The following is a 113,413-nucleotide window of genomic DNA, read 5'->3' on the forward strand; positions in this document are numbered from 1 at the left end:
TCAGTACGTACGGGACTTTGTCCCGATTCGACAGCGTTCTCAACGTCTCCGGATCGAGGTCGCCGAGCAACCCGTGAAACGGTTGCTGTTCGCCATCGAGATCGAACCGCTCGACGTCGAGCAGCCCACGATCGCTGGTGTGCATCACGACGGGAACTCGTCGTCGTGCCGCGCACGTCCGGATCGACAACTTCACATCGAACGAATCGCACTCGTCGATCACCAGGTCGAGTCCTTCGAAGAAGTCCTCGACCGACTCGGGCGTCACCCCCTCCGTCCACACCTCGACCGGCAGGTAGGGGTCCAGCTCTGCGATGCGCCGCGCGGCGATCACAGCCTTGTTCACCCCGAGGTCCAGGACCGAGGCGGGAATCCTGTTCAGGTTGGACAGTTCCAGGATGTCGTGGTCGGCGAGCCGCAGTACACCGCAGGCACCTTCCAACGCCAAGGTGTACGCCACCGTGTGCCCTACACTCAGTCCGACCACCCCGACGGCGGCGGATCGGAGACGTGCCTGTTCCTCCGCCGTGATCTTGTTGCGGTTACGGTCGAGCCGGAGACGGTCGAAACCGGCAGGACCGAGGACCCGGACCGCTACCTCGCGCCAGGGGTAGTAGGCCCACCGAGCGGCTTCGTCGTGGATATATTCGCCTGGCGCGCCGTCGTTGTCGACGCCGGACCCGAGCGCCGCCAGACCCGCGAGCTGTTCGTCGAGTCGATCCTCCAGGGTGATTCCCCGGCCCTGCAGTCGTTCGAACTCGACCATGTCCTCGTCGCAATCCTCCGCCAGGAGAACTGCCTCGAAACGCGGTTCGCGGACGTTCACGGCACCCCCCCGTTCGATTCTCTCCGATCGTCGATCCTCCGATGCGACCGTGAGAGGTTCCACCACCCCGGGATCGTGCGGGAAGACAGGAGTTTCTCGATTTCTCTGCTCCTTCTGGACGCATCGCAACACGCGAGATCCCACAACAACATCCGTGTGCGATAACGGTCATCCGGATACGGAGTGGGAGGAACGTCATCCACGACGCAAGCCTCCGCACGCCGCCACATCCCCAACGCGTTGTCCGCAGCTGTCCCGAGGAGGAACCTGGCGCCGAGCAGTTCCATGAAGTAGGTCGCCGTGCGCGCCACTCCCGCACTCAGTTCGTGACGCCGCGGAACGTCGTCGGCCACCCAACCCGTCTTGGCCTCGACGAGACCATGGGGAATACAAGGCTCGAGGATGCGGGCGATCTCCGCCCGGGCGGCCGGATCCGTCCATTCGACGAACGGATGCGACTCGGTCACGCTCGTATACGGACCGAGAGCGCGTGATCCGCCGTGCACGGTGCCGTCGACAGCGACCGCAACGAAGAACAACGCTGTCGACGTTCCGTCGCGGATCAGGTCGTGTTCGAGAGCGACTTCGACGTCGAAACGCCGGTAGGCGTCATATGCACCATCGAGGAACTGCGACCACAAACCCGGTTCACTCTCCGGTGAGGCGGCGACGAAGTGATATCCCGAGTCTTCGTCCCAGAAATGGAGCGTGTGGTGCGCGAACAACGGTTGGGGATCCACGACGACCTTTCCCCCCGGCGTCCCACCGAGCGCCCCCGACACGGATGCGCGCTCGGTGGCCGGGCGTTCTCAGAACACCGAGATGTACAACTCGGGTTCGCCCCGCTCCGGTATGTAGGCCACTTCCTGGTCGTATGTGCGTGAGATGGCGCCTTCTTTCTCCGCCATCTCCACTTGGCGCCAGAGATCCTTGTAGGGATCCGGCGACGGACCGTCGGGCACGAAGCGGGCGGCGTACCGCTCTCCGAGCCGGACCATCGAATCTCCGATCACAAGATCGTCCGGATCATCCAGGCGATACCCGAAGACCGCGGACCACCCTGCCCGCGGATGGCAGACGAATACGGCGACGAGGTCGCGGATCTTCCGGGAACGCAACCGTTCCAGCGTGAAATCGGTCAAACTGCCCGATTCCCCGAAGACACCCGGTTCGGCGCCTGGGACCACCAGCCCACCCATGAGGCAGGGCCCCACCTTCACGACGGTGAAAGTCATCACTCCTCCCCGCGTCCCGGAACGACGATCGCGACGTACAGGTCGATTCCGAATGCGTGGGGATAGGACTCGAAATCCCCGGTGAAGGCTCGGATGATCCTCCCCTCCGCTTCGGCATCCCATATCTGCCGCCACAGGTCGTCGAAGATATCGGTGAAGCGGCTCCCCACCACCGAGAACTTCGCATAGGTGCCGGCAGGGACACGGGAGATGACGTAGCCGGGGGGTACGTCATCGATCGACTCGCAGCAGAACCCTACTGTCTGTGTGTAGTAGGACCCTATGTCCTCCGCGTGATCGGTGTACGCGGTCGCGAACGGTCCGGACGTGTCTCCGTTGAGCACAGCCGACCACGCGATTTCGAGGTGTGGATCACGAAGTTTGCCGAGGGCTCGCCGCGGACTTCGAACGGGCACACCGGCCACCAGAGTTTCGCGACGTTCCACGATTTGAAACGACATCGGGCAGAACCTCCAAACGCGACTACATCGTCCCCCCCTGCTTCGCGTGCACTGCCCGACACCGGCACATCGAATGGGACGAGTACGAGCCTAAGGGGTGAAACGGATGGTTTCAAAGGTTCTGCAAAACCAACATAAGGTCTTTTTTTAGCTTGTTTCCCTTCTCCAGGTATGGTTTATTTGGGGCATCGATTTCGGGGCTCGAGATCGGACACGCTCTTCCCACCGAGGGGGCACCTGCATGAAGTGCCGTCTGTGCAGTTCGGACCGCCTGACCAGCATCCTGGACCTCGGAGCCACTCCCCCGTGTGAACGATTCCTCACGGCCGAGCAGCTCGACCTCCCGGAATGCACATATCCACTCCACCTGCGCCTGTGTGAGGACTGCCTGCTGCTGCAGATACCCGCGTTGATCACGCCGGAGGACACCTTCACCGAGTACGCCTACTTCTCCTCGTTCTCGCAGTCGTGGGTCGATCACGCTCGAAGCTTCGTGCACGACGCACTGGGAAGCGGACGGCTCCGGCCCGACTCGACCCTCGTCGAGGTCGCGAGCAACGACGGTTACCTCCTCCGTCACGCGGTGGACGCCGGCATCCGGTGCCTGGGCATCGAACCGTCGGTCAATGTCGGGGAGGCCGCCAGGGCAGCCGGCGTGCCGACCCACACCGGTTTCCTCGATATCGAACTGGCCGAACATATTCGGACGGAACACGGCCCGGCGGATCTCGTCGTCGCGAACAATGTCTACGCTCACGTACCCGACCTCGTCGGATTCACGCGTGCGCTGCGCCTGCTCATGGCCGAGGACGGCTGGCTCAGCGTCGAGGTCCACCACGCCCTGAACCTGGTGGCACTCGGGCAGTTCGACACGATCTATCACGAGCACTTCCAGTACTACACGGTGCTGTCTGCCGCGCGAGCGCTGGCGTCCGGGGGCCTCCGGATCGTCGACGTGGAACTGCTCGACACCCACGGGGGTTCGATCCGTGTGTGGGCGCGGCCCGAACGGGCAGCACAGGACCCGAGTCCGCGCGTCGCCGAGATTCTCGAGATCGAAAGGCGCGCAGGGCTACACGATCCCACCGGATATTTCCGGCTCGAACCGCTCGCACGCACCTCACGCCTCGATCTGCTGCGCTTCCTCCTCCAGTGCCGGAACGAAGGCTTCTCGGTCGTCGGCTACGGAGCACCCGGCAAGGGCAACACGCTGCTCAACTACTGTGGCATCCGACCGGATCTCTTGTCCTATACCGTCGATCGGAATCCGTACAAGCACGGACGTTTCACGCCGGGGACGCGGATCCCGATCGAGCCCGTCGAGCGGATCGCCCAGGACCGGCCGGACGTCGTCCTCGCGTTGCCCTGGAACCTCGAGCCCGAACTGACCCGCCAGCTCGCGTATATCGCGGAGTGGAAGGGACGCCTCGTCCTGCCACTCCCCACCATTCACACGACCATCGGCGAACCCGAACTGTCCTGGAGGACAACATCATGAAGGTTGTACTGTTCTGCGGTGGCTACGGCATGCGCATGCGTAACGATCGGAACGACCAGATTCCCAAGCCCATGCAGATGGTAGGCCCCCGGCCGATCCTGTGGCATATCATGCGGTACTACGCGCACTTCGGTCACAAGGAGTTCATCCTGTGCCTGGGGTACGGAGCGTCCGAGATCAAGAATTTCTTCCTCGACTACCACGAGGAGCAATCGAACGATTTCATCCTCCACGACAACACCGTCGACTGCCTCAGCACCGACATCAGCGACTGGCGGATCACTTTCGTCGACACCGGACTCGAGTCGGCGATCGGTGAACGTCTCCGCCGTGTCCGCCGGCACCTCGAGGGAGACGAGTACTTCCTCGCCAACTACGCGGACGTCCTCACCGACGCCCCGCTCGACGAGATGATCGATCGTTACCATCGGTCGGGCGCTACGGCCTCGATGTTGGTCGTACCTCCGCAGTCGTCGTTCCATTGCGTCGACGTAGCGGAGAACGGCGAGATCAAGGAAATCGTTCCTGTGAGCAGGTTCCCCATCTGGGAGAACGGCGGGTACTTCGTCCTGAGCCAGGCGATCTTCGATCTCCTTCCCCCCGGCGGCGATCTGGTGGCCGACGTCTGCGGCGCACTCGCCGGCCAGGGCCGGTTGTACGGCTATCGGCACAGTGGGTTCTGGAAACCGGCGGACACGTTCAAGGAGCGTGCGGAACTGGACGACAACTACGCTCGTGGCATCCACCCCTGGACCGTATGGGAGTCGGCCCGCCCGGCGGTGACCCCGTGATCGAGTTGCACACGGGCGACATCCGGGAGATTGCGGTCCTGGGGGCGCACTGTGACGACATCGCGATCGGCCTCGGGGGCACGCTGCTGACCCTCGCCGCCCAGGCACCCGGTTCCGTGCGCGTTCACGCGTTCGTGCTCTCCGGCGAGGATTCGGCACGCGAGATCGAGGAGCGGCACGCGCTGAAGGCGCTCTGTCCCGGAGCCGAGCTCGAGATCACCGTCCTCGACATCCCCGACGGTCGCGCACCCGGCTACTGGGAGGCGATCAAGTTCGCCCTCGAGGCCTTCCGGCACACGTGCACGCCGGACGTGGTTTTCGCACCGCACCGAGGGGACGCCCACCAGGATCATCGACTGCTTGCCGAGTTGGTTCCCACCGTATTCCGCGACCATCTCATTCTCGGTTACGAAATCATCAAGTGGGAGAACGACACTCCTCGGCCCGCGATCTACCATGCGCTCCCCCGCAAGGTCGCGGAAGAGAAAACACGAATCCTGCTCAAGTACTACCCGTCCCAGATCGAGCACGACTGGTTCGACGAACAGGCGTTCCTCGGCCTGTCCCGGCTTCGCGGCGTGCAGTGCCGGCGCCCACACGCCGAGGCGTTCGTGCTGGAGAAGGCCGTCGTCCATTTCGGAAAGGCGTGACATGCGCGTACTCGTCACCGGCCATCAGGGCTACCTCGGATCGGTCATGGTTCCTGTGCTCCGCTCGTACGGCCACCACGTGACCGGGCTGGACTCCGGCCTGTTCGCCGATTGCCTCCTCGGCCCCGCTCCCGACGATCCACCCACCTTGCGCCTCGACCTGCGCGACGTCGACGTCTCTCAGCTCGCGGGTTTCGACGCGGTAATCCATCTCGCGGCGCTGTCGAACGATCCGCTCGGCTTCCTCGAACCGCGAATCACCTACGAAATCAACCATCAGGCCTCCGTTCGGCTTGCTCGGTGTGCCAAGGCAGCAGGCGTACGCCGGTTCCTCTATGCCTCGACGTGTTCGGTCTACGGTTCGGCCGGCGACGAACTTGTCGACGAGAGCGCCCCTTTGCGCCCTGTCACTCCGTATGCGGAGAGCAAAGTGCGCGTCGAAGACGACGTCGCTGCCTTGGCCGACTCCGGTTTCTCCCCTGTATTCCTGCGCAATGCGACAGCATTCGGGTACTCACCGCGCCTTCGCGCCGACATCGTCCTGAACAACCTTGTCGGATCGGCGTTTCTCACCGGCGAGGTCCGCGTCCTGTCGGACGGAACGCCATGGCGTCCCCTCGTGCACGCACAGGACATCGCTGAGGCTTTCGCCCATGCTCTCGTCGCACCCGCCGACCGGGTCCACTGCTCGGCCTTCAACATCGGCAGTGAGGTCAACAACGTCACGGTCGCTCGAATCGCCCAGGCCGTGGCAGAGATCGTTCCCGGCTCCACAGTCACCGTCACCGGCGAGAGCGGCCCGGACCCGCGGTCCTACCGCGTCGACTTCTCCAGGGTTCGCCACGTCTTCGAAGGGTACGAGGCCAGGTGGACGGTACGCGACGGCGCCGCCGAGTTGTACGACGCTTATCGGAGGTACGGCCTGACCGGCGACGCATTCGCTACGCGCTTCACGCGGCTCGCCCGCCTGAATCGACTCCAGGAGATCGGTGAACTGGACTCGACGATGCGCTTCCAGCGGATCGGAGTCCCGGATGCCTGAAGTACTCGCACACGAATCACAGTGCCGCAAGAAGATCACGCCAACTTCCCGCTGCGGCATCGCGTGCGCTGAGCACGGTGAGCGGCAGCGGCCACGCGATCGCGAGATCCGGGTCGTCATAACGCACCGCGATATCCTCCGCGGGATCGTGCTCCCGATCGATGCGATAACACACATCCGCGGTGTCCGTGAGTACTTGGAATCCGTGGAGGAAACCCGGCGGGACGAACAGGTGCGCGAACTCGACGTCATCGAGCCGGAACACCTGCTGACGACCGAACGTGGGCGAATCGCGACGAACGTCGACAAGCACGTCGTGCACGGCTCCGTGAGCACATCGCACCAGTTTCGCCTCCCCACGGCCGGTGCGGCCGTGCATGCCTCGCACCACCCCTCGTACCGATCGCGACTGGGAATCCTGGAGAAGATCGCACGACCGCACGCCGGTCGGCCCGACCTCCGCGTCGAAGAGCCGTGCGTCGAACGTGCGGGTGAACAGACCCCGATCGTCCCGGAAGGGTTCGGGACGGAACACTCGTACGTCGCACAAGTCGGCGGTGTCGGCACGCATCAGTCGATTGTCGCGCATCGTGTCCCCGGACGATGCCCGAATCGCCTGCGCGAGGTACCGACATGACAGCCTGTCGCGGCTGCGGCGGAACGGGCCTCGAGCGAGTTCTCGATCTCGGCGTGATGCCCGCAGCAGACCATTTCCCTCCGGACCGTACCCCTGTCACCGCCGCCGAGACGTCGCACCCGTTGGCAATGGCCATGTGCAGCGACTGTGGCCTCTCCCAGCTCGTCGACGACGACACCGTCCCGGACGAACCGCGCGGTGTCGAGCCGCAGGCATTGCGCGACCAGGCCGCCGGCGCCGTCCGGAAGGTCGCCGATGCCGGTTGGCTCACCGGCGGGACCGTCACCGAGTTCGGTAGTCCGCATGGCGGCACCTGGCTGCCTCTGCTCGCCGATCGGGGCTACGAAATTGTTCCCGCCGGGCAGCGAGCGTCTCTTGCGGTGGACAGCTTCGGGATCATGCACGCCCCGGACCAGAGGGCCGCCTTCCGGCAGCGCGCTGCCGCTCTCACCGCCGACGGCGTTCTGCTGCTTCAGTTCCACACGTTCACAGCGATACTCGCGCACCGGCAGTGGACTGCCCTACGGCACGGTCATTTCGCCTACTACTCGCTGACCACTGCACGGCGCCTGCTCGCCCACGCCGGCCTGCATGTGGCCGACGCGTGGACGTTCGATCTCTACGGTGGCACCGTCCTCGTCGCCGCGACGCCCACCGTGCCCCGGACACTGCCGCTCTCGGTACGACAGATTCTGGCCCACGAGAGGGAGGCCGGCATCACCGACCCCACCGCCGCGCGTGCACTGCAGGATACGGCTGACGGCCAGTCCGTCGCGCTGAGAACATTGCTCACAACGATGAATCGTCGCGGATGCAGCGTGTACGCCTACGGTGCCGCATCCCGAGCAGTCTCATTGTTCGCCCGCGCTCGCCTGAACCGGCGTCTCGTCGCAGGCGTCGCGGACGCGTCTCCCGCAAAGCAAGGACGACGCATGCCGGGTACCGATATTCCGATCATTTCACCGGAACAGCTTCTGCGTCGTCGACCCGATCATGTGCTTCTGACTCTGCCCGACCTGCTGATCGAGGTGCAGGAACACTATCCGGAACTGGAAGGTCGATGGAGCACGCTCGGCGATCTGATGGGGACGAGCACCCTTCCCCCCTCGGGACCTGCACGGATGAGCATCGGATTCGGGAGACCGTCGTGACCACCAACACGCGTCGTGCCCGACAGGTCGCGCCTCTCCGGCCCTCACCGGTCTTCGACGAGGCCACCCTCTCTATTTCCCAGTCGCCTACTCCGACACCACATCCGCGGCGCCATCTCGGCTCACGGATTCGGGCGCACATCACTCTGTCCACACCGATCTCGGATCTCGCCGTCCTTTCGGGGACGCTTGCGCTCACCGGGGCCGACAGGCCACTCCCCACCGCGACGACCCTCGTCCTGCTCATGGCGATGATGGGAGCCTATCGCTCCCACCTGACCCTTTCGGTGCTCGACGATCTGCCCCGGATACTCGCCGCAGTCACCTTGGCCGGGGTGATCACAGCACTCATGTTCCAGCCATATGGTTCGTCTTTCGGAGCCGTCAGGCTGACTGCGCTCGCGTTCACCGCGTCGACGGTGTCCCGAATCGGCGCGTACGCAATGGAACGGCACGTACGACGCAATTCACGACGACGTCGACGGACAGTGATCGTGGGGGGTGGCGACATCGCCGGGATGCTGGCGGAGGAGATAGTCGGCGAACCGGCCTGCGGCCTCGAGTTGGTCGGTCTGCTCGACGACGACCCCAGACCCGACACCGTGCGCCGGGTCGACGTGCCGGTCCTGCCGTTGAGCGGAAGGCTACGGGAGTTTCTCAGCGCCAACAGGATCGAAACAGCCATTCTCGCCTTCTCGTTCACTCGCGACTGCGATATGTTGAAGATCGTCCGCAAGTGCGACCGTCTCGATTGCGAGATATACCTCGTCCCCCGGCTGTGGGAGATCACGGCGGTGAGCGGCGACATGGAACGCATCGGGGCGATGCCCCTCATGCGGGTGCGCCGAGCGGCCCACCGTTCCCTGAGGTGGAAGATCAAGCTGTGGACGAGTCGGGTCTTCAGCGCCGTCATCCTGGTAGCGCTGACACCACTGCTGGTACTCACCGCGGTGGCGGTGTGGTTCTCGGATCGGTCGGCTCCGATACTGTTTCGACAACGGCGAGTGGGCTTGGACGGACGAGAGTTCGACCTGTTGAAGTTCCGCACGCTGAAACCGTTGGACGAGAACGAATCCGCAACGAACTGGTGTATCGCACAGGATGCCCGGCTCGGTCGCCTCGGCAAGATCCTGCGCGCGACGTCGTTCGACGAACTACCACAGCTGTGGAACATCGTCCGCGGTGACATGACTCTTGTCGGACCGAGACCGGAGCGACCGCACTTCGTTCACCAGTTCGGTGAGACTATTCCGAACTATTCTGCGCGACATCGTGTTCCGTCCAGACTGACCGGATGGGCGGCAGTGAACGGGCTACGTGGCGACACCTCGATCGCTGCTCGCGCCCGCTACGACAATTTCTACATAGAGAACTGGGGATTGTGGTTCGACATCAAGATCCTGTTGCGCACCGTGTCCGCGGTGATCACGATGAAGGGGCGATGATGCACACAGCCGGTTCAGCGCACCGTACCGGTCGCCGAGTGGTCAGCCACGCAGCACCGCGAGCAGCCCACGGGACCGTACCGACACACGTTCCAGCGCTGCGCGCGCCAGACGAGCGTCGCCGGCGATCACGTCTCCGAAGGAAACCAAGTCCGGGTAATCCCTTGCGATTCGGTGATGGAAGCGCATCATGTCCGTCAACTTGCTGAACGACGACGTTCGACTGCACAGGTTGAACGTCGAGTCCCGCCATGCAGCCACCCGTTCCGGCATACCGAAGAACATTCCGAATGTCGCAACGCGAGCGAACAGGTCCACGTCCATGGGGAACACCAGGTCACCACGGAAGCCCCCTACCCGGTCGAAGTGCTCACGACGAAATATCGCGGCCGCCGTGGGACCGAAGTCGGCCGGTCCGCGCCGCACGATTGTGCCGATCAGGGCGCGAGGCGTGTGCAGGCCCTCCAGTCCCGGTATACCCAAGCCGCTCTCCCGGATCTCGCCGGCCTCGTCGATGACATCGAATCGGGCCGACGTGAGGGCGATCGTGGGGTCGACCATCACCTTCTCCTGCGCCTCGATCGATCCCGGACGGAGCACATCGTCTGCGCACACGATCTTCACGAGCTCGCCGGTGGACAGGGCGACCGCCTTGTTCCAGTTGTCACCGATCGACAGCACCTCGTCGTTACGGACCACCCGGAGGCGCGGGTCGTCGAAGGAACGTGCGATATCTGCGGTACCGTCCCGGGTCGCATTGTCGAGCACCAGGACGTCGAGGTCGGCATCCTGCTCGAGGATCGAATGCAGAGTCGCCTCGAGCGTCCGGACAGCGTTGTACGCCGGGACACAGATCGAGATCGTGGCGGACATGAGAACCCTCCGTGACGTTCGAGTTCCGTCGCCGGAGGGGTTCCACCACCCGGACGACCGATCGCGGGAAGTACCGACTCGAGCCTGTGTGGGAGAGTACCCGCATTTCGGCAGGGACCGCAGCGCATCCTCACGGGGTCGGCTGCTGGACGAGAACACCGGCACGGAACAGTCGACGACAGCGGTCGGGCCGTGACTTCCCCCGCCTGCGGTCCCGCCGACGCACTCCGTGTCCATATGACCGGATCCGAGTGGTTCACTGCGGCTCCGGGCGGATTGAACCGGTATTTCACCGATCTCTACCGAACCCTGCGCCGGCGTCCGGACGTCGACGTCTCGGCGGCTGCCTTCGGCAACCCCGAACTCGATGGGCACAGCTGGGGACCCATCGGCGGATCCACCCTTCGTCGTGCCTGGACCGCCTTCCGGGACCACACCGTGTTGCCACGGGAGGCGATCATCGATCGCCACTTCGGCCTCTACGGTCGCCCCGCTCGCGGTCGCCAGGGCCGACATCCACTCGTGGTGCATTTTCACGGCCCCTGGGCGGCCGAGAGCCTGATGGCAGGTTCGGGGAGGACAGCCGCATACTCGAAGTACCTGATCGAGCGGATCCGATACGCGGACGCGGACCGATATGTTGTGCTGTCGAAACACTTTCGGGATGTGCTCACGCATTCGTATCGTGTTCCGGAAGAACGCATCCGGATCGTTCCCCCCGGAGTCGATCTCGATCGTTTCCGAACTTCGGAGGTCCCCGCCTCGTCGGGTGCTGTGCTGTGCGTTCGGCGCCTCGAACGGCGAATGGGTGTGCACCTCCTGCTCCGTGCCTGGCCTGACGTTCTTGCTGCGCATCCCGACGCGCGCCTCGTGATCGTCGGCACCGGCAGCGAGGAAGCGGCGCTGCGCGCGCAAGCCGCCGGCTCCGGAGTGGGCAGTTCCGTCACCTTCGAAGGTCACGTCGACGACGTCCGGCTGAGCCGCCTGTACGAAGAGGCGGCGGTGACGGTCGTCCCTTCGGTAGCACTCGAAGGTTTCGGGCTGATCGCGCTCGAATCGCTGGCGGCCGGTCGCGTGCCGGTCGTCACGGACTGTGGCGGACTACCCGACGCAGTGCGGGGACTCGATCCGTCACTGATCGTTCCCGCCGGCGATCCCGAAGCGCTGGCAGACCGGATCGCAACGGCTCTCTCGGGGCGGGCGCCGGGGCGGCAGCAGTGCCGTGCGCACGCAGAGACGTTCTCGTGGGGTACGGCGGCAGAACGACACGTCGCGTTGTACAAGGAGCTGACGTCGTGACCAAGATCCTTTTCGTCACCCACACGGCCGCCCCGTCCGGCGCGGAGATCGCCACGGCCCGACTGGCACTCGCGTTGCGGGATCTCGGTATCGACGTCGCCGTAGCGTACGCGCAGGACGGTCCGATGGCCCAGCGGATGCGCGCGGACGGATTCGACACTCGGATCCTGTCCCGCACGTTCGACAGCAGGAAGATGACGATCACCGACCCCCGCCTCACCCGATTGTTCGCGGGGGCGTTCCGCTTGGTCCGAGTCGGCTGGGATCTCGGTAACGTCGCTACGAACACCGGGGCCACGGTGCTCATCGCCGAGAGCTCCAAGGCCTTGATCATGGGGGCCGTGGCAGCGTGGCGGGCGAAACTCCCCCTCGTCTGGCACGTGCACGACCGGGTCTCCACGGAATACTTCGGACGCGTACTCGCTCCGGTCGTACGCATCCTGGGACGAGTCCTCAGCCGGGGCTACATCGCCAACAGCAGATCCACGATGTCGTCGCTCTTCCCCCGCCGGCGCGCCCTCGTGGCATATCCCGGAGTAGACCTCACACCGGCCACCCCTCATCCCGAGCAACACGATCCGGCGGGGACGATCGTCACGGTTGTCGGACGACTCACGCCGTGGAAGGGTCAGGACGTATTCCTGCGGGCCGCGGCGGATACGACGGTGCGGCCCTCGCGCATCTATCTCGTCGGCGGCACCTTCTTCGGTGAAGAGTCCTACCGCGAGCATCTCGAACGACTTTCCGCAGAGCTCGATCTTCCGGTGACCTTCACGGGCCACGTCGAAGACCCCGAAGAATACATGCGGCGCGCCGATATCCTCGTGCACTGCTCAGTCCTTGCCGAACCGTTCGGTCAGGTCGTCGTGGAGGGCATGCGGGCCGGATGCGCGGTGATCGCTTCTCGGCCGGGCGGCCCTGCCGAGATCGTCGAGTCGGGCGTGAACGGACTGCTCGTGGACGCCGGCAACCGACGCGCACTCACCGCGGCGTTGGACACGCTCATTCGTGACCGCGAACTTCGCTGTCGCCTCGCTGCTGCCGGCAGGCAGCGGGCCGGATGCTTCGACATCACCGAGTCCGCGCGGGCGGTCGCACGTTTCCTGGGTACGGTCGGTGCGCCCTCCCGCGAGGAGGTGAGCACCTCGTGAGCGAAGAACGCCGGATGACGCGTGCTGTCACTCTCGTACGGGACATCGGATTCGTCAGCTTCGGTAAGTACGGCCAGTATCTCGTCACGGCTGTGACCCTGCCCTTGATCGCCCGCGTCCTCGGTCCCGAGGGTCTGGGCCTGCTGGCGATCGGGATGTCGGCCTACTTCATCGGATCACTGCTCGTCGATCTGGGAATCACTCAATTCCTGGCAGCGAAGGTTCCCACCAGCGATGTCAATCAGATCCGCGGCGACTACCTCGCCATCCGTGTGACGGTGCTCGTCACGCTGGGCGCCGCACTCCTCGCCGGATCGACGGTCGAAGTCGATCCTCACATCCACATGATCCTGCTCGGTTTGTTCGCGGGCGGCTTCTGGTCGATCTCCGAGGACTGGATCCTCATCGGACAGGGCCGATTCGTGGCCTCCACGCTCTACCAGGGGGTCGGCCGACTCGCCTATCTTGCCTTGTTGTTGCTGGTATTGCCTCGTTATCCGAGCGCATCCGTCGCCATGCTGTGCATGCTCACATCGTCGATCCTCACCGTCGCGCTCACCTGGCGGGATTCGCTCCACAAGTACGGGCGTCCGGCCCGGCCGTGCCGGGTCGTGCCCACCGTGCGCATGGCCGCCCCCGTATTCACGTCTCGCCTCCTGGTGGTCAGTTACGGTCAGGGAGCTGCAGCCATCTACTCTTCCGTGCTCGACGCCGCGTCCCTGGGTTTGTATTCGGCCGGTGACCGACTCGTGCGCGCCGTGCAGTCCATGCTCGATCCGATCGGCTTCGCTCTGCTGCCACGGATGGCGCGCAGCAGTGACGACGAACGATTCTGGCGGCGCGCAGGCCTCGCCATGCTTGTCTGCGTGGGCATCGCTGTCGTCGCGACCGCGGCGCTGTGGGTCGCCGCGCCGCTCATCGTGCGGCTCGTGTTCGGAAGCGAATTCGTTCATGCCGTCCCACTCCTGCGCGTAGAGGCACTCATACTTCCCGCCACGGCTCTGAGTTCGCTCGTCACCACAGCTGTCCTGCCGGTACGCGAAGACACCTCCGGTGTACTGATCGGCTCCATCGTCGGTACCTGCGTCGCTGCTCTTGCGCTCTACGTGGCGTTCCGGACCCACTCCGTGTGGGCGCTCGTCTACGGCACTGTGGCATGCGAGTTCAGCGTTGCGTTGTGGTACCTCCTCCGGACCAGGCATCTCGTGCTGCAGGAGCGGCGTACCCGGCCCTCCGACGAGAACGTCGACGAGATCGGCGTCCCCACCTGCAGGGGAGAGAAACGATGAGGATCCTCTTCGTCGGCGACGACTGGGTGGGTAGCAACGCCCGCTCGCTGGCCGACGGATTCCGTCAGGCGGGGCACGACGTGGTCGTCGTGGACACCACTGCCGTGACCCTACCCACCCGATTCTCGCCACCGTGGTTCTACTCGAAGATGCGCCGGCAACGCGCTCCGTGGGACCTCGGGTCCGTACATCGCCGGATCGAATCGGTTGCTACCGCCCTGTCTCCCGATGTGCTGTTCTGTTTCCGGACAGTGCATCTCGACCAGATCCGATTGCTCGATACGCCTGCCCGTCTGCACGTGCACTACAGCCCCGACGACGCGTCGAACCCGTACAACACGACGCCGGATTATCTTCGGCACGAACACGAGTGGGATCTCGTGGTCACCACCAAACGGCACAACGTCCCGGAACTCGCCACCCGAGGAGCCGCCGTGAAATTCGTACTGAGCGCCTATGATCCCGCCTGGCACCGCCTTTCGGCACGTCGGGACCCACAGCGGTACCTACTCGGTTTCGTCGGCAACTGCCGTCCCGATCGCCGTTCCGCCGTTCTCGCCCTGGCCGGACATTACGGGGAGAGGATGCTCGTCCATGGCCCCGGTTGGAGACGCGTGCCCGAATTGCGTCACACCCACGCCATGGTGCGTGGCCCGGTGTACGGGGAACATTTCTCCACCGCGATCGCATCGGTGACGGCGAATCTGGTTCTCCTCAACTCCGACAATCGGGACACGCACACCTGCCGCACCTTCGAGGTGCCGGCCGCGGGCGGATTGTTCGTCGGGCAACGCACCGACGAGCATGCCGCCCTTCTCACCGAGGGCCGGGAATGTCTGCTGTTCTCCGCGGTGGACGAGCTGCACGAGATCCTCCGGTGGTGTGACCGTCGTCCTGAGCGTGCGCGAGCCGTCGCCGAGGCCGGACACCGCCGCATCGTGACCGGCAACCATCGGTACGTCGACCGCGCACGCGAGATCGTCGCCGCACTCGAGGGCAGGGACGCGCAGGGATCGTCGACGTCGGGCACGGTCGGATCCGGGACAGGGAAGGGTACGCCGTGAACTCTCCCGACATCCAGCTCGCCCTGGTGAGCACGGCTCTGATCGCGATCGTCGTAGCGGCCGCCTTCATCCCCGGCGTCGCGAGGGTGTTCTTGATCGCGCAGGCCGTCTATTGGGCCCTGTCCTACGTCGCACGCCCTCTGGTGCTGTTGACAGTGCAGCCGCAACCGCGATACGCGGACAACATCGCCGATCCGCGCCTCGCTGCGATCGGCTACGACCGCGGCGTCTCGGAAGTTCTGCAGCCGGTGGCATTCGGCCTGTGGGTATACGCCGGTGCCGTAGTGGCCTATGCGATCTGGGCTCACCGCCGCCCCCGGACCACTCCCTCCCGGCAATCCACCGCCGACTTCGTTCCCACTCTTGCAACCGTGTACGCGATAGGCATCGTCGGCCGCGCTGTCATGTACCTCACGGGATCGACCGGTCAAGCCGGAGACGTTCAGAGCGCCGATCCTGTTCTCGGCTTCGTCGCACAACTCGCCACGGTCGGCGCGATCGGGCTGATCATCTTCATCCGGCCCACGGACCGAAGAACGACATTCGTCCTGCTCGCTGCGCTGCTCACGATCGAGTTGTTGTGGACGGTGGCAGTCGAGTCGAAGACACCCGTCATGAGCGCCGCCATGGCCGTGGCCGTCCGGTTCGCCTTACACGGCTGGTCCCGTCTGCGAGTCGTGGGCATCGTCCTGATCTCGGCTGTGGGTATCGGCGCGTTCGGGTGGCTGCAGTCGATCAAACAACCCGACTACGTACGAGCAGAGGCGTTGCCACGGGATTCGGCCTATCCTCCGTCGGTACAGCCGTATCTGAGCATCCTGCGGCGATTCGATCTGCTCGAAGCTGCTACGGACAGTTATTACATGGTCATGCGTCCGTGGAGGACTCCTCTGGAAGTCGCCCAGCACGGTCTCCAGAGTTTGATTCCCGCACAGCTCCTCGGCGCCGAGAAGCTACGATCCGGGACCGCCTGGGCCGTCGAGGTGCGGGGGTCGTCCATGGATATGAGCCGGATCTCGGTTTCCCTCGCCGACGGAAACATCAACGAGGGATTCGTCATCGCCGGATATCCGGGTGTCGCCGTCGGTGTGCTGTTCACCCTCGGGTTGCTCCTGCTCGGCGTGCGGGCGTTGCAGGCCCGACACATCGTCGTGGTGGCCCTGGGACTGGCGATTACGGCATCCCCGATCCTTTTCGAACGGGGGTTCCTCGGCAGCATGGAGGTGATCGGCAAATCCCTCCAGCTCGTCGTGTTGGTCTGGCTCGTCGACATGACCGTTCGCGAATACCGCAAACGCACCACCTCCACGGCAGCCACGGCTCCGTCAACACACACGTCCAGCGCAGTCGTCGGGGAATGAGAAGAGGGGTGCAACCATGGCATTGAGTGACTACTTGGGAATCGTGCGCCGCAGGTGGCACATCATTCTCGCGACGGCCCTCGCCTGCGCGGCCCTTGCCTGGGCATACACGTCCACAATCCCGACCGTCTACGTGTCGACGACCCGCATGTATGTATCGATGGCGACCGGCACATCGGTCAACGACTCCTATCAGGGCGGCCTTGCAGCGCAACAGCGCATCACGTCGTATCCGTATGTCGCGACGGGGGCCACCGTCGCCGAGCGAGTCGTCGACCGGCTCGGCTCGACCATCTCACCGAGCGAACTGCAGGGCAAGGTGTCGGCGACGTTCCCGCCGGCCACCACCCTGCTCGAGATCTCGGTGACCGACTCCACTCCCGAAACGGCACGTCAGCTTTCCCGTGCCGTTTCGGACGAATTCGCGCAGCTCGTCGCAGAGATGGAAACGACCGTGGTCGGTGCGGCGCCGGCCGCCCGCGTGTCTGTCGTCGATCCGGCCACATTGCCCACCGAACCCATCGGCCCGAACGCGAAACGCAATCTCGCACTCGGCATCATCGCCGGACTCGGCCTCGGCTTCCTGCTCGCCTTCTTCCGGGACAAGCTCGATCCGACGGTCCGCACCCCGGATCAGCTCGCCCGTTCCGCGGGCGTGCCGGTCCTGGGTACGATCTCATCTCACAGCATCGACGCGACGAGAGATGTGGGGCGGCTGCGCGCACACATCACCGCAGCACGCCAGGGCCGGGATCGGCTGGTGGTCATGTTCACGAGTTTCACCGAGGAGTCCGACCCGCGCGTCGCCACGCGGCTCGCCAAGGCATTGGCGGACACGGGCGCTCGGGTCGCTCTGATCGATGCCGACACGTCCGGCGAGGGCGTCACTCGACTTCTCGATATGCAGTCGGTACCCGGAGTCGCCGAATGGCTGCGGGACGAGTACCCGCCACTGACCGAATTTCCCGTCCGGTCGGAGTCGGGGGTTTCGATCGTCCCACTCGGCGCCGCCGACGAGCGCACGTCGGACCTGCTGACAACGGATCGGTTCGCCGGCCTTCTCTCGGCGCTGGAGGATCGCTTCGACTACATTCTCGTGGTCGCCGCTCCGGTGCTCACGGACTCTGCCGCGCTCGATATCTCGACGCATTGCGACGCATCGATCGCCGTGGTTCGACTCGGCACCACGAAAGCGCCCCGGGTGCAAGCCGCTGCGGATGTCTTCGGCGCGTCCGGAGCAAGACTCCTCGGGGCCGTTACGACCGACACGGCACGTACTCGCCGATCCGTTCGAGCCAGAAAGCGCCGGAGTTCCCGGTCGGCAGCGGATCTCGGACTCGCGTATTCCCCCTAGCGTCCCTCCAGGTGGACGAGAATGGCCGATATGGTGTTCAACCGGCGAAAAATGCTCGCCGCGTCGTTCGGCGCCGCGGCAGCACTTCCCCTGGCCTGCTCGCCGCGGGCACCGGTCCCCGATGTCGAACGGGAGGTTCCCGAGGTGTCGAGCGTGTCGCAGCGACGCAACGTCCGTGACTTCGGTGCTGTGGGTGACGGTACGGCAGACGACACCGAAGCAATCGCCCGTGCGGCCTCCGCGGGCGACGGGCCCGCTGTCCTGTACCTCCCGGCCGGCTACTACCGCGTCACCGCCTGGCCCGATCTGCCGGACTTCTCCACGGTGACCGGGGACGGCGGCGACGTCACCATCGTGTTCTACGAAGGGGGCGGACCGCTGATCTCGCTTCGTGATCGGCACCGTGTCCGCTTCGCACGTCTCGGTGTCTATCTGACGGGTCCGGAAGCCGTCGCCGTGTCACTGTCCGGTTCGTTCCGGTGTTCGTTCGATTCGGTGGTCCTGCGAGGAAGCCATCTCAGTGAGAACTTCCCGCTCTACCGCGCCCAGCAGGGCGTGGTCCTGGAAGGGAACACGGGCGGAACCACCTTCGTCGACTGCGACATCAACAATTTCGGAATCGGGATGGTCACCTCGTGTATCCAGAACTATCTGACGGCCTCGAAACTGACGAACAATTACATCGGGGTCCTGGGCACCGGAAACGATCACAACGCCGGGTTGTCCCTGACCGATGTCGAATTCGTGTCCGACAACGATCCGAGGACGACCGACCGGCACATCCGCATCGACGGTGCCGCCAACAACTGGTGGCTGACCAACGTGTGGTTCGAAGGGGCGGACACCGCTCTGTCCGTCGGTGAACGCGGCCGCGGCGGGCCCTCCCAACTGGGCTTGGTCAACTGCAAGATCGCAGCCCGGAGCGTGTGTCTGGATCTGATCTACTGCCGCCAGCCCTATCTCGCCAACGTGCGCTTCGATCCGGACACCGAGGTGTTTCCGACCGAACTGCGCATCGACCCGGAAGGGTGCCCGGAAGGCACCGCGGTCAATCTCGTTTCGAGCGCGTCCACCGACATCGACCTCGCCACTTTCCCCGAGGATTGGAACGTCGTCGGGCGCGGCGTCCTCTCGGGTGGGACCTTCGTAGGGCCCGTGGTGACCCGCGCGGTCGACGACGGAGATCTGTTGCGAGCCGAGAACAGCGACGGCGAAACGCTGTCCGCGATCCTCGCCGACGGATCGTGGCTGTCGGATCGGCCCGGGTCGGGTCCGATCCTCCGGGACGACGACGGACGGTACTGGCGATTGCGGGTCACCACGAAGGGCACGGTGGAAACGGAACCACTCGGTGATCGGCGCCCCGCCGGATGACACCTCCGGTCGACCGTGTCATCTCGTCACCTGATCGACGACATCTCGCATCCGTTCCCGGAACATGCGCCGGGAGAAGGTCTCCGCCTGCGATCGGATCCTCCCGGGATCGTAATTCCTCCCGTCGAAATCCCTCATCGCGGTGGCGAAGTTGTCGACCAGTTCCGCATCGGTGCCGCCGGACACGTGCAGCCCGGTCGATCCGGGTAGAACGGTGTCGAGAGCTCCGCCCGCGCCCAGGGCGATCACCGGTGTGCCGCAGGCCATCGCCTCGACAGGCACGATCCCGAAGTCCTCGAGACCGGGCATCACCACTGCACGACAGCGTCGGTACATGTCGACCAGCTGCCTGTGCGGAACGCGTCCGAGGAAGGCCACCGTCTCCCCTGCGATCTTCCGGCAGTGCTCCGTACTGCGACCGTCACCCACGACCACGAGACGCGCCCCCGCAGTGTTCGCCGCCCGAATCGCCAGGTCCGGCCGCTTGTACGGAACGAGGCGTCCCGCGAGCAGGAAGAAGTCCTCCCGCGGCACACCGCTGTCGGGGGTGAATGCTTCGGTGTCGACCGGTGGGTGGACGACCACGGAGTCGCGGTTCCACCACCGGCGGATGCGGTCGGCGACGGTGGTGGAGTTCGCCACGATACGAGACAACCGGGGCGCGGCAGCAAGTTCGGCACGCCGCGCGGATACGGCGAGCAACCCGAGTGCGACTCCTCCCGGACGACCACCGCCCTCGCCCTCACGCAACGATGCGTCCCATGCCCACCGTGCCGGACTGTGCACATATGCGATCGTCGGTGCCGTCGTGGCGAAGACCGCCTGGCTTGCGAAGGCATGGTGGCTGATGACGACGATATCGGCGCGGTCGAGCTTCATGCTTCGAAAGCTTCTCGCCATCAAGGGAAGAAGAGGGGCGTACGAACGTTCCCCCGACAGGTGGTAGAGCCCGTCGAGCCACGTCGTGTCGATCCGTGTGCGCAGCCGGGACGGGATACCGGACGGTCGGGCGATCGGGACGTGGACCCTCGCCTGCGGCCACTGCACCGCCAGTTGTTCGACGACCTGCTCCGAGCCTGCGATCTCGGTGAACCGTTCGTGGACCAGGGCGACGCGACGCGCGCTCACGGCACTCGACGGTGGGTAGCGGGCGGCGGTGGAATGTCGCTGTCGGGCCGGATCATGTGTCGCCTCTTTCGATTCGGTCCCCGTCCCTTGTACGGACGCTATCACCGGAGGACGCGACCGGACGGATGTTCGGACCGTCGTGCGGCGTTCGTCCCGTTCGGTCCGGTTCCCGTCCGGCCGATTCGGCCGTTCCGACCGAATCCTTCCCGTCCCGGCGAGTACGCTGGATCCACACCCTCCACCGCCGGTGGTCGCCGTTTCATTGTCCGCCCCGTCGGAGTCGCCCAGCAGAGGTGAACGCATGAAGCGTCCCAGGCCGTTCGTGGTGCTCACCACGGCGGGAAGACTGTATACCCGCCCCTTGCGCCACCGGCTCCGGTGCAAGCAGGGTTACAGCCTGTGTGTGCGACTGGGTCCCGTCGAGGTGTCGGGGCATCGCCTCGTCCTCCGATCACCCCGTCTGTCGGACTGGTCTCGCTGGCAAGCACTCCGGATCCGCGACCGGCGGTTCATCGAACCGTTCTGGACCTCGTCCTCGCTTCCCTGGGAGGAACGCCACAGCGAGCAGGCATGGGTCGACGAGTACCTGCACGCCCGCAGCGAGGCCCGGGCAGGACGTGCCCTGCCCTTGGTCATCGAGGTGGACGGCCTGTTCGCCGGACAGTTCAATCTCGAACATATCGACCGGTGGGCGGGTCTGGCAGAGGCGGGGATATGGATCGATTCGACCCTCGCCGGCAAGGGTGTCGCCCTGGCCGCCGCCCGGATGCTCGCCGACTACGGGTTCGGTCCCCTCGGGCTGCACCGCATCACCGCACCCGTGTGCGTGGGAAACGTTCCCGCGGCGCACTGTGCCGAGCAGACCGGGATGCGCCGGGAGGGCACCATGGTCGGCTATCTCGATGTGGGCGGCTCCCGGAAGGATCACCACCTCTGGGCCATCACCGCGGAGATGTGGGCGGCGGAGAAGGATCGGATTGCGGATCGCGCCGCGCGCTGACCGGCAGCTCCACGAGGTCGCCGATGCGGTCGAAGACCGCCCGGCTCGCGCGGATCTGCCGCTCCGCGCGCGTGAGCAGCTCACTACGCATGTCCGGCGCGTCGGCCCAGACCTTTCCGATCACCGCACGGAGGCGGTCCGGCATTCCGTCCTCGTCCAGCCGGACGGTCTCGATTCCGGTACCGAACATGGAGCTCAATCCGGCGAACTTGTCGTCGTAGTAACGCGACGTCGAGAGCCCTACGACCGAGATCCCTTGCGACAGCGCGAAGACGGCCACGTGGTAGGCACCGGTGACGATCATTCGGCACCGCCCCACCCGGTGCGAGAGTGCCCGTGCGCCGGCGAACCTGCCGAGCGGCGGGATCGTCCCCGAATACTCGGCGAGCAGTGGCATCGTCGACCTTCGGTCCTCTGCGTCGTGTTCGGACACGATCAGCGGGACGAGGTGGGCGGCATGGGCAGCGGCCTTCTCGCGCACCGCACGTCCCACCGCGTCGCTGATCGCGGCACCGACCGGGGAATACTCGGCCACTCGCAGACATACGCCGAGATCCGTACCGAGTTCCGCTCGCCGCGTGGAGTAGCCGAGTTCCACCGCGTCGTCCCCCGTCACCACGACGCGGTCCGCAGGGACACCCAGGGAGTGCAGCAGTTCCGGTCCGCGCAGGTCTTCGCGGAGCCCGATCAGATCCACTCGCGGCAGAACCTGCGCGGCCCGCTCGAGGAGGTCGGGCGCGGTGAGCGGACCGAACCCCTGTCCCGTCATCGCGGTGGGAATTCCCAGATCTGCGGCCCGCTCGAGCAATGTCAGGGTCCGTTCCGTCTGGAACCGGTCGATGTCGGTCATGTATCCGCCTCCGATCGCAACCACCACGGAAGCGGTGGCCACTGCATCCGGCACCGTCCGGTCTTCGTCCGCTGTTCCCCTCACACGCCGCACCCGCCGGGTGATTCGGCCGGGCACAGCGACCGCAGCGTCCCAAGCATTCATCGGAGCACCCGCGATCCCGGGGCCCAGCAGGCTTGCCGGCCCCGGCCGTCGGCGGCGGCGCGGCCAACTTCCACCCCGTTGGTAGCAGATCGCGTCGACACGCGGTTCATAGGCTCGCAGCAACGCGGGCGCCGAGGTCAGCACCCCGATTCGGGCGTGCGGCCATCGCTCGGCGAACCGCCGTACGGTCTCGTCGAGAATTGCGAGGTCGCCCTTGTTGTTGAGCCAGTACTCCCCGTTCTCGAGGAGAACGCGAACCTCGCACGAAGCACCGCCGGTCGGAGAGAGGACGCGATTCGTCATGTCGGCACCTTCGGGCACTCGCGAACTTCGAACGGTCGGAGAAATATCTGACTGTCGGACCGAATTGTCCGGTCCGACAAGGAAGGACGATCCGTACCGAACAATACCCGATTCTGTGAGCGCCCGTCTCCCGCGGGCGACGAGCGGAGCGATACGGAGACAGGAAACGTCGAATTCACTCGTTCCCCACGAGGTTCGACAGTGCTGATGACACAATCGGATTCTCGACGATTCTCCGAGCGATGGAGTTCGCTCATGACGCACCCGTCCGACCACCGTGATCGATTCTTCGCTCGATCTGCCGAACTGCAGGCACGCCTCCACGAGCTCGTTCCCGGTGGCGCTCACACCTACGCCCGCGGATCCGATCAATACCCCGAGTTCATCACCCCCGTGCTCGAACGAGGAGCAGGTGCCCGAGTATGGGATGCCGACGGCAACGACTACGTCGAGTACGGCATGGGACTACGCTCGGTCACTCTGGGGCACGGTTATCGACCCGTCGTCGATGCCGTCACCGCCGCCGTGACGAACGGGACCAACTTCACTCGGCCGACGACCCTCGAACTCGCCGCCGCCGAGGACTTCCTCGCCCTCGTACCCGCCGCAGACATGGTGAAGTTCGCGAAGAACGGGTCCGATGCGACCACTGCCGCGGTACGACTGGCACGTGCGGTCACCGGTCGTCGGCACGTCGTGGCATGCGATCAGCCCTTCTTCTCGGTCGACGACTGGTTCATCGGAACGACCGCCATGAAGTCCGGGATCCCGGACGAGACCTGTGAACACACACATCGGTTCCGGTACAACGACCTCGGCTCTCTCGAGCGGGCATTGTCGGCACAGCCGACGGCCTGCGTGATCCTCGAGGCCGCGACGGCCCTCGCCGAACCGGCTCCCGGTTTTCTCGAAGGTGTACGCCGATTGTGCGATCACCACGGTGCGCTGCTGATCTTCGACGAGATGATCACGGGCTTCCGCTGGTCCGAACACGGAGCACAGGGCGTGTACGGCATCCGCCCGGACCTGTCGTGCTGGGGCAAGGCCATGGGGAACGGTTTCCCCGTCGCCGCCCTGGCAGGCCGGCGCGAATTCATGGAGCTCGGTGGTCTGCGCACCGACAGCGACCGCGTGTTCCTCTTGTCGACCACGCACGGACCCGAATCGGGGGGGCTGGCCGCCTTCCGCGCGGTGGTGCGCGCGTACGCCACCGAGGATCCGATCGGACGGATGGAGGCGGCCGGTCGCAGGCTCGCGGATGCGGTGAATGCGGCGGCGTCCGATCTCGGCGTCGAACGGTACGTCCAGGTGCTCGGGCGGCCCTCCTGCCTGATCTTCGTCACCCGCGATCCGGATCTGCAGCCGTCACAGCAGTTCCGCACGCTGTTCCTGCAGGAGATGCTCACGCGCGGAGTGCTCGGTCAATCGTTCGTCATCTCGGCAGCGCACACCGACACCGACGTGGACGAGACCGTCGAGGCAGCGCGCGAGGCCATGTCGGTATACCGCCGAGCCCTGGACGCGGGCGGGGTCGCCGGACTCCTCCGAGGCCGGCCCGTCGCTCCAGCGCTACGCGCCCGCGCGGAGCCGAGGCGCCTCGACGACGCATCCACCGGATTTCACTTCTCCCAGTAACGTTCCCACGCATCGGTATCCAGGGCGCCGTAGGGCACGCCGTCGGCATGGGCCGCTTTCTCTGCCGCCCGCACGGCCGCCACGAAATCCATTGTGGCACTGCGCAGCGCGCTCTCCGCATCACCGTCCCCGGTGACTCGTACCAACCGCAACTCGGCCGGGACGAGATGTGCGGGAAGGCCGGCCCGAGTGGCACGCTCGATCACCTTGTCCGTCAAGGAGAGTGCGGGCTGCGCCATCGCGATCCCGTCGAGACACGACGCCCGGGCCTTCTCCGCCTTCTTCGCGACCTCCCACGCCGCCTCCTGTTCCGCGACGTCGAGCGGGCCGGTGTGCCCGTTGGTCAGGTGCGGGCTCCGTGCGGCCAGCTTGGCGACGAGCGTGGTGGCCACGTCCTCGACGGTGAACTGCCCGTTCGCCTCGGCGATCCGCGAGTGGAACAGCACCTGCAGGAGCAGGTCGCCGAGTTCCTCACGGAGCTCGTCCGGATCGCCCGACTCGACGGCGTCGAGCACCTCGTAGGTCTCCTCGATCAGATAACGGCGCAGGCTCTCGTGGGTCTGGGTGACCTCCCAACCCCCGAACGACCACAGTCTGTCCATCACGGCCGCCGCCTCGACGAGAGCGGTGTAGTCGGTCATGCATTCACCGTGGCCGCGCTGTTCAGGTCCACCATCCCTTGCGGTTTGCCGTCGAGCGCCAGCAGGAAGTCGGCGATGTACTGCAGCAACGCCACGTCCCGCACCCGATCCGATCCGACACCGCCGGTCCGTGGGATCGGCAACTGGACGAGGCCGCTGGTCGCGCGGTACTGCGCGCCCGGATACAACCGCTTGAGCCGCATCTGCTTCGAGTCGGGCAGTTCCATCGGCGAGATCCGGATCTGGGTTCCGGTGACGGCGACCTCCTCGAGGCCGTACTCGCGGCACAGCAGCCGGAGCCTGCCGACGGACACGAGCCGCTGAACCTCCTCGGGCAGCGGGCCGTACCGGTCGACGAGTTCGTGGACGACCGTGGCGATCGCCGCATCGTCGTTCGCGGCCGCGAGCTTGCGGTACGCCTCGAGACGCAACCGATCGGACGCGACGTAGTCGGCGGGGATGTGCGCGTCGACGGGAAGGTCGATCCGCACCTCCTTGGGCGCTTCGTCGGTGGTGACGGTCCGGCCGTCGGCTGCTGCCCTGTATGCCTCGACGGCCTCACCGACGAGCCGCACGTACAGGTCGAAGCCGACACCCGCGACGTGACCGGACTGCTCGCCGCCGAGAACGTTTCCGGCACCGCGGATCTCGAGATCCTTCATGGCGACGGCCATACCCGCGCCGAGATCGGAGTTCTGCGAGATCGTGGCGAGCCGGTCGTAGGCCGTCTCCGTCAGCGGCTTCTCCGCCGGGTACAGGAAGTACGCGTAGCCGCGCTCCCGCGAACGCCCGACACGTCCGCGCAACTGGTGCAGCTGCGACAGGCCGAGCGCATCCGCCCGTTCGACGATGAGGGTGTTGGCATTGGAGATGTCGAGACCGGTCTCGACGATCGTGGTGCACACCAGCACGTCGAACTCGCGCTGCCAGAAGCCTTGCACCGTCTTCTCGAGCGTGTCCTCGTTCATCTGCCCGTGCGCCACCGCGACCCGCGCCTCCGGAACGAGGTCGCGAAGCCGTTTGGCGGCCTTGTCGATCGAGCTCACCCGGTTGTGGACGTAGAAGACCTGACCGTCGCGCAACAACTCTCGCCGGATGGCCGCGGCGACCTGCTTGTCGTTGTACGCGCCCACATAGGTGAGGATCGGATGCCGTTCCTCGGGCGGAGTGAGGATGGTCGACATCTCGCGGATCCCGGCCATACTCATCTCGAGGGTGCGAGGGATCGGCGTGGCCGACATCGTGAGCACGTCGACGTGGGTGCGCAGCGCCTTGATGTGTTCCTTGTGCTCGACGCCGAAACGCTGTTCCTCGTCGACGACCACGAGACCGAGGTCCTTCCAGCGGACGCCGGTCTGCAGCAGGCGGTGGGTGCCGACGACGATGTCGACGGTGCCGTCGGCCATGCCCTCGATGATCGCGCGCGACTCGGCCGCGTCGGTGAACCGGCTCAATCCCTTGACCGTCACGGGGAAGGCCGCCATCCGCTCGGTGAAGGTCTGCAGATGCTGCTGCGCGAGCAGAGTCGTGGGGACGAGCACCGCGACCTGCTTGCCGTCCTGCACGGCCTTGAACGCCGCGCGCACGGCGATCTCGGTCTTGCCGTAGCCGACGTCGCCGATCACGACGCGGTCCATCGGTACCGGCTTCTCCATGTCGGCCTTGACCTCGGAGATCACCGTGAGCTGGTCCTGTGTCTCGGTGAAGGGGAAGGCGTCCTCCATCTCCTTCTGCCACGGCGAGTCGGGCGCGAAGGCGTGGCCGGGTGAGGCCTGCCGCGCCGCGTACAACCGCACGAGTTCGCCGGCGATCTCCCGAACCGCCTTGCGGGCCTTGCGTTTGGTGTTGGCCCAGTCGGATCCGCCGAGCTTGCTGACGGACGGCAGTTCGCCACCGACGTAACGGGAGAGCTGGTCGAGTTGTTCCATCGGAACGAACAGTTTGTCGCCGGGCTGGCCGCGCTTGCCGGGTGCGTACTCGATGACGAGGTATTCGCGGCGGGCGCCACCGACGGTCCGTTCGACCATCTCGACGAACTTGCCGATGCCGTGCTGGTCGTGGACGACGAAATCGCCGGCGTTCAGGGCGAGCGGGTCGACCTGGTTGCGGCGCTTGACGGGCGTCTTGCGTCCCTCGGTGACGACGCGGTTGCCGGTGAGGTCGGCTTCGGTGACGACGACCAGGCCCGGCACCACATTGTCGTCGTTGCCGGGAAGCACCACGCCCTCGTGCAGACAGCCGCGCATGACACCGACCTGCCCGCGCACCGGTTCGGAGCCGGGCTCGAGTTTCGCGGCGGGGACCTCGTTCTCCTTCAGCCGCTCGAGGACGCGCTGCCCGGTTCCCGTGCCGGCAACGACGATCACCGCACGCCCACCGGCGGTGACGTGCGCGCGCAGGTTCACGAACAGCATCGACAACAGGTCCTCGGAACCGCGGACCTCGGGTGCCGGCTGTACATCGAGGACGATCTCGCTCTCGGAACCCGAGGCGAGCGGGCTCAGCGTCCACCACGGTGTCCCTGCCGCCTGCGCGGCCTCGCGCACCTGGCGCAGCGATCGGTAGGCCGACTCGCCGAGATCGAGTTTCTTCCCGTCCACTCCGTTGAGATTCGAGGTGTCGAGCGGCACCGCACCACCGAGCGAAGCCGCCGTCCACGACGCCTCGAGGAACTCCTGCCCGGTGCGGGCGAGATCGCTCGCCCGGGTGCGGACCTTCTCCGGATCGCAGATCAGCACGTGCGCGCCGGCGGGCAGAACGTCGGTGAGCAACTGCAGCTCGCCGGACTGCAGCACCGGCAGCAACGCTTCCATGCCCTCGACGGGAATGCCCCCGGCCATCTTGTCGAGCATCTCGACGAGCGCCGCGTCGGCCGGGTTGTCCTGGGCGAGCTGCGCGGCCCGGGCCTTGACCTCCTCGGTGAGCAGCAGTTCGCGGCACGGCGGCGCGATGAGCACCGGCACGTCGACCTCGGTGATCGACCGCTGGTCGGCGACGGAGAAACATCGCAGTTCGGTGACCTCGTCGCCCCAGAATTCGACGCGGACCGGATGGTCGGCGGTCGGGGGGAAGATGTCGAGAATGCCGCCGCGCACCGCGAACTCGCCGCGCTTGCCGACCATGTCGACCCGGGTGTAGGCGAGTTCGACGAGTCGCTCGACGAGCTCCTCGAAGTCGTGTTCGGTGCCGACCCGCAGGGTGACGGGATCGATCTCGCCGAGTCCGGGTGCCATCGGCTGCACCAGCGACCGCACGGTGGCGACCACGACCCCGAGTTCGGGTCCGAGGTCGCGATCATCGGGACGGGCGAGGCGACGCAGGAGGTGCAGGCGACGGCCCACGGTGTCGGCGCTCGGAGACAGGCGCTCGTGCGGCAGGGTCTCCCACGAGGGGAACTGTGCGACCGAGTCGCCGAGCATCTCGGTGAGTTCGGCGGTGAGATCGTCGGCCTCGCGTCCGGTGGCGGTGACCACGAGCAGCGGCGTCTTCTCGGCCAGCGCCGCCGCGACGAACGGCCGGGCGGAGGGCGGTGCGACGATCTCCTGTTCGGCGGAACCGGCGAGATCGCCGATCCTGCTCAGTCGGTGGTCGGCCAGCGCGATCCGCGCCAATCCGGACAGTGGGACAGCGGCCGGGGGCACAGCAGACAAGGAAGGCGCTCCTGAGTGTGGGACGAGAACCTTGTCGAGTCTATTCCGCTGTCCCCTCGTGCGTCACCGCGCCGGGGCGCGAGGAGGATCACCGCGCCGGGGCGCGAGCAGGTCGGCGCTGTTGGCACCGAGCTCACGGGCCGCCCAGCCGGCCAGCCCGGCGAGCAGTCCGTCGTCGCCCGCCTCCCGCCGGGCGTCGTCGGTGAGCCAGCGACGTCGCACCATTCTCAGCAGGGCTGTGCGGGTGCGGGCGGGATCCGCGTCGAGTGCGAAGGTGACGAACGCGTCGGGAGTCCACGCTTCGATGCCCGAGCGTTCCAGCGCCCCGGTGAGCTCGGGGTCGGCGGTGATCACGGCGTCGGCGTGGCACAGCAACGCCACCGACGTCACGTGCGCTTCCCGCGGGCCCGTCACGTGCGGTACCTCGCGCAGGACGGTGGTGGGCCAGACCACGCGGGCATCGGGGAAGGCGCGGTCGAGTTCGGCGAAGAGGAAGTCGCGGGCGGGGCGCAACAGCTCCCGCGGGAGCAGGCGGTCCACCTCCGCGACGATTCCGTCGCTCCAGAAGGGTTGATACAGGCCCTCTTCGGCCAGGGCGAGCGCCACATCACGCAGCCGGGGACGGGAGAGCACCGTCGCACCGAGTACCACTCGAACCGGCATAGTCACCCTTCGTCGAATCGTGGGCCCGTCCATGCTGTCGTCACGGCTCGCACAGTACTGTCAGAACGGGTCGTACAGGCCCTCGCGGCGGGTGAGGTCGGCGAGACCGTCGAGGACCGTCGTGACCACCTCCGTCTGCTGGATCGCGAGTTCGCGGACGTCGGAGCGCGACACGCGCCGGTGCAGGCCGTGGAAGTCGGCGGCGAGCGCGCCCGTGTCCACCAGGTGGGCCACGTAACGGCGGGAACAGCCGAGGACGTCGGCGGCCTGGGCGATCGTCAGCAGTGGCGGCACGACACCGATGGTCACGGCGGTGTCGGGACCGAACCGGTCGAGCAGGCGCGCGAGCGCTGCGGGTGCCTCGTCGGCGGAGAACGGACCGAAACTCACGACGGCAGCCGCAGGCGGCGCTCCACGAACTGCCGGAAATATTCGAGCTTGTTCGCCGGCACCAGCGCGGGCAGGATCATCCGCCACATCGAGCCCGTCCGTTCGGCGAGCCGATCGATCGCCTTGAGGGCGTTCGCCATGATCCGAGCGCCCATCGCCTGCTCGAGGAGCAGCAGGGAGACGGCGTGGACGTCGACGTCCTCGACGAGGTCGCCCTCCTCGGCCGCCCTGGTGGCCAGCTCCTGCAGAGTGCTCTGCCAGGTCTCGTAGGGCCGGTGCTCGGTGCCCTGGTAGTCGCCGATCTCGACGAGCAGCCGGAACATCGCCCGCACCACCGGATCGGTCTCGGCCATGTCGACGTGGAGTACGGACAGATCGATCAGTGTCTCGAGAGCCGGGGAGCGGCGGTCCATCTTGGATTCGGCGGCGGCGGCGAAGCGCAGATACCCGGAGTCGATCACTCCGCGCGCCAACTCTTCCTTCGAACCGAAATGGAAGTACAGCGCCCCCTTGGTGACACCGGCCTCCTCGATGATGTCGCCCAGATTCGCGTCCGCGTATCCGTCGCGGACGAATACGGTCGCTGCGCCCTGCAGCACGGATTCGCGCGTCACCTCTGCGCGTACTTGTCGTCCCACCACAGCCTGCCTTCTCACGGGTATCCCTACGATAACGCCGCTTACCCGGAAGTAGAGAGCAGACGCTCCCGAAAACGAGAGGACTATTCGGAAATCGGGGGCTCCCCGAGCTTCGGGTCCGCTTCGAGACCGATCAGGCCGTTCCAGCACAGGTTCACGAGGTGGGCTGCCACATCTTCCTTCGACGGGGTGCGGCGATCGAGCCACCATGTCGCGGTGGTGGCGACCATACCGACGAGCGCCTGGGCATAGAGCGGAGCGAAGTCGGGGTTGAGGCCGCGGCGGGAGAAGTCGCCGGACAGCAGCTCCCCCACCTGCCGCATCGCTTCGTTGAGAAGGCTCGAGTAGGTGCCTTCCTCGGCCGACATCGGCGAGTCGCGCACCAGGATCCGGAAACCGTCGGTGCGTTCCTCGATGTAGGTGAGCAGGGCGAGCGCCGCGCGCTCGACGCGGATCCGCGAACGGTTCCGCGTGAGGCTCTCGGTCACCATCGACATCAGGACCGTCATCTCACGGTCCACGACCACCGCGTAGAGACCTTCCTTGCCTCCGAAGTGTTCGTAGACGACGGGCTTGGAGACCTGCGCCCGCTGGGCGATCTCCTCGATGGAGGTGCCCTCGTAACCGCGCTCGGCGAAGAGGGCGCGGCCGATCTCGATGAGCTGTTCCCGACGCTGCGTGCCCGTCATCCGGATCCGCGGAGTGCGCTCGGTCCGCTTCTGCGACGCCTGCGACACATGTCCTCCTTCGGCGGCGGGGCGTACTCGAACGTTCGACAGCCTATCCATTCCCGATCCCGCCACCCCAGGTTCGACGCCGACGCCGTCTCGTGCAAGGATCGGGGGCGCACGTCCGCCGGTTCCGCCGCGGAGGTGTGGCAGTCCGCCGTGGTGTAATCGGCAGCACCTCTGATTTTGGTTCAGATAGTTCAGGTTCGAGTCCTGGCGGCGGAGCGGGAACCGTCCCGGGGAGCCTCAGCGCTTCCCCGGTGCACGCACGGACCGGCGTGCAGAAACGTGTCGAGGGAGCTACATGCAGGTGCAGACCGCGATCGTCGTGCTGGCAGCCGGAGCAGGAACAAGAATGCGGTCGAAGACACCGAAGGTGTTGCACACCCTCGGTGGCCGCACGATGCTCGCCCACTCCCTCCACGCCGCCGTCGCGCTCGAACCCTCCCATCTCGTCACGGTCGTCGGGCATCGCCGCGCGGAGGTCTCCGCCGAGGTGACCGCCGTCGCCGAGAGTCTCGACCGCGAGATCCGGGTGACCGTCCAGGACGATCAGCTCGGCACCGGTCACGCCGTGGAGTGCGGCCTGGGCGCCCTGCCCGACGACTTCGACGGCACGGTGGTCGTCACCGCGGGCGATGTCCCGCTGCTCCGCCCCGACACCCTGCGTGAGTTGCTCGCCGCGCACCTCGACCCCGAGCCGGCCGCGGTCACCGTCCTGACCACCACGGTGTCCGAGCCCACCGGGTACGGCCGCATCGTCCGCACCACCGACGGTGATGTCGCCGGGATCGTCGAGGAGAAGGACGCGTCCACGACGCAGCGCGCGATCCAGGAGATCAACACGGGCGTGTACGCCTTCGACGCGGCCGCGCTGCGGTCGGCCCTGGGCAAGTTGAGCGACGACAATTCGCAGGGCGAGCTGTACCTGACCGACGTCGTGAAGATCGCCCGCGGAGAGGGCCTGGCCGTCCGCGGTGTGCACACCGACGACGCCGTGCAGGTCTCCGGCGTCAACGACCGCGTCCAGCTGGCCGCACTGACCGCCGAACTCAACCGGCGTCTGCTCGAGCACTGGATGCGCGAGGGTGTCACGGTGATCGACCCGGCGTCGACGTGGATCGACGTCGACGTCGTTCTCGGCAGCGACGTCACCATCCATCCCGACGTGCAGTTGCGCGGCCGCACCGTCGTCGCCGACGACGCGGAGATCGGCCCCGGCACGACTCTCATCGACGTGCAGGTCGGCGCGGGCGCCAGCGTCGTGCGCACCCACGGCTCCCACGCGGTGATCGGCGCGGAGGCCACCGTCGGACCGTTCACCTTCCTGCGTCCCGGCACCGAACTCGGCGCGTGCGGCAAGCTCGGCGCCTTCGTCGAGACGAAGAACGCGCAGATCGGGGCGCATTCGAAGGTTCCCCACCTCACCTATGTCGGCGACGCGGAGATCGGCGAGCACTCCAACATCGGAGCGTCGAGCGTGTTCGTCAACTACGACGGGGTGCAGAAGTACCGCACGGTCGTCGGATCGCACGTCCGCACCGGGTCGGACACGATGTTCGTCGCCCCCCTCACGGTGGGCGACGGCGCCTACACGGGCGCCGGAACAGTACTCCGCCGCGACGTTCCTCCGGGGGCGCTGGCGGTGTCGGGTACGCCACAGCGCAATATTGAAGGGTGGGTCCAGCGCAATCGCGCCGGTACCCCCGCTGCCGAGGCAGCATCGAGAGCACAGCAGCAGCACGACCACGATCGGCAGAAGGACGGCCAGAACCAGTGACCAATTGGATCGACAACCAGAAGAACTTGATGCTCTTCTCCGGCCGGGCTCATCCCGAGCTGGCGGAACAGGTCGCGAAGGAACTGGGCGTCCCCCTCACCCCGCAGACGGCACGGGACTTCGCCAACGGTGAGACGTTCGTGCGCTTCGAGGAGTCGGTGCGCGGTTCGGACGCCTTCGTGCTGCAGAGCCACCCGTTCCCGCTGAACCAGTGGGTCATGGAACAGCTCATCATGATCGACGCGCTCAAGCGTGGTTCCGCCAAGCGCATCACCGCGATCCTGCCGTTCTACCCCTACGCCCGTCAGGACAAGAAGCACCGTGGGCGCGAGCCCATCTCCGCTCGCCTGATCGCCGATCTGCTCAAGACCGCCGGCGCCGACCGCATCATCACGGTCGACCTGCACACCGATCAGATCCAGGGCTTCTTCGACGGCCCGGTCGACCATATGCACGCGCAAGGTCAGCTCGCCGAGTACATCCGCGGCAAGTACGGCGTCGAGAACATCGCCGTGGTCTCCCCCGATTCCGGTCGCGTGCGCGTGGCCGAGAAGTGGGCCGACACTCTCGGTGGTGCGCCGCTGGCGTTCATCCACAAGACCCGCGACCCGCTCGTGCCCAACCAGGTCAAGTCGAACCGCGTGGTCGGTGAGGTCGAAGGCCGCACCTGCATCCTCATCGACGACATGATCGACACCGGCGGCACCATCGCCGGCGCGGTGAAGATCCTGAAGGAGGCCGGTGCGGGCGACGTCATCATCGCGGCCACCCACGGCGTGCTCTCCGATCCGGCCGCCGAGCGCCTCGCCGCGTGCGGAGCCAAGGAGGTCATCGTCACCAACACGCTGCCGATCCCGGAGGAGAAGCAGTTCGACTGCCTCACCGTGCTGTCGATCGCCCCGCTGCTCGCGCAGACGATCCGCGAGGTCTTCGAGAACGGCTCGGTGACCTCGCTGTTCAACGGGGTCGCCTGACCTTCGGTTCCACGACGGGGCAGACTGTCCGGGTGTTCACCGGATTTCCCGTCGCGGCCCTCGACTTCTACGACGATCTCGAGGCCGACAACAGCAGAGCATTCTGGGCCGCGCACAAGGCCGTCTACGACGACTGCGTGCGCGGCCCGATGCTTGCCCTGCTCTCGGAACTCGGGGAGGAGTTCGGTGAGGGCAAGGTCTTCCGCCCGTACCGCGACGTACGGTTCAGCAGGGACAAGTTGCCGTACAAGACCCATCAGGGCGGATTCGTCTCCGTCGCGCAGAGCGTCGGCTACTACGTCGAGATCAACGCTGCCGGGTTGCGGCTGTCCGCGGGCCTGTTCCACGGTTCGTCCGAGCAGATCGCCGGCTACCGCACAGCGGTCGATCACGAGCGGCGCGGTCCGGAACTCGGGAGGATCGTGCGCAAGCTCGAACGGTCGGGCTACGAGATCGGGGGCGACCGGCTGAAGTCCCGGCCGCGTGGCGTGGACGCCGATCATCCCCGCATCGAACTCATGCGGCACCGGTCACTGTGGGCCGGTCGCACCGAGATCTCACCTCCCTGGATCGACACTCCGCGCACTCTCGAGGAGGTGCGTTCGGCGTGGCGGGAGTTCCGGCCGTTGGTGCGCTGGCTCACCGCCGCCACCGCAACGTGATCCGGCAGACCGGGTGGTATGGAAATGCTGTGTGGCGCAATGGTTTGAGGACGCGCCGGGACGGGAATGATCTTCGTCACGCCGCGCGAAATCGTCGCAGGTCGGGCGGGACCCCCTCCCCTGCATAACTCCGCTTTCACCTAAAGTGGCACCTCGTGACCGACGCGCAAACTCTCGAAGCCCCTACGGAAAACGCGACAATCCGAACGGTCCGACGATGGTCGCCGGGTGCGTGCGTCTGGTGTGGCGACACCGACTCGGTCGAACTCTTCCGCAACGAACCTCGCTGTGCCACATGCCGTAAGCACGAAGCCGTCATCGACGAGGCCCGCAAGTTCATGGGCATGTACGGTCTGCGGCCCATCGGCGGCACCCTGCAGTCCGACGACGAGGAGGAGCACGAGCACCGCCTCGCCGCTCGCGAGGCCCGCCGTGCCCTCAACGACATCCGTCTCGCCGAGCAGCCCGATCCGGCGCTCGTGCGCAAGGCCCTGCGGCCCCGCGCCACCGCGATCACCGACAGCCATGTCGGTACCTCCGCTCAGGCGTCGGCGCGTCCGGCTGCCGCGACCCGGAACTCGTCCTCGCCGGCGTCGAAGCCGGCGAAGTCCGCCGCCCCGGTCCGCACGGACGCGGTGGACGTCGAGGAGATCCAGACCCGTGCCCTCGCTCTGCTCGACCAACTCTCCGCGATCGACGCGCAGCTCACTCTCGTCGCCGAGCAGAGCGGCCTTGCCGCCCGTGCCCGGCGCAGCGACCTGGAGAAGCAGAAGGCGACGATCCTCCGCACCCTCGCCGCACTCGAGAAGGCACGTCTGAGCGCATCCGGCCGCTAGCCGCCGGCTTACGATCGCAGCCCCGCCCGCGCCGACGAGTTCGCTCGACGGTCCGGTGCCGGGGCTGCCGTCGTTAGCGCACCTCACAACTGCTCTCGTTACCGCACCTCACGACAACGGACCAGGTAGTCTGTGATCGACCAAGGCCTGTCGGGGGGCACTGTTCGGGCCTTCCCGCCTGCGCAGATCCGGACCGAAGCCTTCCGAAGGAGTGCGCGTGAGTGTTTCCGACTCCCCTCGCGTCGGTGCACCCGCGTGGCGTTCACTGTCCTCGGCTCTGGCACGCCCCCGTCTGTTCGCGTGCCTCGACCGGTGCTCCACGCTGACGGTGATCGACGCTCCCCCCGGTTTCGGCAAACGCACCCTCGTCGCCGGATGGCTCCACCAGGGCGGCGCACCCGACCACACGGTCGTCTGGGTTCCCGAACTCACCCGCCCCGGCGACGGCGACCTGCCGGAGTGTGTCCTCGACATCCTCGTCGACCATCCGGCCGTCGAGGTCACCACCGACGGCTCGCCGTTCGATCGGGTGGTCCGTGCCCTCCGCGATCTGGGATCACCGTGTCTGCTCGTTCTTGCCTGCGTGCCGGCACCGAACGCGGCCCGGATCCTCCGGGAAACTCTGCGGTTGCTCGATCACTGTCCGAAACTCGATGCGATCGTCTGCCTTCCGGGCAACAACATCGATCTGAGCGAGGTCATCACCCGCGGGATGGAATGCACGTACATCCCGGCCCCCGATCTGCTGTTCACCGTCGGAGAGACCACCCGGCTGCTGAACTCCACCGGAACCGCACGCTCCGACGGCGAATGCGAGGCGGTGTCCCGCGTGCTCGGTGGTGTACCCGCCCTCGTCTCGGCAGCCACGGGACTCGCCCGTAACCGCCCGCAGCGGTTGATCGACAACCGGGGGTTGCCGACCACGGCACTGGAATGCCTCGTACGGACCCATGTCGAGGGCCTGCTCGACGACCTCGACGCCGCCGAGTGCGACTTCGCATACTCCGTCGCGGTAGCCCACAGCCTCACCGCCGACGAAGCAGCCGAGCTGACCGGCGTGGCCGACGCCGAAGCCCGGCTGACCGCGCTCGCCGCAGCGGGGCTTCTGATGGATTCCCCTTACCGTGATCCCCGGACCTGGCGCTGGCCCGACGCGGTGCGTTCGTGCGTCCTGGAGATCTCCCGCCGGGCACGACCCGGGCACGCCGACGCCCTGCTCGGCGAACTCGCCCGGGCACATCGCGACGCCGGAAATCCCGCCGAAGCGTCGATCTACGCGGTCGAGGCCGGCGACTGGAAGACCGCCGTGACGATCGTCGAGGAGTCCTGGGCGCACATGGTGGAGCGTTCCTTCGACGTTCTCGTCAAGGTGCTCAGACAGATCCCGGATGGGGAACTCGAGGACCACCCCTCGGTACTGGCCGGTCGCGCGCTGTTCACGCAGATGCTCGACGAGCATTCGATCCTGCACGCCTCCCTGTCCACCGACGTCGACGAACTCGTCGAGCTCGGGAGGACGGCCGAAGCCGCCCAGGCCGTGTACGTCGCGACGGTACAGACCCTGACGCTGCGGGTCTCGGGCGAATTCGGTGAAGCCGCGCGACTGACCCTGCTGTTACAACCGCTCGTCGGGTCGATCCTCGAGCATCGACCCGACGACCTCGCCCCCCAGCTTCCGCTGTTGCGCCTGCAGTGGGCGATCACGCTCCAGCTCGCCGGATATCTCACCGAGTCCACCGCCGCCTTCCGGCGCGCCTACCGCGGTGCCTATGCCGCGAACATCGCCTTCGCCGTCCAGAACGCCGCGGGAAGTTCGGCCCTGAACTGGGCGGCCGTCGGCGACCTTCCGCGGGCGCGGGAATGGTTGCACATCGAGAGGCGCGCCGAGCAGACCGAAGGTCGCTGGGGCGAGATGGTCAAGGTGAGCGGCCGAGTGGCCTCCGCGCTCGTTCATCTGGACGCGCTGGATCTCGACGAGGCTGCCGGATATCTCGACACAGTGGGTGTACCCCGCGTCTCGGAAGAACTCTGGGGATTCGTCGCCTATGCGCGTGCCTCCTACGACCTGGCCACGGGTCATGCCTACGACGGGCTCACCGGATTGCACCGGTTGATCGCGTCGCACCACGACCTGTACGGACACGGAGCCTTCTGTCGCAGAATGCTCGGCGCAGCCGAGATCGATCTGCATCTGGCGCTCGGAAACGGCAACCTGGCGCGTGCCCTCGCTGCCGAGCAGTCGGCAGACCATCCGATGTGCGTGGTGGCGGCGGGACGGGCCGAACTGTTCACCCGTCATCCCGAGGCCGCGTTGAAGAAACTCAAGCGCGTCCCGTGGACGGAATGCGGATATCCGCGCGCCCATCTCGAATCGTTGCTCGTCGCCGCCGGCGCCCACCTCGACCTCGGCGACGAGAACGGCGCCGCGAGGAACTGGCGGCGGGCCTGCGCTCTGGCCGAGTCCCTCGGCAACCGCCGTGCGTTCACCACCCTCCCCGGCGATGTCACCGAACATCTGGTTGCCCTGTCGGGTCGTCCGGTTCCGGGCGGGCCCGTCGGGTCGGTCTTCGCCGAGCCCGTGACCCACGTCGAATTGTCCCCGCGAGAGACGGACGTTCTCGAACTGCTGGCACTGGGATCGACCCACGCCGACATCGCGAAGAAGCTGTTCGTCTCGCACAACACGATCAAGACCCAGCTGCGCAGCATCTATCGCAAGCTCGGGGTCCACACCCGGGTGGAGGCGATCGGCCGGGCGCGCGATCTCAGGCTGCTGCCGGTCCGCCGGTCGCTGTAGACGAAGTCGCCCGCATCCGGGCCGCGAGCCGCAGGTCGAGCACCCACACTACGCCCGCGAGCGTCGCCAGACCGACGCCGAGCACACACACCGCGGGCCACCCGCCGACCGACCACGCCGCCGTGCCGAGCGCCGATCCCGATGCGGCCCCGACGAAATAGCCCGTCATGTAGACGGAGTTCACGCGGGAGCGAGCGTCGGGATCGAGGGCGTACACGATGTTCTGATTCGTGATCTGCACGAGATTCAACGCGAGGTCGACGACGAGCATCCCCACGACGAACCACACCAGCGAGCTCCCGCCCGCGGCGAGCGCGGCCCACGACGCGACCAGCGTGACCACGCCCACGGCAGTCGTCTGCGGTCCGTACCCGCGGTCGACGAGCCGTCCCGCGACGGTTGCCGCGACCGCACCGGCCACCCCGGCCAGGCCCACGAGACCGATCTGCAGGTCGTCGAGGCCGAACGGCGGGTCGGACAACAGGAACGCCATCGTCGAGAACAACGCGCCCACCGATGCGAAGCCCAGTCCCCCGAGAATCGACCGGGTCCGCAGGCGGGGATGCCGGACGATCAACGTCCCGAGCGATCGCAGAGTGCTGCCGTAGCCCTGCCGGACCGCCGGCGGTGTCGCCGGAAGCACCCGCCACAACGCGAGGGCCACGATCACCATGGCCACCGCGCTCACCCGGTAGACCGTCGTCCAGCTGTCGCCGAGTTCGGCGAGGATGCCTGCGACACTCCGGGCCACGAGGATCCCGACGAGCAGCCCGCTCATCACGGTGCCGACCGCGCGCCCACGCGATTCGGGGGTGGCGAGGGTCGCCGCGAACGGCACCAGCACCTGCGCCGCGACCGAGAACAGACCGGCGATCGCGGTGCCCGCGACGAGCACCCCGATGTTCGGCGCGAATCCGCTCAGCCCCTGCCCGGCGGCCGCGGCCAGCACAAGCATCACGGCCAGTCGCCGCTGCGGGAACATGTCGCCGAGGGGGACGAGGAACAACAGGCCGAGGGCATAGGCGACCTGCGCGACCGTCACGGTGGAGGCCGCAGCCGACCGGGAGGTGTCCAGCGCCTCGGCGATGGAGTCGAGAAGCGGCTGGTTGAAGTAGTTGCCGCCCACGCACAGACCCGTCGCCACGGCCATGAGCAACAGGACCGGGGTCGTCAGCACGGGACGAGAGGACGTCATGTCGTCCAGCCTCCCGTGCCGGCTCGGCAGGTGTCGAATCCTCCCCGGCGGCCGAACTGCGGGAGTTCTCGGGAGGTTACTGCCGGGAGGCGCCGATCAGGACGAACCGTCCGTCGGGGTCGACCCATTCGTGCCGGACGACGAATCCCGCATCGGCGAGTTCCTGCGCGAGACCGGCGAGACGGAACTTCGCGGAGATCTCCGTCCGGATCTGTTCGCCTTCCGTGAAGGAGATCTCCAGGTCGAGGCCCGGGATCCGGACGTCCATCGCCTCGGTCGCCTCGAGTCGCATCTCGATCCACTCGTTCTCGGCGTCCCAGACGGCACGGTGCACGAACCGTTCCGGGTCGAAGTCGGCACCCAGCCGGTCGTTGAGCACGCGCAGGACGTTCCGATCGAACTCCGCCGTCACTCCGGCCGCGTCGTCGTAGGCGGCGAGCAGAGTGTCGCGGTCGATGACGAGTCCCGCCCCGAGGAGCAGCCATTCGCCGGGACGGAGGATCGCGGCCGTGCCGGCGAGGAACTGGGCGCGTTCGCTCGGGACGAGGTTGCCGATGGTGCCGCCGAGGAACGCGATCGCGCGTGTGCCACCGGCAGGAAGATGCGCGAGCGAATCGGTGAAGTCGCCGACGACACCGTGCACCGTCACGTTCGGATACTCCGCCGTCAATCTGGTGACGGCCGAACGCAGCGCCGGCTCGGAGACGTCCTGCGGTACATAGGTGTGGAGGTACGGTCCGAGGGCATCGAGCAGCACGTATGTCTTCTCGGACGAGCCGGAGCCGAGTTCGACGAGCATCTCGGGACGGGCGGACTCGGCGAAATCGGCGGCGTGCTGTCGCAGCAGGGCGAACTCGGTGCGCGTCGGGTAGTACTCGGGCAGCCGCATGATCTTCTCGAACAGTCGGCTGCCCCGCGCGTCGTACAGCCAGGTGGGCGACAGGTACTTGGGATCGGACGTGAGTCCGCGCCGTGCGTCCTCGCGCAGTTTGGCATCGAGGTCCTCGGGGCGCAGATGTACGTCGACGATCACGGTGGGCCGACCTCCAGTGGTGAGACGATGAGTTTGCCCGGCACCGCGGCGACGAGATGCCGGTCGGGTACGGGTTTCCAGCGACTGTCGTCGTCGAACGGTTCGGACGCCACGATCGCGGTCTGCTCGTCGACGAACGTCCACAGCGAGTGGTACCAGGCCGTGGCCCAGATCCCGGACTCGTTGCACAGCAACATGTTCAACCGCGAATCCGGCGCGAGTGACAGCACGTCGTGGGTGAGCGAGATCAATGCCGGTTCCGGGTCTGCGCAGCGCAACCGCGACTGCAGCAGGAGCCACAGCGTGGCGGCGTCGGTAGGGGATTCGAGCCGCAGCAGGTCGGCGACGGGCAGCGCGCCGGCGAGGGTGACGAGCGATCCCGGCCAGCCCCGGACGACGCCGTTGAGGCTGAACGCCCACCGGTCGTCGGAGAAGGGTGCGGCCGCCGACCGTTCGACGGGCATCCCCTCGGTGGCCGAGCGGGTCGCGGCGACGATCGTGCGCGAGCGCACCGAGCCGAGCCCTTCACGGAGGAAGGAGTCGGACCAGATCGGCGAGGCCGACCGGTACCGTCCGAAGACGCCCTCCGCACTCCACCACCCGACACCGAATCCGTCGGCGTTGATCGTTCCTCCCCCACGCATGTCGGTGGGTGCCCAGGACTGGCGGAGCAGCGAATTCGTCCCGGTCGACAGCAGTGCGGCGACATTCGTCTCCGGTCCGATGTACGCCAGATGTCTACACATCGCCCGTCCCGTATGCGACGCGCAACCCGGCGAAGATCTGACGGCGGACGGGGAGATCCCAATTGCGGAAGGTTCCGCGGCACGCGACTTCGTCGGTGCCGAACGATCCTCCGCGCAGCACCCGGTGGCCCTCACCGAAGAAGACCTCCGAGTACTCGCGGTACGGGAATGCGCGGAAGCCCGGATACCCGGTGAACGGTGTGGACGTCCACTCCCACACGTCGCCGATCAGCTGGTGCACTCCGAGCGGTGACGCCCCACGCGGATAGGCACCTGCCACGGCCGGACCGAGGTGGCGCTGACCGAGATTGGCGTGTTCGGGACCGGGATCCTCGTCGCCCCACGGGAATCGACGGCTGCGACCGGTGGCCGGATCCCAGCGTGCCGCCTTCTCCCATTCGGCCTCGGTCGGCAGACGTCCGCCGGCCCAGCGGGCGAACGCCTCGGCTTCGTGGAAACACACGTGAACGACGGGTTCGTCCGGATGCAGCGGCACCGCTCTACCGAACACCGTCCTTTTCCAACCTGTTTCGTCGCGACTCCAGAACTGCGGAGCCTCGAGTCCGGCGTCGAGGCGATGCCGCCGGCCCACCTCGCTCCACAGTTCGCGCCGCGCGTAACCGCCGTCGTCGACGAACTCGAGATAACGCCGGTTGGTGACGGGCACCGCGTCGAGTTCGAACTCCGGCACGTCGACGACGTGGGCCGGCCGCTCGTTGTCGAGGGCCCACGGATCGGTGGACGTGCCCATCTCGAATGCACCGCCCGGAATCCGGACCCGCGCGGTGTCGGGAACGCTTCCGGTGCGCGGCGCCTCCGGAGCGTCGAGCAACGGAGAGCCCTGCCGCAGTTGATGCGTCGCGAGCATCGTCTCGCCGTGCTGCTGTTCGTGTTGTGCGACCATCGCGAAGACGAAACCGTCGCGGGTCAGCTCGTCGTCGAAGGCACTGTGCTCGAGCACGTCCCAGGTGAGATCGCGGACGGCACGCGCATAGCGACGGGCCCCGTCGGGGTCGAGCAGCGGCAGCTCCGTGCGGGTCGCGCGGGGATGCCGGAACGCGTCGTAGAGATCGTCGATGTCGCCGCGCACGGGTGGCCGCCCGCCCGCGGCCCGCACGAGCCAGAACTCCTCCTGGTTGGCGATGTGCGCCAGATCCCACACGAGTGGGCTCATCAACGGTGAATGTTGTGCGGTGAGATCGTGTTCCGGCACGGAGGTGAGCGCCTCGGTGCGGGCACGCGCCCGCTCGAGGTGACGCCTCAGCGCAGCACGAGCAGGGGTCACCGCACCTCCTCGCCCGGCGCCAGCCCGCGCAGGCACCGCGCCGCGGCCGCGTCGAGCGCCGCGGTGAACCGCATGTCGCGCGAGGACTCCGCTGCGAGTGAGAGCAGGCTCGCTGCGGCAGCACGCAATTCGAGCGAACGGAGACCCACCCGGGCCGCCTCGGCCCACCGGTCGCGCACCGGGGCGACGATCGCACACGCCTCCGCGGAGACCTCCGGAGCGGAGAGCAGCGCTTCGAGGGCTGCGACGGGCACCTGCCACGAGTCGGCCGGCTGGGCATCGAGGTAACGCACCTCGAGATGGCCGCACGGACGAACGGGCGGGAACAGCGTCGTCATGTGGTAGTCGAGGTCGTCGACGGTGGGCCGGCGCCGGATGTCGGCGTCGAGGTCGCCCGCGAGCCACGCCGCGAAGGTCGCGCCGGGCGGTGCGTACCACTCGGGCTGATCCGAGCGCACACAGGTCAGCGGCGCGTCGAGAACCCACGCGGGGTAGTCGCCGGGGTGGTGGACGTGGGTGAGGTCGGGATCGAGTTCGAGCCACGTGCGCATCCGCTGCGACACCCAGTCGCCTTCCGGAGCGCCCCGCAGCCGGGGCGAGCACGCGAAGGCCGCGATCATGGCCGGGGCGATGGCGTGCAGCAGCTCCCAGCGCCGCACGACCTCCACCTCGTCGCGTCCCATGTCGACGGAGATCTGAACCGACGCAGTACTGTTCATCATCAACCGGCCCATCGGGCCGATGCGGTCGTAACGGAGTTCCATCGCCCCGTAGCGCGGGGTCCGCAGCAGACGATGCGGAGGCCGCACCTCGTCGGCGGCGCGGTCGAGCATGATCACCGACCGGCGGGCGAGCAGCGCCCGGAGCATGCGGAGGTCGGCCGTGAGCCGATCGCACACCTGCCGCGCCGAGGTGCACGGCACGCTGGACAACTCCACCTGGCCACCCGGCTCGACGCTGACCGCGCTGCCCGACGGCAGGGGCCGCGCGGACGACGACGGCGCGACCGTGCGCGGGGCGTGCGGTCCGAGCGCCTCGACGAGGGTCGCGAGTTCGGGACGCGACTCGGTGCCGTCGGCCCGGGCGGTGAGCCACTCGAGCTCGACCCCGATCAGCCTGGGGACTCCCAGCCGGAACGCCCTGTTGCGGACATGATCCTCGGCGTCCGCACGGGAGCCGAGTACCGTCCGGGCACGGGAGGCTGCGGCATCGACTGCCATCGCCATTCGTCCACCCCCTCGGCCGGTGCGCCAGGTATGCGGTCGAGACTAACCCGCCCGGGGACACGACGCGCGGATAACGCACCGGTACGTGCGCGAACGGACACCAGCGGGCAGGCTCGACCCCGACGATACGGTCGGCAGAAGGAGGTGCGGGTCCGTGCTGGACTTGCAGGCGGCTCGACGCGACACACCGGGATGTTTCGACCGGGTCTTCCTCGACAGCGCGGGATCGTCCCTGCCCCCGACACCGGTGCTGGACACGATGCTCGCGCACCTGCGCCGCGAGGCCGAGGTCGGCGGGTACGTGGCGGCCGACGAGCGGCTCGACGACCTGACCGCCGTGAAGACCTCGCTCGGTCGCCTGTTCGACGTACCGGAGACCTCGATCGCGCTGTCCGACGGCGCCTCGCGGGCGTGGACGTCGTTCTTCTACGCCGTGCCGCTGCGACCGGGCGACCGCATCCTGATCTCGCAGGCCGAGTACGCCGCGAACGCGATCGCCGCGTTGCAGCGCGCGCGGGCCACCGGCGCCACCGTCGAGGTCGTGCCGTCCGATCCGTCCGGTCGCCTCGACGTCGAGGCACTCGAGGGGATGCTCGACGAACGCGTGCGACTCGTGTCCGTCGTCCACGCCCCCACCAACGGCGGACTGGTCAATCCCGTACGGGAGGTCGCCGACGCCGCGCACGCGGTCGGTGCGCTCGTACTGCTCGACGCGTGCCAGTCGGTGGGACAGCTACCGGTGAGCGTGCCCGAACTCGACGTCGACGCGCTGTCGGGCACCGGACGCAAGTGGCTCCGCGGTCCCCGTGGCACCGGCTTCCTCTACGTGCGGCCGCGGCTGGTGACCGCACTCGAACCGGCGGTGCTCGACCTGCACAGCGCTTCGTGGACCTCGCCCGACAGTTACGAGCTCGCGCCGGACGCCGCCCGCTTCGAGATGTGGGAGGCCGGGGTGGCGGCCCGGCTCGGGCTCGGCGCAGCCGTGGACTATCTCCTCGAGCTGGGGGTGGACGCCGTGGCCGAGGCGGTGGCCTATCGCGCCGGGCACGTGCGCGACGGGCTCGCCGGCATCGGCGGCGTGACCGTCACCGACCTCGGTGAGCGGCACAGCGGCATCGTCTCGTTCACCGTGGACGGACGCGACCCGCGGGAGGTCCGCGACGCCCTGGCCGAGCGGTCGGTGACGGTCACGGTCAGCGGTCGCAGTTCGACCCTGCTGGACATGACCGCGCGCGACCTGCACTCGGTGGTGCGGGCGTCACCGCACTATTTCGTCTCCCCCGCCGACGTCGACAGATTCCTCGGCGCGGTGCACGACCTCGTCCGTTCGTGAAGCCGCGCGCCGGTCACGCGCTGCTCGGCACCGTGGGTCGACAGGGCTGTTTGTCCCGGCTCGATGTCGTCCGGTAATGTGGTTCGAGTTGTCTCGGCGAGGGTGAACCGCAATATCGCTGGATCACCGTGATCGACGCGGCTGCGACGGAAGCAATGTGCTCCCCGGTCGCACGTGTCGGATCCGTTCGTTCGAGAACACCCGACCACGAAGTGCCACCAGCGTAGGAGCCGTCACATCATGTCCGACGAGAATCGTCTCGTAGCCAGCGTCCGCACCGAGTTCGGCAAGGGTGCCGCACGCCGCGCCCGACGCGCCGGCCAGGTCCCCGCCGTCCTCTACGGCCACGGCACCGAGCCCCGGCACCTCGGCCTCCCCGACCTCGAGTTCGCGGCCGTGCTGCGTGCCCACGGCACCAACGCCGTCCTCACCCTCGACATCGACGGCGACGAGCAGCTCGCGCTGACCAAGTCGGTCGTCGTCCACCCGATCCGCCGCTACATCGAGCACGCCGATCTGCTGGTCGTGAAGAAGGGCGAGAAGGTCACCGTCGAGGTGCCCGTCGTCCTCCGCGGCGAGCCCGCCTCGGCGACCCTCGTCGTCAACGAGGTCAACACCATCAAGCTCGAGGCCGACGCCCTGAACATCCCCGAGGAGATCGTCGTCTCCATCGAGGGCGCCGCGCCCGGCACCCAGATCCTGGCCGGTGGCGTCGAGCTGCCCGCCGGCTCCACCCTCCAGGACGATCCCGAGCTGCTGCTCGTGAACATCGTCGAGGCTCCCTCCGCCGGTGCCCTCGAGGGCACCGAGGGCGACGTGGCCGCCGAAGAGGCTTCCGAGGAGGCCTGAGCCATCACCGGCTCCCGGTAAGTCACTCGTGCGGCGCGTCATCCCCCGGGATGGCGCGCCGCACGTCGTTCGAATGCACGGAAGGATCTGCACGTGGGCGACGACACCGCGCTCGTGATCGGTCTCGGCAACCCCGGGCCCAAGTACGAGAACACCCGGCACAACATCGGATTCATGGTGGCCGACGTGCTGGCCGGACGCGTCGGCGGCAAGTTCTCCGCGCACAAGCGCAGCAACGCCGACATCGTGCAGGCCCGGCTCGACGGCCGGCAGGTGATCATCGCCGAACCCCGCACCTACATGAATCTGTCCGGTGGGCCGGTCGCCGCCCTGGCGAAGTTCTTCTCGGTCGAGCCCGCGAACGTGATCGTCGTGCACGACGAACTCGACCTGGACTTCGGGACGATCCGGCTCAAGCTCGGCGGTGGCGAGAACGGGCACAACGGCCTGCGGTCGATCTCGTCGGCGCTCGGCACCAAGGACTACCTGCGGGTGCGGATGGGCATCGGTCGCCCGCCCGGCCGGCAGGATCCCGCCGATTTCGTGCTCAAGCCGTTCTCGGCCACCGAACGCAAGGAACTCGACGTGTGGTGCGAGGAAGGGGCCGACGCCGTCGAACTGCTCCTGAAGCTCGGCCTCGAAGGTGCTCAGAACCGCATCCACTGACGGTGCGCGTTTCCGGTAGCGGCTGCTACCGGAAACGCGCACGAGCGGCGTCAGGCGCGCGTCAGCAGCGCCAACGACGTACCGCGACGCAGCTTGCCCGAGGAGGTCTTCGGGATGCTGCCGGGCCCGAGCACCGCGACGGTGCGGGGCCGCACGCCCACCTCGGCGACCACCGCGTGCACGATGTCGTGTTCGATGCGGCGCACCTCCTCCGGGCGGTCGGAGAGTTTGCTCTCCACCGCCACCGCGAACGATTCGCGCTTGTCCCCCGCGTCGAGCCGGATGGCCACGGCGTTGCCGGGACGCACCCCTTCGACGGTCCCCGCCGCTCGCTCGATGTCGGTGGGATAGATGTTGCGGCCGCCCATGATGATGACGTCCTTCACCCGGCCGCACACCACCACGAGCCCTTCCTCGGTGAAATAGCCCACGTCGCCGGTGTCGAGCCAGCCCTGCGCGTCCTGCGCGGACACGGGTCCGTCCACGGTGAGATAGCCGTGCGTGACGGCCTCGCCGCGCAACTGGATGATGCCCACACCGCGGGGCGGCAGCACCTGCCCGTCGCGGTCGACGACGCGCCCCTCGAGACCGGCCACGAGACGCCCGAGAGTGGGCATACGGCGCGCGTGGGGGCGGGTGCTCGGCACGGCCATCCCACCTGCTTCGAGCAGGTCGGGATCCACCACGTCGAGCACCATCCCCCGCCCCGGATCGGGGACCGACACCGCGAGCGTGGTCTCGGCCATCCCGTAGGACGGGGCGAGGGCGGAGGGTTCGAGACCGAATCGCTCACCGGCGTCCGCGAGCGCCTCCATCGTGTCGGGGTCCACCGGCTCGGCGCCGTTCCACATCCAGCGCATCGACGACAGGTCGAGCGAGCCGTCCGGCGCCTGCGACAACTTCCGGGCCAGCAGCGAGTACGCGAAATTCGGTGCAGCCGTCAGGGTTCCGCGGTACTTGCTGATCAGTTCCGCCCACAGGATCGGCGAGCGGAGGAAATCCAGCGGCGTCACCGACACAACCTCCGCACCCACCTGCATGGGGACGCTGAGGAAGGCCACCATGCCCATGTCGTGGAACAACGGCAGCCAGCTGACCATGACGTCGTCGTCGAGCGAGAACTTGACGCGGTCCATCATCGCCGTCGCGTTGGCGTAGAAGTTGCCGTGCGTGATCCGCACCGCCTTCGGCGAACCGGTGGACCCGGAGGTGAGTTGCTGCAGCACGATGTCCGATTCCGCGGTATCCACGGGATCGACCGGATGTCCTTCCCGCATCCGCTCCACGGTGACGACGGAGATGCCCCGTTCGCGCAGCAGCGACTCCGCGATCTCGAAGGGTGCGCCGAGGACGACGGCGCGTGCGTCGATCATCCGCAGGACCACCTCGGTGTCGCGCGACCACGACTGCAGATCGGTCCGCGGGGTGGGCTGGTGCAGCATCGTCACACTGCCGCCGCGCATCCACACCGCCTGGCAGACCGGGGCGATGTCCACGGGCTGTCCTGCGAGGACGCCCACCGAGTCGCCGGGGCCGATGCCTGCGGCAGCCAGGGCACCGGCCATACGGCGGGCCTGCCGGTGGATCAGTCCCCAGTTCTGTCGCAGCGGCGCATCCGGTTCGCCGGTGACCAGAGCCCCGGAGTCCGATTCCGCCGTCGCATACATCTCCTCGGTGAACCTGCTCACGACCCGCTCCTCGTCCGGTGGTGCACGACCTCGATCAAGATCCGGTAGTTGCACATCAGCGTGCGCCTCCGAGGGGTGGGCGTGGGGCCACCTTCGGGAAACGTGATCGAATCTGGCGGAAATCGACACCGAATCGCCGAGTAACATGAACGAGTCGGCGGCGATAGCGCCCCTACTCCCTGCCCCCTTCGAGAGGTTTTTCCCGTTGAGCACCCCGCACGCTTCGGCCGACAGTCAATCCACCGGCACGATGGAGCCTGCGCAGTCTTCCGGCGCCCCGAAGCCCGCATCCGCGAAGGAGGTCCGTGCCGAAGCCGAGCGCAGACGCACCTTCGCCGTCATCTCGCACCCCGATGCCGGTAAGTCGACGCTCACCGAGGCGCTCGCCCTGCACGCGAAGGTCATCTCCGAGGCCGGTGCGGTCCACGGCAAGGCCGGCCGCAAGTCGACGGTCTCCGATTGGATGGAGATGGAGAAGGCCCGCGGCATCTCCGTCAGTTCCACCGCCCTGCAGTTCAACTACACGCCCTCGGATGTCGCGGGCACCGACGACGAGATCGTCAATGTCGTCAATCTCGTCGACACCCCCGGCCACTCCGACTTCTCGGAGGACACCTATCGGGTCCTCACCGCCGTCGACGCCGCCGTCATGCTCATCGACGCGGCGAAGGGTCTCGAGCCGCAGACCCTGAAGCTGTTCCAAGTGTGTCGCCACCGGGGCATCCCCGTGGTCACCGTCATCAACAAGTGGGACCGCCCCGGCCGGACGCCGCTGGAGTTGCTCGACGAGATCGACGAGCGCATCGGCCTGACGCCGACCCCCCTGTTCTGGCCCGTGGGCATCGCCGGTGACTTCCGCGGCCTGCTGCGTCGCGGCGAGGACGGCGCCCCGGCCGAGTACATCAAGTTCACCCGCACCGCCGGTGGCGCCAAGATCGCACCCGAGGAGCATCTGTCCGCCGACGAGGCGCTCGCTCTCGAGGGCGAGACCTGGGTCGAGGCCGCCGAGGAGTCCGAACTGCTCTCGATCAACGGTCAGGACCACGATCAGGAGATGTTCCTCGCGGGACAGACCTCGCCGGTGATCTTCGCGTCGGCGATGCTCAACTTCGGCGTGCGGCAGATCCTCGACACCCTCGTCACGCTCGCACCGCCGCCGCGGGCCCGCGTCGCCGTCGACGAGACGCCCCGCGAGGTCGACGACCCGTTCAGCGCCGTGGTGTTCAAGGTGCAGGCAGGGATGGACACCGCCCACCGCGACCGGCTCGCGTTCATGCGTGTCGTGTCGGGCGTCTTCGAGCGCGGCATGGTGGTCACGCACGCGCAGACCGGAAAGCCCTTCGCCACCAAGTACGCGCTGACCGTCTTCGGCCGCGAACGCTCCACGGTGGAGAACGCCTATCCCGGCGACGTCGTCGGTCTGGTCAACGCCACCGCGCTGGCGCCGGGCCACACCCTCTACGTCGAGAAGAAGGTGGAGTTCCCGCCGATCCCGTCGTTCGCCCCCGAGCACTTCGCGATCCTGCGGGCCGAGAGCGCCTCGAAGTACAAGCAGTTCCGCAAGGCCGTCGACCAGCTCGACTCCGAGGGTGTCGTGCAGATCCTCCGCAACGACATCCGCGGCGACGCCTCGCCGGTGATGGCGGCCGTGGGCCCGATGCAGTTCGAGGTGGTCGCCGCGCGGATGAAGGCCGAATACAACGTCGATCCGAGGATCGAGAACCTCGGATACACGCTCGCGCGTCGCACCGACGCGGCCTCGGCCGACGAACTGAACCGCCAGCGCGGCATCGAGGTGTTCACCCGGTCGGACGGTGTACTCCTCGCGCTCGTCAGCGACAAGTGGCGGCTGCAGTACATCCTCAAGGAGATGCCGGAACTGACCCTCGAACCGCTCGTCGCCGCGACCGACTGAGCGTCCCGGCGATGCCGGGCGGGTAGTGCGTCCAGCGGATTTTACTGATACTTTCCCTTCCGTCGATCCGACGTATTCGGGTGGAATCAGGAGTTGTGTCGATGAACGACGACGTACCGGCCGCAGCCGGCGAGGACCGGCCGTCCGGTAGGACGGCGGATGCGAGCAGACGATCCGGACGCGCGAAGCGCTCGGGGACCTTCGTCTACCCGCTGCCGAGCACTCCCCTCCCGAGCAGTACCCCACTGACGAGTACGCCGGATACCGGAACACACCGCACGAGGGACGCATCGTCGCTCGAAGGTGACCCGGCCGGCGGGGTGGGCGCCGGCAATTCCGAGGAAGGAACGACCCTGGTGAGCAGCACCGGCACGAACGGCTCCGCGAGCGGGCCCGCCACTACCACGACGACGGCCACCGAGAGCCTCGGCACCGTCACCGCGCCGAGCCCGGTCCTGTCGCGGCGCAATTCGATGGGCGTTGCGTCGGTGCGCATCGCCGCGCGACTCGCACAGAACGAACTGACCTCGCGCGACTCGCGCAACACCGGCTCGCACGGCGACCCGATAGCGGACGACGACGAACTGCTCACGCTGCTCGGCGAGTACCTGCTGGCCGGCGGTCTCGAGAAGCCGGAGATCCACGCGACCCTCGGTGGGCAGCCCATCGTCGTCGACCTGCAGGTACCGCAGCGCCGCGCCCGCTAGAGCGAACAGAGCAGCCGGGCGGGCTTATCGGTCGCCGAACAGAGCGGCGATCGCCACCGGGTCCACATCCTCGAGAGCCGCAGGCGACCAGCGCGGATCGCGGGTCTTGTCGACGAGGACGGCGCGCACGCCTTCGGCGAAGTCCGGGGTCGCGGCGACCCGCACGGCCACGTCGAGTTCGCGGGCGAAACACTCCTCGAGGGTGCTCTCCGCACCGCGGCGCATCAGTTCGGCCGTGGCCCACACGCTCGTCGGCGACAACGACCGCAGCGCCGTGCGGGTCTGCTCGGCCCACGTCGCGTCGATGTCGGTGAGAACGTCGAGGCGGCTCACCATATCGAGCACCGTCCCGTCGCCGAATACCATCTCGATGTCGGGGAAGCGTTGCGCCAGTGAGGATTCGGGTGCCGGTTCGACGAATTCGTCGAGGGCGTCGCGCCACCGGCCCGCGCGGATGCGGTCGGTGAAATCGTCGATGCGTGCGCTGGGCACGTAGTGCGTGGCCAGGCCGACGGCCAGCGCGTCGCCGGCATCGATGCGGGCACCGGTGAGCCCGAGATACATCCCCACCGCGTCGCAGCGCGCCGTGGTGCCGCGCAGTCGCGGGAGGAAATGGCTGGACCCGATGTCGGGGACGAACCCGATCGCCGTCTCGGGCATGGCCATGGTGGTCTTCTCGGTGGTGACACGCACCGCGCCGTGCACCGAGATGCCGAGCCCGCCGCCCATCGTGACGCCGTCGAGGACCGCGAGATAAGGCTTGGGGTAGGTGGCGACGAGTTCGTCGAGACGGTACTCGTCGGCGAAGTACTCCCGGACGGTGTCGAAGCGTCCTTCCAGGGCCACCTCGCGCACCGGTTTGACGTCGCCACCGGCACAGAACGCACGGTCGGACGTGCTGGTGACCAGCACTGCCGTGACGGCCGGGTCGTCGCGCCAGGCGAGAAGCGACGAACGGACGTCGCGGATCATCGACCGGTCGAGCGCGTTGAGCGCACCGGGACGGTCGAGTTGCACTTCGCCGACTCCGTTGGCGACGCGTGTGCGGATGAAGGACTCGTTCACGGGCGGGAGCCTACCGGTCACGGATGAAGTTCTTCGGCGGCCCATCGATCCCCCTTCCGCCGGTAGCGATGACGCAGGTGCCGCCGGCCGGGATCCGCCTGCCAGAACTCCACGGTCCCGGCGGCGACGCACCACGCGGTCCAGTGCGGTGAGACGAACTCGGGATCGTGTTCGAGCGCGGTCAGACGTTCCTGCACGAGACGGTCGTACTCGGCGGGATCGGCAAGGACCTCGCTCTGACGGCCCGTGGACGCCACGGCGCGGGCGAAGACCGACCGTTCCCGGAAGTCGCGGGCACACACCTCGAGTGGGCCGACCAGGACGGGCCCACGCACGCGGACCTGCCGGCCGAGTTCACGCCAGTACACGGTGAGCGCGGCGGCCGGCGCCGTATCGAGCTGGCGCCCCTTCGGCGAGCGGTCGTCGCCGGAGAACCACCAGCCGTCGTCGGTGACGTCCTTGATCAGCAGTGTGCGTGCGTCGGGCATCCCGGACGGGTCGACGGTCGACAGGGTCGCGGCGTGCGGCTCGGCGATACCGGCCTCGACGGCGTCGGTGAGCCATCGAAGGAAGGTCTCCTGCGGCGTCGGCGCCGGATCGAACGCCGGCGCGGACACCGCTGGTTCGAACGCCGGCGCGGACGCCGCACGGGCGGGCAACGCCCGGATCCAGCCGCGGGTGTCGGGAAACTCACTGCGACGCGCGATCTCGCTCATCGCCGCATGGTACCGGCGCGGGACGGGGGCGGTTCACTCCCGAGGGGGCGGGAGCTTGCCGGTCAACGGACCGACGAGCATCCAGCGATGCCCGAAGGGGTCGAGCAGGGTGGCGTTGCGATGGCCGTGGGCCTCGTTGATCCACCTCTCGACCGAACCACCGGCCAGCCGGGCGCGGGTGAGCACGGCATCGGTGTCGGCCACCTCGAGCATCAGACTCACCGAGACCGCTCCCTCCTGCGGCGCGGTGAGTCCGAGTTCCGCGAATTCGTCTGCTAGATAGATCATTCCGCTGGGAAATCGGAGCTCGGCGTGGCCCACACGACCGTCGTCCATGACGACCGGCTCGGCGGTCAGTGAGGCCTCGAAGACCCGGGTGTACCACTCGATCGCGTCGTGCGCCCGCGGCACCGTCAGGTAGGGCAACGCACCCGGGCGCGGGAAACCACCGAAGGCTTCGGAGAACATCTCGCCGCGCCTTCTCAGGACGCTTTCGGCTGCTGCAGCATCGCCCACCGGTTGGTGGTCAACCGGACCGACGTGGAGTCGCCCATGCATGTGACCGTCTCCCAGTTCCGCTGATATCCGGTGCGGCTGATCCGCCAGCATCCGTCGTCGTCCAGGCTGTAGCGATCGTGGTAGTAGGCCGAGCCGCGCAACAGCATCCCGTCCTCGGGGATGATCACGGTGTCGGACAACAACCACACCCCGGTGGCGCTGCGGCCGTCGTCGGCGATGTCGATCTCGGGATGGGAGCATGTGTGCTCCGTGATCAGACGTGTGCCCAGCGTGTTCTCGAGGAAACCGATGAAGGCGTCGCGCGAGTCGAAAACGAGATGCTCTCCGTAGACGGCGTGCGCGTCGGGGGTCAGAGTGTTCGCCAGTTCGTCCCAGTCCTTCGTGTCGAGCGCTCGCGCATAACGGTATTTGAGCCGCGTGATCTCCGCTACCGCCTGCACATCCATCGTCGGCCTCCCATTGGGACCCCCCTCTGCGAGTATTCGAATTCCAGGCTAGCCCGGAAGACCTGTGCAGACGGCAGGAATCACACTGTTACCAGGTCTCACTCGGTCGCGATTCGGTCACGGGAGCACTCCTCGGTCACTGCTCCGGACGGCGCAGCGCGCGGATGGTCGCGTCGACGACGAGTTCGGCGTACTCGACATCGATGCCCTGGTCCGGCGTCGTCAACGCGAACAGGGCGTGGCTGAGCACGGTGCCGGTGACCATCTCGAGCAGTAGTGTCGCCGAGGTGTCGGCGGGGAGCTCGCCGCGCTCGACGGCCCGGTGCACGATCGTGCGGGCCGCGAGTACGCGGCTGCGGTTGAGTGTGAGGGTCAGCCGGGCGAGCAGTTCGGGATGGGCGCGGGCGTCGAGTGCCACGCGCAGGCTCACCAGACCGGAGGTGGTCCGGTAGCCGCGCAACAGCTGCCGGGCGAGTTCGACGAGATCCGATCGGAGCGCGCCGGTGTCGATCGGGACGGGCAGCGGGCTACGCGCCTCCAGCGCCTGGACCAGAAGATCGTCCTTGCTCGACCACCGGCGGTAGAGGGCGGCGCGACCCACCCGCGCACGCCGCCCGACGGCGTCGAGCGTGAAACCACGCCAGCTCGTTTCGGAATACACCTCGAGCACGGCGTCGAACACGCGGTCCTCGAGATCGGCGTCGCGAGGACGGCCGCGGCGCCGCGGGGCGGGTACTTCGGTCACGTCGGGTAAGTGTGCCAGACCACTCCTCGATTTACAGACTGAAACAGTCCGCATTAAGCTGGCGGCGCCCTCCTCCCCCAGAGCAGACCGAAGGAACACCATGACCGACCCCACCCGGGTTCCCGTCGTGATCGGCGTCGGCGACCTGCGCTCCGGCCGTGCCGGTGCGCCCGCCGACCCGCGTGAACCGCTCGACCTCATCCACGAGGCCACCCTCGCCGCTATCGCCGACACCGGTGCCGATCTCGCGACGCGGATCGACACCATCCACGCGATCAAGACCGCGAGCTGGGACTACGACGACCTGCCGGGTCTGCTCGCCGAACGCCTCGGCGCCGCACCCCGGCGCACCTCGACGAGCCCGATCGGCGGCCACTGGCCGGCGGCCCTGCTCGACCGCATCGGCCACGACATCGCCGCGGGCACCAGCACCGTCGCGCTGCTCGTCGGCGGCGAGGCGCAGGCCTCGGTGACCAACTCGTACAAGGCCGGAACGGATCCCGCCACGCTCGGATGGACCACCGCTCCGGGCGGCCCCACACCGATCGGCAGCGAGGACCTCGGCAGCCCCGCGATGCAGCGCGCCGGCATGATCGTCCCCACGCGGGTCTACCCGCTGTTCGAGAACCGGCTCAGCCACGATCTCGGGCACTCCCGCGAGAAATCGCTCGACTGGTCGGCGACCCTGTACGCCGCCTTCTCGGAGTTCGCCGCCGAGAACCCGGCGTCCTGGAGCCCGGAGCGCCGCACCGCCGACGACATCCGCACCATCGCCGGCAAGAACCGTCTCGTCACCGACCCGTACCCGCTGATGGTCAACGCCATGCCGTTCGTCGACCAGGCCGCGGCCGTGGTCGTCACCTCGCTCGCCGTGGCCCGCGAACTCGGCGTCCCCGACGACCACCTGCTCTACGTGTGGGGCGGAGCCGGCGCGACCGAACCGTCGGACGTGCTGGCGCGCGGCGACTTCGGACGCTCCGCCGCACTCGACGACGCGTTGCGCCGCACCCTGACGGCGACCGACCTGCGCCCCGGCGACTTCGACATCATCGACGCCTACAGTTGCTTCCCCGTGGTGCCGAAACTGCTCGTCGAGCAGCTCGGCCTCCCCCGCGACACCGTCCCGTCGGTGACCGGCGGCCACTCCTTCTTCGGCGGACCGCTCAACAGCTACACGCTGCACTCTGTGGTGTCGGTGGCCGGGCGCCTGCGCCGGGACGGCGAGCTCGCCCTCGTGCACGGCAACGGTGGCTACCTGACCTACCAGCACGTCGTGGTCCTCGGTTGCGCCCCCCACACCGACGGCTACGTCGGCGACCCGGAGCACGTGTTGCTCGAACCGTCCGCACCCGAGGCAGCGACCGACTACAGCGGGGAAGTCCAGATCGTCACGGCCACCGCAGAATTCGGTCGCGACGGCAACCCGTCGGTCGGTTTCCTCGTCGGCCTCACCCCCGACGGCCGGCGCATCTCCGGCCGGACCGACGCCACCGGCGCCGCGGTTCTCGCCGCCGGCGCCGACATCGTCGGCGAGACCGTGCACGTCACCGACAACGGCGGTCACCTGACCGTCACCCGCATCGAGCACCTGTCCCCCGAGGAGCCCCGGTCGTGAGCGAACCCGTCGTTCTCGTCGAGAAGCGCGAGCACGTCCTGCTCGTCACCATCAACCGTCCCGAGGCGGCCAACAGCATCAATGCCGAGGTGCACCGGGCGCTCGGTGAGGCCTGGGAACGCGCCGAATCCGAACGCGGCGTGCGCGTCGTGGTACTCACCGGCGCCGGCGACGCCGTCTTCTGTGGCGGTGCGGATCTCAAGGCACTCGGCACCGAGGGACCGGACGGGGTCACTCCACCCGAAACCGCCCACTGGGGTTTCGCGGGTGTCGTCAAGCACCACATCTCCAAGCCCGTCATCGCGGCGGTCAACGGCACCGCACTCGGCGGCGGCACCGAACTCGCCCTCGCGAGCGATCTCGTCGTCGCCTCCGACACTGCGGAATTCGGGCTGCCCGAGGTGCACCGCGGCCTGATCGCCGGAGCCGGCGGGGTGTTCCGCATCGGCCAGGCGATCCCACGCGCCGTCGCGATGGAACTGGTCCTGACCGGCAAGCCGATGTCCTCCGCCGACGCCCTGCGCTGGGGACTGGTCAACCGGGTCGTCCCGCGAACCGAAGTCCTCGACACCGCGCTTGCCTTCGCCGCCGACGTCGCGAAGGGCGCCCCGCTCGCCGTGCAGGCGAGCAAGACCGTCGCCCGCGGCATCATCGACGGCAACGTTCCCGCCGAGGACCAGGCATGGGAACTGACCGGCAAGGCGCTCGCGCGCCTGACCACCAGCGCCGACACCCTCGAAGGTGTCATGGCCTTCATGCAGAAGCGCGCACCCGTCTGGAAGGGCGAATAGCGATGACCACCACCGGAGTGATCCGCTGGGACACAGACGAGCAGAAGGCACTGCGTCGGCTCGCGGCCGATTTCACCCGTAAGGAGATCGTCCCCCATCTCGACGAGTGGGAACGCGCCGGTGAGATCCCCCGCGAACTCCACCGCAAGGCCGCCGATGCAGGTCTGCTCGGCGCCTCGGTCGCCGAGGAACACGGCGGCTCGGGCGGCACCGCGCTCGACATGCTCGCGATCCTCGAGGAGATCATCCTCGCCGGCGGTTCCTCGGGGCTGATCTCGGCGCTGTTCAGCCACGGCATCGCGACCCCGCACATCGTCGCGTCGGGCAACGCCGATCTCATCGAGCGTTTCGCGCGACCGGCACTCGAGGGCCGGATGATCGGCTCGCTCGCGATCTCCGAACCGAGCGGCGGGTCCGACGTCGCGAACATCCGGACCACCGCGCGCCGCGAGGGCGACGAATACGTCATCAACGGCGCGAAGCTCTACATCACCTCGGGCACGCGTGCCGACTTCGTCACCACCGCGGTGCGCACGGGCGACGCCGGTGCCGGCGGCATTTCGCTCGTCGTCGTCCCGGCGGACACACCGGGTTTCACGGTTTCCCGCAAGCTCGACAAGATGGGCTGGCTGTGCTCCGACACCGCCGAGCTGTTCTACGACGACGTGCGTGTGCCCGTGAGCAACCTGATCGGCGCCGAGAACTCGGCCTTCGGCCAGATCGCGCAGCAGTTCCAGGGTGAGCGCCTGTCGCTGGCGTTCCAGGCCGTCGCCACCGCTCAGCGGTCCTTCGATCTGACCGTCGAGTGGGTCAAGTCCCGCGAGACCATGGGCCGTCCGCTGTCGAAGCGCCAGGTCGTGCGTCACCGTCTCGCCGAGCTCGCCACCGAGATCACTGCGGCACAGACGTTCTGCCGGTCCGTCGCCGAACGGTGGGTCAACGGCGAGGGCATGCTGCTCGAAACCTCGATGGCGAAGAACAACGCCGTCAAGGTGTGCGACCACGCCGTCATGGAGGCGGTGCAGCTCGCGGGCGGTATCGGCCTGATGCGTGAGAGCGAGGTCGAGCGGCACTTCCGCGACGCTCGCGTTCTCGGCATCGGCGGCGGCACCAACGAGATCATGAACGAGATCATCGGCAAGCTGCTCGGCCTGTAGGTCTCCGCCCGAACTCGGGGAGGAGCCTCGACCTACCGGATGTTCCGGTGACGGACATGAATCCTCCTGATGAGCGTTCCTTCCGACGACGCCCATCCTGTGGCCTCGAGCCGACTCGAGGCCAAGGGAATTCAGTCGAGATCTTCGGCGAGCTCCATCCACTGCTCCTCGGCCGTTTCCTTCTCCGCGACCACCTCGCGCAACTGCGCATCGAGCTTCTGGAGACGGTCGGGATCGGTCGCCGCCTCCGCGAGGTCGTGGTGCAGCTTCTCCTCCTTCTCGGTCAGCTTCGCGACGAGACGCTCGAGCCGGGACAGTTCCTTGCGTGCGGCACGTTCCGCGGCACCGTCACGCTTCTTCGGCTGTTCTTCGGCGTCAGCGGATTTCGCGACGGTCGACGCCACCGACGGCACGTCCCCGTCGCCCATGGCTGCGCGCCGGCGCAAGTACTCCTCGATGCCACCGGGAAGATTGGTGAGCCGGCCGTCGCCGAACAGTGCCCACGTCGAATCACAGATGCGTTCGACGAGGTACCGGTCGTGACTGATGACCACGAGGGTTCCCGCCCAGCCGTCGAGCAGGTCCTCGAGCTGCTGGAGGGTGTCGATGTCGAGGTCGTTGGTGGGCTCGTCGAGGAGCAGCACGTTCGGCTCGGCCATGAGCACGCGTGTCAGCTGCAGGCGGCGACGCTCACCACCGGACAGGTCGCCGACCGGGGTCCGCTGACGGGCCGGCGTGAAACCGAGCCGTTCGGCGAGCTGACCGGCGGAGATCTCCTTGTCGCCCAGCGTGATCCGCTCCGCGACCTCCTGGACGGCCTCGAGCACCCGCATGTCGGTGGGCAGGTCGTCGAGTTCCTGCCGCAACCAGCCGATCTCGACGGTCTGCCCCTGGACGCGACGTCCCCGGGCCGGCTCCAGTTCGCCCGCGAGCGTGCGCAGCAGGGTCGTCTTGCCCGAGCCGTTGACGCCGACGAGACCGATCCGCTCGCCCGGACCGAGACGCCAGGTGAGGTCGCGGACCAGTTCGCGTCCGTCCGGGGTGGTGAGGGTGGCGTCCTCGAGTTCGATGACGATGCGGCCGAGGCGGCGCTTCGCGAACGACGCCAGCGCAACCGTGTCACGCGGCGGCGGCACGTTCGCGATCAGCGCCTCGGCGGCCTCGATCCGGTACTTCGGCTTGGACGTGCGGGCGGGGGCACCGCGACGCAGCCACGCGAGCTCCTTGCGGGCGAGGTTGCGGCGGCGCTCCTCCATCGCGTCGGCCTGACGAGAGCGCTCGGCACGCGCGAAGATCCAGTCGTTGTAACCACCCTCGTAACTCTCGACCCGGCCGTTCACCACTTCCCAGGTGCGGGTCGCGACGGTGTCGAGGAACCAGCGGTCGTGGGTGACGACGACGAGGGCGCTGCGCCGCGACAGCAGATGCTCGGCCAGCCACTGCACACCTTCGACGTCGAGATGGTTGGTGGGCTCGTCGAGGACCAGCAGGTCGAGATCGCGGACGAGAGCGGCCGCCAGGGCCACCCGGCGACGCTCACCCCCGGACAGGCCGTCGACGACCGCGTCGAGACCGAGATTGTCGATGCCGATACCGGTGAGCACCGAGCGGATGCGTGCATCGCCCGCCCACTCGTGCTCGGCCACGCCGAGCGGGCCGAGGACGACCTCACCGACGGTCGATCCTTCCGACAACCCGCCGCGCTGGGTCACGACGGCCATGCGGAGACCGCCTACGCGGCTCACGCGGCCCGAGTCGGGTTCCTCGATACCGGCGAGCACCTCGAGCATCGTCGTCTTGCCGCCACCGTTGAGGCCGACGACCCCGATCCGCTCCCCCTCGTTCACGCCGAGGGACACAGAGTCGAGCAGCGGCTTGATGCCGAAGGACTTCGAAACCTGTTCGAGGTTGATCAGATTCGCCACGTGGAGCAACGCCTTCCGAGAATTGCGGGGATGTACTGCGGGAGCAGCGGGATCAGGGGTGGGCGGGATCGGCGGCGTCGACGACGCGGGCGCCGGGCACCGGGCCGGACGCGACCCGCACCGTGCGGCACACACCCGCACCGGCGAGTTCGGCGCTCACGGTGACGGCGGCGTGCTGGTCCTCGACGAGGAACGCGCAGGTCGGGCCGGACCCGGAGACGATGCCTGCCAGAGCGCCGGCCTCGACACCCGCCCGGAGCGTGCGCCGCAACAGGGGGTCGAGCGACAGGGCCGCGGCCTGCAGATCGTTGCCGAGCAGCGGCGCGAGTTCGCGGGCGTCGCCGGAGCCGAGCGCGGAGAGCACCGCGTCGGCGCTGCCGAGCCGGTGGGGTTCGCCCTCCGCGCGCAGACGGTCGAGCTCGCGGAAGACGACGGGAGTGGACAGGCCGCCCTTCGCGAGGGCGAGCACCCAGTGGAAGGTGCCGCGGGTGAGAACGGGGACGAGTCGCTCGCCCCGCCCCGTTCCGATCGCCGTTCCACCGTGCAGGCAGAACGGCACGTCGCTCCCGAGCCGGGCGGCGAGATCCGCGAGATCCTCCCGCGACGCCCCGATCCCCCACAGCGCATCGAGCGCGACGAGCGTCGCGGCCGCGTCGGCACTGCCCCCGGCCATCCCGCCTGCGACGGGGATGCCCTTGTCGATCGTGATCGCCACGTCGGGGGTGCGTGCGGCCCGCTCCGCCATCATCTCGGCGGCGCGCCAGGCCAGATTCGTCGAGTCGGTGGGTACCGCATCGGCGTTCGCTCCGCGCACCGTCACGCTCAGGGTGTCGGCGGGGACCACCGACACCTCGTCGTACAGGGACAGGGCCTGGAAGACGGTGTGCAGGTCGTGGTAGCCGTCGGGACGGAGGTCGCCCACCGCGAGATGCAGGTTGACCTTGGACGGGACCCGCACTGTCACGGGGGTCGGCACGACGGAAAGCACGAGTACAGAGCTTACTCGGGATACGGAAGCTTCCCGACCGCCGCGGCCACGCTCTACGATCGGGCGACTCGTGAACACTGTGGAGGAAATATGACTCGATCTGTACGCAATGCGGTCGCCGTCTGCGTCATCGCCGCGGCAGCTTCGCTGGGAACCGCCGGCGTCGCCTCGGCCGAACCGGCTCCGCCGCGCGTCTGCTCGCTCGGCGACCTGGTCCTGCGCTCGCTGAATCTCGTGGACTGCGTCAACCCGCCCACCGGCTCCGCCGGAGTGGCGACCGGTTCGGCCGACTCCACAGGATCGTCGACCGGCTCGTCCGGCCTGGGTATCACCGGTTACGGGGCGATGATCGGCTGACCGGACACAACGAATCCGGGCCGGCACCTTCGAGGTGCCGGCCCGGATTCGGAGAGTTATCGGTATCAGCCGATGACGTTCACGCCGGTGGCCTGCGGGCCCTTCTGGCCCTGGCCGATCTCGAAGCTCACGCGCTGGTTCTCCTCGAGGGTGCGGAAGCCGCGGCCCTGGATCTCGGAGAAGTGCACGAAGACGTCAGCGGAGCCGTCCGAGGGAGCGATGAAGCCGAAGCCCTTTTCGCCGTTGAACCACTTCACAGTACCTTCAGCCATGTTGCTGTCCTTCACTTGCAGGCAGAACGGATATAGACGTTCTGTCTCGTCGGGAGTCGGTTTCGGCTCCCGGGTCTGTCACTACACGGCTGAGACGATTCCATCGTGGCTATCGCATCCGCTCGCAACCAGAAATGTGCGAGGGGTAAACCACGAACACACTACCTAACGACCGAGGACAACTTAACCACAGATCGAGTGCGCCCGCCAGGAAGGGTGATCGGGATCACTCGACGGCGGCGAGCTGCCCATCACGACAACGGCGAGCCGCCGATCACTCCACGCCTGCGAGTCGCACGAAGGCTGCGGCGTCGAGCTTCTCCCCGCGCGTCGACGGTTCGATACCGGCGGCCAGCAGGCGCCTCTCGGCTTCCCCGGGCGAACCGGCCCAGCCGCTCAGCGCGGCGCGCAACGTCTTTCGGCGTTGAGCGAAGGCCGCGTCGACGACGGCGAACACGCGGGCGCGCGTCTGCGCGTCGGTCGGCCACGGGGGCTCGGCATAGCGGTCGACGCGCACGAGACCCGATTCCACCTGGGGAACGGGCCAGAAGACAGCACGTCCGACGGCACCCGCCCTGCGGACGTCGCCGAAGAACCGGGCCTTCACGCTGGGCACGCCGTAGATCTTGCCGCCCGGTTCGGCCGCGAGCCGGTCGGCGACCTCGGCCTGCACCATCACCAGAGCCGTTCGGAGAGAGGGGAATTCGGAGAACAGATGCAGCAGAACCGGTACCGCCACGTTGTAGGGCAGGTTCGCGACGAGCGCGGTGGGCGTGACGGGAAGATCCTTCGGCAACACCTTCATCGCGTCCATGTGCACGACGTCGAACCGGTCGGCCAGCTGCGGGGCCCGCTCCTGCACCGTGACGGGAATGCGCTGCGCGAGAACGGGATCGAGCTCGACGGCGATCACGCGGTCGACGACGTCGAGCAGCGCGAGGGTGAGCGAACCCAAGCCCGGCCCGACTTCGAGCACGACGTCGTCGGCACCGACCCCTGCGACGTTGACGATGCGGCGCACCGTGTTCGCGTCGTGCACGAAGTTCTGGCCGAGCTGTTTCGTCGGGCGTACCCCGAACTCCTCCGCGAGTGCGCGGACCTCTGCGGGTCCGAGCAGCGCGGCGAGGCCGCGCGGAGAAGCCGGGGTGGCCCTCGGAGTGGTTTCGGGATCGTCTGCTGACACGTGGTGAACCTAGCGCACTCGGGAGCAGGTCACACCGCGCACACCCGCGCCGGTCAGCGCAGACCGAGCTTGCTGGTGCAGGCCGGCCACGCGCCCCAGCCCTGGGCGGCCTGGACCTTCTCCGCGACGGCGATCTGCTGCTCGCGGGTCGCGAGATCGGCGCGCGGTGCGTACTGGGTACCGCCGAAGCCGGCCCACGTCTGCTGCGTGAACTGCAGGCCGCCGTAGAAGCCGTTGCCGGTGTTGATGGCCCAGTTGCCGGTCGCTTCGCACTGGGCGATGGAATCCCAGGTGGACGCGCGCCCCGAGGCCGGCACGGCAGGCTTCGGCTTGGTGCCGACGCGGACCACCACGGGCCGCGGCTCGGCGAGGACCGTCGACGCCGTCTCGGTGCGTCCGACCTCGACACCGTTGACGGTGTGGACGTCGAAGGTCACCGACCGCTCGCCCGGAGCACCCGGGTCGTTCAGCGCGGTCTCCCCCTCGATCATGTTCGGATCGTCCACACGGTTCTCCGGCGGGGCGATCGGCAGGTTCTCGGTCCGCGACTCGGTCCGGTCGCGGGTGACCACGACCTCCATGCCGTCCTCGAGCGGAGCGTCGAGGGCGGGAGTGACACTGTCGGCCTGCTCGAGCTTCGTTCCCTGGATCTTCAGGAACTCCGCAACCGTCGGCGCGGCGACGCGCACCTCGGCGGCGGGCGCACCGTTGTCGGCGAAGCGCACGGTCCTGGGGTTGACGACCTCGAGATCCGCGCCGTCGAGCGGGAGGCGGCGCGAACGGGACGCGGAGACGTACGCGTCGTCGGAGAGGCGGAACTGGTCGAGTGCCTCGTCGACGGTCAGCGCGGTGGTCCACACCGAGCGCTCCTCCCCGTCGACGGTGAGACGGACCTCGCGGGCCTGACGCAGGACGATGGTGTCGCCGTCGGAGACGGACGAGTCGACGGCCGGGGCCACGACGTCGTTCTCGTCGACGGTGTAGCCGGCGGCGGCCAGGATGTCCCCGACGCTGGAGTTCATGGTGCCGAAGGCACGCTGCTCACCGTCGACGTCGAGGACGACGTCCTTGTGCTGGACCACAGCAGTGGCACCACCGGCACCGAGGGTGACGAAGACAGCGGCGACCACCGAGTAGAACACCGGCGACTTGACGCGATTGATCTTGGTGAAAGGTGACACGATTATTTCCAGACGGACGACGATTGTGATCACAGCACGGTAACGAGACGGCATTGTTATTGCAACTTCATGCCGTCTAACAGCGCAGATAATGATCTCTGTCAGATCACGACGCAGATCACAAATATCGAACCGGTATTACCTTGATCATTTCGGATGTCCGAAATTGCCTCTTTCTGGCGATATTCGGAAGGTGGAATTCCTCTCGAATCGGGCGCCGGAGCACCTGCACCCCGTGACGTGACCGACGGCGCTGCACAATATGTGACGTGCTCCATCCCGGGAGGTCGCGCGGGAGAACGACACGGCACATGCGAAAGCGCGCGCTTCCACACGAAAGGTGCTGCGGACGATCGGGAGCAATCGTCCGCAGCACCTCGAAATCGCAGGTCAGGCCGCGCGCAGCAGCGGAACCTTCCGCGCGAGGACACGATCGACACCGAAGGCTCCCGAGCCGACGGCGGCGAGGAGGAGAGCCCCCGCGCCGAGTGCGGCGACGAGTTCGAAACCACCGTCGCTCGCATAGATGCCGTTCTCGATGTGCACGATGAAGAACGCGCCGAGCATGAGCAGGAACAGCAGGACCCCGAAGAGGGGGACGAGGACGCCGAGGATGAGCGCGAGCCCACCGAGGATTTCGGTCCAGGTGGCGACGAAGGCCGAGATCGCCGGGGCGGGAGCACCCATTCCTTCGAAGCCGGCCTTGGTGCCTTCGTATCCCCACGTGTCGAACTTCTGCAAGCCGTGGGCGAGGAAGATGACGCCGATCACGAGCCGGGCGATCAGGATGCCGATGTCGCGGACGAGAGGGGTCTTCATGTCGAGCCTTTCGATTCGGAGGCCGGAGAGCCCCGTTCGGTTGAAGCGACAACTAAAATAGCAACCGATAGTTGTAGCTTCAACTACACCGTTCGTGCCGGTTCGGGACGGGTGCCCGCGAACGCCTCCCCCAGCAACCGCCGCACCCCCACCTCCGTCACCTCTCGCGGATTCGGATACGGCTTCGCGGTCGCCAACCGCGCCGCCTCGTCCAGATCCGCCTCCCGCATCCCCAGCTCCTCGAGACTCGTCGGTCCACCGGCCGCCGCCACGAGGTCGTAGACCCCCGCGGGCGCCGATTCCGTGCCGAGGGCCTGCGCGACGCGGGCCATGACGTGCGGCACCGACGGTTCGTTGTAGGCGAGCGCGTGGGGCAGCACGACGGTGTGTGTGGCGGCATGCGGCAGGTCGAACGAACCGCCCAGGGCGTGACAGAGCTTGTGATGCAGGCCCATACCCGCCGAAGCCAGACAGGTACCGGCGAGCCACGCGGCGAGCAGCAGATCCGAACGTCCCTCGGGATCCGCCGAATCCGCACCGAGGGCAGGGATACCCCGCGCGATCGCGGCCACCGCTTCGAGCGCGAGGGCGTCGACGATCGGGTTCGCCTGTTCGGAGTACAAGGCTTCGATCGCGTGGGCCATCGCGTTGATCGCGCTGGTCAATGCCAGAGGAATGGGCATGGACATGGTGAAGTCGACGTCGTAGATCACGGTCTCGGGCAGAAGGTCGGGCGACGAACGCGTGGTCTTCACACCGCCCGCGGTCTCGCCGAGAACGGGCGTCACCTCCGACCCGGCATAGGTCGTCGGCAGGATCACCTGGTCGATCCCGGTGCGGCCCGCCAACGCCTTGGCCAGCCCGGTGGTGGAGCCGCCCCCGACCGCGACCACCGCGTCGACATCGTTCTCCGTGACCCGACCGAGGACCCGCTCGGTCACCTCGACCGGCGTGTGCATCACCGCGCCGTCGAACCGCGCGACCTGCAGATCGCCGAGTGCCGTCTCGACCAGCTCGGCCTGCGGTCGCACGTGCTCGCCGGCGAGCAGCAGGACCCTCGAACGATCGAGTCGACGCACTTCGTCCGCGACCCGCGAAGCGGTACCGGGGCCGAAGATCACACGTACCGGATGAGAGTTGTAGACGAAGGAACGCATGCCCGTATTCTCACGACGCCCGTGAGAGCACGCGTGCCCTTTACGAAAGTCCGTACACCCGCTCGGCGTTCGCGGTGGTGGCCGCGGCCAGTTCGTCGGCGTCCTCGCCGCGCACCTCGGCGAGCGCGCGCACCGTGTACGGCAGGCAGTACGACTCGTTCGGCGCGCCCCGGAAGGGATGCGGCGTCAGGAACGGCGCATCGGTCTCCACCAGCACCAGCTCGCGGGGCACGAGCGGCGCCGCCTCGCGCAGGGCCTTCGCGTTCTTGAAGCTCACGGTGCCCGAGAAGCTCAACAGGTATCCGGCGTCGACGCACCGGCGGGCCATGTCTGCATCCGACGAGAAGCAGTGGAAGATCACCGTCTCGGGTGCACCCTCGTCGTGCAGGATGCGCAACAGTTCGGCGTCGGCCTCACGATTGTGGATCATCAGGGTCTTGCCGAGACGCTTCGCGAGGTCGATGTGCCAGCGGAAGCCCTCCTCCTGTTCGGAGGGTTCCGCGCATCCGTCGAGCTTGCCGGGCCAGTAGAGATCGAGGCCGGTCTCCCCCACGGCGACGCACCGGGGGTCGGCGGCGAGTGTCGCGATCTCGGCGCGGGTGGCGTCGTCGAGGCTGTTCGCGCGGGTCGGATGGATGGCGACGGCCGCGTAGACCCGATCGTCCCAGTGCGCGGCCCGCACCGCGAACCGCGCCGCCTCGAGATCGTCGGCGACGGTGACGATGCGTCCGACACCCACCGCCGCGGCACGGTCGACGATCGCGGAGGTCGTCGCGGCGTCCTCGGCACCGCACGCGTCGAGGTGCGTGTGGGCGTCGACGAGCGGACTCAACGGCTGTGGGGCTTCGGGGGCGGGACGGGCTGCGCTCACGACCTATAAACTACTGGCCACCATGACTGCGCCTGATTCCTCCCGCCCGGCTGCCGGCGATCCCACCCGCCCGCCGTTCTACGTCACGACCGCGATCGCGTACCCGAACGGCGCCCCGCACATCGGGCACGCCTACGAGTACATCTCGACCGACGCGATCGCGCGGTTCAAGCGTCTCGACGGCTTCGATGTGCGCTTCCTGACCGGCACCGACGAGCACGGTCTGAAGATGCAGCAGACCGCCGCGAAGGAAGGCATCCCGGTCACCGAACTCGCGTCCCGGAACTCGGACGTCTTCGAGGCCATGGACAAGGCCCTGAACATCTCGTACGACCGGTTCATCCGCACCACGGACGCCGATCACCTCGAGGCGAGCAAGGCGATCTGGCAGCGCATGGTCGACGCAGGCGACATCTACCTCGACACCTACGCGGGGTGGTACTCGGTCCGCGACGAGGCGTTCTACACCGACGGTGAGACCACGCTGCTCGAGGACGGTTCGCGGATCTCCACCGACACCGGCACCCCGGTGGAGTGGACGGAGGAATCCACCTACTTCTTCCGCCTGTCCGCCTACCAGGACAAGCTGCTGAAGCTCTACGAAGACCAGCCCGACTTCATCGCACCGGCGACCCGCCGCAACGAGATCGTCAGCTTCGTCTCCGGTGGCCTGAAGGACCTGTCGATCTCCCGCACGACCTTCGACTGGGGAGTTCCGGTTCCCCACCATCCCGATCACGTCATGTACGTGTGGGTCGACGCACTGACCAACTACCTCACCGGGGCCGGTTTCCCCGACACCGAGGCGGAGTCGTACCGCCGGTACTGGCCGGCCGATCTGCACATCATCGGCAAGGACATCACGCGGTTCCACACCGTGTACTGGCCGGCCTTCCTCATGTCCGCGGGCCTCGAACTGCCCGAGCGGGTCTTCGTCCACGGCTTCCTGTTCAACAAGGGCGAGAAGATGTCGAAGTCGGTCGGCAATGTCGTCGATCCCCTCGAGATGGTGAAGCAGTACGGCCTCGATCAGCTGCGCTTCTTCCTGCTCCGCGAGATCTCCTACGGCCAGGACGGCAGTTACAGCCACGAGGCCATCGTCACCCGCATCAATGCCGATCTGGCCAACGACCTCGGCAACCTCGCACAGCGGTCCCTGACGATGGTCGCGAAGAACCTCGAGGGTACGGTGCCCACGCCGGGCGAGTTCACCGCCGACGACGAGGCCATGCTCGCCCAGGCCGACGCACTGCTGGGGAAGGTGCGCGCCGAGTTCGACGTCCAGGCCCTGCATCTGGGTCTCGAAGCGATCTGGCACGTGCTCGGCGAAACCAACCGTTACTTCTCCGCGCAGCAGCCGTGGGTGCTGCGCAAGACCGATCCCGAGCGGATGGCGACGGTCCTCTACGTCACGCTCGAGGTCGTGCGGATCGTCGGTCTGCTCGTCCAGCCGGTGATGCCGGATTCCGGTGCGAAGATCCTCGACCTGCTCGGTCAGGCACCGGAGGCGCGGGAGTTCGACGCCGTCGCCACCCGTCTGGCTCCCGGCACGGCACTGCCCGCGCCCGCGCCGGTGTTCCCGCGATACGTCGACGAGGACTGAGGTCTCACCACACGGTTCCGTCCGGCTCCGGAGAACACCGGCCAGCGCGTTCTGCGGCGCCACCGGAACCTGTCGGTGCCGTGCGCCACACTGCGGCGCATGCGCAGCGATAGAACACACGTTCGAAACGGTGACCTGAACGAGCACGCTCTCCTCTCCGAGTTGGGCGGTGCCTACGAGCGGGGGTGGCAGCCCGCCGACATCCTGCACGTGACGGCCCGTTCGGGCGGCACGTCCGACGTCGCGCTCACCGCGGCCACGATGCTGTTCGATGCGCAGATCCGGCGTGCGGCCGAACGCGCCCCCGTCGAGTGGGTACGGCAGATCGACGAGATCTCCCGACGACACCCGTATCTCGTCCACGCCACGCAAGCCCCGGCACTGGCCGACGGTCTGCGCCGGGCCGCCTCCGATGCCACCCGCTTCGAGATCGAGGGCCTCGCCTTCACCTGGAAGTACCTGCCGTCCTTCGCGATCCTCATGCCGCCGCCCTCACGGTGGCCGTCCGTCCGCTCCGCCGGCACCGTTGTCTCCTCGCCGCCCGACATCCGGATTCTCGAACGCATCCGCGCACTGTTGTCGAAGGCCGAATCCACCGACTTCCCCGACGAGGCAGAAGCGCTCACCGCGAAAGCGCAGGAACTCGTCTCCCGCCATGCAGTGGGTGCCGCACTGCTCGCCGGACCCGGTTCCCGCACCGACCCCGTCGTGGGCCGGCGTATCCACCTCCACAATCCGTACATCCGGGAGAAGGTCCTGCTTCTCACCGCGATCGGCGATGCGAACCGGGTGCGCACGGTGTGGTTCACCCGCGTACAGATCGCGACGATCGTCGGCACCGCGACCGACCTGCAGCAGGCCGAGATGCTGTTCACCTCGCTGCTCGTGCAGGCCGGGCGGGCTGTGCGGGCGGCCGGCACGGCGGGCCGGCGAGGATCGTCCGCGACCTCCTTCCGCCGTGCCTTCCTCACCGGCTACGCGCATCGGATCGGCGAACGTCTCCGCGAGGCCGACGTTCGGGCCACCGCCGACGCCGCAGCCGAGGCGCGGGTACCCATCACGACCCTCGCGCCGATCCTCGCCCGTCGGTCCGATGCCGTCGACACCGAGTTCCGGCGACTGTTTCCCGTCACCCGCGACTCGCGTAGCCGGGGTGTCGACGCCGACGGCTTCCACGCCGGTCGCGATGCGGCCGACGCCGCCTCGCTCACCCCCGGGCCCCAGCCCGTCGATCGCTGAAGGCCGATCATCCAGGCGGTCGATCACCCGGGTGACGGACATCACAGCATGCTGTGCCCACGTCGTGTCACATCCGCGCCGCGAGCGGTGTCACGTCGGTAGCACCACTTCCGACAGCGAAGGGACGAGAGCGATGACAACGCAATTCCACGTGGTGGTCGTAGGCGCGGGGTACGCCGGGGTGATGGCCGCGAACCGACTCCTGGCCGAACATCCCGAAGTCGCGGTCACGGTGGTGAACCCGCGCGCCGTCTTCGTCGAACGGGTCCGGCTCCACCAGGTGGCGGCCGGATCCGGCACCGCCACGCACGACCTGGCCGATCTCCTGCATCCGCGGGCGACGCTGCATGTCGGTTCGGCCGAACGGATCGAACCGCACGCGGTGGCCCTCGCCGACGGGACGGTCCTGCGGTGCGACGCGGTGGTCCACGCCGTGGGCAGCACATCGGTTCCCGGCGCGATTCCCGAGGCACAGAAAGTGTTCTCCGTCGCCGACCTCGACTCGGCCACAGCTCTCCACGACGCACTCGTGGCCGTGGACGATCACGCGTCCGTCGTCGTGATCGGCGGTGGCCTCACCGGCGTCGAGACCGTCACCGAACTCGCACAGGCACATCCGCGACACTCACTCGTCCTCGTCGGCGATCCGGGCGCCGGCCTACCCGAGGGCACACGGCGTTACATCCGTCGCCGGCTGGAGGAGCTGGGCGTCCGGCTCCGCTCGGGAGTACGGGTCACCCGCATCGACGAGGAGTCCGTCGAACTCGACGACGGCACCGCGATTCCCGCGACCCTTGTGGTCCGGACGGCAGGCTTCTCCGTCCCCGACCTCGCCCGTCGCAGCGGACTGCCGGTCGACGACGCCGGCCGCCTCCGGGTCCGCGACACCCTTCAGGCGGTCGACGGCACACCGATCGTCGGAGTGGGCGACGCGGTGGTGGTGGAGGGCAACGACCACCTGCGGATGAGCTGCCAGGCAGCGATGCCGCTGGGCAGCCACGGCGCCGACACGGTGTGGCAACTGCTGCAGGGACGCGAACCGGCACCGCTCTCGCTCGGGTTCGTCTCGACCTGCGTCTCGCTGGGCCGCGATCGCGGCGTGGTGCAGTTGTCCGCCCGCGACGACACCCCCTCGAGGTGGGCGGTGCGGGGACGGTTCGCAGCACCGGTGAAGGAAGCCGTCGTTCGTGGGACCATCCGCACCATGCAACTCCAGGCGCGCGGGCGGGCCCTGCCGACCCGGCGCGGACCGGACACGGCCGCACGGGAGAATGCGCACGTATGACCGGCGACGACGTCTTCACCGAACATCGGGGACTGCTGTTCTCGATCGCCTACGAGATCACCGGCAGCGTCGCCGACAGCGAGGACGTCCTGCAGGAGAGCTACCTCCGCTGGGCCCGCGCCGACACCGATGCCGTCGACAACCCGCGGGCCTACGCGGCACAGATCGTCACGCGCCAGGCGCTGAACTCGCTGCGGTCGGCGCAGCGCCGCCGGGAGGACTACGTCGGGCCGTGGCTGCCCGAACCGATCCTCACCGCTCCCGACGCGGCCCACGAGGTCGAACTCGCCGAGGCGGTGTCCACCGCCATGCTGCTGGTACTGGAGACGTTGACGCCGGTCGAACGTGTGGTCTTCGTGATGCGCGAGGTGTTCGGTTTCGAGTACGGACGCATCGCCGACGCGGTCGACCGCACGGAGAGCGCCGTCCGGCAGATCGCGCACCGTGCCCGCGCGCACGTCCACGCCAAGCAGCGGCGCTTCACCCCGGCGGGCGCCGAGACCGACCGGGTGGTCACCGCCTTCCTTACCGCGGCGACCACCGGCGATCTCGACGGATTGCTGTCGCTGCTGGCTCCCGACGTCGTGTACCTCGCCGACGGCGGAGGCAAGGTCAATGCGGCCCGGGTCCCGGTCCTCGGCGCCACGAAGGTCGCCCGACTGTTCCTCGGGCTGGTCCGGCACCCATTGCCCGACATGACCATCGAGCCGGCCGTGCTGAACTCGATGCCGGGCGTCCTCGTCCGTTCGGCAGGGGTCCTCGACATGGTGCTGCACTTCGAGATCGACGAGGGCCTGGTCACCGGGGTCTACGTAGTGCGCAATCCCGACAAGCTCACACATCTCGGGGCTCGTCCCGGCGCCTCCGACCGGCCATGACAAGCTGACGCCATGCGGATGGAACGACTCGGCCGCGGCGGCACCGTCGATCGCGTTCTCGGTGCACTGGCGGAACGCGCCCGGATCCTGGCCGTCCCCGGCCCGGCTGCGCTGTCGGGCGAGTGGTTCGGGGCTGCGGCCGTGCTCGTCCCGTCCGTCTCCGTCGAATCCGTACCACCGGCGGAGGCCTTCTCGCTCTCGCCGGATGCTCCCGTCTCCGGCGGCGACCGGCCACTCATCGGTGGTGGACGCATCGGATACCTCGCCTACCCGGATCGCGTCCCGGACCGCCCCGCGCTGCCCCTGGCCGCCAGCGGGTGGACCGACACCGTCCTTCGCCTCGACGCCGACGGCTGCTGGTGGTACGAGACCCTCGGCACCGCACCCTGCCCCGACGATCTCGCCTCCGCCGTCCTCGATCCCTCGCCCGTGGCCTCCGGCTGGCACATCGCATGGACGCCGCCCTCCCGCGACGAGCACCGCCGCGGCGTCGAACGGTGCCTCGAGGCGATCCGCGCCGGCGAGGTGTACCAGGCGTGCGTATGCACCCGGTTCACCGGACGGTGGGACGGCGACCCGCTGGCGTTCTTCGCCGACGGAATCTCCCGGACGGCCCCGACACGAGCCGCCTACCTGCAGGGATCCTGGGGCGCAGTGGCGTCGCTGTCGCCCGAACTGTTCGTCTCCCTCCACGACGACACGATGCGGTCGAGCCCGATCAAGGGCACACTCCCCCGCTCCGCCGACCCGGCGCGATTACGGGCCTCTGCCAAGGACGTCGCCGAGAACGTGATGATCGTCGACCTCGTCCGCAACGATCTCGGTCGCGTCGCCGAGACCGGTTCGGTGCGGACCGAGGATCTGCTGACGGTGCGGCCCGCCCCGGGGGTGTGGCACCTGGTGTCCACCGTCGCGGCGGAGCGGCGACCGGGCGTGACGGTCGCCGACATTCTCGACGCGGCGTTCCCGCCCGCCTCCGTCACCGGGTGCCCGAAGATCCGGGCCCGCACGTTGCTCACCCGATGGGAGGGTTCGGCGCGGGGCGTCTACTGCGGAACCGTCGGCATGACGAGTCCGATCGCCGGCACCGAACTGAACGTCGCGATCCGCACGGTCGAGTTCGGTCACGACGACACCGGCGACGGCGTGTGCGCGCTCGGTGTCGGTGGCGGCATCACCATCGACTCGGATCCCGAGGCCGAATGGCAGGAATGCCTCGACAAGGCCGCGAGCATCCTCACGCTCGGCGACAGCCGGGCCGGCGCTCAGCACACCCCGTTCGGTGGCGCCGGTAACTCGTAGCGGTCGAGCACGTCGTCGAGTCGCACCGAGGTGGAACGGCAGATGCGGGCCACCACGGCGTCGGCATCGAGCCCCCCCGTGCGGAGCAGACCGTCGCCGCCGGCGGCGACGATGGTGCCGTCGGGCGCGAAGGTGACCTGCCAGCGTCCCGTCCCGATCTCGGTGACCGGCCCACCGATCTCGTGCATCCCGTCCGGGTCGGCGACGTCCCACAATCGGACCGTCCCGTCGTCGCTCCCGCTGACCGCGCGGGTGCCGTCCGGGGTGATCGACACCGAGTAGACGGTGCCGCGGTGGCCGCTCAACCGGGTGTCGCGGGCGACGAAATCTCCGGACTCGGCGCGGTCCCAGACCACGACGTCGTGATCGTCGCCACCAGTCACCAGGACGTCGCTCGAACCGCCGAAGGCCACGGTGTTCACCCCGGTGGCGTGCCCGTCCGTGACGTTCACCCGTCCCGGGGAGCGCGGATCGGTGACGTCCCACGCGTAGATCTCGCTGTCGGCGCTCGTGACCACCAGGCTCCGGCCGTCGGGACTGACGGCCGCACTGCGCACGAGATTCTTCGGCCCGGTCAGCGGTTCACCCCAGGGCACGGGCTCCGCTGGATCCGCGATGTCCCACAACTGCACCGAGAAGTCGTCGGCGCCGGTCACGAGGGTCGTGCCGTCGGGTCCGAACGCCACGGCGGAGGTGAACCTCGTGGCCAGCGGCACCGGGTCGCCGAACGGCTTCGGTGCCGACGGATCGCGCACGTCCCACAACTGCACGCTGCCCCCGGATGTCGGCGCCGTGGCCAGAATGGTCCCCGAGGGCGAGAGCGCACACACGTAGGCTCCGCCGAGCGGACGCGGCAACGCGATCCCGCCGGCACGGTTCCAGTCGCCGCCCCGGCCGACCCGCCAGAGGGTGACATCGGGGCCGTAGCTGCCGGTCGCGACAAGGGTTCCGGCCCGATCGATCGCGGGCCGGGTCAGCGCACCGTCGGCCACGGCCACGCGGGTCTGCGGCATCGTCCACACCCGGACGTTGGCGTCCTGTCCTCCGGTGACGAGGGTGTTCCCCGTCGGGCTGACCGCGAGCGTGGGCACGCCACCTCCGTGTCCGGTCAGCGGCGGGTCGACCTCGTCGAGCGTGCGCGTGGCGGGGTCGAGGTCCCACAGTTTCGCGGTGCCGTCCCACGAGGCGCTCGCGAGTGTGCGTCCGTCGGGCAGGAAAGCGATGTTCCAGACCCCACCGGTGTGGGCGTTGGTCGGCGCCCCCAGTGGACGGGCCGCGCGTGGATCGGTGGTGTCGAACAGGTGCAGCACACCGTCGTCGCTGCTCGCCGCGAGGACCGTACCGTCTCCGTTGAAGCTCACCGAATGGGTGACGTCGCCGAACCCGGTCAGTGGCTCACCGAGCGACACCGGCCTCGACGGCGTGCTCACGTCCCACAACCGGACGGTGCGGTCGTCGCTGGACGTGGCGAGGATCTGCCCTCCGGGACGGAAGGCGACCGTCCGGACACCGCCGTCGTGCTCGTCGACGAGGGTGACGGGGAAACGGCCCGAACCGGGATCCGCAGTGTCGACGAGTGCCACGCGTCCGTCGTCGTACGGCACGGCGAGCACCCGCCCGGTGGGTGAATACCGCACGTTGTGCACGGCGCCGCCGGCGTAGACCTGCCGGTCGAGCACCACGCGCGGCGCGGCACGATCCGTCACGTCGTAGATCCACACCCCACCGTCACCTGCACCCATCGCGAGGAAACGGCCGTCGGGGCTGAACGAGACGGACGCCATGTACTTCGTCGACAACTGCAGCGGCTCGCCCACCGCCACCGGTTCGTCGCCGTCGAGCGCCCACAATCGGACGGTGCCGTCGTCGCTCGCCGAGGCGAGGGTGGAGCCGTCGGGTGAGACGACGACACCGTAGACCGGTCCGCTGTGCCCGCTCAGCGTGTAGGCGAGGGGCACGGCCTGGCTGGCGATGAGCCGCGAGTACGCGACCGGACTGTCGGGCTGGAGTTCGGCCGCCACCAGCGCGAGATTCGCCGAGGTCGTGGGGTCCTCGTTGCGCAGGGAATCGGACAGCGCGACGATCTGCTGGAACTGGGCGGCGCTCCGCTCCGTTTCGGCCCGGCCCTTCGCGACCCAGGCCAGACCCGTCATCACGAACGCGATGATCGTCGACAACGCCATCGCCGAGATGCCGACGCGGCGTGCGCGTGCCTCACGAGCGATCTGCCGCCGGGAGGCATCGAGGAAGGCCACGGCCGTGGAGCTGAGCGCGACCGGTCCACGACGGTCCTCGGAGGACCCCGCCATGGCGAGATGCGGGTTCTGCTCGCTCACGACATCCATGCGGCCGCGCCGGTAGAGCAGTTCGCGGTTGCGTCCGGATCCGAGCCAGGTCAACGCGTCGGCCTCGATCTGCTGCCGCAGAGCGGCGCCGGCGCGGTCCTGCTGGATCCACGACTTGAGCCGGGGCCACGCGTCGATCACGGCGTCGTGGATGAGTTCGACACACTCGGCGTCGACGACGAGCACCCGCGCCGACACGAAATGGTCGAGCACGCGCTTCGACGCGGCACGATCCTTGCCTCCCACCGCCAGCAGTTCGTTCAACGGGCGCGCGATCTTGACGTCCGTGCCGGTCGTGGTGACGTAGACCAGGTGGACGAGCATCGACCGGGCGCAAGCGCGGTCGGCGTCGTCGGTGAGGTTCTCCCACGCCCGTTCGGCGCCGGCGGCGACGGATCCGCGGACACCGCCGGTCGCGCGATATGCGGCGACGGTGAGCGTGCCGCCGCTGCGCTTGTCCCACAGCGAATCGAGCAGGTGGGACAGCAGGGGAAGTTCGGTGCCGCTGATCTCGCCGTCGGTCAGACCCGTGAGGTCGTGGAGGATGAGATCGACGAGACCCGGTTCGAGACGGACCCCGACGAGTTTGGCGGGAGCAGTGATCACCTCGACCAGGTCGTCGCGGTCGAGCGGCTGGACGGTCTTGGTGCGCCGCTCCAGAGCCCGGGCGAGCACCGGGGTCGTCACGGCCTGGTCGTAGAAATCCGAGCGCATCGTCGCGACGACGAGGGCCGGAGCGTCACCGTCCGTACCGGTCGACGCGGTCTCGAGGAGGGTGAGGAAGGCACCGCGGAGAGAACTGTCGTTGCACTGGGTGAACAGTTCCTCGATCTGGTCCACGACGATCAGCAGCAACGACGACGAGCTCCGCGATGCCGCGGCACGCAGGGCCGCGTGGACCGCGACGTGGTCGGTGGGGTCGACGACGTCGGCCAGCTCGGGCAGCGCGTCGACAAGTCGTGCCACCGGGTCGGTGCCGGGGGTGAGGACCACCGGGTGACAGTCCGGTGCGGAGCACAACTGCGGAATGATGCCGGCCTGCACCAGCGACGACTTGCCGACGCCGGAGGCACCGGTCACCACGACCGGTCCCTGTCCGTGGGAGGCCGTCACCACATCGACGAGGCTGCGCACGCTCTGCGTCCGTCCGAAGAACAACCGGGCGTCGTTCTGGCGGTAGGACGCGAGTCCCTTGTACGGACGGATCCCGGGCGGCACGGAAACCGCCGCCGACTCCTTGGTGCGCGGAGCGTTCGCCTGACCACGCGCGGCCTTCCACCAACTCTCCCATTGCTTCAGGGAGTACAGACCGGGAGCCGGCGGTTCGGCGTTGAGTTCCCGGGCCGCCCGGATGAGGACCACGAGCACCGGATGCACCGACTCGAAGCCGGCCGGCATCCGGGTGCCGTTGCGCCAGTCGCTGACCCGTTGGACGGAGACACTCCGGTCGCTGCCCACCGCGCGGGCGACGCTCGAGGCATCCGAGACGACCTTCTTGAGGGCGGGACGGCCGGCGGCGGCGAACAGCATCCGCAACTGATCGGCGAAGAACTGACGCTGCGCCGAACCAGCCTTTCCGTCGCTGTCTCCCATCCGTTCCGCGCCCCTCGTACTCCCGTTCTCCGCGCTGAAACATCCGCTGCGGAAAAATTCCTCACCATGCCTGAGCAGGGATGATACCGGTTCCGCGCCGGTCGGTACTTTTTGTCTCCCATTCCGGTCCGGAACAGTGGTGACCACGCAAGGTTCGACCTTGCAGCGTGGGGCGGGGGCCTCCACGCCGATAGGGACTGACGAGGGGTAGTTCCGGGTCGGCGTGGAGGCATGCTCCACATACGTTCGGGCCCCGCATCACGCGGGGCCCTTCGCGTATCCCCGGCCTACTTCACGACGTCGGGATCGTCCGTCGCGACGGGGCTGTTCAACAGATACGGATCGCGATCCAGGTACGCCTTCGTCTCCCGGGCGATCAGACCCGACAGCACGAGCAGACCGATCAGATTCGGCAACGCCATGAGGCCGTTCATCACGTCGGAGAAGTTCCAGACCACCTCGAGCTGGGTGGTGGCACCGATGAACACGACGACCACGAAGACCGCGCGGTAGGGCACCACACCGCGGCGACCGACGAGACGCTCGACGCACCGCTCGCCGTAGTACGACCAGCCGAGAATCGTCGAGAAGGCGAAGAAGACGACCGAGATGGCGACGATCCAGTGACCCCATTCCCCACCGAGGCCGTCGGCGAAGGCGGCCGACGTCATCGCGGCGCCCTGCTCACCCGACTGCCAGGCGCCGGTCGTGATGATGACCAGACCGGTGAAGGTGACCACGATGATCGTGTCGATGAAGGTCTGCGTCATGGACACCAGGCCCTGACGGACCGGATGCGTGGTCTGGGCGGCGGCCGCGGCGATCGCGGCGCTGCCCATTCCCGATTCGTTGGAGAAGATGCCGCGGGCCACGCCGTAGCGCAGGGCGATCATGAACACCGAACCGATGAAGCCACCGGTGGCGGCGGTGCCCGTGAACGCATCGGTGAAGATCAGCGCGAAGGCCTCGGGAATCTGCGAGAAGTTGACGGCGAGGACGACGATGCCGGCGCCCACGTACAGCACGATCATGGCGGGCACGAAACCGGCGGTGACCTTGCCGATGGACTTGATACCGCCGAGCAGGACCGCCGCGGCGAGCACCGTCATCACGAAGCCGCTGAGCCAGGTGGGCACACCGAAGGTGCCGTCGAGCTGGGTCGCGACCGTATTGGCCTGGGTCATGTTGCCGATGCCGAAGCTGGCGAGCACGGCGAACACCGCGAACAGCAGGCTCAGGACGAGACCGAACTTGTTGGGGATGGCGCGGGCGAGGTAGTACTGCGGACCCCCGCTCTGCTCACCCTTGGCGTCGGTGGTGCGGTACTTCACGCCCAGGAAGGCCTCGGAGTACTTGCTGGCCATGCCGACCAGACCGGTGATCCACATCCAGAACAGCGCCCCGGGACCACCGAAGTAGATCGCGGTGGCGACGCCGGCGATGTTGCCCACGCCCACCGTCGCGGCCAGCGCGGTGGTCAGGGCCTGGTATTGGGAGATGTCGCCTTCGGTGGCGCCTTCGTCGTGCCGGGTGATCAGACCCAGCCGCAGCGCGGGCCACAACTTGCGGAACTGGACGCCCCGCAGCCGCACCGTGAGCACCAGGCCCGTACCCAACAGCAGTGGGATGAGCAGATACGGCCCCCACACCACCCCTGCCACCCCGACGAGGAAATCGTTCGCCGAATCCATCCGCGTCCTCCTGATCGTCGCAAGCCCCCGACAGCGTCCGACCGACCGGTGACGTCTGTGCCTGGGACCCGGCAGAGTTTAGGCTTCCGTGGCACGGAGTGTCCTCGGACCCCACGGCGCGTCCGATATGCGTTCTTCTCAGCCGCGACGGGCGCCCAGCACCGCGTCGTACAGTTCGCGCTTCGAGACGGACGCACCGGACGACTTCGCCGCCGACTCGGCGACGACCGCGCAGGCGTCCTTCAGCCGCATCCCGTCCGCGACCATCCGTTCCACCTCGTCGACGAGGTCGACGGGATCGGTGGCGACCGCGACCGCCCCTTCGAGCACCACGGTGATCTCGCCGCGCGCACCGTCGACGGCCCATTCGGCGAGCTCGGCGAGCGTTCCGCGCCGCACTTCCTCGTAGGTCTTGGTGAGTTCGCGGCAGACTGCGGCCCGGCGCGTCCCGCCGAGCACGTCGACGGCGTCGGCCAGGCACGCGGCGAGCCGGTGCGGTGCCTCGAAGAACACCACCGCGCGGGGCTCGTGGACGAGCGCTGCGAACCACGCGCGTCGCTGCCCCGGCTTGCGGGGCGGGAACCCGTCGAAGCAGAACCGCTCCACGGGCAGACCCGACAACGCGAGAGCGGTGGTGACAGCGGACGGGCCGGGCAGACAGGTCACCGGCAGGCCGGCCTCGACGCACGCCGCGACGAGCCGGTAGCCGGGATCGCTCACCGAGGGCATCCCGGCGTCGGTGACGAGCAGAACCGTGCGGCCGTCCTCGATGTCGGTGACGAGGCCCGGCAACCGCGACACCTCGACCTGGTCGTAGAAGCTCACGACCCGTCCGGTGATGGTGACGCCGAGCGCCGCGGCGAGGGCCTTGGTTCGGCGGGTGTCCTCCGCGGCGATCACGTCGGCGGTGCCGAGCGCGTCGCGAAGGCGCGTCGAGGCGTCCCCCACGTCGCCCATCGGAGTGGCGGCCAGCACGAGCCGGCCCTCTCCCGGATTCGCGCCCTGGACCGGTTTGGCTGCCTGCATACGGCTCAGCCTACGATCGGGAGGTGACCGTGACGGACCGCAGCCCTTCCGAGGCCCCGGACCGTAGTCCTTCCCAGGCCTCGGACCGCCGCATTCTCGGTCCCGGCCCGCTCGTACCCGCACCCGATCCGCTACCCGGTGACCGGGTCCGCGGCTGGATCGTCACCGCCTTCGTCACGGCACTCGCCGCGATCACGCGGTTCACGATGCTCAACTACCCCACCGACGCGAAGACACCGGTGTTCGACGAGAAGCACTACGCCCCGCAGGGCTGGCAGGTGCTCACCGGCGGCGGGATCGAGGACAACCCCGGTTACGGGCTCGTCGTGCATCCGCCCGTGGGCAAGCAGCTGATCGCGCTCGGCGAGGCCCTGTTCGGATACAGCGCGTGGGGCTGGCGCTTCTCGGCCGCGGTCGCCGGTGTCGTGCTCGTCCTGCTGGTCGTGCGGATCGTGCGGCGGATGACCCGGTCGACGATGCTCGGTGCGATCGCCGGGCTGCTGCTCGTCGTCGACGGCGTGACCTTCGTGTCGTCCCGCCTGGGCATGCTCGACATCTTCCAAGCGGTCTTCGTCGTCGGCGCCTTCGGTTGCCTGATCGTCGACCGCGACGACGTGCGTGCCCGGATGGCCCGGGTCCACGCCGAGGGCCGTGTTCTCGACAGTGTGTGGGGTCCGCGCTTCGGTGTGCGCTGGTGGCGCTTCGGCGCGGGCATTCTGCTCGGCCTGGCGGTCGGCACCAAGTGGTCGGGTCTGTACTTCATCGCGTTCTTCGGCCTGATGTCCGTGGCCTTCGACCTCGCGGCGCGCCGCGCGTACCGGGTGCAGCGCCCCTGGGTGGGGACGGCGGTGCGCGACATCGGTCCCGCGCTCTACGCCCTCGTGCTCGTTCCGCTCGGCGTGTACCTGTCGACCTACTGGGCATGGTTCGCGAGCGAGACCGGCGTCTACCGTCACGCGGTCGGCACGCAGATCGGGCACGACGGGATGTTCTCCTTCGTGCCCGCCGCGCTGCGGTCGCTCTGGTACTACAGCGCGAGCGTCCTCGAGTTCCACTCCGGTCTGACGAACTCGGCCGGCAACCAGCACCCCTGGGAATCGAAGCCGTGGACGTGGCCGATGGGGCTGCGTCCGATGCTGTACTACTTCGCCGACGGCGAGCGGATCGGCGGGTGCGACGCCGAGCAGTGCGTCAAGGCCGTCATGCTGCTGGGAACGCCGGCGTTGTGGTGGGTGTCGCTGCCGGTCCTCGGGTGGGGGCTGTGGCAGGTGCTCGTCCGCCGCGACTGGCGGTGGGCCGCGGTTCTCACCGGTTACGGCGCGGGGATCCTGCCGTGGTTCGCGAACCTCGACCGGCAGATGTACTACTTCTACGCGGTGCCGATGGCGCCGTTCCTCGTGATGGGTGTCGTGCTCGTGCTCGGCGACATCCTCGGTTCGCCGCACGCATCGAAGGAACGGCGGACGACCGGGTTGCTCGTGGTGTGCCTGTACGTCGGGCTCGTGATCGCGAACTTCGTGTGGTTGTGGCCGATCCTCACGGCTCTGCCGATCACTCCGGAGCACTGGAACGATCAGCTGTGGCTCCCCAGCTGGCGCTGAGCGGAGCCCGTCTCCGGCGTTGAGCGGAGCTTCAGTTCGGTTCGTCGAGGACGGTGTCCTCGGTGGGCAGATCGACCTCGCGCTCTCTGTCGGAGCCGTAGCGGACGCCGTCGAACCGGCGGGCGAACCGCTCGTCGACGACCGTGAGGAAGCCCTTGAGCCGCTCGAGCAGTTCGGACAGGTGGTGGGGCACGAACGGATCGCCGAGCAGGTCGACGGTGGCGACGAGCCGGTCCTCGACGAGCACCACCTTGATGTGCGACCACGTCCGGTTCAGTTCGGTGAGCTCGGTCAGCGCGTGGGTGCGACCGCCGTTCGGCGCGGCTCCAGGGATGTCGTCCTCGGGGATCGCGTGCAACAGCGGCGCCCACAACCTGATGTTGCCGTCGTCGTCGATCATGACGAAGACCACCTGGGAGTCGAGGATCACGACGAAGTCGCCGTCGGCGTCGACCGGCACGGGGCGGCCCAGGGCGTGGGCGAGGGCGTCGCTCACGCGCTCGCGCAGGTCGCCGAGGGCGGACGGTGGGTGGGCCTGCAGGAAGGCAGGATGCGGCACTTCTCCACGACCGCGCAGCACCGACACGATGTGACGGGCGAGCATGTCGGCCTCGGAGACGGGCCGGGTGACCGGCTCGGATCCGGTGACCTCGACGGTGGCACGCCCACCGGAGCCCGCCCGCACCCGCACGCAGGCCGCGGCGCCCGAGGCGGTCTCGGCGCGCAGCTCGAAAGCGTCGGATCCGGTGAGTTCGGAGATGCGCCGGGCGAGCTGCGACGCGTAGCGGGTCCAGTCGCGGTCGAGGGTCTCGTCGAATCTGTCGGTGTCGGTCACGCGCACTCCTCTCGAAGAGCAACTGCCGGGCAGGCGACACCGTACTCGTGGTGGACGACAACTCACCGCAGGCACGCGGCGTCGTGTGTCACCCGTGATGCCGCCGTGCGACCGCCGCCCACACCGCGACCCGCGACCCGCGTTCGAGGATGTCGACGATCGCGAATCCTGCCTGTGCGAGAACGGTGCTCACCGTCATCGAGATCGTCCCGGTGTCCTCCCCGGCCCTTGCTCCGTCGATCACCCACAACCGTCCGTCGTCGGTCAGCATCGGCGCGAGGGCGGCCACGGCCGCGGTGTCCTCGCGGAAGTCGGGGACGTTCACGGCGTAGATGCGGTCGAACGTCTCGCGGCCCACGAACTCGTGGAGCCGCGTCGCGGTCGGTACCACGCGTAGCCGGGCGTCCGGACCGAGGTGTCCGGCGACCACACCGGAGGCCGGTCCGGTGTCGATCGCGAGAACCGACATGCCCGGACGGAGATCGAGGACGTCGAGCAGGAACTCGACGTCCTCGATCCGGGACCGCTCGGTCATTCGACCCTGCGCAGCGTCCGTTTCCTGCGTCCACCCGTGATGAGTGGGTCGCGTTGCAGATCCCGGTACAGCGACACGCACAGGCCGATCATCACGAGGAGGAAGGGGGCGGCGGCGATGATCGTCATCGTCTGCAGGGCGTTGAGGGCTTCCGAGCCGCCGCTCCACAGCAGCAGTGCCGCAACCCCGCCGGTGAGTCCGCCCCAGAAGATCACCACCGTGCGCCGGGGTGCGAGGGTGCCGCGCTGGCTGAGAGTGCCCATGACCATCGAGGCGGAGTCGGCTCCGGAGATGAAGAAGATGGCAATGAGCAGCATCGCGACGACCGTGGCGACACCGGTGAGCGGGAGGTTGCCGAGCATCCCGAACAGCTGCCCTTCGACACTGTCGGCACCGGCGATGTCCAGGCCGTCCAGCTGCTGTCCGATGCCGGCGCCGCCGAAGATCGAGAACCACACGAGACTGACCAGGCTGGGGACGAGGATGACGCCCACGACGAATTCCCGGATGGTGCGGCCGCGGCTGATGCGGGCGAGGAACATGCCCACGAAGGGCGCCCACGAGACCCACCATGCCCAGTAGAAGATCGTCCAGCTCGACAGCCATTCGCCCGCGGCGTCGTTGGATGCGGCCGTGCGGGCCGACATCCGGGCGAACTCGGCGGCGTACGCGCCGAGGGTGGTGGGCACGAGGTTGAGGATGAACACCGTGGGCCCGAGCACGAAGACGAACAGTGCCAGGACGGCGGCGAGGACCATGTTGATGTTCGACAGGTACTGGATGCCCTTGGCCACACCGGTGACTGCGGACGCGATGAACGCGAGAGTGAGCAGCGCGACGATCGCGACCAGCAGCATCACTCCCGCCGACTCGAGCCAGCCGGTGACCTCGAAACCCGATCCGATCTGCAGAGCGCCCAGACCGAGCGACGCCGCGGTACCGAACAGGGTCGCGAACAGGGCGAGGATATCGATGACCTTGCCGAGCGGACCTTCGGCCCGGCGTCCGAGGAGCGGGATGAAGGCCGAGCTGATGAGCTGCTTGCGTCCCTTCCGGAAGGTGCCGTACGCGATGGTCAGACCGACGACGGCGTAGATCGCCCAGGGATGCAGGCTCCAGTGGAACATCGAGGTCGCCATCGCGATACCGGTGCCACCGATGGTGCCGGGTGGCGGTTCGACGAAGTGCGAGAGCGGCTCGGCGACACCGAAGAACATCAGGCCGATACCCATCCCGGCGGCGAACATCATCGCGATCCAGCTGACGGTGCGGAACTCCGGCTTCTCGCCGTCCCTGCCCAGCGGGATCCGCCCGTAGCGGCTCAGCGCGAGCCAGAGCGCGTAGAACACGAACGCGCTCGCCGTGAGGACGAACAACCAGCCGAACTCGACGACGACCCAGTCGAGGATGTTCCCGGTGACGGTCCCGAAGTTCTCGGTGGCGGCCAGGCCCCACACCACGATCGCCGCGACCAGCGCGGCAGAGACTCCGAAGACCACCTTGTCGGTCTGCGGCCGCTGCGCTGCGGACTCGGCTTCTACAGGAGCACCGGCACCCGAGATCTCCTCGGAGCCGGGCCGATCACCAGGCACGTTCATGCGACAAACCTTCCAAGTTTCGGCCGGCTTCGGAGCCGAATCACCGAACCCGAGGTGATAGTCACATTCCGGACGGGGCGTGCACCCTTTCCGCGCTGCTCACCGGCCGGTCAGCCTGCGCGCAGTGCGGCCGAGACGAAGTCGAGGATCTCGTCGTCGGACATTCCGAGGGCGCGCACCTCGGCGACGTACTCGTGGGTGGAACGCTGGGCCCGCGTGCGGGTGGGATCGCCCGTGTCGGCGACGAACGTCCCGGCTCGCCCGCGAGCCTCGAGCACCCCCAGCTTCTCCAGTTCGCGATAGGTCTTGGCGACCGTGTTGGGGGCGATGCCGAGCGTGTCGGCGAGGCCCCGCACGGTGGGCAGCTTCGATCCTGCGATCAGCTCACCCTCGTGTACCAGGTCGACGATGCGTCGGCGCAGTTGCTCGAACGGCGGGACGGTCGAGTCGGGATCGATGGTGAGGTCGAGCATTCTCGCAGGTTATCAGCGCTCGGTAACCCTCACCGGCGCTTCGGCCGAGGGCACCTCGGCGGGGGCGTGGTTGTAGCTGCCGGTCTCGAGCAGGTCACGGATCTGGATGAGCAGATCGGTCTCGCTCAGCGGCTCGTCCTCGGGCTCCTTCTCCGGCGCGAAGCGTGCCTTGGCCGCGTTGACCGGCACGATGAGCACGAAGTAGACGACGGCCGCGATGATGAAGAAGTTGATCGCCGCGGAGATGACGGCGCCGAGGTTGACGAAGGTCGCGTCGTTCGACGACAGAAGGCGGAAGCCGAAGCCCATATCGTTGTCGCCGCCCACCGCCGCGACGAGCGGGTTCACGATGTGGTCGGTGAACGCCGTGACGATGGACGTGAACGCCGCACCGACGACCACCGCGACAGCGAGTTCGACGACGTTTCCGCGCAGCAGGAAATCCTTGAAACCTTTGAACATCGTGCTCCGTGCCTTTTCTCGAGAACTCACAAAACTTCAGGGCGCGGACATCGTATTGACGCTCTCCGGCACCTTCAACAGGGACGATTCGGGCGACACGGCTGCCGGGCGCATCGGAGCGAGGGGTCGGTCAGGGCAGAATCGGGCCATGGCAACCACGGCGACGATCTACCACAACCCGCGCTGCAGCACGTCACGCAACACTTTGGCGCTGCTGGAGGAGAACGGACTCGAACCCACCGTGATCAAGTATCTCGACACTCCGCCCTCTCTCGACGAGCTGCGTGGGCTGCTCGATGCGGCGGGTCTCACACCGAGCGAGGCGATCCGCAAGAAGGAATCGCTCTACAAGGAACTGAACCTGGCCGAAGCGTCCGAGGACGAACTGCTCGAGGCGATGGTCGCGAACCCGATCCTCATCGAGCGTCCCCTCGTCGTCACCGACAAGGGGACCGTGCTCGCCCGTCCCGTCGACAAGGTGCGCGAGATCCTCTGACGAGAACTGCACGCGAGGATCACAGGACCGCGCGCGCGAGCGGGCACGACATGCATCGCGGACCGCCGCGGCCGGAACCGAGTTCCGACCCGGCGATCCGCAGCACCTCGACCCCCGAATCCTCGAGCCGGGTGTTCGTCTCGACGTTGCGTTCGTAGGCGACGACGACACCGGGCGCCACGGCGAGGGTGTTGTTCCCGTCGTCCCACTGCTCACGTTCGGCCACAACGGAATCCAGACCGGTGTCGATGACGCGCAGCTTCTCGATTCCCATCGCGTCGGCGGCGGCCTCGAGAAAGGGGCGGGGCCCCGAGATCTGCACCGTCCCGTCTTCACGGTGGATGGTGAAGGCCTGCAGGCTGTCCCGGATCGCCGGATACATCACCACCGCGTCGACGTCGACCATCGTGCACACCGTGTCGAGATGCATCGACGCCCGTCGCTGCTCGATCGGAACGGCCAGCACCGTGTGCGCGAGTCCGTCGTCGAAGGCGCTGCGCGCCAATGCTTCCGCACCGGCCGGACTCGTCCTCTCCCCCACCCCGACGGCGACGACACCGGGCGCGAGGAGCAACACGTCGCCCCCCTCGACCGGTGCGGTGTGCGATTCGTACGCGCGTCGCACGTGGAGGAACTGCGGATGGAAGGCGTAGATGAGGTCGGTGAGGCCGGTCTCGCGCCGGCGGGCGGGCAACGCCAGATTGGGGATCGCAACCCGTGATCCGAGCCAGAACGACGAGTCTCGCGTGAAGAGCAGGTTCGGCAACGGCGCGATGGCGAAGTCGGAGCCGTGGTGCATCAACCGCACGAGGGACGGAGCCGCGCCGCCGCCCACCGTGGGCAGTTCGTCGAAGGTCATGCCCGCGATGAGGATCCGGGCGAGTTCGGCAGCCGGCAGGGCACGCAGATGGCCCGTCAGCTCCTCCGCGAGCGCATGACCGAGGCGCTGCGCGTCGACGGCCGACGAGACGCTCTGCACCCGCGCGGCACCACTGGCCTCGAGTGTCTCGGTGAGCAGGTCCGCCAGCAGGAACACCTCGACCCCGCGACTGCGCAGCAGATCGGCGAAGGCATCGTGCTCCTCCTGGGCGCGCGCCACCCACGGCAGGGCGTCGAAGAGCAGCTGGTCGTTGTTGCGGGGCGTGAGGCGTTCGAGTTCGGCGCCGGGCCGGTGCAACATCACGGCGCGGAGTTCACCGACTTCGGACTCGACACCCCAGCAATGACTCATATGCTCACGGTATCGCGCAGGACGGCGGCATCCGGGTCAGGCGCGTCGACTACGGCGACAACGATTGCGAAGACCACACCGATCCGAGAACACGAGGAGATTTCATGGCCGACGATCCGCTCGGGTGCCTGGCACCGTTCGCCGGGCGCTGGACCGGAGGTGGCGACGGCCACTATCCCACCATCGACGACTTCGCGTACGACGAGACGATCGAGTTCGCCACGATTCCCGGCAAGCCCTTCCTGATGTACGTCAGCCGTACGCGGCACCGGACGGAGGGACGCCCGCTGCACACCGAGAACGGCTACCTGCGTCGCAGCGGGGACGACGTCGAGCTGCTCGTCTCGCAGCCCACCGGGTTCGTCGAGATCCAGCGGGCCCGGCCCGAGGGCGGCGTCCTGGAGTTCAGCACCCTCACCCTGGAGCGCTCGCCCGACGCCAAGCCCGTGCACGAGGTCCGGCGGCGTTTCGAGGTCGACGGCGATGTGCTCGTCTACGACTTCTGGATGGCCCATGCCGACACGCCGCTGACGCACCACCTGCACGCCGAACTGCACCGCGCGTCGGCGTGATGTCGGTGGGTCCGGCCCCGCTGAGCGGGGGCGGACCCACCGACGTCATCTCGTGCCGACCACGCGACGGAAATAGTCGTTGGCAGCCTGCATGACGAGGTTGTAGGGCGGCGCGAACTTGCGCGCCCACCAGTAGCCGAACCGGGTGTCGAACGACGTGTAGACCATGAAGCGGTTCTTCAGGATGCCGGCGACGATGCGCTCGGCCACCTTCTCGGGGGTCGCGGCGTGGCGGACGAACCGGCGGGTGAGCTCGCGGACCTCCGGGCGGTCGCGGTCGACACCGACGATCTGCACGGAGTCGACGAGCGGTGTACGCACGGCACCCGGAACGACGAGGGAGACGCCGATGCCGTCGCGCCGGAGGTCGAATCGCAGCACCTCGGACAGCCCGCGCAGACCGAATTTGCTTGCGCTGTAGGCGGCGTGCCACGGCAGGGCCAGCAGTCCGGCCGCCGAGGAGACGTTGACGATGTGCCCGCCGCGACCGGCCTCGATCATGGCCGGCACGAAGTTCTCGATGACGTGGATCGGCCCCATGAGGTTGACGTCCACCATGAGCTTCCAGTGCTCGTGCCGCAACCGGTCGACGGTTCCCCACACGGACACCCCGGCGACGTTGGCGACGATGTCGAGGGACCCGCATGCCTCGTGCACGTCGCGGGCGAATGCGGTGACGGCGTCGTAGTCGGAGATGTCGAGGGCTGCGGCGTGCAGTACGGTACCGCCGCGCTCACGAATGCTGCGGACGACGTCGTCGAGCGCGTTCTCCTGCAGGTCGGTGAGCACCAGGCGGGCGCCGCGATCGGACGCGGCATGGGCCAGGGCGCGGCCGATCCCGCTGGCAGCGCCGGTCACAAGAAATGTGGTTCCACGCAGGTCGGTGATCGCCATGGCGACACCCTAGCGCCGGCGTGGCGACACAACGCTCCGGCGCGCCAGGAAACAACCGGGCGGGAACTCAGAGTCGCTGGGCCATCTCTTCCTGGTAGTCCCGAACGGTGCGTTCGATCATCTCGACATCGTCGTGGCGACCTTCGCTGCGCGCGAGATCGGCGCGCTCGCGCAGTACCCGGATCGCCCGACGCAACTCGTCGTCACTCATCCTGTGGTCCATGCCACACAGTCTGCCGGGTTCTGCGCGGACCCGCTACCGAATGCCCGGAGACGACGAAAGCCTCGCCGAGGGCGAGGCTTTCGGGGGTGGAGCTGAGGGGAATCGAACCCCTGACCTCTTCGATGCGAACGAAGCGCGCTACCAACTGCGCCACAGCCCCGTAGGTTCCGAGGGAACCGACTCGCAAACTCTAGCAAACCACCCCGTCCATCACGAAATCGGTGTGTCGGCGCAGGTGACGAGTGATTTCCGTGGCCTGCTCCGAAGAGGGGCCGGGGCCCGCACCGAATCGGTGCGGGCCCCGCCGGAAGCATCGTGGGGACGATCATTCCCCCGCTGCGCGAGGAACGACGTAGTCGCCGGGTTCGTCGTACCCGTCGCTCGCACGGACGTCGTACACGTGGTCGATGCCGTAGTCGTCCTCGTAGCGATCGAGGTGTTCGAACTCCGGGTCCTCGTCGTCGACCTCGAGGACGACGGCTCCCGGGCGGCGCAGACGCTGCGGAACGTGGTGGTGGTCTCCGCGGGCTCCGCCTGCGCGGGACCGCTGCAGTCGCGCGAGCCGACGCCGCCGGATCTCCTGCTCGAGACGCACCTGGCGCCGCAGGTAGAAGAGGTAACCGACGAGGGCCACGGCCACGAGACCGGCCGGCCACCACATGAGCGACGAGACGATCAGCGCGAGAGCCGACGTCATGATCGCGGCGATCAGCAGGCCGAGGACGGCCCGCTGACGGAATTCGTACCGCGCGGCGCTGGCGACCGCATCGGCGTGCGGATCGAATCCGCCGCGGCCCCGCCGTTGCGGGGCGTGCGCGCGGACGGGCTCACGCTCGGGTGCTGCGTCGTCGTGGAGATCGGTCTCGTCCGAGTCGATCTCCGGTCGGTCGTCGAGGTCAGTGTTCATGCGGTCCTCCGCGGGGGTGCGGTGCGTGCGGTCGCGACTCGGACGCCAGTGAGGATCGCTGCGGTGACCGGCGGCCGGCCCGCGAGGGGCTATCGGCTCGTCGTCTCCGCGGTGCAGAACTCGAGTTGCGAGCGCGGCGTCGGTCGTCTGCCGGATTCGAGGACGCTTCGTGACCAGCATGGGCACCAGGACGAACAACCACACGGCTACGAGCCCGATCCACAGAAGCGAGTTCGGCATCCGGTGGTCCTCCCTCCAGTCGTCGCCCTACCAGCCCGTCGACGCCCACCGACCTACTTGAGGCTAGCGGCATCACCACATTTATCTGTACAGAAACGCCGACTCAGGCGACATCAGAAGTCACTCGAGTCACGCGAAACCATCTGACACTTCATTCACTCTAATCACAGAGATCCCACACCCGCTGGGGATTGTTACTCGAGTTACGAGTAACCTGCGTTACATATCGGACGAACCCGACTCGAGACCCGACGAGATCAGGACCAGCTCGCCCGACCGGCACGGACCAGACGGTCCGAGACCGAGCCGGGAACCTCCTCGACCGTCATCGCGACCAGGAGGTGATCGCGGAATCGGCCCTGGACGTCGAGGTAGCGCTTCAGCAGGCCTTCCTCGCGGAATCCGACGTTGCGCAGTACCGCGCGGCTCGGTTCGTTCTCGGGCCGCACGGTGGCTTCGACGCGGTGCAGTCCGACCGGTCCGAAGCAGTGGTCGAGTCCGAGAGCGACGGCCGCGGTAGCGACACCGAGACCGTTGACCTCCTTCTCCACCCAGTAGCCGATCCAGGCCGAGCGCAACGCCCCGCGCACGATGTTGCCCACCGTCAGCTGCCCGCAGAATCTGCCGTCCAGCTCGATGGCCATCGGCAGCATCAGACCCTTGTGCGCTTCCGACCGCAGACTCCGGTACAGCCCCGGCCACACCGAGATGTGATGGCGCATGTCCCACGGCGCCTCACCGGTCGGCTCCCACGGCTCGAGGTGCGCCCGGTCGCGCTGACGCAGGCGACTCCACGCCGCGGCGTCGCGCAGCCGGACCGATCGAACGGTCACCACGCCCCCGGCCACCCGCAGCGGCCCGAGCTCGGCCGGCCAGCCGGGATGACGGGACATCAACCACGCTGCCCGAGGAACGCCACGTCCACCGGGTCGCCCGTACGGATTTCGGAGACCTCGGGGTCGACGATGACGAGACAGTTCGCCTCGGCGAGGGTGGCGAGCAGATGGGAGGACGAGCCCGCGGCGCCGCCGAGCGCCTGCACGAGATAGTCGCCCGTCGCCTCGTCGCGCATGAGCTGACCGCGCAGGAAACCTTTGCGGCCCGGGATCGAGGTGATCGGCGCGACGGTGCGGGCGGAGACCACCCGGCGCATCGGCTGGCGCCGGCCGAGCGCGATGCGGATCAGCGGCCGGACCATCACCTCGAAGACGACGAGCGCACTCACCGGGTTGGAGGGCAGCAGGAAGGTCGGCACCTCGTCGCGGCCGAGACGCCCGAAACCCTGCACCGATCCGGGGTGCATGGCGATCCGCTCGACGCCCAGATCGCCGAGATCGGACAGCGCCTCGCGGACCTCCTCGAGCGCACCGCCGCCCACGGCACCGGCGATCACGACGATCTCGGCGCGGATCAGCTGGCCCTCGACGACCTCCCGCAGGCGCTTCGGATCGGTACTCGCGATACCGACCCGGTTGACGTCTGCTCCGGCGTCGCGAGCGGCCGCGGCCAACGCGTAGGAGTTCACGTCGTACACCTGCCCCGGTCCGGGGGTGCGGTCGACGTCGACGAGCTCACCGCCGACGGAGATGATCGACAGCCGCGGACGCGGGTGGACGAGCACCTTGTCGCGACCGACCGCGGCGAGCAGACCCACCTGGGCAGCCCCGATGATCGTCCCGGCCCGCACGGCGATGTCGCCGGGCTGGACGTCGTCGCCGGTGCGGCGCACGTACTCGCCCGAACGCACCGGTTCGAGCACCTTGATGCGCGCGGCACCCCCGTCGGTGTTGTCGAGCGGCAGCACCGCGTCGGCGAGCGTCGGCAGCGGCGCACCGGTGTCGACGCGTACCGCCTGCCGGGGCTGGAGCCGGATCGGCTGACGCGAACCCGCGCGCACCTCACCCACGACGGGCAGGGTCACCTCGGCGGTCGCGGACTCGCCGTCGGTGTCGGAGGGAGGCTGGAGGTCGACGCTGCGCACGGCGTAGCCGTCGATTGCCGCCTGGTCGAATCCGGGTAGGGGTCGCTCGGTGACCACTTCCTCCGCACATTGCAGACCCTGCGCCTCGGAGATGGCCACCCGGACCGGCCGGGGTGCGACCGCCGCCGCCGTGACCCTGGCCTGCTGATCCTCAACCGACCGCATACCGCTTCTCGTCCTCCAGCCCGTCCGCAGCAGTCAGCGCTTCAGGCGATCGACGAGCCACTCGCGCAACGAGGGCCCGTACTCTTCCGTGTTCAACGCCGAGTCAACCGCAGCGCGCAGGTAACCCCCGGGATTTCCGAGATCGTGTCGGGTGCCGCGGTGCACCACCACGTGGACGGGGTGTCCCTCGGAGATGAGCAGGGCGATGGCGTCGGTGAGCTGCAGCTCTCCCCCGGCTCCGGGCTCGATGCGTCGCAGCGCGTCGAAGATCGCCCGGTCGAGCAGATAGCGGCCGGCGGCGGCGAAGGTCGACGGTGCGTCCTCGACCGCCGGCTTCTCGACCATGCCGAGCACCTTGAGCACGTCGGGATTGGCGGCATCCGGCACGACCTCGACGTCGAAGACGCCGTAGGCGCTGACCTGATCCTTGGGCACGTCGATCGCGCACAGCACGGAACCGCCGCGCTTGGAGCGCACGCGCTGCATCGTCTCGAGCACGCCGACCGGCAGCACGAGGTCGTCGGGCAACAGCACGGCGATCGCGTCCTCGTCGGGATCGAGCGCCTTCTCCGCGCACGCCACGGCGTGACCGAGGCCGAGCGGCTTCTCCTGGATCACGGACTCGACCTCGAGCAGCCCCTGGGCCTTGCGGACCTTGGCGAGAAGCTCGTACTTGCCCTTCTCCTCGAGCTTGGACTCGAGGACGAGGTCCTCGACGAAGTGCGCGACCACGCCGTCCTTGCCCGGCGCGGTCACGATGAGAAGGCGTTCGGCACCCGACTCGGCAGCTTCGCCCGCCACGAGCTCGATGCCGGGCGTGTCGACCACCGGAAGGAGTTCTTTCGGGACCGTCTTGGTCGCGGGAAGGAACCGCGTCCCCATACCTGCTGCGGGGACAACCGCGGTCTTGAAATGCCGCGTGCCTCCGGTCGTACTGTTCGTCATAGACTCCCACCCTAAACTTCGGCCACCGAGGACGGTGGTTCGGCGATCGTAAGGCGTAGACATGCCCCCACCCCCGAAAGCGGTCTGGCGTGACCGCATTCTTACAGCTCGGCGCGAGCTGGGTGCCGCGAGGCGCAGAATCGACGACACCGCGCTCGCCACGGTGGCCTCGACACTGGCGCCGGCGGGGTCGGTGGTGTGTGCGTACGTGCCGGTGGGTTCGGAGCCCGGATCGATCGCACTTCTCGATGCTCTGACCGAGGCCGGGGTGACGGTGCTCGTGCCGGTGACACGCACCGGCGAACCCCTGTCGTGGGCCCGCTATCTCGGAGAGAAGACGCTGCTGGCGGCCGATTTCGGGCTGCGGGAGCCCGGTGGCGAGATCCTTCCGCCCGAAGCGGTGGGCGAGGCCCACACGGTGCTCGTCCCCGCCCTGGCGGTGGATGCGCGGGGTGTCCGCCTCGGCCGCGGCGCCGGCTTCTACGACCGCACCCTGCACCTGGCCGCGCCCACCGCCGCGATCATCGCCGTGGTGCGCGACGACGAACTCGTCGACGAGCTCCCCGAAGACCCTCACGACATCCGCATGGGCTGGGCGCTGACACCCGGGAAAGGGCTGGTCCGGCTCGGTAGCGACGACCGTGCGGAACAACACACTCCCTAGCGTCGTTGGCACTGTCGGCTGTAGAGTGCCAACACTGCAGTACGACGAATGCTGCGGTACGACGAACTGGCGGAGGATCAACCGGTGCCCACCTACTCATATGCCTGCACGGCCTGCGACAACAAGTTCGACATCGTGCAGTCCTTCAGCGACGACTCCCTGACCGAATGCCCGCAGTGCGAAGGCAAGCTGCGCAAGCTGTTCAACTCGGTCGGCATCGTGTTCAAGGGCAGCGGCTTCTACCGCACCGACTCCCGCAGTGGCAGCACCGCGAGCGAATCCGCGTCGACGAGCTCGAGCAGCTCCTCGTCGAGCGACAGCAGTTCGTCGAGCAGCTCGTCGTCGAGCAGTTCGTCGAGCAGTTCGTCGTCGAGCAGCGCCTCTTCCGCACCCGCTGCCGCCGCGAGCTGACCTTCCGGGACTTCTTTGTCCACAGGTGGTCGAGTCATCCACAGACCGCCGCTTCCGAGGACTCATCGGGGCCGACAGGGCGTCGCCACCTTCTAGGTTCGGGGCATGCCCGTCGGCCCCTTCCCGTTCCTCCAGCGTGAGCGCGCGCGTCCGCACCGCTCGAGTCCACACCGTTCCTCTGCGGACACCTCGCTGCAGCCCACCCTGCCCGACCGGTTCGCCGAGCTCCTCCGTCCCGGCTGGTCGCGTCTCGTCCGGGCCCGGCGGATCGCAGCCGGACTGCTCGCCGCGCTGGCAGTGATCCTCGCTGTGCGCGGCGACCCCGACAGCGATCGTGTGGGAGTCGTCGTCGCGGCGAGAGATCTCGCGCCCGGGCACACCCTCACCGCAGACGACGTCGCCCACGTGGATCGCGATCGATCCGCTCTCGTCGCCGGGACGCTGCGCGAGGCCGACGACGCCGTGGGACATATCCTCGCCGGTCCTGTGCCGGCCGGTGAACCGCTCGTCGACACCCGCCTCCTCGGCCCGCGCCTCGCCGCAGCGGCCACCGGATTCCCCGACGCACGTGTGGTGCCCGTCCGGCTCGCCGATGCCGGCGTGAGCGAACTGCTCCGTGAGGGCGACCGCGTCGACGTCCTCACCGTCACCGACAGCGCAGACGGCTCCTTACCCGGTGCCCACGTCCTCGCCCGGGGCGCGGTGGTGGTGCTGGCCGAATCCGGCGGTTCGGCGCGGGATCGGAACGAGAGGGTCGTGCTGGTCGCGCTCGAACCCGAACCTGCCACGGCGGTCGCGGCGGCGTCGCTCGTCAGCGCTCTGACCGTGACGCTCCACTGAGCATCTGCTCGTTTCCCCAGCGTAATCACCTCGGGGAACCGACCTGGCGGTTTATCGTGTGGACGTCCGTGTGACCCACCTCGGGTGCGCGGCCACAGCGGACAGGCCGCGAGAAGGAGCACATCATGCTGAAGGGCTTCAAGGACTTCATATTGAGGGGCAACGTCCTCGATCTCGCCGTCGCGGTCGTGGTCGGCGCCGCATTCACTGCCATCGTCACGGCCTTCACCCAGTACATCATCGAGCCGCTCATCAGCGCGATCGGCGGCGACAACGAGATGGGCTGGGGCTTCGAGATCGTGAGCGGCAACCCGGAGACCTTCGTCGACATCGGCGCGGTGATCTCCGCGATCATCAACTTCATCATCATCGCCGCCGTGGTCTACTTCGTGCTCATCGTCCCCGCCAATGCCGCGAAGAAGAAGTTCGTCACCGAGCCGGAGGACAAGCAGGCCAGCGCCGAGGACCTGCTCATCCAGATCCGCGACATCCTCGAGGCCCAGGCAGGTCAGGCCGCTCAGGGCGCACACGCCAAGCCGACGCCGCGCGTGGAATGAGCACGTGTGCATCGGGCATGAGAAGACCGGGCCCGCTCGATGATTCGAGCGAGCCCGGTCTTGTCGTGCTGTGTTCGGCGTGAGCCGGACGTCTACGTCCTAGACGGTCCAGGGAGCGCCGTAGGTGGTGACGTTGTCGCCGTTGGCCGTGATGGCGCGAACGAACGGACGGACCTGGACAGCGCCGAGGACGCCGGAGGCCGTGCCGTGGACGTTGGAGAACTGAACGGTCTTGAAGTCACCGTCGAACTCGCCCTCGGCGACGACGAGCTCCTCGATGCCCGGAGCCGGGGTCAGCTCGAGCTCGGCGTAGGCCTGCGGAAGGATGTCGGTGACCTTGGCCTCAGGTCCAGCGGGCTTGATGCCGACCTCGAGTCCCGGGGTGGAGTAGGTCACGCCGATGGCACCGTCGATGCTGCCGGCCCAGGCGAACTGGTAACCGAACTGGAAGGTCGTGCCCTCGGCGTCGGCAGCGCCCTCACCGATCAGGTTGGCGGTGCCACGGCCGTTGTGGAAGAACTCGCGGTTGAACGGGCTGCCACCGAGAGCCGGGACACCCTGGATGAAGGTGTCCTCCTGGGTCACGACGACCTCGAGGCCGTCGGAGACGATGCGGTTCTGGTCGTTGACCTCGGCCGAGGCGGCACCCGAGGCACCGAGCACCAGGCCGAAGACAGCGGCACCGGCGACGGCGGCGTTACGAGCGGCCTTGAAGCCACGCGACTTGATTCCCATGATTACTCCGTTTGTGGTGGTGGGGATTTCTTGCGGGATGGCGCGGAGCAGGACTAGAGGGTCCAGACCTGGCCGTAGGTGGTGACGTTGTCGGCGTTGTCAGTGATCACACGGACGAACGGACGGACGGAAACCGGACCGATGACTCCGGTCGCAGCGCCGTGGACGTTGGCGATCTGGACTTCCTTGAAATCACCGTCGAACTCCGACTCGGCGACGACGATCTCGGCGATACCAGGCGCCTGAGTCAGCTCGATGCCAGCGGAAATCCCGGGCAGGCCGCCTTCGATACTCGTTTCGACCTCGGTGACTTCGAGCGGCCGGAAGACCTGCTGACCGTCGACCAATACCGGTTCACCCGCTTCGTCGAGGACCGGCTCGTACTTCACCGGCTCGGCCGTGACCGTGAAGGACGGGTCCGGCGATTCCCAACCGAAGGAGATGCCGCCGTCGATCGACGCCGTCCACGCGACCTGATAACCGAACTGGAAGGTAGAACCTTCGAAGTCCGCCGCCTCGGGGCCGACGATGTTCGCGATGCCGCGTCCGTTGTGGAACCATTCGCGGCTCAGCGGGCTGCCGCCGATCGGGGGCACACCGTTGATGAAGGTGTCCTCCTGCGTGACGATGACCTCGTGGCCGTTGGAGACGATCCGGTTCTGGTCGTTGACCTCGGCACCTGCGGCGCCGGCCGATCCGAGAACCAGACCGGCCACAGCAGCTGCTGCCACAGTGGCGTTGCGGGCGGCCCGAAAGCCGCGTCGCGTCTGAATCTTCATGAATGCCTCATCCGTTCTCTGCGTGCCGGGTTGCGCGCCGCGTCCGACAACAAGTGATCGCCCTGTCGCCCGCGGGCCGCTGTCCACAGCGAACACACCGGCGGATCAGCCGCCGGTGTGTCGGTACGTCCATCGTCCGCACGGTTTTGCTTTACCGGTTCGTGACCGAGCCCAGGCCGCTAAGCCTGGGCTCGTCCGGTTTGAACCTGAGAGGGAGATTAGACCGTGACCATTCCTAGAGCAATGGCTAGGTTTCGTAACGCTGCGGTATAGACGGCCCGCTGCTCAGCCGCCGGGTCACCTCCCGAAAATTCTCAAATCGGGCGCTCATTCGCCTCGAATCCGTAACTTCGAATCACAGGTAAGCGGGTACACCCGATGACATACCCGCAGGTAGAGGGGATATTATTGCTGCACCCACAGTGCAAGACCGAATACCTTATGTGACCGGAAACACATACTTGAAATATCGCAGGGGCCACGCGAAGGTGAACAGACCGTTGCGGCGACGTTTCGTTGCGGTCGACAACAAACTGGAATCCGAACCAGTACAACCCGAGCAGAGTGATGCAGATCACTAACCGGAGTGGTGTGGCGGAACTTGCCGGCGCAGCCATTCGTCCGATTCGCCGTTGCGCGGATCGTTCTCACGCCGCTCGTCGCGAGTGGTCTCGGGAAGGACGTCGCCGAAGATGCGCGCCAGCCGTGCCCGGTCGATCCGGACACGGCTCGTCTGCTGCTCGCCGGTCACTTCGTCACGCGACGAAGCGCGGTCGTCGGACACGGCGTCATTCCTCCATCCACGACAACTCTTCGATGACGTGCGCGGCGAGAGGCAACAACGTCGCCATCCCGTCACGGATGGCGGGGCGCGACGACGCGAGGTTCACCACGAGCGTCGACCCGGAGACACCCACGAGGCCGCGGGAGAGACCGGCGTCCATCGCACCCGACGCCAGGCCCGACGATCGCAGCGCTTCGGCGATGCCGCGGATCTCGTGGTCGAGCACGTCCTCGGTGGCGTCGGGCGTCACATCGCGCGGGGTGACGCCGGTGCCACCGACGGAGATCACCAGATCGACACCACCGATCACCGCGGTATTGAGCGCATTTCGGATCTCGACCTCGTCGGCCGCGACCGTCACGACACCGTCGACGGCGAAGCCGCCCTCGACGAGAAGCTCCGTGACGAGCGGACCCGCGGAGTCCGGGCTGTCGCCGTGGGAAACGCGATCGTCGACGACGACGACGAGTGCGCGGCCTTTTCTGGGAGCTTCGAGTTCCATGAGGTCCACGGTAGTTTGCGGCTCGAAAGCATGCGGCTCTTGTACCGGAATGTGAGCTATGTCCATGTCGTTCCTCATCGTCCGGCCGAATCCGACGCGGTCACCACGTCGACCGTGGTCTCGTTGCCGTCGGGCGTCTTGTAGGTGATCTTCACTGTGTCCCCCGGCGCGCGGGAGCGGATCGCGGCGATGAGCGAGTCGCCGTCGGTGACGACCCGATCGTCGATCCGGACGATGAGCGCGTCGTCCGGGATTCCGGCTCGGTCGGCCGGCCCGTCGGGCACGACCTCCACGACACGCGCACCGTAGGCGTCGTCCCGGGACGGAACCTGGACACCGATGATCGCGTGCGTCGCCTTACCCGTATCGACGAGTTCCTGCGCGACACGCCGGGCCTGCTCCACGGGGATCGCGAAACCGAGGCCGATGGAGCCCGACTGTCCGCCGGCCGTGGCGATCGCGGTGTTGATGCCGACGAGGCGGCCTTCCATGTCGACCAGCGCACCTCCGGAGTTGCCGGGGTTGATCGCCGCGTCGGTCTGGATCGCGTCGATGACCGACGCCTGATTGGCGTTGTCCCCGCTGGTGGACACGGGTCGGTCGAGAGCGGACACGATGCCCGCCGTCACGGTGCTCTGCAGTCCGAGCGGTGATCCGACGGCCACGACCTCCTGGCCTACCGCGAGATTATCCGAGCCACCGAGTTCGATGGGAGTGAGATCGGTGCGCCCTTCGGTCCGGATGACAGCGATGTCCGACACCGCATCCGCACCGACGACCGTCGCCGGCGCGGTGGATCCGTCCGAGAAGAAGACCGTCAGTTGCGCCCCCTGACCACCACCCGCCACGACGTGGTTGTTGGTGAGGATCAATCCGTCCGAGGACAGGACCACGCCCGACCCTTCACCCGCGCCGGTACGGCCCGCGACCTCGATCCGCACCACGCTCGGCACGACCTTGTCGGCGACCGCCTGCACGCTGCCCTCGGGCGCCGCGGCGACCGTCTGGGTGTCGGGCCTGGGCGCGTCGAGGGAGTTGACGACCGGAGCGGACGAGTCGCGCACCGACCACGCTCCCACCGCGCCACCGATGCCGCCGCTCACCAGCGCCAACGCGATCGCGCCGACTGCGAGGGCAGAGCGCCCCGGCATCCGGCCGGGCCCCGTGGCCGGCGGCGGAGGTGCCGGCTGCTGGGGAGCCTGCGTGTAGGGACCGGTGTATCCGCCGGGTCCGTACGGATGGGGTTGCGGTTGCGGTTGCGGTGTTCCCGCGCCGCGGGTGGGGTCCTCACTCATTCGTCACTTCACCTTCGTCCACCGGGGCCACCGGACGCACACGCGGTCGATATCGGCGTGCGGTGGCCGATCGTGCGGGGCGCCTCGGGAGCACCCCGCTCTTCTCCGTCCAGCATGGACCGGAGAGCTGAGAGTCGCCTCAGAGGTACCCGCGAATTCCCTGTCGGATTCAGCCCGCGACGGTGGGCTGCGTCTCTCCGTCGAGACTGGACGTGCCGGGCAGCACGATGCGGATCAGCGCACCGCCACGATCCGAACGGTCCACGACGATGGTCCCACCGTGCTTCATGACGATCTGCCGCACGATGGCCAGTCCCAGACCGGATCCCGGCATCGACCGCGCTGTCGTGGCCCGGTAGAACCGTTCGAACACGAGCTCGCGTTCCTCCTCCGGAATTCCCGGGCCTGCATCGTCGACGGTCAGTTCCATCAGCCCGGTGGCGATCTGCCGCATGTGCACGACGACGTCCTTCCCCGCCGGGCTCCACTTCGCCGCGTTGTCGAGCACGTTGACCACCGCGCGGGTGAGTCCGGCCTGGTCGCCGAAGACGAACCACTGCTCGGTGGTCGCCCGGAACTCGATGTCGGTGCGGCGTCGACGCGCGCGTTCGAGACTCCGGTCCACCACCTCGGCGACGTCGACGACCTCGAAGACCGTCTCCGGCGCATCCTCACGCGCCAGGTCGACGAGATCGCCGACGAGCGTCGACAACTCCTCGATCTGGCCGATGACATCGGCTCGCAACTCGGCCATGTCCTCGTCGGGCAGGCTCGGCGCACCGGGACGGCTCGCCGCGATGAGCAGTTCCATGTTGGTCCGCAGCGAGGTCAGCGGCGTCTTCAGTTCGTGACCCGCATCGGCGACCAGCCGGCTCTGCCGCTCCCGCGACTCGGCGAGCGCGCGCAACATCATGTTGAAGCTCTCGGTGAGCCGGGCGAGCTCGTCGTGGCCGGTCACACGGATGGGCCGCAGGTCGTCGGTGCGCGCGACCCGCTCGGCGGCGGCGGTCAGCCGGGCGACGGGACGCAGGCCCGTGCGGCCGACGGTCGCGCCCACGGCCGCGGCGAGCACCACACCGCAGCCCCCGACGATGAACAGCACACTCGCCAGGCGGTTGAGGATCTCGGCGGTGGGACGCAATCGCTGCGCGATCACAACTGTGCTGCCGTCGGGCATGCGCTGGGCCAGTACGCGTTGCTGAGCGACGGTCCGCAGCGACAGGTCACGGTCGCCCTCTGCCACGGCCAGTTCGGGATCGCCGATGGGCACCGACGATCCCGGCGGCACGTACCGGCCGAGATCCGGATAGATCAGGGCGACGCTGATGTCGGAGCTGTAGAGCTGGGCCCCGCCGATGTAGCGCGGGTCGTAGGTGATGAGCGTGCTCGACTCGACGAGGGCGGCGGCGCGCGCCCGCAACTGCGTGTCGACCCCCGAGTACAGCGCCCGCGACACCACCGCGTACGCGGCGATGGACGTGACGGCGACGGCGAGCGCCACCGCCCCGGCCGCGAGGAGCGTGACGCGGGTGCGCAGCGGCACCGAGCGGGTGAGCAGAAGAGGTGGTCGCATCGGGTGGCTCACGGCGGGGTCTCGCGCAGCACGTACCCGACGCCGCGCACCGTGTGGATCAACCGCGGTTCCCCACCCGCTTCGGTCTTGCGTCGCAGATACCCCACGTAGACCTCGAGGGCGTTGCCGGAGGTCGGGAAGTCGTATCCCCACACCTCCTCGAGGATGCGGCTGCGGGTGAGCACCCTTCTCGGGTTCGCCATGAGCATCTCCATCAAGGAGAACTCGGTGCGGGTGAGGCTGATCCGCCGGTCGCCGCGGGTGACCTCTCGGGTCGCCGGATCGAGGCTGAGGTCGGCGAAGCGCAGCACTTCGTCGGCGGAGCTGTCGGGGTCGGGGGTGGCGCGACGCAGCAGCGCCCGCAGACGCGCGAGCAGTTCCTCGAGCGCGAACGGTTTCGGCAGGTAGTCGTCGGCGCCCGCGTCGAGACCCGCGACCCGCTCGGAGACGGAGTCGCGGGCGGTGAGCACGAGGATCGGCAGGTCGTCGCCGGTACTGCGCAGCCGGCGGCACACCTCGAGGCCGTCGACGCGCGGCATCATCACATCGAGCACCATCGCATCCGGACGCGACGCCGTGACCTGTTCGAGGGCGTCCTGTCCGTCCGTGGCGAGGTCGACCGTGTATCCGTTGAAGCTCAGGGACCGGCGCAGCGACTCCCGCACCGCACGGTCGTCGTCGACCACCAGAATGCGCATGATCACCATTGTGGCCCGCACCTACTGAGAGCGCGCTGAGAACCCGCGGCGGACGAGTCCTACATCTCAGTGGCCCCTGGGATCGACATCACCGGTGAGGACGGCCCGGACGAGTCTGCGGGGAACCTTTACTGTCACACCCTCGACGGTGACGGGCACGAGATCGGGGACGTTCGCTGTCCACTGCGACCGGCGATGGCGGGTGTTGGAACGGGACTTCCTGCGCTTGGGGACTGCCATATCGTCTTCCTTCGGGGTCGGATCGTCTCGGACGCGGGGCCGGATTCAGGGTCGGCGCCGGCCGTACTTGCGTTCGAACTTCTCGACGCGGCCGGCGGTGTCGAGCAGGCGGGCGGCACCCGTCCAGAAGGGATGCGAGTCGCTCGTGACGTCGACGACGATCAGCGGGTAGGTGCGACCGTCGGACCACACCGTCGTGCGTTCGGAGGTCGCGGTGGACCGGGTCAGGAAGGTCGCGCCGGTGTTGGCGTCCTGGAAGACGACGGGGTGATAGTCGGGGTGCAGGCCTGGTTTCATCGGTGTCCTTCTCTCTCGTTGTCACGGCGGTCTGCCGGGAGGTCGTCACAGGGGTCTTCGTGGAACTGCCCGAAGGGGTCGTGCCAGGTGGGCCACAGATCGGGCCGGGCGAACTCGTCGTCCGTCACGACCGCCGCGCGCAGGGTGCGGTCGACGAGTTCAGGGTCGGCGTCGTGGACGAGGGCGACGATGCTCGTGTCCCGGTCGCCGTAGCGTTCGTCCCAGCGCAGGGATGCCATCGCGCGGCGTTCCTCCGGGACCTCGCGCTGCTGCTCGGGAGTCATGGACGCGAGCCACGGACCGGCATGAGCGACGCGCAGTCCTTCGCCGGCGGATTCGACGAGCAGCGCGTTGTCGGGTTGCGTGGCGACCCACAGTCGCCCGCGGGCGCGCACGACGCCGTCGAGCAGCACGTCGATCGCGTGGTGGAGACGTTCCGGATGGAACGGGCGGGTGGCGGAGAATTCGACGAGGCGGATTCCGCAGTCCTCGTCGAGGGGAGGTTGACCGCGCAGGAGCGGTGAGTGTGCCCCGTCGATCGTTCCGCGGCGCGCGGTGTCGGGTATCTCCTGCAGCAGACGCTCGACGTCCGGTTCGGCCGTCCACGCCATCGGCGCGTCCGGGGCGAGCCGGGTGAGCACGGCGTGCAGGCGGGCCTGCTGCCAGCCGTCCGCTCCCGGGAGCACCACCAGAGCATCGGCGAATTCGACCTGTCCGACGACGACCTGCGCCAGGGTGCGGTCGTCGTCGGGACGCTCGTTCAGTTCGTCGTCGCCCGTCGCGTCCTCGAGCCACGTCGCGGCGTCGAGACAGGTCACGACGCCGTCCACCCGGACGTCGAGGGACGCGGGTCCGTCGACGCGACCGACGATCCCGCTCACCACGACGTGTTCGACGGCCCAGCACAGTGCCTCGGGTTCGAGTTGCGGGTCGAGGTGCAGGACGATCCGGTCGACGGTGCTGTAGTCACGTAGTCGCCGGAGAAGCGGCAGCAGATCTTCACGCAGCGTGCACGAGACGCATCCATGGGCGAGTTCGAGGATCTCGGTGCGCTCGCCTTCGACGGTGAGCACGGTGCGGCGGAGCACGCCCTGGTCGAGACCGGACAGGTCGTGGTGGACGACCGCGGTGCCCGGACGCAGGAGCGACCGCGCGACGTGCGCTGTGCGTCCGCGCCATCCGCAGACGATGACGAGCGGCGTCCTGGTGTCCACATCGGTCCTTTCGGTAACGATTTTCATTAACGAAACCGAAGCGTACAGTCGTCGACGCACTTTGTCGAAAATGATTGTCGTTACCTACGAGGAAGGAGCCGGCGTGTCGGCCACCTGCCAACTCACCGGACGGCGTCCCGGATTCGGGAAATCCGTGTCGCACTCCCACGTCCGCACCAGCCGCCGCTGGAACCCGAACATCCAGCGCAGGACCTATTTCGTGCCCTCACTGGGCCGCCGCATCACGTTGAACCTGTCGGCCAAGGCGATCAAGACCGTCGACCGCGACGGCATCGAGAGCGTCGTCGCACGCCTGCGTGCCCGTGGGGAGAAGATCTGATGGCAGCACGCAACGAGCTCCGGCCCATCGTCAAGCTCCGGTCCACCGGCGGAACCGGCTACACCTACGTCACCCGGAAGAACCGGCGGAACGATCCCGACCGGCTCGTGCTGCGCAAGTACGACCCCGTGCTGCGCGAGCACGTCGACTTCCGTGAGGAGAAGTAGTCGTGGCGAAGAAATCGAAGATCGCGCGCAACGAGCAGCGGAAGGTGATCGTGGTCCGGTACGCCGAGCGCCGCGCGGAACTGAAGGACATCGTGCGCAGGCCGTCTTCCTCCCCCGAGGAGCGCCACGAAGCACAGCGGGCACTGCAGCGTCTGCCCCGCGACGCCAGTCCGGTACGATTGCGCAATCGAGACGCTGCGGACGGTCGCCCGCGCGGCCACCTGCGAAAGTTCGGGCTCTCACGAGTGCGTGTGCGTGAACTCGCCCACCGCGGGGAACTACCCGGCGTCCACAAGTCGAGCTGGTGAGGAGCGAGATATGGCAGTCAAGCGAGGACCGTCCAAGAAGTCGCGTGCCGTCGAGGGACGCAAGCCCAAGAAGAATCCCCTCTTCGCGGCGAAGATCGAGTACGTCGACTACAAGGACGTCAACCTGCTCCGCACCTTCATCTCCGACCGCGGCAAGATCCGCAGCCGTCGCGTCACGGGCCTGACCCCGCAGCAGCAGCGTCAGGTCGCCGTCGCGGTGAAGAACGCCCGCGAGATGGCTCTGCTCCCCTACGTCAGCAGCAAGTAGGTCGAAGCTTCCGACGCCGCCTCTCCCATCGGGAGGGGCGGCGTCGTCGTGTGTGCAGGTCTTGTCGAAATCAGTAGGGACTTTCGACGAGAAGTGGGCCGGCGCGTCGGTGCCGCTGAAAGGTTCGTCGAATTCCCCCACCGAGGAAGCCCGCACAACGTCCGCTCGACGTGGAATCCCGGATCGTCGCCCTGTGGATGAACGTTCCCGAGTGAGCAGTTGTCGTCGAAAAATCCGGCTCCGATCGACAAGAACTGCACTCCGGGCGCCTGCCTCAGGAATTCATCCACGGGATCCTTAGACTGAGCAACCGTGTCGGGTGTGATCGCGGGGTTCGGTGTCATCTTCGTGATCATCGCCATCGGCTTCACGCTGGGGCGCCTGGGCACCCTCGGACACGACGCCCAGACGGTGCTCAGCCGGCTCGTCTTCTTCGTCGCCACTCCTGCTCTGCTGTTCGACGTACTCGCGACGTCCGACCTGTCGGTGATCTTCTCGCCCAACCTCTACATCGCGGCGGCCACCGCCTTCGCCGTCGCGATCGTGCACTTCGTCGTCGCCAGGCTCCGGCTGCGACGTGCGGTCCCCGAAGCGACCATCGGGGCGCTGTGTGCCGGATACGTCAACTCCGCGAACCTCGGCATCCCGATCGCGGTATTCGTCCTCGGCGACGCGTCGTTCGTCGCGCCCCTGCTGTTGTTCCAGATCGTGGTGCTCTCCCCCATCGCGCTGACGATGCTCGACCTGTCGACGATGCGTGCCGGGGTCTCGCGCCTCGATACCCTGCTCGCGCCGTTCAAGAACCCCATCGTCCTGGCCGCCGCGGCCGGACTCGCCATCGCGATCAGCGGGTGGACACCGCCGGACGCGCTGCTGCAGCCGTTCCATCTGCTCGGCGGCGCGTCGGTACCCGGTGCGCTGCTCGCGTTCGGATTGTCGCTGCAGGGGGTCCGGGTGCTCGAGAAGGGGACGAGCCCACGCCGCGACATCGCGCTCGCCTCGGTGCTCAAGATCCTCGTCCAGCCCGTCCTCGCATACCTGCTGGGGCGATTCGTGGTGGGCCTCGACGGTCACGCACTGTTCGCGGTGGTCGTGGTCGCGGCGCTGCCGACCGCGCAGAACGTGTTCGTCTACGCGAGCGCCTACGGCCGGGGCACGGTGCTCGCCCGCGACGCCGCGCTCGTCACCACCCTCGCCTCCATTCCTGCGATCGGCGTGACCGCCGCCCTGCTGGCGTGATGACCACGCGGCACAGGAATACCGTGGGAGATATGCGTTCCGTCGTCCGCGTCTGCCGGGGAATGATCGTGCTTGCGATATGCCTGCTCGTCGCGGCCTGCGGGTCGAGCGCCCCGGACGTGCCGGCCCTGCCCGAGAAACCGGCTCCGGCAGGGGCGACGGAGTTCTCGCCGCGGCCCGACATCGTCGACGCGCATCCGCTGGCGATCATGTCGTGGTCGCGGGTGAGCGACGACCGGATCGCCCTGCATTTCGAGACGGGCACCCCCGAGTGCTTCGGCGTCGACGCGACCGTCGCCGAAACGGACGACACGGTGACGGTGACGCTGCTCGGCGGCACCCTGCCGGAGATGCAGGACCGCATGTGCGTCATGGTCGCCGTCGTCGGCACCCTCGACGTCCCCTTGCGGTCGCCGCTCGGCGACCGGGTCGTGACGGCCGACGCCTGACGCATGCCGCTTCCTCCGCGTCACTGGCTGCTGTACCTGTGCCTGTCCACCGCTCTGCTGCACGCGGCGTTCCAGTCGATCCGTGTGCTGGTCTCCTACCGGATCCTCGCGCTGGGTGGTGACGCCGCGACCATCGGTGCCGTCACCGCCCTCTACGCGCTCGTCCCCCTGGTGGCGGCGGTACTGATGGGACGCGCCGTGGATCGTGGCCACGCGACCGCCGTCCTCCGTTCGGGCATCGTCGTCACGACGGTCGGCGCCGGGTCGATCGCTCTCAGTTCGGGACTGATCGTGCTGGCCCTCGGCAATATCGTGCTCGGACTCGGACAACTGCTCGTCACGGTGTCCGGGCAGGCGTTCGTGTCGATCCTGTCGCCGCCGGGCGAACTGGATCGCGGATTCGCCGGCATCACGTTGGGCGTGTCGGTCGGGCAGGCCGTCGGTGTGCCGGTGGCCGGCGCGATCGCCGCGACCTCCGGCGACGGGAGCGGATCCGTCGAGACCACGGGTGCGTTGCTGGTGATGACGGTGGTCTCGCTGCTCGCTCTGCCGTTGGTACTGGGTCTGCGCGAACCACCCGGATCGGGACGCACCGCGGAGGACGGCGCACCCCAGTCGATCCTGTCGATGCTCGCGACGAAGGGCATGAAGCCGGCGATGCTGTCGAGCCTGGTGGTCCTCGCGTCCGTCGACCTCGTCGTCGCCTATCTCCCGCTGCTCGGTGAGCAGTTCGGGTTCGGTGTGCTCCTGGTGACGATCCTGCTCACCGCCCGCACCGTGGCCTCCATCCTCGCGCGCGCCCTGTTGCCGTGGGCGCTGCGGCACATTCCGCGCACGTGGCTCCTCGTCTCCGCGACCGCGGGCACCGTCGTGCCGGTCGCGCTGATACCGCTCGTGCCGAATCCGTGGGTCATCGGCGCGCTGCTCGCCGTGTGCGGAATGTTCTGGGGTGTCGGCCAGCCGCTCACGATGACGTGGGTGGTCGGACTCGTCGCACCGTCCGACCGCGCGTCGGCGCTGGCGGTGCGGTTGACGGGTAATCGTCTCGGGCAGGTCGCGGTGCCCCTTGCCGCCGGGGCCGTCGCCGGGATCGCCGGCGTCGCATCGGTGTTCTGGGTGACCGCGATACTGTTGTCCGTCGCCGCGACCACCACGTGGACGTTCGCGCGTACCTCGACCGACTAGGACCTTCGGCGGGCGCGGACGTAGTCGGCGACGACCGCCGCCCCGAGCCCGTCGACGTCGGGCGCGACCACACGCCCCCCGACGCGCCGGGCCAGCACGTCGACGACGCGTGCGAGTCCGGGGTCGCTGCCGAGCCGGAAGATCGTCACCTGGGCACCGAGCCGCGCGACGTGGTCGAGTTCGCGCACCGTCAACCCGAGGGTGCGCGAACTCGGTGGGTAGTCGAAGGCCGCGAAGCCGTCCGCTTCGAGATGGGCGGTGGGTTCACCGTCGGTGACGACGAAGACCACCGGCTGCGCGTGGGGATGACGACGCAGATGACGACCCGCGAGCATCAGGGCATGGTGCAGATTGGTGCCCTGCTCGTACACCCCGTCGAGTCCGGCCAGTTCGGACGCCGACACCACGCGAGCGTGACGGCCGAACGCGATGAGCTGCAACGCATCCCCGCGGAATCGGGTGGACACCAGATGGTTCAGCGCCAGCGCGGTGCGTTTCATCGGCACCCAGCGACCGTCCATGACCATCGAGAACGATGTGTCGACGAGCAGCGCGACCGCCGCCTGCGTCCGCTGTTCGGTCTCGATCACCTCGACGTCCTGCACCGACATCCGCACCGGCAGCCCGGGACTGCGCAGGGTGGCGTTGGTGAGGGTGCGTACGACGTCCCATGGTTCGGTGTCGCCGAACTCCCACACCTTCGACGCGCCCGTCGGTTCACCGAGCACACCCGCCCGGCGCGACTCGCGTTGCCCGGTACGCGACGAGATGCGGTCGACGACGTCGCGCAGCGCCGCCTCGCCGAGACTGCGCATCGCCTTGGGTGACAGGCGCCACTGCCCGTCGGCACCCCGGTCGAAGAAGCCCTGCCGCTGCAGTTCCTTCTCGAGTTCGGCGAGGGTGCGTGCATCGGCCACGGCCTCCGGTCCGAGGTGACGGGCGAGCGCGTCGAGGTCGATGTCGTCGAGCGACGCCCCGGCGTACTGCTGCGACAGCTGCTCGGCGAGCTGGTCGAGTTCGGACAATTCCTGTAGAGCCGCGGTGGCCTCGCCGAGACCCATGCCCTGTTCGCCGCGCACCCGTTCCGAACCCGTCCAGTCCTCCCCGGGGCGTGCGGCACGCAGGTGACCGTCGAGACGGTCGAGCTGGTTCGTCAGCGACGGGGACCCGAAGGCCTGCTGTGCGAGAGCGTCGAGTTCGTCGCGCTGTTCGGGGGTGAGCGAGTTGCGCAACCGCTGCGCCGCCGCCGCGCGCTGCGCGAGGGAATCGAGCAGTTCCTCCACGTTCTGCGGATTCTCGGGGAAGAACTCCCCGTGCTCGGCCATGAATTGCTCGAAGTCCTCGTCGGTGTCCTCGCCGCGCGCATGCTTGTCGAGCAGGTCGTTGAGGTCGTTCAGCATGTCGGTGATGCGCTGCCGGTCGGCTTCGGTGGCACCTTCGAGTGCCTGCTTCATCCCGGCGAACCGCTGGTCGAGCATCTCCCGCCCGAGCAGGTCGCGGATCTTCTCGTAGTCCTGCCGGGCCTGCGCGCTGCGCCAGTCGTAGTCGGTGAGTTCCTGCACCGCCTGCGCCGTCGACGGCGGCAGTTCCTCGATCCGCATCTCGGCGAACCGCGCGTCGTCGTCGAGGGCACGGGCCAGTTCTTTGCGTTCCTCGAGCACGGCGCGATCGAGAAGCTCGCGCACCTCCTGGAGGGTGCCGTCGAGGTTGGTGCGGTCGAGCAGCTGCCGTCGGCGCCGATTCGCCTGCGCGGCAAGCTTGTCGAGGCCACGCATACCGTCGTGACCGCGGCGCAGCAACTCCCGCAGGGCGCGCTTCGGTGACGCGCCCGCCATGACGTCGTCGCCGATCGCGGCGAGTGCGTCGCGCAGGTCCACCGGCGGGGCGAGCGGATCGCCCCCGGCATACGGACCGTAGCGGGCGGACCTGCTCATCGGGAGTACACCGCCGAGCCGTCGTCGCCGGTGTCCTTGGCGATCCGTCGCGCCAGATACAACCCTTCGAGGGCGAGTTCCACTGCCGCAGCGCGACTTCCGGTGTCGGTGGCGCCGAGCCGTTCGGCGACGGCATCGAGCACAGGCAGTTCGGGGAGTTCGTCGAGCAGCACCTTCGCGGTGATCCGCTCACCGGTGACCACCGGCTCGCCCTGCTCGACGGCGGCGACCAGCGGCCCGAGATCTACGCCCGCGAGTCGCGAACGGGCCGTTTCGGCCGTCGCGCGCCGGAGGAGATGATCGAGGATCTCGAATTCCCTTCCTTCCTCGCCGGATTCGAACTCGACCTTGCCTCGGAGCACCTCCACGACGGTGCCGAGATCGACGGGACGCGCGACCGGATCGTCCTCGCCGAGGACCGCACCGCGATGCAGGGCCGCAGCCGAGACGGTCTCGGCGCCGGCGACGGCGAACCGTGCAGAGACACCCGACCGCTGGTCGACGGACGTCGATTCGCGCAGCAGCCGGGTGAACCGCGCCAGGATCTCGAGCAGATAGTCGGGGACGCGCGCCTGCAGGTGCGCCTCCTGCTCGATGACGGCGATCTCGTCCTCGAGCCGCGTCGGATAGTGCGTGCGGATCTCCGCTCCGAAGCGGTCCTTGAGCGGAGTGATGATGCGGCCGCGATTCGTGTAGTCCTCGGGGTTCGCACTCGCCACGAGCAACACGTCGAGGGGCAGGCGCAACGTGTAACCGCGGACCTGGATGTCGCGTTCCTCCATGACGTTGAGCAGCGACACCTGGATGCGTTCGGCCAGGTCGGGCAGTTCGTTGACGGCGACGATGCCGCGGTGGGCGCGGGGCACGAGACCGAAGTGGATCGTCTCGGGATCGCCGAGGCTGCGCCCCTCGGCGACCTTCACGGGGTCGACGTCGCCGACGAGGTCGGCGACCGAGGTGTCGGGCGTCGCGAGCTTCTCGGCGTACCGCTCGCTGCGGTGCCGCCACGCGACGGGCAGGTCGTCACCGAGTTCGGCGGCCCGGCGGATCGACGCCGGGGTGATGGGCTCGTAGGGATGCTCGCCGAGCTCCGAACCGGCGACGACCGGGGTCCATTCGTCGAGCAGCAGCGGCAGGGTGCGTAGCAGGCGGGTCTTGCCCTGACCGCGTTCGCCGAGCAGGACCACGTCGTGACCGGCGATGAGGGCGCGTTCGAGCTGCGGGACGACGGTGTCCTCGAAACCGAGGATGCCGGGCCACGGATCGGTACCGTCGCGCAGCGCGGCGAGCAGGTTGTGCCGGATCTCGTCCTTGACGGATCGTTGCACGTGGCCGGAGGCGCGGAGCTCGCCGACCGTGGAGGGGCGCGGTGTGGGTGACGTCACCTCACCCAAGGTACGACCGAACCGTCGTTTCGGCATCCGTGATCCCCATGGTTCGGCCACCTACACTCGCCGCATGGACACCTGGATCCTGGCGGCCCTGCTCGGGCTGGGACTCGCCGCCGCCACCGGGCTGCGTACCTTCCTGCCACTGCTGCTCCTGTCCGCCGCGGTGCACTTCGAACTCTTCGGTGTCGTCCTCAACGAATCCATGCAGTGGCTCGGGTCCACCTCGGCGCTCGTCGCCCTGGCGATCGCCACCGTCGTGGAGGTCGTCGCCGATCTCGTACCGCTCGTGGACAACGCCCTGTCCGCCGTCGGCACGGTCACTCGGCCGATCGCGGGTGCACTCGCGGCGTGGGCGGCCTTCGCGAGCCTCGATCCCGCGACGGCGGCGCTCGCCGGCATCGTCATCGGCGCCCCGACCGCCCTGGCGGTGAGCACGGCGCAGACGGGTACGCGGGTCGCGAGCACCGCGACCACAGCGGGTTTCGGCAATCCGGTGCTGTCGATCGTGGAGAGCGTCACCTCGTTCGTCACGTCGCTGATCTCGCTGCTCGCTCCCCTGCTCGTCGTCCCGCTCCTGGCCCTGTTCGGATGGCTCGGTGTACGGGGTTACCGCCGGGTGCGCCGGGCCCGTGCGACACGCACGAAGCCGACGGCACACCCGGGCGCCCTCGATACGGGTCGACCCGGCGGTTTCTGATAGACACATGACATGTCGGACACCGAGATCACCTTTTCCAGCGGCGACGTCACCCTGCACGGCAGTGTGCGGGTACCCGTCTCCATGAGAGGTCCGGTGCCCGGCGTCCTGCTGCTCGCCGGCAGCGGCCCCACCGACCGTAACGGCGACAGCGCGCTGCTCCCGGGATCGATCGGCACGCTGCGTCACCTCGCCGACGTGCTCGAACGCCACGGTTTCGCGAGCCTGCGGTACGACAAGCTCGGCAGCGGCACGACCGGCCTCGGCCCGTACAGCGTGGAGGACGTCGCCGATCTCGGCTTCTCGACGTTCATCGACGCCGCCTCCGACGCACTCGCTTTTCTCGGCTCCCAGCGCGGAGTCGACGCGCAGCGTCTCTACGTCGTCGGGCACAGCGAAGGCGCGCTCATCGCGCTGTCGCTCGCACAGGACAACGACACCATCGCCGGCCTGGGCCTGCTCGAACCACTCGCCGTGCGCTTGCTCGACCTGCTGACCGCGCAGATCGACGCGCAGCTCGACGCCGTGGTCGCCGCCGGCCAGCTGCCGATTCAGATCGCCGACGAACTGCGGGTCGCGCTGACGGGGGCGGTCGAGTCGCTGCGCGCCGACGGAACGCTCAGCGACGCCCTGCCCGAGCCGCTGCGCAACGCCGGTCTCGTGCCGACGAACGCGAAGGCGCTCGCCGAAGAGGACTCGCTCGACCCGCGGATGCTCGCCGCGCAGGTCGCCGGCGACCTGCCGGTACTGACCAGCGTCTCCACGAAGGACATCCAGGTGCGGGTCGAGGACGTCGACGCCCTCGACGCGGCCCTCGTGCACACCCGCCTGACGTCACTGCGGATGACGCACACCAACCACGCACTCAAGGACATCGGCGACCAGGAGTCCACGGGCGCCGACTACATCGCGGATCTGCCCTATTCGGAGGAGTTCACCTCGGGCTTCGAGGCGTGGCTCGACAAGCTCGAGGACTGATCATCGGCGACGACGCGAAATAACAAATGTCCATTCCGCGTTGTTCGTGTATGGTCTTCCGTTAACCCACTGGTTCACACGAGAAAGGTACGGTCCGATGCGATACAAGCAGATGTACGTAGCCGGGTGTTCCGTACCGTTCTCGCACCTTTTCTTCCACTTCGCGGCGGAGCGATCCCGAGAATAGAAGTCGGACGACGACTCGTTCTCGGGCACTCGGGGCACATGGCCCCGGGTGCCCTTTCTTTATCCCCGGCTCTTCATCCCGACCGCGACCCGTACAAGATCACCTCGACAGGAGAAACACCATGAAACTGCGAATCGAATCCGGCGGCACCGTGTCGACCGAACTGCCCGACGACCTCACCGGTCACGCCATCACCATCGACCTGAGCCGGGTCGGCGGCACCGAGAGCGGCGCCGCATCGGCGGATCTCATCCGTGAGCTGCTCGACCGTGGCGCGGCCAAGCTCGTCATCTCCGACGGCCGCGGCAAGCGCACCGTCGAACCCACCGCACACGACAACGGCACCCACGCGCACGCCGCCTGAGCGACGGTGCGCGCGGGTGCCGCGCGTGGTGTGTTCGAAACTAGTGCGCGAAGTGCCGCGCGCCCGTGAGGTACAGGGTCACGCCCGCCTCGCGAGCAGCCTCGATGACCTCGTTGTCGCGCACCGAGCCGCCCGGCTGCACGATCGCCTTCACTCCGGCCTCGGTGAGCACCTGCAGGCCGTCGGCGAACGGGAAGAAGGCATCCGACGCGGCCACCGACCCGGCGACCCGCTCACCCGCGCGGGTCACGGCGAGACGCGCCGAGTCGACACGGTTGACCTGACCCATACCGACACCGACGGTCGCGCCGCCCGAGGCCAGCAGGATCGCGTTGGACTTCACGGCACGACATGCGCGCCAAGCGAATTCGAGGTCGCGCAGCGTGGCCTCGTCCGCGGCCTCACCGCACGCGAGCTGCCAGTTCGC

Annotated in this window: 112 protein-coding genes and 2 tRNA genes (2 of these 114 running past the window's edge); 52 read left to right on the forward strand and 62 right to left on the reverse strand. The window is 68.0% G+C overall.

What is annotated here, in order from left to right; translation table 11 throughout:
* The 4 genes from A8G18_RS15885 to A8G18_RS15900 form a co-directional block, all read right to left on the reverse strand.
* Nucleotides 1–826 carry the start of an Rv1355c family protein gene (locus A8G18_RS15885; protein WP_064064624.1) on the reverse strand. It extends 1,337 nt beyond the left edge of the window, so 826 of the gene's 2,163 nt are visible here — the first part of the coding sequence; the start codon lies at nucleotides 824–826; its stop codon lies off the left edge, out of view.
* Nucleotides 823–1,566 (reverse strand): hypothetical protein, encoded by a 744-nt coding sequence (locus A8G18_RS15890; RefSeq protein WP_064064625.1) that lies wholly within the window; start codon nucleotides 1,564–1,566, stop codon nucleotides 823–825. Before A8G18_RS15890 ends, A8G18_RS15885 begins: the two co-directional genes overlap by 4 nt.
* A gap of 69 nt (nucleotides 1,567–1,635) precedes the next feature.
* Nucleotides 1,636–2,061 carry a hypothetical protein gene (locus tag A8G18_RS15895; protein ID WP_016934842.1) on the reverse strand — a complete coding sequence of 142 codons (426 nt, stop codon included), beginning with the start codon at nucleotides 2,059–2,061 and terminating at the stop codon, nucleotides 1,636–1,638.
* Nucleotides 2,061–2,522, reverse strand: a complete 462-nt coding sequence (locus A8G18_RS15900) for a GyrI-like domain-containing protein (RefSeq protein WP_064064626.1) — start codon at nucleotides 2,520–2,522, stop codon at nucleotides 2,061–2,063. The genes A8G18_RS15895 and A8G18_RS15900 overlap by 1 nt, the downstream gene beginning before the upstream one ends.
* A gap of 241 nt (nucleotides 2,523–2,763) precedes the next feature.
* Between A8G18_RS15900 and A8G18_RS15905 the strand changes: the two genes are divergently transcribed.
* Genes A8G18_RS15905 through A8G18_RS15920 form a run of 4 tightly spaced genes read left to right on the forward strand, consistent with a single transcriptional unit; the run spans nucleotide 2,764 to nucleotide 6,503 of the window.
* Nucleotides 2,764–4,020: a class I SAM-dependent methyltransferase gene (locus A8G18_RS15905; RefSeq protein WP_064064627.1), complete on the forward strand. Its 1,257-nt coding sequence runs from the start codon at nucleotides 2,764–2,766 to the stop codon at nucleotides 4,018–4,020.
* Complete coding sequence (locus A8G18_RS15910; protein WP_064064628.1) at nucleotides 4,017–4,811, forward strand: glycosyltransferase family protein; 795 nt, start codon at nucleotides 4,017–4,019, stop codon at nucleotides 4,809–4,811. The genes A8G18_RS15905 and A8G18_RS15910 overlap by 4 nt, the downstream gene beginning before the upstream one ends.
* Nucleotides 4,778–5,461 carry a PIG-L deacetylase family protein gene (locus A8G18_RS15915; protein WP_064064712.1) on the forward strand — a complete coding sequence of 228 codons (684 nt, stop codon included), beginning with the start codon at nucleotides 4,778–4,780 and terminating at the stop codon, nucleotides 5,459–5,461. Before A8G18_RS15910 ends, A8G18_RS15915 begins: the two co-directional genes overlap by 34 nt.
* A 1-nt stretch (nucleotide 5,462) precedes the next feature.
* Nucleotides 5,463–6,503 (forward strand): NAD-dependent epimerase/dehydratase family protein, encoded by a 1,041-nt coding sequence (locus A8G18_RS15920; protein WP_064064629.1) that lies wholly within the window; start codon nucleotides 5,463–5,465, stop codon nucleotides 6,501–6,503.
* 16 nt (nucleotides 6,504–6,519) lie between these two features.
* On the opposite strand, the gene A8G18_RS15925 is transcribed toward A8G18_RS15920, so the two are convergent.
* Nucleotides 6,520–7,074: a dTDP-4-dehydrorhamnose 3,5-epimerase family protein gene (locus A8G18_RS15925; RefSeq protein WP_026002887.1), complete on the reverse strand. Its 555-nt coding sequence runs from the start codon at nucleotides 7,072–7,074 to the stop codon at nucleotides 6,520–6,522.
* Nucleotides 7,075–7,136: 62 nt separating this feature from the next.
* On the opposite strand from A8G18_RS15925, the gene A8G18_RS15930 reads away from it, so the two are divergent.
* Complete coding sequence (locus A8G18_RS15930; RefSeq protein ID WP_245207899.1) at nucleotides 7,137–8,291, forward strand: class I SAM-dependent methyltransferase; 1,155 nt, start codon at nucleotides 7,137–7,139, stop codon at nucleotides 8,289–8,291.
* Nucleotides 8,288–9,736 carry an exopolysaccharide biosynthesis polyprenyl glycosylphosphotransferase gene (locus A8G18_RS15935; RefSeq protein WP_064064631.1) on the forward strand — a complete coding sequence of 483 codons (1,449 nt, stop codon included), beginning with the start codon at nucleotides 8,288–8,290 and terminating at the stop codon, nucleotides 9,734–9,736. Before A8G18_RS15930 ends, A8G18_RS15935 begins: the two co-directional genes overlap by 4 nt.
* A gap of 42 nt (nucleotides 9,737–9,778) precedes the next feature.
* On the opposite strand, the gene A8G18_RS15940 is transcribed toward A8G18_RS15935, so the two are convergent.
* Entirely contained in the window at nucleotides 9,779–10,609 is an 831-nt protein-coding gene (locus tag A8G18_RS15940) for a glycosyltransferase family 2 protein (RefSeq protein ID WP_064064632.1), read from the reverse strand.
* A gap of 237 nt (nucleotides 10,610–10,846) precedes the next feature.
* Here A8G18_RS15940 and A8G18_RS15945 point away from each other — a divergent pair, with 237 nt between their 5' ends.
* The 7 genes from A8G18_RS15945 to A8G18_RS15975 are packed head-to-tail and all read left to right on the forward strand — an operon-like array spanning nucleotide 10,847 to nucleotide 19,501.
* On the forward strand, nucleotides 10,847–11,908 hold the full coding sequence (locus A8G18_RS15945; RefSeq protein WP_064064633.1) for a glycosyltransferase family 4 protein: 1,062 nt from the start codon (nucleotides 10,847–10,849) through the stop codon (nucleotides 11,906–11,908).
* Nucleotides 11,905–13,059 carry a glycosyltransferase family 4 protein gene (locus A8G18_RS15950; RefSeq protein WP_064064634.1) on the forward strand — a complete coding sequence of 385 codons (1,155 nt, stop codon included), beginning with the start codon at nucleotides 11,905–11,907 and terminating at the stop codon, nucleotides 13,057–13,059. The genes A8G18_RS15945 and A8G18_RS15950 overlap by 4 nt, the downstream gene beginning before the upstream one ends.
* Nucleotides 13,060–13,073: 14 nt before the next feature.
* Nucleotides 13,074–14,348 (forward strand): lipopolysaccharide biosynthesis protein, encoded by a 1,275-nt coding sequence (locus A8G18_RS15955; protein ID WP_172506144.1) that lies wholly within the window; start codon nucleotides 13,074–13,076, stop codon nucleotides 14,346–14,348.
* On the forward strand, nucleotides 14,345–15,412 hold the full coding sequence (locus tag A8G18_RS15960) for a CgeB family protein (RefSeq protein ID WP_064064636.1): 1,068 nt from the start codon (nucleotides 14,345–14,347) through the stop codon (nucleotides 15,410–15,412). The genes A8G18_RS15955 and A8G18_RS15960 overlap by 4 nt, the downstream gene beginning before the upstream one ends.
* Entirely contained in the window at nucleotides 15,409–16,773 is a 1,365-nt protein-coding gene (locus A8G18_RS15965) for a hypothetical protein (RefSeq protein WP_064064637.1), read from the forward strand. The genes A8G18_RS15960 and A8G18_RS15965 overlap by 4 nt, the downstream gene beginning before the upstream one ends.
* 16 nt (nucleotides 16,774–16,789) lie before the next feature.
* Nucleotides 16,790–18,127, forward strand: coding sequence for a tyrosine-protein kinase domain-containing protein (locus tag A8G18_RS15970; RefSeq protein WP_064064638.1), 1,338 nt, complete (start codon nucleotides 16,790–16,792; stop codon nucleotides 18,125–18,127).
* Nucleotides 18,128–18,148: 21 nt separating this feature from the next.
* Nucleotides 18,149–19,501, forward strand: coding sequence for a glycosyl hydrolase family 28-related protein (locus A8G18_RS15975; protein WP_064064639.1), 1,353 nt, complete (start codon nucleotides 18,149–18,151; stop codon nucleotides 19,499–19,501).
* Nucleotides 19,502–19,519: 18 nt separating this feature from the next.
* Here A8G18_RS15975 and A8G18_RS15980 read toward each other — a convergent pair whose 3' ends face one another.
* A complete protein-coding gene (locus tag A8G18_RS15980) occupies nucleotides 19,520–20,629 on the reverse strand; it encodes a glycosyltransferase (RefSeq protein ID WP_064064640.1) in 1,110 nt (369 codons plus the stop codon).
* Between the two features lie 301 nt (nucleotides 20,630–20,930).
* On the opposite strand from A8G18_RS15980, the gene A8G18_RS15985 reads away from it, so the two are divergent.
* Nucleotides 20,931–21,629 carry a GNAT family N-acetyltransferase gene (locus A8G18_RS15985; RefSeq protein WP_084421857.1) on the forward strand — a complete coding sequence of 233 codons (699 nt, stop codon included), beginning with the start codon at nucleotides 20,931–20,933 and terminating at the stop codon, nucleotides 21,627–21,629.
* On the opposite strand, the gene A8G18_RS15990 is transcribed toward A8G18_RS15985, so the two are convergent.
* A complete protein-coding gene (locus A8G18_RS15990) occupies nucleotides 21,571–22,926 on the reverse strand; it encodes a polysaccharide pyruvyl transferase family protein (protein ID WP_064064714.1) in 1,356 nt (451 codons plus the stop codon). The genes A8G18_RS15985 and A8G18_RS15990 overlap by 59 nt on opposite strands.
* Before the next feature lie 255 nt (nucleotides 22,927–23,181).
* Between A8G18_RS15990 and A8G18_RS15995 the strand changes: the two genes are divergently transcribed.
* Nucleotides 23,182–24,561: a glutamate-1-semialdehyde 2,1-aminomutase gene (locus A8G18_RS15995; protein WP_064064641.1), complete on the forward strand. Its 1,380-nt coding sequence runs from the start codon at nucleotides 23,182–23,184 to the stop codon at nucleotides 24,559–24,561.
* Here A8G18_RS15995 and A8G18_RS16000 read toward each other — a convergent pair.
* The 6 genes from A8G18_RS16000 to A8G18_RS16025 form a co-directional block, all read right to left on the reverse strand.
* Complete coding sequence (locus A8G18_RS16000) at nucleotides 24,546–25,202, reverse strand: nucleoside triphosphate pyrophosphohydrolase (RefSeq protein ID WP_064064642.1); 657 nt, start codon at nucleotides 25,200–25,202, stop codon at nucleotides 24,546–24,548. The two genes, A8G18_RS15995 and A8G18_RS16000, sit on opposite strands and share 16 nt — an antisense overlap.
* Nucleotides 25,199–28,852, reverse strand: a complete 3,654-nt coding sequence (mfd, locus tag A8G18_RS16005; protein ID WP_064064643.1) for a transcription-repair coupling factor — start codon at nucleotides 28,850–28,852, stop codon at nucleotides 25,199–25,201. The genes A8G18_RS16000 and mfd overlap by 4 nt, the downstream gene beginning before the upstream one ends.
* A gap of 63 nt (nucleotides 28,853–28,915) precedes the next feature.
* On the reverse strand, nucleotides 28,916–29,515 hold the full coding sequence (locus tag A8G18_RS16010) for a PIN domain-containing protein (protein WP_064064644.1): 600 nt from the start codon (nucleotides 29,513–29,515) through the stop codon (nucleotides 28,916–28,918).
* Between the two features lie 60 nt (nucleotides 29,516–29,575).
* Entirely contained in the window at nucleotides 29,576–29,905 is a 330-nt protein-coding gene (locus tag A8G18_RS16015) for a helix-turn-helix domain-containing protein (RefSeq protein ID WP_064064645.1), read from the reverse strand.
* Entirely contained in the window at nucleotides 29,902–30,543 is a 642-nt protein-coding gene (locus A8G18_RS16020; protein WP_064064715.1) for a ScbR family autoregulator-binding transcription factor, read from the reverse strand. Before A8G18_RS16020 ends, A8G18_RS16015 begins: the two co-directional genes overlap by 4 nt.
* Before the next feature lie 83 nt (nucleotides 30,544–30,626).
* Entirely contained in the window at nucleotides 30,627–31,232 is a 606-nt protein-coding gene (locus A8G18_RS16025) for a TetR/AcrR family transcriptional regulator (RefSeq protein ID WP_172506143.1), read from the reverse strand.
* A 192-nt stretch (nucleotides 31,233–31,424) separates the two neighbouring features.
* On the opposite strand from A8G18_RS16025, the gene A8G18_RS16030 reads away from it, so the two are divergent.
* The 6 genes from A8G18_RS16030 (at nucleotide 31,425) to A8G18_RS16055 (ending at nucleotide 38,320) form a co-directional block, all read left to right on the forward strand.
* A tRNA-Gln gene (locus tag A8G18_RS16030) sits at nucleotides 31,425–31,496 on the forward strand.
* Between the two features lie 79 nt (nucleotides 31,497–31,575).
* Entirely contained in the window at nucleotides 31,576–33,051 is a 1,476-nt protein-coding gene (glmU, locus tag A8G18_RS16035; protein WP_064064646.1) for a bifunctional UDP-N-acetylglucosamine diphosphorylase/glucosamine-1-phosphate N-acetyltransferase GlmU, read from the forward strand.
* The gene (locus A8G18_RS16040; RefSeq protein ID WP_084421861.1) at nucleotides 33,048–34,025 is read left to right on the forward strand and encodes a ribose-phosphate diphosphokinase; all 978 of its coding nucleotides are present in this window, start codon (nucleotides 33,048–33,050) and stop codon (nucleotides 34,023–34,025) included. Before glmU ends, A8G18_RS16040 begins: the two co-directional genes overlap by 4 nt.
* A gap of 32 nt (nucleotides 34,026–34,057) precedes the next feature.
* Nucleotides 34,058–34,687: a DUF2461 domain-containing protein gene (locus A8G18_RS16045; protein ID WP_064064647.1), complete on the forward strand. Its 630-nt coding sequence runs from the start codon at nucleotides 34,058–34,060 to the stop codon at nucleotides 34,685–34,687.
* Between the two features lie 155 nt (nucleotides 34,688–34,842).
* Nucleotides 34,843–35,523 carry a hypothetical protein gene (locus A8G18_RS16050; protein WP_064064648.1) on the forward strand — a complete coding sequence of 227 codons (681 nt, stop codon included), beginning with the start codon at nucleotides 34,843–34,845 and terminating at the stop codon, nucleotides 35,521–35,523.
* 217 nt (nucleotides 35,524–35,740) lie between these two features.
* Nucleotides 35,741–38,320 (forward strand): helix-turn-helix transcriptional regulator, encoded by a 2,580-nt coding sequence (locus A8G18_RS16055; protein ID WP_064064717.1) that lies wholly within the window; start codon nucleotides 35,741–35,743, stop codon nucleotides 38,318–38,320.
* Here A8G18_RS16055 and A8G18_RS16060 read toward each other — a convergent pair.
* From A8G18_RS16060 to egtA, 5 genes are all read right to left on the reverse strand, one after another.
* On the reverse strand, nucleotides 38,289–39,515 hold the full coding sequence (locus A8G18_RS16060) for an MFS transporter (protein ID WP_064064649.1): 1,227 nt from the start codon (nucleotides 39,513–39,515) through the stop codon (nucleotides 38,289–38,291). The genes A8G18_RS16055 and A8G18_RS16060 overlap by 32 nt on opposite strands.
* A 76-nt stretch (nucleotides 39,516–39,591) precedes the next feature.
* A complete protein-coding gene (gene egtD / locus A8G18_RS16065; RefSeq protein ID WP_064064650.1) occupies nucleotides 39,592–40,548 on the reverse strand; it encodes an L-histidine N(alpha)-methyltransferase in 957 nt (318 codons plus the stop codon).
* Nucleotides 40,545–41,294 (reverse strand): ergothioneine biosynthesis protein EgtC, encoded by a 750-nt coding sequence (egtC, locus tag A8G18_RS16070; protein WP_064064651.1) that lies wholly within the window; start codon nucleotides 41,292–41,294, stop codon nucleotides 40,545–40,547. The genes egtD and egtC overlap by 4 nt, the downstream gene beginning before the upstream one ends.
* Nucleotides 41,287–42,579: an ergothioneine biosynthesis protein EgtB gene (egtB, locus tag A8G18_RS16075; RefSeq protein ID WP_064064718.1), complete on the reverse strand. Its 1,293-nt coding sequence runs from the start codon at nucleotides 42,577–42,579 to the stop codon at nucleotides 41,287–41,289. The genes egtC and egtB overlap by 8 nt, the downstream gene beginning before the upstream one ends.
* Nucleotides 42,576–43,805, reverse strand: coding sequence for an ergothioneine biosynthesis glutamate--cysteine ligase EgtA (gene egtA, locus A8G18_RS16080; RefSeq protein WP_064064652.1), 1,230 nt, complete (start codon nucleotides 43,803–43,805; stop codon nucleotides 42,576–42,578). The genes egtB and egtA overlap by 4 nt, the downstream gene beginning before the upstream one ends.
* A gap of 154 nt (nucleotides 43,806–43,959) precedes the next feature.
* Between egtA and A8G18_RS16085 the strand changes: the two genes are divergently transcribed.
* The 3 genes from A8G18_RS16085 (at nucleotide 43,960) to pth (ending at nucleotide 46,653) form a co-directional block, all read left to right on the forward strand.
* The gene (locus A8G18_RS16085) at nucleotides 43,960–45,138 is read left to right on the forward strand and encodes an aminotransferase class V-fold PLP-dependent enzyme (RefSeq protein ID WP_064064653.1); all 1,179 of its coding nucleotides are present in this window, start codon (nucleotides 43,960–43,962) and stop codon (nucleotides 45,136–45,138) included.
* A gap of 240 nt (nucleotides 45,139–45,378) precedes the next feature.
* Entirely contained in the window at nucleotides 45,379–45,987 is a 609-nt protein-coding gene (locus tag A8G18_RS16090; RefSeq protein WP_064064654.1) for a 50S ribosomal protein L25/general stress protein Ctc, read from the forward strand.
* 93 nt (nucleotides 45,988–46,080) lie between these two features.
* Nucleotides 46,081–46,653 carry an aminoacyl-tRNA hydrolase gene (pth, locus tag A8G18_RS16095; protein WP_064064655.1) on the forward strand — a complete coding sequence of 191 codons (573 nt, stop codon included), beginning with the start codon at nucleotides 46,081–46,083 and terminating at the stop codon, nucleotides 46,651–46,653.
* A gap of 50 nt (nucleotides 46,654–46,703) precedes the next feature.
* Here the strand turns inward: pth and A8G18_RS16100 are convergent, their stop codons facing one another.
* Nucleotides 46,704–48,341 (reverse strand): fatty acyl-AMP ligase, encoded by a 1,638-nt coding sequence (locus A8G18_RS16100; RefSeq protein ID WP_064064656.1) that lies wholly within the window; start codon nucleotides 48,339–48,341, stop codon nucleotides 46,704–46,706.
* Between the two features lie 205 nt (nucleotides 48,342–48,546).
* Between A8G18_RS16100 and A8G18_RS16105 the strand changes: the two genes are divergently transcribed.
* Complete coding sequence (locus tag A8G18_RS16105) at nucleotides 48,547–50,256, forward strand: peptide chain release factor 3 (protein ID WP_064064657.1); 1,710 nt, start codon at nucleotides 48,547–48,549, stop codon at nucleotides 50,254–50,256.
* A gap of 101 nt (nucleotides 50,257–50,357) precedes the next feature.
* Nucleotides 50,358–50,963, forward strand: coding sequence for a hypothetical protein (locus A8G18_RS16110; protein WP_371053611.1), 606 nt, complete (start codon nucleotides 50,358–50,360; stop codon nucleotides 50,961–50,963).
* Between the two features lie 24 nt (nucleotides 50,964–50,987).
* On the opposite strand, the gene A8G18_RS16115 is transcribed toward A8G18_RS16110, so the two are convergent.
* The 5 genes from A8G18_RS16115 to A8G18_RS16135 form a co-directional block, all read right to left on the reverse strand.
* Nucleotides 50,988–52,028 (reverse strand): enoyl-CoA hydratase/isomerase family protein, encoded by a 1,041-nt coding sequence (locus tag A8G18_RS16115; RefSeq protein WP_064064719.1) that lies wholly within the window; start codon nucleotides 52,026–52,028, stop codon nucleotides 50,988–50,990.
* A gap of 17 nt (nucleotides 52,029–52,045) precedes the next feature.
* Nucleotides 52,046–52,744 carry a pyridoxine/pyridoxamine 5'-phosphate oxidase gene (locus tag A8G18_RS16120; RefSeq protein ID WP_064064658.1) on the reverse strand — a complete coding sequence of 233 codons (699 nt, stop codon included), beginning with the start codon at nucleotides 52,742–52,744 and terminating at the stop codon, nucleotides 52,046–52,048.
* A gap of 33 nt (nucleotides 52,745–52,777) precedes the next feature.
* Nucleotides 52,778–53,212 (reverse strand): VOC family protein, encoded by a 435-nt coding sequence (locus A8G18_RS16125; RefSeq protein WP_064064659.1) that lies wholly within the window; start codon nucleotides 53,210–53,212, stop codon nucleotides 52,778–52,780.
* Between the two features lie 14 nt (nucleotides 53,213–53,226).
* Nucleotides 53,227–53,709, reverse strand: a complete 483-nt coding sequence (locus A8G18_RS16130; RefSeq protein WP_016933056.1) for a nuclear transport factor 2 family protein — start codon at nucleotides 53,707–53,709, stop codon at nucleotides 53,227–53,229.
* Between the two features lie 136 nt (nucleotides 53,710–53,845).
* Entirely contained in the window at nucleotides 53,846–54,454 is a 609-nt protein-coding gene (locus A8G18_RS16135; RefSeq protein ID WP_064064660.1) for a TetR/AcrR family transcriptional regulator, read from the reverse strand.
* A 100-nt stretch (nucleotides 54,455–54,554) separates the two neighbouring features.
* Between A8G18_RS16135 and A8G18_RS16140 the strand changes: the two genes are divergently transcribed.
* Genes A8G18_RS16140 through A8G18_RS16150 form a run of 3 tightly spaced genes read left to right on the forward strand, consistent with a single transcriptional unit; the run spans nucleotide 54,555 to nucleotide 58,017 of the window.
* Nucleotides 54,555–56,069 carry a hypothetical protein gene (locus A8G18_RS16140; RefSeq protein WP_064064661.1) on the forward strand — a complete coding sequence of 505 codons (1,515 nt, stop codon included), beginning with the start codon at nucleotides 54,555–54,557 and terminating at the stop codon, nucleotides 56,067–56,069.
* Entirely contained in the window at nucleotides 56,066–56,860 is a 795-nt protein-coding gene (locus tag A8G18_RS16145) for an enoyl-CoA hydratase/isomerase family protein (RefSeq protein WP_064064662.1), read from the forward strand. The genes A8G18_RS16140 and A8G18_RS16145 overlap by 4 nt, the downstream gene beginning before the upstream one ends.
* 2 nt (nucleotides 56,861–56,862) lie before the next feature.
* On the forward strand, nucleotides 56,863–58,017 hold the full coding sequence (locus tag A8G18_RS16150) for an acyl-CoA dehydrogenase family protein (RefSeq protein WP_064064663.1): 1,155 nt from the start codon (nucleotides 56,863–56,865) through the stop codon (nucleotides 58,015–58,017).
* A gap of 131 nt (nucleotides 58,018–58,148) precedes the next feature.
* Here A8G18_RS16150 and A8G18_RS16155 read toward each other — a convergent pair whose 3' ends face one another.
* Nucleotides 58,149–59,942 carry an ABC-F family ATP-binding cassette domain-containing protein gene (locus A8G18_RS16155; protein ID WP_064064664.1) on the reverse strand — a complete coding sequence of 598 codons (1,794 nt, stop codon included), beginning with the start codon at nucleotides 59,940–59,942 and terminating at the stop codon, nucleotides 58,149–58,151.
* Between the two features lie 52 nt (nucleotides 59,943–59,994).
* Nucleotides 59,995–60,930, reverse strand: coding sequence for a 4-(cytidine 5'-diphospho)-2-C-methyl-D-erythritol kinase (locus tag A8G18_RS16160; RefSeq protein WP_064064665.1), 936 nt, complete (start codon nucleotides 60,928–60,930; stop codon nucleotides 59,995–59,997).
* Between the two features lie 90 nt (nucleotides 60,931–61,020).
* Here A8G18_RS16160 and A8G18_RS16165 point away from each other — a divergent pair, with 90 nt between their 5' ends.
* Nucleotides 61,021–61,287, forward strand: a complete 267-nt coding sequence (locus A8G18_RS16165) for a hypothetical protein (protein WP_016934061.1) — start codon at nucleotides 61,021–61,023, stop codon at nucleotides 61,285–61,287.
* A 65-nt stretch (nucleotides 61,288–61,352) separates the two neighbouring features.
* On the opposite strand, the gene A8G18_RS16170 is transcribed toward A8G18_RS16165, so the two are convergent.
* The 6 genes from A8G18_RS16170 to A8G18_RS16195 form a co-directional block, all read right to left on the reverse strand.
* Nucleotides 61,353–61,559: a cold-shock protein gene (locus tag A8G18_RS16170; RefSeq protein WP_006553820.1), complete on the reverse strand. Its 207-nt coding sequence runs from the start codon at nucleotides 61,557–61,559 to the stop codon at nucleotides 61,353–61,355.
* A 274-nt stretch (nucleotides 61,560–61,833) separates the two neighbouring features.
* Nucleotides 61,834–62,742: a 16S rRNA (adenine(1518)-N(6)/adenine(1519)-N(6))-dimethyltransferase RsmA gene (rsmA, locus tag A8G18_RS16175; protein ID WP_064064666.1), complete on the reverse strand. Its 909-nt coding sequence runs from the start codon at nucleotides 62,740–62,742 to the stop codon at nucleotides 61,834–61,836.
* A 53-nt stretch (nucleotides 62,743–62,795) separates the two neighbouring features.
* Nucleotides 62,796–63,923 (reverse strand): resuscitation-promoting factor, encoded by a 1,128-nt coding sequence (locus A8G18_RS16180; RefSeq protein WP_064064667.1) that lies wholly within the window; start codon nucleotides 63,921–63,923, stop codon nucleotides 62,796–62,798.
* A gap of 390 nt (nucleotides 63,924–64,313) precedes the next feature.
* A complete protein-coding gene (locus A8G18_RS16185) occupies nucleotides 64,314–64,742 on the reverse strand; it encodes a DoxX family protein (protein ID WP_064064668.1) in 429 nt (142 codons plus the stop codon).
* A gap of 83 nt (nucleotides 64,743–64,825) precedes the next feature.
* The gene (locus A8G18_RS16190; protein ID WP_064064669.1) at nucleotides 64,826–65,899 is read right to left on the reverse strand and encodes a maleylacetate reductase; all 1,074 of its coding nucleotides are present in this window, start codon (nucleotides 65,897–65,899) and stop codon (nucleotides 64,826–64,828) included.
* Nucleotides 65,900–65,939: 40 nt separating this feature from the next.
* On the reverse strand, nucleotides 65,940–66,770 hold the full coding sequence (locus A8G18_RS16195; RefSeq protein ID WP_064064670.1) for a TatD family hydrolase: 831 nt from the start codon (nucleotides 66,768–66,770) through the stop codon (nucleotides 65,940–65,942).
* Between the two features lie 22 nt (nucleotides 66,771–66,792).
* Between A8G18_RS16195 and metG the strand changes: the two genes are divergently transcribed.
* The 5 genes from metG to A8G18_RS16220 all read left to right on the forward strand — a co-directional run bounded on the left by metG (nucleotide 66,793) and on the right by A8G18_RS16220 (nucleotide 73,077).
* Nucleotides 66,793–68,373: a methionine--tRNA ligase gene (gene metG / locus A8G18_RS16200; RefSeq protein WP_064064671.1), complete on the forward strand. Its 1,581-nt coding sequence runs from the start codon at nucleotides 66,793–66,795 to the stop codon at nucleotides 68,371–68,373.
* Between the two features lie 99 nt (nucleotides 68,374–68,472).
* Nucleotides 68,473–69,612: a DUF2786 domain-containing protein gene (locus A8G18_RS16205; RefSeq protein WP_064064672.1), complete on the forward strand. Its 1,140-nt coding sequence runs from the start codon at nucleotides 68,473–68,475 to the stop codon at nucleotides 69,610–69,612.
* Nucleotides 69,613–69,745: 133 nt separating this feature from the next.
* Nucleotides 69,746–70,897: an NAD(P)/FAD-dependent oxidoreductase gene (locus tag A8G18_RS16210; RefSeq protein WP_084421863.1), complete on the forward strand. Its 1,152-nt coding sequence runs from the start codon at nucleotides 69,746–69,748 to the stop codon at nucleotides 70,895–70,897.
* Nucleotides 70,894–71,775, forward strand: coding sequence for an RNA polymerase sigma-70 factor (locus A8G18_RS16215; protein ID WP_064064673.1), 882 nt, complete (start codon nucleotides 70,894–70,896; stop codon nucleotides 71,773–71,775). The genes A8G18_RS16210 and A8G18_RS16215 overlap by 4 nt, the downstream gene beginning before the upstream one ends.
* A gap of 12 nt (nucleotides 71,776–71,787) precedes the next feature.
* On the forward strand, nucleotides 71,788–73,077 hold the full coding sequence (locus A8G18_RS16220) for an aminodeoxychorismate synthase component I (RefSeq protein ID WP_245207900.1): 1,290 nt from the start codon (nucleotides 71,788–71,790) through the stop codon (nucleotides 73,075–73,077).
* Here A8G18_RS16220 and A8G18_RS16225 read toward each other — a convergent pair.
* The 3 genes from A8G18_RS16225 to rsmI all read right to left on the reverse strand — a co-directional run bounded on the left by A8G18_RS16225 (nucleotide 73,041) and on the right by rsmI (nucleotide 79,732).
* Entirely contained in the window at nucleotides 73,041–77,015 is a 3,975-nt protein-coding gene (locus A8G18_RS16225; RefSeq protein WP_064064675.1) for a WD40 repeat domain-containing protein, read from the reverse strand. The genes A8G18_RS16220 and A8G18_RS16225 overlap by 37 nt on opposite strands.
* Nucleotides 77,016–77,302: 287 nt before the next feature.
* On the reverse strand, nucleotides 77,303–78,706 hold the full coding sequence (locus A8G18_RS16230; protein WP_064064676.1) for an alanine/glycine:cation symporter family protein: 1,404 nt from the start codon (nucleotides 78,704–78,706) through the stop codon (nucleotides 77,303–77,305).
* Nucleotides 78,707–78,844: 138 nt separating this feature from the next.
* Nucleotides 78,845–79,732, reverse strand: a complete 888-nt coding sequence (gene rsmI, locus A8G18_RS16235; protein WP_064064677.1) for a 16S rRNA (cytidine(1402)-2'-O)-methyltransferase — start codon at nucleotides 79,730–79,732, stop codon at nucleotides 78,845–78,847.
* A 23-nt stretch (nucleotides 79,733–79,755) separates the two neighbouring features.
* Between rsmI and A8G18_RS16240 the strand changes: the two genes are divergently transcribed.
* On the forward strand, nucleotides 79,756–81,333 hold the full coding sequence (locus A8G18_RS16240; protein ID WP_064064678.1) for a dolichyl-phosphate-mannose--protein mannosyltransferase: 1,578 nt from the start codon (nucleotides 79,756–79,758) through the stop codon (nucleotides 81,331–81,333).
* Between the two features lie 31 nt (nucleotides 81,334–81,364).
* Here the strand turns inward: A8G18_RS16240 and A8G18_RS16245 are convergent, their stop codons facing one another.
* The 5 genes from A8G18_RS16245 to mscL (A8G18_RS16265) all read right to left on the reverse strand — a co-directional run bounded on the left by A8G18_RS16245 (nucleotide 81,365) and on the right by mscL (A8G18_RS16265) (nucleotide 85,236).
* The gene (locus A8G18_RS16245) at nucleotides 81,365–82,168 is read right to left on the reverse strand and encodes a T3SS (YopN, CesT) and YbjN peptide-binding chaperone 1 (RefSeq protein ID WP_064064679.1); all 804 of its coding nucleotides are present in this window, start codon (nucleotides 82,166–82,168) and stop codon (nucleotides 81,365–81,367) included.
* Between the two features lie 88 nt (nucleotides 82,169–82,256).
* Nucleotides 82,257–82,703 (reverse strand): hypothetical protein, encoded by a 447-nt coding sequence (locus tag A8G18_RS16250; protein ID WP_064064680.1) that lies wholly within the window; start codon nucleotides 82,701–82,703, stop codon nucleotides 82,257–82,259.
* The gene (locus A8G18_RS16255) at nucleotides 82,700–84,301 is read right to left on the reverse strand and encodes a BCCT family transporter (protein ID WP_064064681.1); all 1,602 of its coding nucleotides are present in this window, start codon (nucleotides 84,299–84,301) and stop codon (nucleotides 82,700–82,702) included. The genes A8G18_RS16250 and A8G18_RS16255 overlap by 4 nt, the downstream gene beginning before the upstream one ends.
* Before the next feature lie 110 nt (nucleotides 84,302–84,411).
* Nucleotides 84,412–84,774, reverse strand: a complete 363-nt coding sequence (locus A8G18_RS16260; protein WP_016934368.1) for a GntR family transcriptional regulator — start codon at nucleotides 84,772–84,774, stop codon at nucleotides 84,412–84,414.
* A 12-nt stretch (nucleotides 84,775–84,786) separates the two neighbouring features.
* Complete coding sequence (gene mscL / locus A8G18_RS16265) at nucleotides 84,787–85,236, reverse strand: large conductance mechanosensitive channel protein MscL (RefSeq protein WP_064064682.1); 450 nt, start codon at nucleotides 85,234–85,236, stop codon at nucleotides 84,787–84,789.
* 148 nt (nucleotides 85,237–85,384) lie between these two features.
* On the opposite strand from mscL (A8G18_RS16265), the gene arsC reads away from it, so the two are divergent.
* Nucleotides 85,385–85,732 (forward strand): arsenate reductase (glutaredoxin), encoded by a 348-nt coding sequence (gene arsC / locus A8G18_RS16270; protein WP_016934370.1) that lies wholly within the window; start codon nucleotides 85,385–85,387, stop codon nucleotides 85,730–85,732.
* 19 nt (nucleotides 85,733–85,751) lie between these two features.
* On the opposite strand, the gene A8G18_RS16275 is transcribed toward arsC, so the two are convergent.
* The gene (locus tag A8G18_RS16275) at nucleotides 85,752–86,963 is read right to left on the reverse strand and encodes an arginine deiminase (protein WP_064064683.1); all 1,212 of its coding nucleotides are present in this window, start codon (nucleotides 86,961–86,963) and stop codon (nucleotides 85,752–85,754) included.
* A 104-nt stretch (nucleotides 86,964–87,067) separates the two neighbouring features.
* On the opposite strand from A8G18_RS16275, the gene A8G18_RS16280 reads away from it, so the two are divergent.
* A complete protein-coding gene (locus A8G18_RS16280; RefSeq protein ID WP_064064684.1) occupies nucleotides 87,068–87,535 on the forward strand; it encodes a heme-binding beta-barrel domain-containing protein in 468 nt (155 codons plus the stop codon).
* A 45-nt stretch (nucleotides 87,536–87,580) separates the two neighbouring features.
* Here A8G18_RS16280 and A8G18_RS16285 read toward each other — a convergent pair whose 3' ends face one another.
* The 7 genes from A8G18_RS16285 to A8G18_RS16310 all read right to left on the reverse strand — a co-directional run bounded on the left by A8G18_RS16285 (nucleotide 87,581) and on the right by A8G18_RS16310 (nucleotide 92,890).
* On the reverse strand, nucleotides 87,581–88,429 hold the full coding sequence (locus tag A8G18_RS16285; RefSeq protein ID WP_026002883.1) for an SDR family oxidoreductase: 849 nt from the start codon (nucleotides 88,427–88,429) through the stop codon (nucleotides 87,581–87,583).
* A gap of 67 nt (nucleotides 88,430–88,496) precedes the next feature.
* Nucleotides 88,497–88,640, reverse strand: coding sequence for a hypothetical protein (locus tag A8G18_RS23095; RefSeq protein ID WP_165369243.1), 144 nt, complete (start codon nucleotides 88,638–88,640; stop codon nucleotides 88,497–88,499).
* A gap of 99 nt (nucleotides 88,641–88,739) precedes the next feature.
* Nucleotides 88,740–88,812, reverse strand: a tRNA-Ala gene (locus tag A8G18_RS16290).
* A 165-nt stretch (nucleotides 88,813–88,977) separates the two neighbouring features.
* Complete coding sequence (gene sepX / locus A8G18_RS16295; protein ID WP_064064685.1) at nucleotides 88,978–89,799, reverse strand: divisome protein SepX/GlpR; 822 nt, start codon at nucleotides 89,797–89,799, stop codon at nucleotides 88,978–88,980.
* A 257-nt stretch (nucleotides 89,800–90,056) separates the two neighbouring features.
* Entirely contained in the window at nucleotides 90,057–90,692 is a 636-nt protein-coding gene (locus tag A8G18_RS16300; RefSeq protein WP_064064686.1) for a GNAT family N-acetyltransferase, read from the reverse strand.
* Nucleotides 90,692–91,945 carry a molybdotransferase-like divisome protein Glp gene (gene glp / locus A8G18_RS16305; RefSeq protein WP_064064687.1) on the reverse strand — a complete coding sequence of 418 codons (1,254 nt, stop codon included), beginning with the start codon at nucleotides 91,943–91,945 and terminating at the stop codon, nucleotides 90,692–90,694. Before glp ends, A8G18_RS16300 begins: the two co-directional genes overlap by 1 nt.
* Nucleotides 91,946–91,978: 33 nt before the next feature.
* Nucleotides 91,979–92,890: a UTP--glucose-1-phosphate uridylyltransferase gene (locus A8G18_RS16310; protein ID WP_016932339.1), complete on the reverse strand. Its 912-nt coding sequence runs from the start codon at nucleotides 92,888–92,890 to the stop codon at nucleotides 91,979–91,981.
* Nucleotides 92,891–92,951: 61 nt separating this feature from the next.
* Here A8G18_RS16310 and A8G18_RS16315 point away from each other — a divergent pair, with 61 nt between their 5' ends.
* The 4 genes from A8G18_RS16315 (at nucleotide 92,952) to mscL (A8G18_RS16330) (ending at nucleotide 95,362) form a co-directional block, all read left to right on the forward strand.
* Nucleotides 92,952–93,554: a 5-formyltetrahydrofolate cyclo-ligase gene (locus A8G18_RS16315; protein WP_064064688.1), complete on the forward strand. Its 603-nt coding sequence runs from the start codon at nucleotides 92,952–92,954 to the stop codon at nucleotides 93,552–93,554.
* Between the two features lie 84 nt (nucleotides 93,555–93,638).
* On the forward strand, nucleotides 93,639–93,965 hold the full coding sequence (locus tag A8G18_RS22550) for an FmdB family zinc ribbon protein (RefSeq protein WP_084421876.1): 327 nt from the start codon (nucleotides 93,639–93,641) through the stop codon (nucleotides 93,963–93,965).
* 105 nt (nucleotides 93,966–94,070) lie between these two features.
* Nucleotides 94,071–94,805, forward strand: a complete 735-nt coding sequence (locus A8G18_RS16325) for an SAF domain-containing protein (protein ID WP_064064690.1) — start codon at nucleotides 94,071–94,073, stop codon at nucleotides 94,803–94,805.
* Nucleotides 94,806–94,930: 125 nt separating this feature from the next.
* Nucleotides 94,931–95,362 (forward strand): large-conductance mechanosensitive channel protein MscL, encoded by a 432-nt coding sequence (gene mscL, locus A8G18_RS16330; RefSeq protein WP_064064691.1) that lies wholly within the window; start codon nucleotides 94,931–94,933, stop codon nucleotides 95,360–95,362.
* A 99-nt stretch (nucleotides 95,363–95,461) separates the two neighbouring features.
* Here the strand turns inward: mscL (A8G18_RS16330) and A8G18_RS16335 are convergent, their stop codons facing one another.
* The 10 genes from A8G18_RS16335 to mrf form a co-directional block, all read right to left on the reverse strand.
* Nucleotides 95,462–96,097, reverse strand: a complete 636-nt coding sequence (locus tag A8G18_RS16335; RefSeq protein WP_016932334.1) for an MspA family porin — start codon at nucleotides 96,095–96,097, stop codon at nucleotides 95,462–95,464.
* A 53-nt stretch (nucleotides 96,098–96,150) separates the two neighbouring features.
* Nucleotides 96,151–96,876: an MspA family porin gene (locus A8G18_RS16340; protein ID WP_026002880.1), complete on the reverse strand. Its 726-nt coding sequence runs from the start codon at nucleotides 96,874–96,876 to the stop codon at nucleotides 96,151–96,153.
* Nucleotides 96,877–97,453: 577 nt separating this feature from the next.
* Complete coding sequence (locus tag A8G18_RS16345) at nucleotides 97,454–97,660, reverse strand: hypothetical protein (RefSeq protein WP_016932332.1); 207 nt, start codon at nucleotides 97,658–97,660, stop codon at nucleotides 97,454–97,456.
* 4 nt (nucleotides 97,661–97,664) lie between these two features.
* Nucleotides 97,665–98,162 (reverse strand): MogA/MoaB family molybdenum cofactor biosynthesis protein, encoded by a 498-nt coding sequence (locus A8G18_RS16350; RefSeq protein WP_016932331.1) that lies wholly within the window; start codon nucleotides 98,160–98,162, stop codon nucleotides 97,665–97,667.
* 74 nt (nucleotides 98,163–98,236) lie between these two features.
* Entirely contained in the window at nucleotides 98,237–99,457 is a 1,221-nt protein-coding gene (locus A8G18_RS16355) for a S1C family serine protease (protein WP_172506084.1), read from the reverse strand.
* A gap of 169 nt (nucleotides 99,458–99,626) precedes the next feature.
* A complete protein-coding gene (locus tag A8G18_RS16360) occupies nucleotides 99,627–101,030 on the reverse strand; it encodes a HAMP domain-containing sensor histidine kinase (protein WP_115311551.1) in 1,404 nt (467 codons plus the stop codon).
* Nucleotides 101,031–101,038: 8 nt separating this feature from the next.
* Nucleotides 101,039–101,728 (reverse strand): response regulator transcription factor, encoded by a 690-nt coding sequence (locus A8G18_RS16365; RefSeq protein ID WP_064064721.1) that lies wholly within the window; start codon nucleotides 101,726–101,728, stop codon nucleotides 101,039–101,041.
* 66 nt (nucleotides 101,729–101,794) lie between these two features.
* Nucleotides 101,795–101,968, reverse strand: coding sequence for a 50S ribosomal protein L32 (gene rpmF / locus A8G18_RS22555; protein ID WP_084421866.1), 174 nt, complete (start codon nucleotides 101,966–101,968; stop codon nucleotides 101,795–101,797).
* A 45-nt stretch (nucleotides 101,969–102,013) separates the two neighbouring features.
* Nucleotides 102,014–102,265, reverse strand: coding sequence for a type B 50S ribosomal protein L31 (locus A8G18_RS16370; RefSeq protein WP_016932326.1), 252 nt, complete (start codon nucleotides 102,263–102,265; stop codon nucleotides 102,014–102,016).
* Entirely contained in the window at nucleotides 102,262–103,479 is a 1,218-nt protein-coding gene (gene mrf / locus A8G18_RS16375; protein ID WP_064064694.1) for a ribosome hibernation factor-recruiting GTPase MRF, read from the reverse strand. The genes A8G18_RS16370 and mrf overlap by 4 nt, the downstream gene beginning before the upstream one ends.
* A gap of 103 nt (nucleotides 103,480–103,582) precedes the next feature.
* Between mrf and rpmB the strand changes: the two genes are divergently transcribed.
* From rpmB to A8G18_RS16410, 7 genes are all read left to right on the forward strand, one after another.
* Entirely contained in the window at nucleotides 103,583–103,819 is a 237-nt protein-coding gene (rpmB, locus tag A8G18_RS16380) for a 50S ribosomal protein L28 (RefSeq protein WP_026002877.1), read from the forward strand.
* Nucleotides 103,819–103,986, forward strand: a complete 168-nt coding sequence (gene rpmG / locus A8G18_RS16385; protein ID WP_064064695.1) for a 50S ribosomal protein L33 — start codon at nucleotides 103,819–103,821, stop codon at nucleotides 103,984–103,986. The genes rpmB and rpmG overlap by 1 nt, the downstream gene beginning before the upstream one ends.
* 2 nt (nucleotides 103,987–103,988) lie before the next feature.
* Entirely contained in the window at nucleotides 103,989–104,294 is a 306-nt protein-coding gene (gene rpsN, locus A8G18_RS16390) for a 30S ribosomal protein S14 (RefSeq protein ID WP_064064696.1), read from the forward strand.
* Nucleotides 104,295–104,304: 10 nt separating this feature from the next.
* Entirely contained in the window at nucleotides 104,305–104,562 is a 258-nt protein-coding gene (gene rpsR, locus A8G18_RS16395) for a 30S ribosomal protein S18 (protein WP_006553776.1), read from the forward strand.
* Nucleotides 104,563–104,874: 312 nt separating this feature from the next.
* Nucleotides 104,875–105,801 (forward strand): AEC family transporter, encoded by a 927-nt coding sequence (locus A8G18_RS16400; RefSeq protein WP_026002876.1) that lies wholly within the window; start codon nucleotides 104,875–104,877, stop codon nucleotides 105,799–105,801.
* 32 nt (nucleotides 105,802–105,833) lie between these two features.
* Nucleotides 105,834–106,250: a large secreted protein gene (locus A8G18_RS16405; RefSeq protein ID WP_084421868.1), complete on the forward strand. Its 417-nt coding sequence runs from the start codon at nucleotides 105,834–105,836 to the stop codon at nucleotides 106,248–106,250.
* A gap of 3 nt (nucleotides 106,251–106,253) precedes the next feature.
* A complete protein-coding gene (locus A8G18_RS16410) occupies nucleotides 106,254–107,435 on the forward strand; it encodes an MFS transporter (protein ID WP_064064698.1) in 1,182 nt (393 codons plus the stop codon).
* Here the strand turns inward: A8G18_RS16410 and A8G18_RS16415 are convergent.
* Together A8G18_RS16415 and A8G18_RS16420 are read right to left on the reverse strand one after the other, a co-directional pair.
* Nucleotides 107,432–109,369 carry a vWA domain-containing protein gene (locus tag A8G18_RS16415; protein WP_064064699.1) on the reverse strand — a complete coding sequence of 646 codons (1,938 nt, stop codon included), beginning with the start codon at nucleotides 109,367–109,369 and terminating at the stop codon, nucleotides 107,432–107,434. The genes A8G18_RS16410 and A8G18_RS16415 overlap by 4 nt on opposite strands.
* Complete coding sequence (locus tag A8G18_RS16420; RefSeq protein WP_064064722.1) at nucleotides 109,366–110,754, reverse strand: ATP-binding protein; 1,389 nt, start codon at nucleotides 110,752–110,754, stop codon at nucleotides 109,366–109,368. The genes A8G18_RS16415 and A8G18_RS16420 overlap by 4 nt, the downstream gene beginning before the upstream one ends.
* A gap of 73 nt (nucleotides 110,755–110,827) precedes the next feature.
* Between A8G18_RS16420 and A8G18_RS16425 the strand changes: the two genes are divergently transcribed.
* The 3 genes from A8G18_RS16425 (at nucleotide 110,828) to A8G18_RS16435 (ending at nucleotide 112,986) form a co-directional block, all read left to right on the forward strand.
* The gene (locus A8G18_RS16425) at nucleotides 110,828–111,457 is read left to right on the forward strand and encodes a DUF4126 domain-containing protein (RefSeq protein ID WP_016932167.1); all 630 of its coding nucleotides are present in this window, start codon (nucleotides 110,828–110,830) and stop codon (nucleotides 111,455–111,457) included.
* Nucleotides 111,458–111,469: 12 nt separating this feature from the next.
* Nucleotides 111,470–112,435, forward strand: a complete 966-nt coding sequence (locus A8G18_RS16430; protein ID WP_016932168.1) for an alpha/beta hydrolase — start codon at nucleotides 111,470–111,472, stop codon at nucleotides 112,433–112,435.
* A 308-nt stretch (nucleotides 112,436–112,743) separates the two neighbouring features.
* Nucleotides 112,744–112,986, forward strand: coding sequence for a hypothetical protein (locus A8G18_RS16435; protein WP_016932169.1), 243 nt, complete (start codon nucleotides 112,744–112,746; stop codon nucleotides 112,984–112,986).
* Between the two features lie 40 nt (nucleotides 112,987–113,026).
* On the opposite strand, the gene purH is transcribed toward A8G18_RS16435, so the two are convergent.
* Nucleotides 113,027–113,413: the final stretch of a bifunctional phosphoribosylaminoimidazolecarboxamide formyltransferase/IMP cyclohydrolase gene (gene purH / locus A8G18_RS16440; RefSeq protein ID WP_026002846.1), read on the reverse strand. The gene runs 1,176 nt beyond the window's last position; 387 of the gene's 1,563 nt are visible here — the last part of the coding sequence; the start codon falls outside the window, past its right edge; its stop codon occupies nucleotides 113,027–113,029.

Origin of the sequence: Rhodococcus gordoniae, from assembly GCF_001646655.1 — a bacterium.
GTDB classification, from domain to species: domain Bacteria; phylum Actinomycetota; class Actinomycetes; order Mycobacteriales; family Mycobacteriaceae; genus Rhodococcus; species Rhodococcus gordoniae.

Coding starts and splice junctions, on each gene's coding strand:
- A8G18_RS15895 (WP_016934842.1), bottom strand. CDS start 2,061: ATGACTTTCACCGTCGTGAAGGTGGGGCCCTGCCTCATGGGTGGGCTG.
- A8G18_RS15900 (WP_064064626.1), bottom strand. CDS start 2,522: ATGTCGTTTCAAATCGTGGAACGTCGCGAAACTCTGGTGGCCGGTGTG.
- A8G18_RS15905 (WP_064064627.1), top strand. CDS start 2,764: ATGAAGTGCCGTCTGTGCAGTTCGGACCGCCTGACCAGCATCCTGGAC.
- A8G18_RS15910 (WP_064064628.1), top strand. CDS start 4,017: ATGAAGGTTGTACTGTTCTGCGGTGGCTACGGCATGCGCATGCGTAAC.
- A8G18_RS15915 (WP_064064712.1), top strand. CDS start 4,778: ATGGGAGTCGGCCCGCCCGGCGGTGACCCCGTGATCGAGTTGCACACG.
- A8G18_RS15920 (WP_064064629.1), top strand. CDS start 5,463: ATGCGCGTACTCGTCACCGGCCATCAGGGCTACCTCGGATCGGTCATG.
- A8G18_RS15925 (WP_026002887.1), bottom strand. CDS start 7,074: ATGCGTGCCGACACCGCCGACTTGTGCGACGTACGAGTGTTCCGTCCC.
- A8G18_RS15930 (WP_245207899.1), top strand. CDS start 7,137: ATGACAGCCTGTCGCGGCTGCGGCGGAACGGGCCTCGAGCGAGTTCTC.
- A8G18_RS15940 (WP_064064632.1), bottom strand. CDS start 10,609: ATGTCCGCCACGATCTCGATCTGTGTCCCGGCGTACAACGCTGTCCGG.
- A8G18_RS15945 (WP_064064633.1), top strand. CDS start 10,847: ATGACCGGATCCGAGTGGTTCACTGCGGCTCCGGGCGGATTGAACCGG.
- A8G18_RS15955 (WP_172506144.1), top strand. CDS start 13,074: ATGACGCGTGCTGTCACTCTCGTACGGGACATCGGATTCGTCAGCTTC.
- A8G18_RS15960 (WP_064064636.1), top strand. CDS start 14,345: ATGAGGATCCTCTTCGTCGGCGACGACTGGGTGGGTAGCAACGCCCGC.
- A8G18_RS15970 (WP_064064638.1), top strand. CDS start 16,790: ATGGCATTGAGTGACTACTTGGGAATCGTGCGCCGCAGGTGGCACATC.
- A8G18_RS15975 (WP_064064639.1), top strand. CDS start 18,149: ATGGCCGATATGGTGTTCAACCGGCGAAAAATGCTCGCCGCGTCGTTC.
- A8G18_RS15985 (WP_084421857.1), top strand. CDS start 20,931: ATGAAGCGTCCCAGGCCGTTCGTGGTGCTCACCACGGCGGGAAGACTG.
- A8G18_RS15990 (WP_064064714.1), bottom strand. CDS start 22,926: ATGACGAATCGCGTCCTCTCTCCGACCGGCGGTGCTTCGTGCGAGGTT.
- A8G18_RS15995 (WP_064064641.1), top strand. CDS start 23,182: ATGACGCACCCGTCCGACCACCGTGATCGATTCTTCGCTCGATCTGCC.
- A8G18_RS16000 (WP_064064642.1), bottom strand. CDS start 25,202: ATGACCGACTACACCGCTCTCGTCGAGGCGGCGGCCGTGATGGACAGA.
- A8G18_RS16010 (WP_064064644.1), bottom strand. CDS start 29,515: ATGCCGGTTCGAGTGGTACTCGGTGCGACGGTGCTCTCCCGTCCCCGG.
- A8G18_RS16025 (WP_172506143.1), bottom strand. CDS start 31,232: ATGACGGGCACGCAGCGTCGGGAACAGCTCATCGAGATCGGCCGCGCC.
- glmU (WP_064064646.1), top strand. CDS start 31,576: ATGCAGGTGCAGACCGCGATCGTCGTGCTGGCAGCCGGAGCAGGAACA.
- A8G18_RS16060 (WP_064064649.1), bottom strand. CDS start 39,515: ATGACGTCCTCTCGTCCCGTGCTGACGACCCCGGTCCTGTTGCTCATG.
- egtC (WP_064064651.1), bottom strand. CDS start 41,294: ATGTGTAGACATCTGGCGTACATCGGACCGGAGACGAATGTCGCCGCA.
- egtA (WP_064064652.1), bottom strand. CDS start 43,805: ATGGCGATGGCAGTCGATGCCGCAGCCTCCCGTGCCCGGACGGTACTC.
- A8G18_RS16090 (WP_064064654.1), top strand. CDS start 45,379: ATGTCCGACGAGAATCGTCTCGTAGCCAGCGTCCGCACCGAGTTCGGC.
- A8G18_RS16110 (WP_371053611.1), top strand. CDS start 50,358: ATGAACGACGACGTACCGGCCGCAGCCGGCGAGGACCGGCCGTCCGGT.
- A8G18_RS16120 (WP_064064658.1), bottom strand. CDS start 52,744: ATGAGCGAGATCGCGCGTCGCAGTGAGTTTCCCGACACCCGCGGCTGG.
- A8G18_RS16125 (WP_064064659.1), bottom strand. CDS start 53,212: ATGTTCTCCGAAGCCTTCGGTGGTTTCCCGCGCCCGGGTGCGTTGCCC.
- A8G18_RS16130 (WP_016933056.1), bottom strand. CDS start 53,709: ATGGATGTGCAGGCGGTAGCGGAGATCACGCGGCTCAAATACCGTTAT.
- A8G18_RS16140 (WP_064064661.1), top strand. CDS start 54,555: ATGACCGACCCCACCCGGGTTCCCGTCGTGATCGGCGTCGGCGACCTG.
- A8G18_RS16150 (WP_064064663.1), top strand. CDS start 56,863: ATGACCACCACCGGAGTGATCCGCTGGGACACAGACGAGCAGAAGGCA.
- A8G18_RS16165 (WP_016934061.1), top strand. CDS start 61,021: ATGACTCGATCTGTACGCAATGCGGTCGCCGTCTGCGTCATCGCCGCG.
- A8G18_RS16170 (WP_006553820.1), bottom strand. CDS start 61,559: ATGGCTGAAGGTACTGTGAAGTGGTTCAACGGCGAAAAGGGCTTCGGC.
- A8G18_RS16185 (WP_064064668.1), bottom strand. CDS start 64,742: ATGAAGACCCCTCTCGTCCGCGACATCGGCATCCTGATCGCCCGGCTC.
- A8G18_RS16190 (WP_064064669.1), bottom strand. CDS start 65,899: ATGCGTTCCTTCGTCTACAACTCTCATCCGGTACGTGTGATCTTCGGC.
- metG (WP_064064671.1), top strand. CDS start 66,793: ATGACTGCGCCTGATTCCTCCCGCCCGGCTGCCGGCGATCCCACCCGC.
- A8G18_RS16205 (WP_064064672.1), top strand. CDS start 68,473: ATGCGCAGCGATAGAACACACGTTCGAAACGGTGACCTGAACGAGCAC.
- A8G18_RS16210 (WP_084421863.1), top strand. CDS start 69,746: ATGACAACGCAATTCCACGTGGTGGTCGTAGGCGCGGGGTACGCCGGG.
- A8G18_RS16215 (WP_064064673.1), top strand. CDS start 70,894: ATGACCGGCGACGACGTCTTCACCGAACATCGGGGACTGCTGTTCTCG.
- A8G18_RS16220 (WP_245207900.1), top strand. CDS start 71,788: ATGCGGATGGAACGACTCGGCCGCGGCGGCACCGTCGATCGCGTTCTC.
- A8G18_RS16225 (WP_064064675.1), bottom strand. CDS start 77,015: ATGGGAGACAGCGACGGAAAGGCTGGTTCGGCGCAGCGTCAGTTCTTC.
- A8G18_RS16230 (WP_064064676.1), bottom strand. CDS start 78,706: ATGGATTCGGCGAACGATTTCCTCGTCGGGGTGGCAGGGGTGGTGTGG.
- rsmI (WP_064064677.1), bottom strand. CDS start 79,732: ATGCAGGCAGCCAAACCGGTCCAGGGCGCGAATCCGGGAGAGGGCCGG.
- A8G18_RS16250 (WP_064064680.1), bottom strand. CDS start 82,703: ATGACCGAGCGGTCCCGGATCGAGGACGTCGAGTTCCTGCTCGACGTC.
- A8G18_RS16255 (WP_064064681.1), bottom strand. CDS start 84,301: ATGAACGTGCCTGGTGATCGGCCCGGCTCCGAGGAGATCTCGGGTGCC.
- A8G18_RS16260 (WP_016934368.1), bottom strand. CDS start 84,774: ATGCTCGACCTCACCATCGATCCCGACTCGACCGTCCCGCCGTTCGAG.
- mscL (WP_064064682.1), bottom strand. CDS start 85,236: ATGTTCAAAGGTTTCAAGGATTTCCTGCTGCGCGGAAACGTCGTCGAA.
- arsC (WP_016934370.1), top strand. CDS start 85,385: ATGGCAACCACGGCGACGATCTACCACAACCCGCGCTGCAGCACGTCA.
- A8G18_RS16275 (WP_064064683.1), bottom strand. CDS start 86,963: ATGAGTCATTGCTGGGGTGTCGAGTCCGAAGTCGGTGAACTCCGCGCC.
- A8G18_RS16280 (WP_064064684.1), top strand. CDS start 87,068: ATGGCCGACGATCCGCTCGGGTGCCTGGCACCGTTCGCCGGGCGCTGG.
- A8G18_RS16285 (WP_026002883.1), bottom strand. CDS start 88,429: ATGGCGATCACCGACCTGCGTGGAACCACATTTCTTGTGACCGGCGCT.
- A8G18_RS23095 (WP_165369243.1), bottom strand. CDS start 88,640: ATGAGTGACGACGAGTTGCGTCGGGCGATCCGGGTACTGCGCGAGCGC.
- sepX (WP_064064685.1), bottom strand. CDS start 89,799: ATGCCGAACTCGCTTCTGTGGATCGGGCTCGTAGCCGTGTGGTTGTTC.
- A8G18_RS16300 (WP_064064686.1), bottom strand. CDS start 90,692: ATGTCCCGTCATCCCGGCTGGCCGGCCGAGCTCGGGCCGCTGCGGGTG.
- glp (WP_064064687.1), bottom strand. CDS start 91,945: ATGCGGTCGGTTGAGGATCAGCAGGCCAGGGTCACGGCGGCGGCGGTC.
- A8G18_RS16310 (WP_016932339.1), bottom strand. CDS start 92,890: ATGACGAACAGTACGACCGGAGGCACGCGGCATTTCAAGACCGCGGTT.
- A8G18_RS16315 (WP_064064688.1), top strand. CDS start 92,952: ATGCCCCCACCCCCGAAAGCGGTCTGGCGTGACCGCATTCTTACAGCT.
- A8G18_RS16325 (WP_064064690.1), top strand. CDS start 94,071: ATGCCCGTCGGCCCCTTCCCGTTCCTCCAGCGTGAGCGCGCGCGTCCG.
- mscL (WP_064064691.1), top strand. CDS start 94,931: ATGCTGAAGGGCTTCAAGGACTTCATATTGAGGGGCAACGTCCTCGAT.
- A8G18_RS16335 (WP_016932334.1), bottom strand. CDS start 96,097: ATGGGAATCAAGTCGCGTGGCTTCAAGGCCGCTCGTAACGCCGCCGTC.
- A8G18_RS16340 (WP_026002880.1), bottom strand. CDS start 96,876: ATGAAGATTCAGACGCGACGCGGCTTTCGGGCCGCCCGCAACGCCACT.
- A8G18_RS16350 (WP_016932331.1), bottom strand. CDS start 98,162: ATGGAACTCGAAGCTCCCAGAAAAGGCCGCGCACTCGTCGTCGTCGTC.
- A8G18_RS16355 (WP_172506084.1), bottom strand. CDS start 99,457: ATGAGTGAGGACCCCACCCGCGGCGCGGGAACACCGCAACCGCAACCG.
- A8G18_RS16360 (WP_115311551.1), bottom strand. CDS start 101,030: ATGCGACCACCTCTTCTGCTCACCCGCTCGGTGCCGCTGCGCACCCGC.
- A8G18_RS16365 (WP_064064721.1), bottom strand. CDS start 101,728: ATGCGCATTCTGGTGGTCGACGACGACCGTGCGGTGCGGGAGTCGCTG.
- rpmF (WP_084421866.1), bottom strand. CDS start 101,968: ATGGCAGTCCCCAAGCGCAGGAAGTCCCGTTCCAACACCCGCCATCGC.
- A8G18_RS16370 (WP_016932326.1), bottom strand. CDS start 102,265: ATGAAACCAGGCCTGCACCCCGACTATCACCCCGTCGTCTTCCAGGAC.
- rpmG (WP_064064695.1), top strand. CDS start 103,819: ATGGCAGCACGCAACGAGCTCCGGCCCATCGTCAAGCTCCGGTCCACC.
- rpsR (WP_006553776.1), top strand. CDS start 104,305: ATGGCAGTCAAGCGAGGACCGTCCAAGAAGTCGCGTGCCGTCGAGGGA.
- A8G18_RS16405 (WP_084421868.1), top strand. CDS start 105,834: ATGCGTTCCGTCGTCCGCGTCTGCCGGGGAATGATCGTGCTTGCGATA.
- A8G18_RS16410 (WP_064064698.1), top strand. CDS start 106,254: ATGCCGCTTCCTCCGCGTCACTGGCTGCTGTACCTGTGCCTGTCCACC.
- A8G18_RS16415 (WP_064064699.1), bottom strand. CDS start 109,369: ATGAGCAGGTCCGCCCGCTACGGTCCGTATGCCGGGGGCGATCCGCTC.
- A8G18_RS16425 (WP_016932167.1), top strand. CDS start 110,828: ATGGACACCTGGATCCTGGCGGCCCTGCTCGGGCTGGGACTCGCCGCC.
- A8G18_RS16430 (WP_016932168.1), top strand. CDS start 111,470: ATGTCGGACACCGAGATCACCTTTTCCAGCGGCGACGTCACCCTGCAC.
- A8G18_RS16435 (WP_016932169.1), top strand. CDS start 112,744: ATGAAACTGCGAATCGAATCCGGCGGCACCGTGTCGACCGAACTGCCC.